The following is a 102,038-nucleotide window of genomic DNA, read 5'->3' on the forward strand; positions in this document are numbered from 1 at the left end:
GGCGGACTGTTTTTGCCGTTCATGCTGTTTCGCGCCAACCGCATCGTGCTGGGCGAACCGAGGTCTATTCTGTCGGCACTGCCGCCGGTGGAAGCCGGATTTCTGATCGCCATTCTGGTGGTTGGCCTGCTGATCGCGCTGCTGCGGTTCAGCGCCGCCATCAAGCTGGGTGCCAGCCTGATCATGCTGATTGCGCTGTTCGTGCTGCTGGGTCATGCAGCCGATTTCCTGACCCCGACCGGCAACAGCTATGCGCGCATTTCACCCGGTGGCGGGTTCTGGCTGATTGCGTTTGCCTTTGCACTGCTGGCGGCCGACGCGCTGAGCCGGCTGCGGCTGGCGCCATGGGCGCGGATCGGCATTCTGTTGGTGGTCGCTGCGGCTTTTGGCGCGCTGCTGGCCAGCGGGTCGCTCAACAATATTTCGACGCTGAAGGAATATGCCACCCGCGCCGAGGCGTTCTGGCGCGAGGCGCAGACGCATGTGTTGCTGGCGTTTGGTTCGGTCGCGGTGGCGACGATTGTCGGCGTGCCGGTGGGCATTATCTGCTTCCGGGTGCCGCGGCTGCGGGCCGGGGTGCTCAACGTCCTCAATATCGTGCAGACCATTCCCTCGATTGCGCTGTTTGGCCTGCTGATCGCGCCGTTGGCGTGGATCGCGGCCAATGTGCCCGGGGCCAGAGAAATCGGCATTTCCGGTATTGGCGGCGCACCGGCGCTGGTGGCTTTGTTCGCCTATTCGCTGCTGCCGGTGGTGTCCAATACCGTGGTGGGTCTGGCCAGTGTGCCCGACGCGGCCAACGATGCGGCCAAGGGCATGGGCATGACTGGCTGGCAGCGGCTGCTGGCCGTGGAACTGCCGCTGGCATTTCCGGTGATTTTGACCGGCATCCGCATTGTGCTGGTGCAGAATATCGGCCTTGCCACCATTGCCGCGCTGATCGGCGGCGGCGGGTTCGGGGTATTCGTGTTCCAGGGCATCGGCCAGACGGCGATGGACCTGGTGCTGCTGGGGGCGGTGCCGACGGTGGTGTTGGCATTTGCTGCCGCCGTGGTGCTCGATGCCGTGGTCGAGATGGTGAGCAGGGGGAAGCGGGTTTGATGAATTATGGCTCCCACCCCCCCACCCCTGTCCCCTCCCCACAAGGCGGAGGGAGACGCCCCCAGTCGATTTTCATAATCTTGAGCACCGAGCTTGCGGCTCTTGTTCTCCGTCCCCACTCGGGTAGCGCTTGCGCGGTCCCGAGCGCAGGCTCTTGTGGGGAGGGGACAGGCGTGGGGGTTCTTGTTGCATGCATTGGAGATAGCCCATGATCGAGATCGACGGCATCACCAAGACTTATGACCAGACCACGGTGGTCGATAACGTCACCATGACCATCGAGCCGCGCAGCGTCTGCGTCATCGTGGGCACATCGGGGTCGGGCAAGACCACGCTGATGCGCATGATCAACCGGCTGGTGGAGCCGACATCCGGCTCGATCCGCATCGATGGCGAGGATACGCGCAACACCCCGGCTTATGAGCTGCGCCGCAAGATTGGCTACGCCATCCAGGGCCACGGGCTGTTTCCGCACCGCTCGGTGGGGCAGAACATTGCTACGGTGCCCAAGCTGCTCGGCTGGGAGAAGCGCAAGATTGCCGATCGGGTTGACGAGCTGATGCACATGTTCCAGCTCGATCCGGCCCAATTCCGCGATCGGTTGCCCAACGAATTGTCGGGCGGGCAGCAGCAGCGGGTTGGCGTGGCGCGCGCACTGGCGGCAAAGCCCAATATTTTGCTGATGGACGAGCCGTTTGGCGCGCTCGATCCGGTGATCCGCGCCAAGGCGCAGGAGGACCTGCTGGCGGTGCAGCGGCAGTCGGAAACCACCATCGTGCTGGTGACGCATGACATGGAAGAAGCCATCCATCTCGGCAACAAGATCGCCGTGATGGACAAGGGCAAGCTGCTGCAATTCGATACGCCCGCGCAGATCATCGCGCATCCGGCGACCGATTTCGTGGCCGAACTGATCGGCACCGGCGAGCGGCCGTTCCGGCTGCTGTCGCTCGGCAAGGTTGCCGATTTTGTCGAACCGGGCGACGTGGGTGGCGAGCCGATCGAGGCGGGAATGACCCTGCGCGATGCATATGCCGAACTGCTGTGGTCGGGCCGCGACGCGCTGCCGGTGCGCAAGAATGGCGCCATCGTCGGCAAGATCACGCTGGCGGAGCTGGCCCGCCATGCGAGGCCCTCGCAATGAACTTCGGCCTCTATATCAGGCTGGTGGTGTTCGGGCTGCTGATCTTTTTTCTGATCAGCCCGCAAACCTTTGCCCCGCTGTTTGCGCCGCTGGCCAAGGCCGGGCAGCCGGCGATCTACAATCAGGGCAGCCTGCTCGATATCACGCTCAATCATCTGGGCATCGTGCTGATCGCCACGGTGCTGGCGACGATCATCGCGGTGGGGTTGGCCATTCTGGTGACACGGCCGTTCGGGGCCGAATTTTTGCCGCTGTCGCGCTCGCTGGCCAATATCGGCCAGACCTTTCCGCCGGTCGCAGTGCTGGCGCTGGCAGTGCCGATCCTGGGATTTGGCACTGCGCCGACGCTGGTGGCGCTGTTTCTGTATGGTCTGCTGCCGATCTTTGAAAACACGCTTACAGGGCTGACCAACCTGCCGCCCGCAGTGACCGATGCGGCCAAGGGCGTCGGCATGACCGGGATGCAGCGGCTGGTGAAAATCGAGCTGCCGCTGGCGCTGCCGGTGATTCTGGCGGGCATAAGGCTCTCGACGGTTATTTCACTGGCGACCGCGACGATTGGCTCGACCGTTGCTGCGCGCACGTTGGGTGAGGTGATTATTGCCGGGCTGACGGCGAACAATACCGCGTTTGTCTTGCAGGGCGGACTGATCGTCGGCGTGCTGGCGGTGTTGATCTACGACAGCCTTTCGGCGCTGGAGCGGTGGCTGATGGCAAGGACCGGGCAGGCGCGGAGGGCAGAGGCTTGAGTGCCGCATGCCAACCAACACTCGGTCTTCCTTCTCCCCTTGCGGGAGAAGGTGCCCCGCAGGGGCGGATGAGGGGTCTCTTCCTTGACGCCGCGCGTGCGGAGACAACCCCTCACCCTGATTTTCTGCTGAACGCAGAAAATCTGTCCCTCTCCCGCAAGGGGCGAGGGAAGTCCGTGATTGGGAGCACATAAATGTCTGATTTTGATCTCGTCCTCTCTGGCACTGTCGTCCTGCCCGATCTCATCGTTGAACACGGCTATGTCGCCGTGCGCGATGGCAAGGTCGTGCATGTGGGCGAGGGCACGCCCCCGTCCGCCAAGGAGCGGCATGAGCTTGGCAACGCACTGATCCTGCCGGGAGCGATTGATGCGCAGACCCATTCGCTGTCGCAAAGGAACCAGGAGGATTTCATCTGGTCGACCCGTTCGGCGGCGGCGGGCGGGGTGACTACGATTGTCGACATGCCCTATGACGAAGGCAATCTGGTCTGTTCGGCCGAGGCCGTGCGCATCAAGGTGGCCCATGCCAGCCCGCAAGCGCGGGTGGATTTTGCGCTTTATGGGACGGTGAACCCGGAAGAGGGCGCGGCGCGGATATTGGAGCAGGTCGAGGCGGGCGTCGCCGCGTTCAAGTTCTCAACGTTCGGGACCGACCCGATTCGCTTTCCGCGCATTCCGCCGGCTTTGCTGGAAGAATGCTTTGCGGCGATCGCGCCGACCGGGCTGACGGCGGGCGTGCATAATGAGGACGACGAGGCGGTGCGCGCCGCGATGGCCAAGGTGAAAGCCATGGGCATCACCGACTATCGCGCCCATGGCATGAGCCGGCCGCCGCTGACCGAATTGCTGGCCTCGTTGCAGATTTATGAGACCGGTGCGGCAACCGGTTGCCCGGCCCATGTGGTGCATTGCTCGCTGGGGCGCGGTTATGACATTGCCCGCTCGTATCGCGATCAGGGATTTGCCGCGACCATCGAGTGCTGCATCCACTATCTGATCCTCGATGAGGAAAATGACGTGAAGCGGCTGGGTGGCAAGGCCAAGATCAATCCACCGATCCGGCCCCGCGCCGAGGTCGAAAAGCTGTGGGAGCATGTGCGGGCGGGCAATGTGACGCTGGTTTCGACTGACCATGTGAGCTGGTCGGAAAATCGCAAGACCAATCCGGACATGCTCGCCAATGCATCGGGCGTGCCGGGGCTGGAAGTGATGCTGCCGCTGTTTGTCAAAGGCGCGCTGGAGCGCAGTATTCGGCTGACCTGGGCGGCGAAATTGATGGCGGAGAACCCGGCAAAGCACTTCCGGCTGGATAAGCAGAAGGGTGCGCTGACGCCGGGCAAGGACGCCGATATCACCGTGCTGTTCAACCGCCCGAAGGTTTATGACGCGGCGGCGAGCGGCAACAATGTGGTGGGTTGGTCGCCCTATAACGGGATCGAACTGCCATGGACTGTGGGCGCGACCTATCTGCGTGGCGCGCTGGCGTTTGATGGTAGCAATGTTGTCAGCGCGCCGGGCACCGGGCAGTTTGTCCGGCCGTGACCCGCAATCTCACCACCAATGTCGACCGGATCGGCGCCGATATCGATGCGCTGGCGGCGATTACCGAGCCCGGGCGGCCGTGGACGCGGCGGGCGTTTTCGCCGCTGTTTCTGGAGGGCCGCACCTGGTTGACGCAGGCGTTTGCGGCGGCTGGGTTTACGACCCATATCGACGCAGCAGGCAACCTGATCGGCCATCGGGCGGGCAAAAAGCCTGGACTGGGGACGATCATGCTGGGCTCGCATTCGGACACGGTGCCGGATGGCGGGCGGTTCGACGGCATTGCCGGAGTCATCGCGGCGCTCGAAGTTGGACGGGTGCTGCACGAGCAGGGCATTGAGCTCGACCACGATCTGGAGATCGTCGATTTCCTCGCCGAGGAGGTCTCGATCTTTGGCGTTTCATGCATAGGCAGCCGGGGCATTTCCGGCACGCGACCGGCGGAGTGGCTGGGCCGGACCAGCGATGGGCTGTCGCTGGAAAAGGGCATCATGGATGTCGGAGGACAGCCCGATATCGATGCGTTGCGGCATGACATCAAGGCGTTTCTGGAACTGCATATCGAGCAAGGGCCGGTGCTGCAGGACGGGCAACTCGATATCGGCGTGGTGACGGCAATTGCCGGGATCACGCGGATCGAGATTATCGTCGACGGCCGGGCCGATCATGCCGGCACCACGCCCATGGGGTCGCGCAAGGATGCGCTGACCACGGCGGCGTGGATTGCGCTGGGGGTCGAGCAACTGGGCGCGGCGCTGGCGCAGGGGGAGACCCATTTTGCCGCGACGGTGGGTGAATTCGTGATGGAGCCGAACGCTGCCAATGTGGTGCCGAGCCGGGTGCGGATGCTGATCGACGCCCGCGCCGAAGACCGTGCCGATATGGAACGGTTCATCGACGAGCTGGGCAAGGGGATCGAGGGAATATCCCAGAAAACCGGGGTTTCGGTGCAGCCGCTCCGGATCATTTCCGACAATCCACCAACGCCCTGCGACCCCGATGTGCTCGAGGTGCTGGACGATGCCTGCGAGGTCGCCGGCGCGCAGCACCGGCGCATGGCGTCAGGTGCGGGGCACGATACTGCGTGGATGGCGCGGATCACCAAGGCGGCGATGATCTTTGTGCCGTGCCGCGACGGGCGCAGCCATTCCCCTGATGAATATGCAGAAACCGGCGATATCGCGCTGGGCGCCGCCGTATTGCTGGAAGCGGTCAAACGCCTCGACCAGAGTTTGCAGGAGACCGAATAGTGGGCCGGATACTGACTGAAAAAGACGTCGAACCAGCGGTAAAGGGCGGTTCGGTTTATGCTGCCGGCGGCGGCGGTTGGGCCGATCACGGGCGCAAGCTGGGCTATACGGCGGTCAGCGTCGGCAAGCCCGAACTGGTGGACATTTCGGAGCTTTACGCTAACGAATGGGTAGCAACGGCAGCAGCAATTGGTGCGCCGGCGTCAACGACACCGTGGGAGATGCAGGGCGTCGACTACATCAAGGCCGTTAGCCTGTTGCAGGACGCGCTCGGTGAAAAACTGAGCGGATTGATGGTCGGCCAAAACGGCAAGTCGTCGACGCTGAACGGCTGGCTGCCCTCGGCGGTGCTTGGCACCAAGGTGGTCGATGCGGTGGGCGACATTCGCGCCCATCCGACCGGCGACATGGGCAGTATCGGGCTGGCGGCCTCGCCATTGCAGATGATCCAGACGGCGGTAGGCGGCAATCGCAGCGAGCACCGCTATATCGAACTGGTGATCAAGGGCGCGACGGCGAAAGTGTCGCCGGTGTTGCGAACGGCGGCGGACCAATCGGGCGGGTTTATCGCTTCGTGCCGCAATCCGGTGCGGGCGAGCTATGTGCGCCAGCATGCCGCGCTCGGCGGGATTTCATTGGCGCTGGCGCTGGGCGAGGCGATCATTGCCGCCGAGGGACGCGGGGGCACGGCGGTGATCGAAACCATCGCCAAGACCACTGGCGGCACGATTTTGGTTGAGGGCGTAATCACCGAAAAGTCGGTGGTTTATACCAAGGATGCCTTCGATATCGGCACGGTGACGCTGGCGAGCGGCGACGTGCTGCATGTGATGAACGAGTACATGGCGGTGGATAGCCGCGATGGTGTGCGGATTGCGACGTTCCCGGATGTGATCACCACGCTCAGCGTCGATGGCGAGCCGCTGAGCGTCGGGCAATTGCAGGTGGGGATGCAGATTTTCGTGCTGCAGGTGTCCAAGGCGGTGATCCCGCTGAGCTCGAGTGTAAAGGACCCGACGGTTTATCCCTATGTGGAGAAGTCGATGGGGATTGAGCTGGCGCGGTATGCGTTGAGCTGACCGCCTTCCCTCTCCCCTTTAGGGAGAAGGTGCCCGAAGGGCGGATGTGCGCCTCAACGATATTGAAGCATGGGTGAGCGCAGCACCCCTCACCCTGATTTTCTGCTGAACGCAGAAAATCTATCCCTCTCCCTCAAGGGGCGAGGGGAAGAAAGGAAGATCATGCCCACACCCAATCCCCGTCATCCCGATTTCCCTATTCCCGGCGGCACTGAACTGCGCGCCAAGGGTTGGCGGCAGGAGGCGTTGTTGCGGCTCCTGGAGAATGTGCTGGCGGTGGGGGAGAACCCCGAGCAACTGATCGTTTATGCGGCGCTCGGCAAGGCGGCGCGGAATTGGGCGAGCCATGATGCGATCGTTGCGGCGCTCAAGACCATGGATGAGGACCAGACGCTGATCATCCAGTCGGGCAAGCCGATCGGATTGCTGAAGACCCATGACAAGGCGCCGCTGGTGATCATGGCCAATTGCAACATTGTCGGGCAATGGGCCAAGGCGGAGGTGTTCTACGAGCTGGAACGCAAGGGGCTGATCTGCTGGGGCGGGCTGACAGCGGGGGCTTGGCAATATATCGGCAGCCAGGGCGTCATCCAGGGCACCTACGAGATTTTCATGCGCATTGCTGAAAACCGCTTCGGCGGATCGCTGGCCGGGCGGTTTATCCTGACCGCCGGCTTGGGCGGTATGGGCGGGGCGCAGCCGCTGGCCGGACGGATGGCGGGAGCGGCGATTCTTTGCGTCGATATCGATGCAGCGCGGGCGGAAAAGCGCCAGGAGATCGGCTATCTAGAGGCGATTGCGCCGGACCTCGATACGGCGTTGCAAATGATCGATCGGGCGGTCAGCGAAAAACGGGCGACGTCGATCGGGCTGGTCGGCAATGCGGCGGAGATTTATCCCGAGATTTTCCGGCGCGGCATCGTGCCCGATATCGTCACTGACCAGACTTCGGCGCATGACCTGGTCTATGGCTACGTGCCCAAGGGCATGTCGCTAGCCGAGGTGAAGCGGCTGCGCGAGGAAGGGCCGGCGCAGTTGATGGCGGCTAGCCGGGCGTCGATTGTCGATCATGTGCGGGCGATGCTGGCGTTTCAGCAGGCCGGATCGGAAGTGTTCGATAACGGCAACCTGATCCGCACCCATGCCAAGGCGGGCGGGGTCGAGAATGCCTTTGATATCAAGATTTTCACCGAGGCCTATCTGCGGCCGCTGTTTTCGCGGGCCATCGGGCCATTCCGCTGGATGGCGCTGTCGGGCGATCCGGCCGATATCGGCAAGATCGACGACAAGCTGCTGGAGATGTTTCCGGAGAACAAGATCGTCACCAACTGGATTGCGCTGGCGCGGAAATATGTCCCCTTCGAAGGCCTGCCGGCGCGGATCGCCTGGCTCGGGCATGGCGAGCGTACGGCACTGGCGCGGGCGGTGAACGCCATGGTGGCCAGTGGCGAACTGGCGGGACCGGTGGCGTTTTCGCGTGACCACCTCGATGCCGGGGCGATGGCGCATCCCAATATCATGACCGAGCGCATGAAGGACGGGTCGGACGCGATCGCCGATTGGCCGCTGCTCGATGCGATGCTGCTGTGTTCGTCGATGGCCGATCTGGTGGTAGTGCATTCGGGCGGCGGCGGCTATGCCGGGTATATGACCTCGGCAGGGGTGACCGTGGTGGCCGACGGGACGGCGGCGGCGGATGAGCGGCTGGAACGGGCGCTGACCAATGATACGGCGCTGGGCGTGATGCGCTATGCCGATGCGGGGTATGAGGAGAGCCTGGACGAGATCGAGAAGAAGGGGATTGGGTATTTGGGGGTGGTTTAGATGCGGGCCAGCTTAAGGGCCAAGGCTATCTTGGTCTGCGACGACAAGATTGCAAAGAAGGGACAAGGCGTTGGCCTGTCTTTCTACGCATTCTTTGCAAACAGGAACGATGATCCGGATCTGCTGATGGAGGCTGCGGAGTGGTGGATCAAAACCCACGCACTGGATCACTTCGAAAAAGCAGCAAAAATACGTGACATGATCAAATCTGGCCTGTGACGCGCGGGCGAGGTCTCACCTTCTCCCCTTGGGGGAGAGCGGAGGTTCCGAGCACGACCCAGCCTCGGGGTTTTCCTTCTCCCCTTGCGGGAGAAGGTGCCCGAAGGGCGGAGGAGGGGTTTTTTCTTAATCCTGCTTTTGCGGCAGCAACCCCTCACCCTGCAATTCTGCTGGACGCAGAATTGCAGTCCTTGTTCGGTTCAAACCACTCCACTGGAGCGGTTTGTGGCTGCGCCAACACCTCCAAGTCCCTCAAGGGGCGAGGGGAGGCTCCACTCTTTTGGATCGATTGTGCGAGTCCTAACGCATCCCCAACCGCAAAGATCGTCGGTGCCGACAGCGGGAAATCCAGCACGGCGCTTACCGCTTCATCGACCGTGCCGCGCCAGATCTGTTCGTCCTGGCGCCCGATATTGCCGGCGATGATGGCGGGGGTGGTGCCCGACATGCCTTGGGCTTTGAGCGATGCGACGATACCGGGCAGGGTGCGGCGGCTCATGTAGTAGACCGAAGTTGTGGCGGCATCGGCCAGCGCCTGCCAGTTCAGGGTGGTCGGCAATTCGCCCTTTCGGGAATGGCCAGTGACGAAACGGACGGACTGGGCATGGTCGCGGTGGGTAAGCGAGACGCCGAGGCGGCTGGCCAGCGCCAAGGCAGCGGTGACACCGGGGACCACTGTGACGGCGATGCCGTTGGCCTGCAGCATCTCGATTTCTTCGCCGGCACGACCGAAGATCATCGGATCCCCGGATTTGAGGCGCACGACGTGTTTGCCCTGGCGGGCCAGCGACAGCATCATGGCGTTGATGTCATCCTGCTTGCAGCTTTCGCGGGCGGCGCGTTTGCCCACCAGCATGCGCCTGGCTTCGCGGCGGGCCAGTTCGAGCACTTCGGGCGACACCAGATCATCGAACAGGATCACATCGGCCGACTGCAGGGCGCGAATGGCCTTGACGGTGAGCAGTTCGGCATCGCCGGGGCCGGCGCCGACCAGCGTGACGCGGCCTGGCTGGGCCTTGCTGGCAGCGCGGATCATGGTTTCGACGGTGTCGTCCGCCGCTGGGGCGGTGTCGCCGAAGGCGCGGTCGGCGAGGTTTTCCCAGAACGCGCGGCGTTGCGGGCCGGCGTTGAGCTTTTCCATCACCGTGTCGCGCAGATCGCGGGCGAGGCCCGCCCACAGGGCCAGAGTTTGCGGCAGCAGGGTTTCAATGCGGCGGCGCACGGCCTGGCCCAGGATCGGGGCGGCGCCATTGGTGGAAATACCAACCACGACCGGCGAGCGGTTGACGATGGTGCCGAACTGGAACTGGCAGAATGCGGGCTTGTCGATGACGTTATAGGGGACGCCGGCAGCCTTGGCGGCGGCACAGAAGGCGAGGGCTTCGGCTTCGTCCTCGATATCGGCGATGGCGAGGGCGGCGCCAGTCAGGTCTTCAGCAGTCCAGTGGCGGTCAATCAGGGTCAGGGAGCGGCGGGGCGATTGCACGATCAGGTCGAGCATGTCCTGGCTGCATTCGGCTCTTGGGCAGATCACGTCGACGATGGCGCCCGCGGCGGCGAGGAGTTCGGCCTTCCAGCGGGCGGGTTCGGAGCCGCCGGCGACGACGGCGCGCTGGCCGGTGAGGGTGAAAAACACCGGCAGGCAGGCCAACGCTGCCATGCGGTCGGGCTGGGTGCTACTCGGCTGCGGCGAGACGATGTGCATCGATGATCCCCCTGATTTCTGCGCGGCAGGAGCCGCAATTGGTGCCCGCCTTGGTGCAGGCGCCGACCGCTTCGACGGTCGAGCAGCCCTGCCGCGTGATGGCGTCGATGATGGTATTGACGCCCACCGACATGCACGAGCAGACGATAGCGCCGCCATCGGGCGTATCGGCGCCGGGGCGTCCGGCGAGCAGCGTGCCGCCATAAACCTGCGGCGCCGAAAGCAGGCCGACGGCCCATTGACGCGACACCAGCACCGGGTCGGGCGACAGATAGAGCGCGAACACCACCTGGCCGTTCTCGATCAACGCAAAGTTGCGGCGGCCGGAGCTGGCATCGCGCACCGACATCAGGTTGGCGTTGACCGGAACGGCGAAGCAGGAATGGACCCAGGCGTCCCAATCTGCCGGTTCGACCATGAAGCCCAACTCGCCGCGCCAGCCGCCGATGGCTTCGGCGATGGCCCAGTAATCGACACCAGTAAGGTCCGGTTTGGCGCGAGCGACGAAAAAACCGTGCATGCGGGTATGGGCCGGCTCGATATTGACCAGCGCCATCTTCAGCGCCGGTTGGCCCGAGAGCGGATCAGCCTTGGCGGTGACCAGGGTGTCGACGCGGGCATTGGAGGCGAACTGATCGGTCCAGTGCATCGGCACGAAGACGTGGCCGCGCTGCTGCCGGTCGGTGAGCAGGGCCCGAACCACTGCGGTTCCGTGGCGGTTTTCGATGCGCACCAGCGAGGTGCGGCGGATCGACAGCATTGCTGCGTCATTGGGATGGATTTCAACGAACGGCTCGGCCATGTGGGCGGATAGGCGCGCGGCTTTGCCAGTGCGGGTCATGGTGTGCCAGTGATCGCGCACGCGGCCGGTATTGAGAATGAACTGGCCAGGAGCAGGGCGGAACGGTGGCGGCGGGGCGACGGCGACGAAGCGCGCCTTGCGGTCAGGGGTGAAGAAGCCGCCGTTTTCGAACATGCGCCCGGTACCCTCGGGGCGCACCGGCCATTGCACAGGTTCGAGCGTGTCGTAATCCGCGCCGATCAGGCCCGAGAGATCGAAATCGCGGGCGCCGTCATTTTCAAAGGCTGAGAGGGCGGCGTGTTCAGCAAAGATTTCGCCGGGATTGGTGAAGCTGAAGGCTTCGGAGAAGCCCATGCGTCTGGCAACCTCGGAGACGATCCACCAATCCGGTCTGGCCTCGCCGGGTGTTTGGGCGAACGAGCGCTGGCGGGAAATGCGGCGTTCTGAATTGGTCACCGTGCCGTCCTTTTCGCCCCAGCCAGCGGCGGGGAGACGGACATGGGCTTCGGCCATGGTGTCGGTGTTGGCGTTCATGTCGGAAACGACGACGAAGGGGCAGGCGCGCAGCGCGGCGCGGACCATGTCGGCTTCGGGCATCGAATCGACCGGGTTGGTGGCCATGATCCACACCGCCTTGATCCGGCCATCGGCAATGGCGGGGAACAGGTCGACGGCCTTGAGGCCGGGTCTGGTGGCGACGGTAGCGCTGTTCCAGAAGCGGCCGACGCGCTCGATGGCGTCGGGGGTGAAATCCATGTGGGCGGCAAGGATATTGGCGAGGCCACCGACTTCGCGGCCGCCCATGGCGTTGGGCTGGCCGGTGACCGAGAACGGCCCCATGCCCGGCAGGCCGATGCGGCCCGTCGCCAGGTGGCAATTGATGATGGCGTTGACCTTGTCCGTGCCAGATGCTGACTGATTGACGCCTTGGGAATAGACGGTGACGGTTTTGCGCGTGTCTGAAAACCAGCCGTAGAAGGTTTCGATATCGGCAATGGTCAGCCCGGTGGCCTGGGCAACGCGGGCCGTTGACCAATCGAGTGCCGAGGCAACGGTCGTGTCAAAGCCGCTGGTATGGGCGACGATGTAGCTTTCATCGATCGCCCCGCGGCGGCAGAGATCAGCCAAGAGGCCAACAAACAGCGCGCTATCGCCATCGGAGGCGACGGGCAGGTGCAGGTCGGCAATATCGGCGGTCATGGTGCGGCGCGGATCGATCAGCACCACGCGCATCTCCGGGCGCTCGGCCTTGACCTTGGCGATGCGCTGATAGAGCACCGGATGGCACCAGGCCAGGTTCGATCCGACCAGCACCAGCAGGTCGGCCTGCTCGAGGTCTTCGTAATTGCCCGGCACGGTATCCGAGCCAAAGGCGCGCTTGTGGCCGGCCACGGACGAGGCCATGCAGAGGCGCGAATTGGTGTCGATATTGCCCGAGCCGATGAAGCCCTTCATCAGCTTGTTGGCGACGTAATAATCCTCGGTCAGCAACTGGCCGGAGCCGTAGATCGCCACCGAGTCCGGACCATGCTCGGCAATGGTACGGGAGAACACGCCGGCGACCAGATCGAGGGCCTCATCCCAGCTGGAGCGTTCGCCATCGACTGCGGGATAGAGCAGGCGACCATCGAGCGACAGGGTTTCGCCAAGGGCAGAACCCTTCGAGCAGAGGCGGCCGAAATTGGCCGGATGATCGGGATCCCCGGCAATGGCAACGCTGCCGTCGGGCTGGGGCGTCGCCAGCACGCCGCACCCGACCCCACAATAGGGGCAGGTGGTGCGGGTGGCTGTGCCGGCGGGCGCGAAGGTCATGTGCGGCGGTCCTATTCGGCTGCGGCGATGCCATGGCCAAGACGCTGGGCGCGCTTGGAGCGGATCCGGTCAAGCGTTGCTTCATCGGGATTGGCGCCGCCCTCATAGGCTTCGAGGAAATCGAGCAGTTCCTCGCGGTAGGCGTAGTAATCCTTGTGGGCGAGCAGACCCTTGCGCGAACGGGGCCGGGGTAGATCGACCTCCATGACATTGCCGATGCGGGCATTGGGACCGTTCGACATCATCACCACGCGGTCGGCGAGCAGGATGGCTTCGTCAACGTCATGGGTGACGCAGATGGCGGTGACCTGGGTCTTGGCCCAGACATCCATCAGCACGTCCTGCAACTCCCAGCGGGTGATGCTGTCGAGCATGCCGAAGGGTTCATCGAGCAGCAGCAGTTTGGGCGACAGCGCAAAGGCGCGGGCAATGCCGACACGCTGGCGCATGCCATTGCTCATTTCGGCGGCCAGCCGGTGCATCGAGTCACCCAGGCCAACACGGGCCAGGTAATATTCGACCACGTCCCGCCGTTCGGCCGGGCTGGCATTGGGATAGACCCGGTCCACGCCCAGAGCGACGTTTTCGCGGGCCGTGAGCCAGGGCATCAGCGAGGGCGCCTGAAACACCACGGCGCGTTCGGGGCCGGCCCCGACGACGTGCTGATTGTCGAGCACGATGCCGCCTTCGGAGATCGGGTTGAGCCCCGCAACCATCGACAGCACCGTGGATTTGCCGCAGCCGGAATGACCGATCAGGGTGACGAACTCGCCCTTTTTCATCTTGAAATCGAAGCGGTCGACCACGGTCAGCGGGCCCTTGGCAGTGGGATAAACCTTGGAGACCTGCGAAAAGTCGACATAGCGCTCGCTGCTGGACGTGCCGGCTGCTTTTGCATAGGCCGAAGGCAGCTTGTTGGACTTGCCGCGATTGATCGGCACCACCTTGGGCAGTTCGATATCGCGCTGCTGGCCGGAGTGGCGAGAGGCGCCGATATCCATCAGATATTCGGTGATCTCGCGGCGCAGGGCGATGTAGCGATCATTGCCATTCAACTCGGAGCGATCCCGCGGGCGGGCGATATCGACCTTGAACGAGGGGCCAAGCGTGGCGCCAGGGCCGGGGGTGAGCGGAATGACGCGGTCTGCCAAAAGGATGGCCTCGTCCACATCATTGGTAATCAGGATGATGGTCTTTTTCTCGGCTTGCGAGATGATGGCGAACTCATCCTGCAGCTTGGCGCGGGTGAGGGCATCGAGCGCCGACAGCGGCTCATCGAGCAGCAGCACTTCGGGCTGCATAGCGAGGGCGCGGGCCACCGCAACACGTTGGCGCATGCCGCCTGACAGCTCTTCGGGACGGCGTTCGGCTGCGTGAGCCAGCCCGACCATTTCGATATAGCGCTGGCGGATGGCCAGGCGCTCGGCCTTGGGCTTGCCCTTGTGGACGGCATCGATGGCCAGATCGATATTGCCGGCCACGGTGAGCCAGGGCATCAGCGAATAGGACTGGAACACCACGCCGCGCTCATGGCCGGGACCATCGATTTCGCGGCCCTTGTAGATGACGCCGCCCTGATCGGGTTCGATCAGCCCGGAGATCAGCGAGATCAACGTGGTCTTGCCGGCACCGGAGAAGCCGAGGATGGCGACGAACTCGCCGGTCTCGACACTGAGGTTGATGTCCTTGAGCACTTCAACGCGCTTGGCGCCTTCGCCGTAGAACTTGGAAATGCCCGAGAGTTCAAGAATGGGTGCCATGACAGGCTCCTAGCGCTTGCCGGAGTAGGTGAAGGCGGCCTGCAACGCGAACATGACGCGATCCAGCATGAAGCCGATGATGCCGATGGTGAGCACCGCGACCATGATGCGGGCCAGCGAATCCGAGGAGCCGTTCTGGAATTCATCCCAGACGAATTTGCCCAGGCCCGGATTCTGCGCCAGCATTTCAGCGGCGATCAGCACCATCCAGCCCACACCCAGCGACAGGCGCAGACCGGTAAAGATAAGCGGCAGGGCCGAGGGCAGCACCAGCTTGGCAATGGTGGTGGCGGTGGAGAGTTGCAGCACCTTGCCGACATTGATCAGGTCCTTGTCGATCGAGGCGACGCCAAGCGCGGTATTGATCAGCGTCGGCCACAGCGAACACAGCGTCACGGTGACAGCGGAAATCACCAGCGCCTTGGGAAAGGCGCCGCTGGAGTCGACGTAAACCGCCGAGACGATCATGGTGACGATGGGCAGCCAGGCCAGGGGCGACACCGGCTTGAACAATTGCACCAGCGGATTGAGCGCGCCGTTAAACCCGCGGCTCAGCCCCGACGCGATGCCCAGTGGTACGGCGACGATGGTGGCAATGATAAAGCCCAGCCCGACGGTCTTGAGCGAGGTGAGGATCTGCTCAATGAAGGTCGGCTTGCCGGTGAAGCCGCGCTGCTTGACCTCATCGGTCTTGCCGGCGGCGACCAAAGCGGCGTTGCGCTCATCCTGCTTGGCGTAAAATTCGGCTTCCTTGGCGCGCTCGGCAACATGATCCTGCCACAGCGAGCCCGCCTGGTCCCAAACCTGTGCCGGGCCGGGAATGGCGCCCAGCGAGGTCTGCACCTGCGGCGCCAGGGCGCCCCAGGCCAGCAGGAACACCGCAATGCCCATCAGCGGGAACAGCAGCACGTCACGCAGTTCGCCCAGCTGCTCGCGCGGATTGTCGCCCGCCGCGATCTTGAGCAGTGGTGTCAGCCAGCCGAGCCCCAGGGCGTTCAGCCAGGTCGAGGCGCGATTGATGGCTGTAAACAGCCTCTGGCGCCGGTGACCGGCTGCACGGTCTTTGCTTGGGAGGTCGGTGGCGATGCTCATGATGTCTGTCCTAATTCAAGGGTAAGAACGGTGGCCGCCAGGGTGAACGGCCACCGTTTCGTCATCGCCTATTGGGCTGGGACGACGTCCGTGCCGACAACCTTCTCGCCGGTCTTGAGGCCGATTTTCAGGCTGTCGATGTAGGCATTCGGGGTGTGGCCGTCATAGCTGACGCCATCGATGAAATCGGCGGTGGCAGCCTTGTAGCCATCAGTGTCCCAGGGGATGTCGGCCTTGTCGATCAGGCCTTCGTCGAGCAGGGCTTTTGCGGCCTTCAGGTAGATGTCCGGGCGATAGACCGATTTGGCGATATCGGCGTACCAGCTATCGGGCTTGTCGTCGGCGATCTGGCCCCAGCGGCGCATCTGGGTCAGATACCAGATGGCGTCCGAATAGTAGGGGTAGGTGGCAAAGTATCGGTAGAACACGTTGAAGTCCGGCACCGGGCGCTTGTCACCGGCTTCATATTCGAACGTGCCGGTCATCGAATTGGCGATCACCTTGGCATCGGCACCGACATAGTCGGGCTTGGCCAGGATATTGACCGCTTCTGGACGGTTGGCGTTGTCGTTCTCGTCCAGCCACTTGGCGGCGCGGATCAGCGCCTTGGTGATGGCGATGGTGGTATTGGGGTTCTTTTCGGCAAACTCGGCGGTGATGCCAAACACCTTTTCCGGATTGTTCTTCCAGATTTCATTGTCGGTGACGACCGGCACGCCGATTTTTTTGGCGACGGCGGCCTGGTTCCACGGCTCGCCCACGGCATAGCCATCGATGGTGCCGGCTTCAAGCGTGGCTGGCATCTGCGGTGGCGGGGTTACGGAAAGGTAGGCTTCGGCTTCGATCTGGCCGGAGGCGTCCTCGGGCGAATAGAAGCCCGGATTGATGCCGCCAGCGGCCAGCCAGTAGCGCAGTTCGTAATTGTGGGTGGAGACCGGGAACACCATGCCCATGTTGAAGGGCTTGCCCTGGTCCTTGTAGGCATCAAGCACGGGCTTCAGCGCCGAAGCCTCGATTGGATGGGCCGGCTTGCCATCGGCATCGACCTTGAGGCCCGGCTTCATCACGTCCCACACGGCATTGGAGACGGTGATGGCGTTGCCGTTCAGATCCATCGAGAACGGGGTTATGATGTGGGCGGAGGTGCCGTAGCCGATGGTGGCGGCGAGGGGCTGACCGGCCAGCATGTGGGCGCCATCGAGTTCGCCAGTGATCACGCCGTCGAGCAGCACCTTCCAGTTGGCCTGCGGCACCAGCTTGACGAACAGGCCTTCGTCCTCGAAATAGCCTTGCTCATAGGCCACGGCCAAGGGCGCCATATCGGTCAGCTTGATGAAGCCGAAGGTCAGCTCATCTTTTTCCAGCGCCAGCTTTTCAGCATGGGCCGACGACACCAGCGCCGTTGCGGCCACCAAGCCAAGCGCCAGCGACTTCAGTATTGCACGTCGTCTATATGCGTTCGGGGACTTGCCCTCATAGCCTGCAGACATCGAATTCTCCTTTGCACCGAATATTCGGGTGTCGTGAGAGCCCTCCAAAACGAAAAAAGCCGCCAACTGGCTGACTCCAAGCAAACGCTCGAAATCGTGACAGTTGGCAGCTTTGCCTAGAGGGCGCCCTACAGTGGACACCAGTTGCAATGAGCGTCTTGGGAGGAGCTCACTTCGCCAACATCAATGCAGGAAGCGTGCCAAACTGATTATTTCAGTTAAAGTTGTTGATTTTCAGTGATTTAGGAAAATTCTGAAAATTGGCCACGAAAACCGCCGCAGTTTGCAACGGCTCAAAAATATGGCACGTGCCATATTTTTATGCAGAAGCCAGCGCTGCTTAATATTGAATCAAGTGGGTTGGCGCTGGCTGGTAATATAGGTTTCAAGCTGGGCCGGATCGAAATCGCGGCCGTCGAAAAAGCCTTCTTCGCCCATCGCCAGCGGACCGCCAAGCGTGTCGACGATGCGGGCCGGCCGGCCCTGTTCGAGTCGGAAGTTTTCAGAGGGGATCGGCAGCGCCAATGGGGCGAGGGCAGTGCGATAGAGATCGGGCCGGAAGCTCTCGGCGGCCAGCTTGGCCTGCTCCGGCGAATAAGCCACTTCGCGCCAGCGCACCATCTGCGAGTAGAACCACACCGCGTGACTCTGCCAGGGGAAGTTGGCGGCGTAGGCATAGGGAACGTAATAGTCCGGGATATTGCGGAACTGGCCGGCGCCGATATCGAGCCGACCATCAAGCGCGCGCTGCACCAGTTCGGCGGGGTGACCGAGATAGGCGGGGGCGGCCATGATGGCGGCGATCTCGGAATGATTGGCGCTGTCGCCACACCAGACAGCGGCAAAATGCATGGCACGGATCAGTGCCGAGACCGTGTCGGCGTTTTCCGCCGCCCATTTGGCCCGCATGCCCAGCACCTTGTCCGGACTGGAGCGCCAGATCGAGGCTTTGACGGTGGCGATATGGGCGTGCTTGGTGGCGACGCCGACACTGTTCCATGGCTCGCCGACGCAATAGCCATCGATGCCGCCCGAACCCAGCGCATCCGGCAGCAGCGGTGGCGGCAGCACGACGATTTCCACGTCGCGGTCCGGCACGATGCCGCTGGCGGCCATCCAGTAGCGCAGCTCGTAATTGTGCGCCGAGGTCTGGTGTACGACACCAAAGCGCAGCTTGCGTTTGGAGGTTTTGACTACCTTGGCCAGCGCCTGTCCGGTTTGCAGGGCATCGAGATCGTTCGGCGCGCCGGCAGCGGCCATGGCGTCCCAGAGGTCGGCGCTGACGGTGACCGAGTTATTGCCCAGCCCCAGCACCATCGGCGTGATCATATCGACGCTAAGCGGATTAAGGCCAAGCGTGGCGGCCAATGGCATCGGTGCCAGCATCTGGGCGACATCGAAATGGCCGATGGCGGCGCGGTCACGGATATTGGCCCACGACGTTTCGCGCACCAGATGCAAATCGAGCCCCTGGGCTTCGGCAAAACCCTTTTCGCGCGCCAGCACCAGCAGCACGCTATCGAGCAGCGGCAGGAACCCGGCGGTGATATGGGTAAGGGTGGTCATGGCAATATCCTATGGCCCCAGCAAATCGGCGGCCGTAATCAGGCTTTGGGCAATATCGACCATGCGGCGGTTCTGGTTCATCGCCGTGGTGCGCAGCAGGCTATAGGCATCGGCTTCCGAGAGGCCACGCGTGCGGATCAGGATGGCCTTGGCCTGGTCGATCAGCTTCCGATCTTCCAACTCGCTGCGAGCCTGCTCCAACTCGCGCCGTAGCCGGGAAAACGCATTGAAGCGCGAAATCGCCATATCCATGATCGGCTTGACGCGCTCCTTCTTGAGCCCGTCCACGATATAGGCGGAGACGCCCGCCTCCACGGCCTTTTCGATCATCGCCGCATCGGAGCGATCAACGAACATGGCGATCGGCCGCTGGATGGCGCGCGATAACGAGAAAAAATGCTCCAGCATGTCGCGCTTGGGATTTTCCAGATCGATGACGACAACGTCCGGCATCGTCTCCTTGATGGTGCGGCCGACCTCGTTGACGTCGTGAATCACGGCGACGCGCGTATGCCCAGCCTCGCGCAGCCCATCTTCAATGATGGTGGCGCGAATGCGGTTTTCGTCGATGATCAATATGGACAGGTCACGGCTGGGCATCGCGCGCAGTTATGCCGTTGCCCAGAAAAACCACAAGAGCGTGCAATGCACATTTAGGATGCAAAATTGTGCCCCTTGTCACTTTCGACATTCTGACCTATTTTGAAAATTCAGGTCAGACAAGGATTGCGCGATGACAAGGTGGCAAGTTCAGCAGGCAAAGAGCCATTTCAGCGAATTGATGGACAAAGCGGTCACTGAAGGCCCCCAGACCATCACCAAGCATGGGGCCGAGGTGGTAGTGATGATGTCCACGGAAGAATATCGTCGACTGACGGGCGAGAAAAAGAGCTTTATCGAACACTTGCTATCTGGACCAAAATTTGACGATTTCGAACTGCCTCCACGCCAGGTCGATCCGCCACGTGACCTGAACTTGTTTGACGAAGATGAGGCGGGTCCCAGCGAGAACGCGGCTTGAGCTATATCCTGGATACCAACGTGGTTTCCGAGACGCGGAAGCGGCGTGCCTCGCCTGCGCTTCTGGCATTTCTGGCCTCCGTCAATGACGACGATACCTTCATAAGCGTCATGACGTTGGGAGAGTTGCGTCGCGGCGTCGTTCTCAAGCAGGTCGCAAACCCAGCCTTGGCAGCCGAATTTGCGGAATGGCTCCACGATATCGAGCACGACTTTGGGGGTAGGGTGATGGAGGTAACGGCACCAATTGCGCACTGCTGGGGCGAACTAAGTTCGGATCGAACGCGACCGGTCATCGATACGTTAATCGCGGCGACTGCGATGGTTCACAATCTCACTGTCGTCACCCGCAATGAGCGGGACTACCGCGATCTCGGCGTTCGCCTGCTCAACCCCTGGACCACCTAAACCTCGTTCCGCCAACTGAACTGGGGCGAATAGCCCAGCATGCGCTTGGCTTTTTCGATCGACAGGAGCGTGCTGTTATTGCCGATATTGCCCTTCTGCGGCACGGTGGGGAACACTTCGGCCAGCAGCGATGAGTTGGAGCGGCTCATCACCGAATCGGCGTTGGCGATGATGAACGCTTCAAAACCCTTGAAGTCCGCCTGGATCGAGCGGCGGACGGCCTGGGCGCCGTCGCGGGCATCAATATAGCCCCAGAGGTTCCATTTGCGGGCCTTGGCATCGGCGTCAAACCCCGGAAAAGCCTTGTAGTCCTCTGGATACATGACGTTGGAAAACCGCAGGCCGACAATGCGCAGCGACGGGTCCCAGCGACAGAACTGCGCGGCCATGGTTTCGTCGAGCAGCTTGCCCAGCGAATAGGCGGTTTCGGGACGCGGATAGTATTCCTCATCCACCGGGGCATAGGGCGGCGGGGTGGTGAAGGGCAGGCCAAGCACAGTTTCGCTGGACGCAAACACCACGTTCTTGATACCGGCGAGGCGGCACGCCTCGAACACGTTGTAGGTCGAGGGCACGTTATTGGCGAAAATCTTGTGGTTGGACGCCAGGCCCGGCGCGGGAATCGCGGCCAAATGCACCACGGCGTCGAACGGGCCGCCATGTTCATCGATGCCACCGCTGATGGCGCCATAGACCTGGCCGAAATCCGACAGGTCGACTTTGACCGTCGGGCAGATTTTTTCGTGCGGCACGGTCTGGTCGATATTGAGCACGTCATAGCCATGCGCCACCAGATCACGCAGCACGGCACGGCCGAGCTTGCCGCTGCCACCAGTCACTAGAATCTTGGCCATCGCCGTCTCCCTTTTTGCTTAGGTTCGCATTTCGGAGTGGGGCTGCCAACCGCACAAATTGTTCAGTGCCGCCAACATGAACGGATTCTGAACGCTGGCCTCAGACGCCGTTCAAAGCCGCGTGAGTAAGGTCATCAGCATCGAAACCAACATCTTGCTGCTGAGGGCCGCCAAATGAACCGCAACCATGAAAAACTGCTCGTCGCCACGCTGTGTGGCCTGATCATCGTCGGCACCGCCGCCTTTGCCGTGCAGCCCGCCATGGCTGCTGGCTACGATGTCGATACGCTCGGCAAGGTCTATAATGTGCAGGATTGGGACCATCTCAATGTGCGCAAATGGCCGGCGGCACGCTCGCAGAAAATCGGTTCGTTCTCGTCGGACGCCCATTTCTGGATCGAACGCTGCATCGAAGTCCCCAAGAGCGCCGATTGGTGCCTGGTAGACGGCGGCGGCACCCGCGGCTGGGTCAATTCCAAGTTTCTGGCGACCGTCAGCGGCACCGATATTTAACATCGCTCTCCGGTCTTGCTTTCCTCCAACGTGCCTGCCTCTTCCCATGCTCTGTTGACTTTTCCGGTCTGGTGCTGTTCGCAAGACAGCCTGGACCGGAGTTTTTTGACATGGATGCCAACCCCATTCTGGCTGAAGTCGTGCGTGGCAACTGGGTGGAGAACCGCTATCGCGGCGCCTATGCGGTGGTCGATGCCGATGGCCAGATCATCGCCTCGGGCGGCGATATCGAGCGGGCGATCTTTCCGCGTTCGGCGATCAAATCCATGCAGGCGCTGCCGATCTTTGCGCGCCATGCCGAGGACAGGTTCCACCATTCCGAAGCAGAACTGGCACTGGCCTGCGCCTCGCACCATGGCGAAGCCGACCACGTGAATACCGCGTCGGGCCTGTTGAGCCGGATCGGACTGAGCGCCCAGGATCTGGAGTGCGGCGCGCACCAGCCAACCAATGCGGCGGCGCGTGACGCCCTGCGCGATGCCGGGCTGGAGCCCAGCGCATTGCACAACAATTGCTCGGGCAAGCATTCGGGCATGTTGTCGGTGGCGCTGGCGATGGGCGTGCCGACGGCAGGCTATGTCGGGCGCGAGCATCCGGTACAGAAAAGTGTTCGCGCTGCCGTCGAGGCGATGATCGGCGAGCCGCTGACCGAAGGCAAATGCGGCACCGATGGCTGTTCGATTCCCACCTTCGCCGCGCCGTTGCGGGCGTTTGCCTATGGCTTTGCGCGGATGTCCACCGGCAAGGGCATCGCGCCCGAATACGCCACGGCAGCGCAGCGGCTGTTCGATGCGGCGACCAGCCATCCGCATCTTGTCGCCGGAACCGGCCATGCCGATACGCTGATCATGCAGGCGTTCAAGGGGCGGGTGATGCAGAAGGTCGGCGCCGAGGGCGTCGAATGCGGCGCCATCCGCGACAAGGGCTGGGGCTATGCCATCAAATGTGACGACGGCAGTATCCCCGCTTCGCAGGCCATGCTGGCGGGCGTCCTGCTGGCCTATGCAGACCCGGATGCGGAACAGCGCGCGGTGCTCGAGCAATATGCCCACCAAACCATCCGCAGCGTGCGTGGCGCCGATATTGGGGTGTTGCGGGTCACCGACGCAATAAAAGCCTGAGCAGCGGCGTTTAGTCTCCTGTAATCGTGGGCGATAGGCGCTAGCATTGGGCAGCCGGCCAGATTGGCAGGTACGGCAATATTTGCGTGAGCGTGTTGATCATGGCCGTAGCAGCACTACAGACGCCGTATAGCTACCGCGGCGATCCGGCGGTTGCCACGTTTGCCGATGACAAGCCGATCATTGTGTTTGATGGCCATTGCTCGTTTTGTTCGAACTGGGTGCAGTTTGCGTTGCGCCACGACAGATCAGGTCAATATCGGTTCCTGCCAGCGCAGTCGGAACTCGGCGCGGCGCTGTATCGGCACTACGGGCTGCATCCGACAAATTATGAAACCAATGTTTTGTTGACGGACGGCTTGGCGCTGTTCGAGTCCGAAGGCACGATCCGGATGATTGCCGGGCTGGGATGGCCGTGGTCGCTGATCAATGCCGCGCGGTTGTTGCCGCGGCCTTGGCGGGATTGGGGTTACCGGTTGCTGGCGCGCAATCGGTTTCGCTGGTTCGGGCGAACGGACGCTTGTTTTGTGCCCGGTCCGGCGTTCAAAGACCGGTTCATCGCATGAGCGGCGTCGCAAAACTGACCGTGCTGATCGTTGGCGGCTATGGCACTTTTGGTGGCCGTCTGGCGCTGCTCCTGGCTGAACAGGCCCAACTCAGATTGATTATTGCTGGTCGGTCCATTGAAAGGGCGGCGGCGTTTATAGCGACACTACCGGCGGGCGCCGACAAACAGCCGCTGGCTTTTGACCGCGACGGCGCGGAGATCGCGGCCCTGATCCGCGCCCAGGCCGTCGATATTGTGGTGGACGCGACCGGCCCGTTTCAGGGTTACGGCACTGATCCTTACCGGCTGGTGCGGGCGTCGCTGGAGGCGGGCGCGCACTATCTCGATCTGGCGGACAGTTCCGAATTTGTCGGCGGTATTGTTGAGTTCGACCAGGAAGCCAAAAGACTGGATCGCTTTGTGCTGTCGGGCGTCAGCAGCTTTCCGGTGTTGACGGCGGCCGTTCTGGATGAACTGTCCAAGGGCCTGAGCAGCGTCGAGCATTTGCGGGGCGGCATTGCGCCTTCGCCCTATGCCGGGATCGGTCCCAATGTGATCGAGGCCATCCTGTCCTATTCCGGGCAGGCGGTGGGCGTGGTGCGCGAGGGCAAGGTGACCACGGCGTTCGGGATGACCGAGACGATGCGGTTTACCATCGCGCCGCCCGGCCGGATGCCACTGCGCAGTATCCGGTTTTCACTGGTCGATGTGCCCGACCTGCTATTGCTGCCGCAGGCCTATACCGGCCTGCAATCGGTATGGATGGGCGCGGGCACACGGCCCGAATTTCTGCACCGGTTGCTCAACGGCCTTGGCTGGCTGGTGCGGCTGAAACTGCTGCCAACGCTGACCTGGCTGCGCGCTGTGGTGTTCGAGGTGCAGAAATATGTGCGCTGGGGCGAACATCGTGGCGGCATGTTTGTCGAGGTGACGGGCAGTGGGCCAGATGGCCCGGTGCGCCGCTCGTGGCACTTGCTGGCCGAGGGCTCCGATGGGCCCTTGATCCCGTCGATGGCGGTGCAATCCATCGTGCTCAAAATGCTGGACGGCATGCAGCCCGAGAGCGGCGCGCGGCCGGCAGTGGGAGCGCTGACGCTAGCCGATTACGACCGGGTGTTTGCCGGGCGCATGCTCTATTGGGGTCTGCGTGATGACAGTCTGATCGAGGGGCCGCTCTATCAGCGATGCCTCGGCGCAGCGTGGGTCGACCTGCCCCCGGCAGTCCGCGATCTGCATGACCATCAAGGCTCCTGGCACGTCGGCGGTGTCGCGCAGATCGAGACAGGCTCGGGCCTGCTTTCTGGGTTGGCGCGCAGGTTTTTCGGCTTTCCGGCAGCCGGCAGTGATGTTCCGGTGACGGTTGAATTTATCGAGCGTCATGGCGTGGAAACCTGGACGCGCCGGTTTGGCGATGCCAGGTTCAGCAGCGTGCAACTGATGGGGCGCGGGCTGGACGAGCGCCTGATCGTCGAGAAATTCGGGCCGGTGCGGGTGAGCCTTGCCGTGGTCGCGACGGCTGAACGGCTAACACTGGTGACGCGGCGATGGACGGTGTTCGGCATTCCGCTGCCGCTATGGCTTGGGCCACGCGCCGACGCCTACGAGTTCGAACAGTATGAGCAGTTCCATTTTCATGTCGAGCTGAGCCATCCGCTGGCCGGATTGATCGTGCGCTATACCGGTTGGTTGAAGAGCCCCGACTAACTATTCCCTGACACCGTGACGTGCGGATATTTTCCGGCGTCGGCGGCGAGGTCGGTGGACACCACCTTGGTCCATTCCAGCCCGACCAGATCGGCTTTGCGGCTGGCGACGAGGTTGTTGGCGACCTGGACCGGGCCGCAACCCTGCACGACGCTGACGCCGATGCCGTAATCAGCGTTGGTGACGACATTGCTTGAGATCAGCACATTGCGCAGATAACTGCCATAGCCGGCGCCAATGGCAAGGCCGGGGACATTGTCGACGGTGTTGCCGGTGACGGCGGTATCGGCTTCGGCATAGATGCCCACCGGGATGGTGTCGGGATTGGTCTGCGAGCCCGGGGTGATGTTCCGCACCAGATTGCCCGAGCAGACGGCCAGATGCCCGTCCTGATCCAGATTAGTGATGGAGATGCCGGACGCGGCGGTATCGACGATGTTGTTGGCGATCATCGAGCCGGAGAAGGCGAATTCGGAAAAGATCGCGCATTCGCCCGAATTCATGCAGATATTGCCCGAGACTTGGCTGTTGCGCGTGGTGTTGAGGCGAATGGCCGAGAAGGCGCATTTGCTGATGTGGTTATTGGCGATGATCACGCCATCGGCGCGGAAGATATTGATACCATTGCCGTTTTCACCGCTGCCGCCAGCGCGCCAGTCGACCGTGGCGATGTGGTTGGCGGTGACGATGCTGCCATCTGGCCCCGGGGCGTCGCGCCAGATGCGGATGCCGGCATTGCCGCAGACGGCGATGCGATTGCCGGTGATGGTGAGGCCGCGGCTGTTGTTGGAATGAATGGCGGCATCGTCGTGATCGCCAAACACGCAATTGGTAATGGTGACTGCCGAATCATAGATCGTGAGGCCAGTCGAGCCGGCAGTGAACTGGCAGCGCTCGAAGCTGACGCCATCGCTGCCATTGACCTCCATGATGGCGCCGCCCAGCGTGCCGCCGGAACTGCCACCGAAGATGATATTGTTGAACGAAGCGCTGTTAGCCGCGGAAATCACCCCGGCGCGGCCGCCTGCTGCGGTGGTCAGGGCCGAGCCGGCGCCTGAGCCCTGCAAGGCGATGATGGCGGGAAAGGTCAGGTCTGAGACCTGGATTTCGCCCGCCGGCAACAGCAGGGTTTCTCCTGAAATACCGGCCTGATCCAGCGCCTGTTGCATGGCGCCGGTCTGGTCGGTGCCGGAATTGGCGGTGACGCCGAACTCGCTGGCCTCCAACGTGCTTTGCGCGCGCACGCCCTGCGTCAGGGCGAGGGCGGCGGCACCAGTGGCGAGAACCGTGCGGCGATTGGGGCGGGACAGTGTGCTCATGGCCAAGTTATGCCGCTCGCCAGCGTTTTGCGCCAGAATTCCCCAGCCGATTGGTGAACGGCTTGCTTGTCCCGCGCGCGTTCGCCCGGCTATAAGGTTCCACCTAAACAGGATGGCTGACCGATGTTGCTCGATGACAAGATATTTCTCGGTGTCAGCACGCGGCCCGAATATTTGACGCTGAAATACGGCAATCGGCACGGCTTGATCACCGGGGCGACAGGCACCGGCAAGACGGTGACGCTGCAGGTGCTGGCCGAGGGTTTTTCCAACGCCGGGGTGCCGGTGTTCTGCGCCGACGTGAAGGGCGACCTGTCAGGAATCTCGATGGTGAGCAACGGCCAGGACTTTTTGGCCAAGCGCGCCGCCGATATCGGCTTCACCGAGGAATATACGTCCAAGGCATTCCCGACGATCTTCTGGGATCTGTTCGGCCGCCAGGGTCACCCGATCCGCGCCACGATTTCGGAAATGGGCGCGCTGCTGCTCAGCCGCATGCTTGACCTCAACGACACGCAGGAAGGCGTGCTCAACGTCGCCTTCAAGCTGGCGGACGATGAAGGCCTGCTGCTGCTGGATCTGAAGGATCTGCGGGCACTGCTGGTGGATATCCAGCAACGTGCGGCCGAGGTTTCGGCCAAATACGGCAATGTGACCACTGCCTCGATCGGCACGGTGCAGCGGGCGCTGCTGGTGCTTGAACAACAGGGCGCCGAGAATTTCTTTGGCGAACGGGCGCTGGTGATTGCCGACCTGATGCGCACGGCGCAGGACGGACGCGGCTATGTTTCGGTGCTGGCGGCGGACGAATTGATGCGCTCGCCACGGCTCTACGCGACGTTCCTGCTGTGGCTGCTGTCGGAACTGTTCGAGGAATTGCCCGAAGTGGGCGATGCCGACAAGCCCAAGCTGGTGTTCTTTTTCGATGAAGCCCATCTGCTGTTTGACGATGCGCCCAAGGTGTTGATCGACAAGGTCGAGCAGGTGGTCAAGCTGGTGCGCTCCAAGGGCGTCGGCGTGTATTTCATCACCCAGAACCCGGTCGACGTGCCCGAGGCGGTGCTGGCGCAATTGTCCAACCGCGTGCAGCACGCGCTGCGCGCCTATACCCCGCATGAGCAGAAGGCAGTCAAGGTTGCGGCCCAATCGTTCCGGCCCAATCCGGCGTTTTCGACCGAGGAAGTGATTACCCAACTCGGCACCGGCGAGGCGCTGGTATCGATGATCGAGGACAAGGGCATTCCCTCGATGGTGGGGCGCACGCTGATCCGGCCGCCATCGTCGCGCGTCGGGCCGATCCTGCCCGAGGAGCGCCGCGCGCTGATCGCCAATTCGCCGGTGGCGGGGCTTTACGACACCGTGATTGACCGCGATTCGGCCTTTGAAATCCTGGCCAAGAAGGCCAAAGACAAGCAGGACGTCGAATCCGCCCAGCAAGTGCGCGACGATGCGCAGAAGCAACAGGAACAGCAGTCCCGCCAGTATCAGGACAATACGCGGCCACCGCCGGCGCGGCGGTCGACACGGCAATCGCCGGCAGAAGCCGCGGTTAACTCGCTGGCGCGCACCGTGGCAACGCAGCTGGGACGCGCGTTGGTGCGCGGAATCCTCGGCAGCCTGAAGCGTGGCCGCTAAGATGCAGGTGGTGAGCAATCCGGTGCTGGCGATCTTTGCTTCTGACCGTGGTCCGGGCGATGCCGAACGCTCCAGCATCATGAGCCAGGCGGGCACTTATCTGGCCAAGCGCGGCGCCAAGCTGGTGTGCCTTGCCGAAGACGGGGTGATCCCGGTGCCGCTGGTGACGGCGGCGCGGGCGGCAGGCGGCGAGGTGCAGATCATTGCCGATGACAATGTGGTGCTGCCCAAGGCGCTGGCCTCGGTACCGATCGAGGTGATTTCGGATCGTGATGCACGTTTCGCGCGGATCGCTCTGCTGGCCGATGCCTATGTCGGCCTGCCGGGTTCGCTGGCCTCGTCGACCGGATTGTTCGGCGCCTGGACGGCGGCCAAGGCAGCCGGCCGACATTGCCCGGTGGTACTGCTCAACAAGAACCGGGCCTTCGAGGTTTTGCGCGGTTATGCGGCGGACGTGCTGTCGCCGGGGCTGCGCGGCTATGACCGCGTGGTGCAGTTTACTGACAATATCGAAGACCTGTGGAGCCGGATCGGCCGGCTGATCAACGAAAGCCGCTAGCTGTTCAAGCCCGGATGCTTGGGCGCGGCGCGGCGGTCGGGAAACAGCGCCACGACGTTATCGGTGTAACGACGCTGGTGCTGCACCGGGGTCACGCCGAAGGAGATGCGGTCGCGGCGATCAGGGCCACGATAGCCGTTTTCGCCGGTGACCAAAGCACGTTGGGTGCGCAGGCGGGCCTGCACCCGGGCCAGCAGATGGCGCGGCGACATCGGCTTGACGATGACTTCGTCAATGCCGGAGCGAATGCTGGTGTGGCGCATTTCAGCAGTGATGGTGCGGGTCAGGGCCACGGCAGCAAAATCGGCATTGCTGATGCTTTCGTCGCGCCGCAACGCATAGACCAGGCGGTCCGCCGGAGCCTCTTCGCTGTCGAAATCGCAGACCAGCACATCGATCGGGGCAACGCGCATATAGGTGTGCAGGGCTGCCTCGCTATCGAACTGCCGAACGCGCAAACCAGTATCGCCCGCTACCACCATCGCCAGAATGGACGACAGCGCCGGACTGGCAGCGATAATGGCGACGACTTTCGTCGGCTCGGTCAAACGGCGATCCCCCATGGTAAAGAAAGTGTTACCACGGGCCAACGCGTCGCAGAAGGTGGCAGTTCCGCGAATGGATAATTCGTAGGGGATAGTGCAGACCGCCAAGCATCGGGCGTTCGCATGAAATAATCGAGATCGGGGCTCTCGCACCCCCCCGCCCTTGATCCCCTGCCATTCGAGCATAGCTCTCATGGCCTCTTCCGCTCATTTCGCGCCACTGGCGCGAAATGCCCTGCGGGTCGCTCCAGAGCCCCACAAGGGGGAGGGTGTCGACTGGGGGTTCGGTGGAAAAAAGAAGCCCGCCAACGCTCTGCGTGGCGGGCTTTTGCATCATGTGTTTAGCGGCTTTAGCGTGCCACCAGCGTCTGCTTACTTGGCTTCTTCAAACAGCAGTTCGACGTGTTCCCAGTTCACCAGGTTGTCGAACCAGGCTTCGAGGTATTTCGGGCGGGCGTTGCGGTAGTCGATGTAATAGGAGTGTTCCCACACGTCGACGCCCAGGATCGGCTTGCCACCATGGACCAGCGGCGATTCGCCGTTCGGGGTCTTGGTGACTTCGAGCTTGCCGTTCTTGAGCGACAGCCAGGCCCAGCCCGAACCAAACTGGGTGGTGCCGGCAGCGATGAAATCGGCGCGGAACTTGTCGAAACCGCCCAGATCGCTGTCAATGGCAGCCTGCAGGCCGGCGGGGAGCTTGTTGCCGCCGCCGTTGGGCTTCATCCAGTTCCAGAAGTGGACGTGGTTGTAGTGCTGGCCGGCATTGTTGAACAGGCCGGCATTCTTGCCATAGGCTTCCTTGACGATGTCTTCGAGCGGCAGGATTTCGAGGCCCGAACCTTCCAGCAGCTTTTCGCCATTGGTCACATAGGCCTGGTGATGCTTGTCATGGTGAAACTCGAGGGTTTCCTTGGACATGTAGGGGCCGAGCGCATCATAGGCGTAGGGCAGGGGCGGCAGAGTGAACTTGGTGGACATGGTGGCCTCCGATTGTGGATGGTTGACGCTTGAAACAGGCAGGGGTGTCGCTCTGATATAGGCCGTTTGTGACACTGCAACAATCGCTTAGGATGAGACGATCATTCCAATCCAACCGCTTTCAGCGCAAACGCATAGCATAGGGCGGTCTCCTTGAGCCGGTCAAAGCGTCCGGACGCACCGCCGTGTCCCGCGCTCATGTTGGTGCGCAGGTATAACGGCGTGTCGCCGGTCTTGGTTGCGCGCAGGCGGGCGACCCATTTGGCCGGCTCCCAATAGGTGACGCGCGGATCGGTGAGACCAGCGAGGGCAAAGATCGGCGGATAGTCATTGGCCGCGACCTGCTCATAGGGCGCGTAGGCGGCGATGCGGGCATAGTCTTCGGCTGAGGTCAGCGGATTGCCCCATTCGGGCCATTCCGGCGGGGTCAGCGGCAGGGTTTCATCGAGCATGGTGTTGAGCACGTCCACGAACGGCACCTGGGCGATGATGCCACCCCACAGGTCCGGGCGCAGATTGGCGATGGCACCCATCAGCATGCCACCAGCGGAGCCGCCCTGGGCGACGATGCGTCCCTTGGTGGTAAAACCTTGGTCAACCAGCATTTCGGCCGAGGCGATGAAGTCGGTGAAGGTATTGGTTTTGAACTCGCGGCGGCCCTTGGCGTACCAGGCATAGCCCTTTTCCATGCCGCCGCGGATGTGTGCAGTGGCGTGGACAAAGCCGCGATCGACCAGCGACAGCGCCGAAATCGAGAATGAAGCGGGCATCGACATGCCATAGGCGCCGTAGCCGTAAAGCAGCGCGGGCGCGGAACCGTCGAGGGCGATGCCCTTGCGATAGAGCACGGTGACCGGCACCTGTTCGCCATCGGGCGCGGTAGCGAACAGTCGGCGGGTAACGTAGTCTTCCGGATTATGGCCGGAGGGAACTTCCTGCTCCTTGAGTAGGGTGCGCGTGCCGGTTTCGAGATCGACATCGTAGGTGCGCGACGGGGTAGTGGGCGAGGAATAGGTGAGGCGGAATACCGAGGTGTCGAATTCGTAGCCGACCGACATGCCCAGCGAATAGGCTTCCTCGTCGAACTTGACGGTGTCTTCCTTGCCGGTGCGCAGATCGCGCACCACGATGCGCGGCAGGCCTTCGTGGCGTTCGAGGCGCAGCAGGTGGTTTTTGATGACGATGCTGTCGAGGATCAGAACGCCCGGTTCGTGGGCGATCAGGTCGGTCCAGTTCTCGTGGCCGGGTGCATCGACGCTGACGGTGACGATCTTGAAGTCTTCGGCGCCATCGGCATTGGTGCGGATATAAAGCAGGCCATCGCGCTCATCGATGTCGTATTCCCGATCGGTGACGCGGGGCGCGACGACGCGCGGCTCGCCGCCGGTTTTGGCATCGATCAGCCAGCATTCCGAGGTCTGGTGATCGTGGGCGTCTATGACCACGTATTTGTTGGACAGCGTGGCGCCGACGCCGACGAAAAAGCCGGGATCGCTTTCCTCGAACACGATGGTGTCACTGTCCTGCGCCGTGCCGATGACGTGCAGCTTGACCCGGAACGGGCGGTGGTTGTCGTCATACTCGGTGTAGTAAATCGCGGTGCTATCGGCGGTCCAGACATAGGAGCCGGCGGTTTCAGTGATGACTTCGTCACTGTCGGTGCCGGTCGCCAGATCGCGGATGACGACGTCATAATATTCCGAACCGGCGCGGTCGGCGCACCAGGCGAGGTAGCGGTGCGACAGATCATGTTCGGCGCCACCGAAGCCAAAATAGCCGTCGCCAGCTTCGATATTGCAATCGAGCAGGATCAGCTCAGGCCCGCCATCGCGCGGGGTGCGCACAATCTGGGGATACTGCTTGCCTTCAAGCATGCGCGAATTATAGGCCCAGGGGCCATCGGGGCTGGGAATGCCGCTGTCGTCTTCCTTGATGCGACCGCGGATTTCCTTGTAGATCGTGTCCTGCGTCGCCGCGGTTGGCTCGCCGAACTCGGCTTCGAACCAGGCGTTTTCGGCTTCGAGGTAGTCGCGGATTTCGGCGTCGAGCGTCTCGGGCTTTTGCATGACCTCCTGCCAGTTATCGGCGCGCAACCAGTGATAGGGATCGTTGCGCAGGATATTGTGGTGAGTGGCAGCGTGCGGCTTGGTGGCCGCGACAGGGGGCAAACGCTTGGACATGGAACGATCCGTCTTTGAACTGGCGCAGATGTAGGCCGGGTTGGTGCGGATTGCGAGGGGCGTTGTTGGAGGTGATATCCACTCTTCATCCGCCAATTGGGAGTTAGGCGGGATTGCCTGTGGGAGAAACCAGCCAGTGTCAATCATCGGTGGATGTGAACGGCGTATGACCGGTTATCCCTTGTCCGCCCTGATGCATTGGTTAAGCTTCGTCAACGAGCGGCCGGGGAAGAATCGGCCGTCGCATGGGGACTGTGTATCGAGTGGGACCGACGCTGGACGCGAGCATAGCGCTGGTTGCCATTGCGCCGTTTCTCGCGGCCCTCTTGGCGCCGCTGACGCATCGCTTTGTCGGTAGCTATTGCGGCTGGGTGCTGGCCATCGTGCCGGCCAGCATTTTCATGTTTCTGGTCAAGCTGATTGGGCCGGTGATTGACAAGGGTTTTATCGCCGCCTCGATCCAATGGGTGCCGTCCTATCATCTGGCGCTGTCGTTCTACCTTGATGGGTTGAGCCTGACCTTTGCGTTGACCATTTCGGGGATCGGCACGTTGATCGTGCTCTATGCCGGCCCGTACCTGGCGGGGCATGGGCATCAGGGGCGGTTCTATAGTTTCCTGCTGGCCTTCATGGGCGCCATGCTCGGATTGGTGCTGGCTGACAATATGCTGGCGCTGTTCGGGTTCTGGGAACTGACGGCGGTGACCTCGTTCCTGCTGATCGGATTTGACCATACACGGCAGGCGGCGCGGCGGGCAGCGATCCAGGCGCTGGTGGTGACCAATATCGGTGGTTTGTCGCTGTTGCTGGCGGTGCTGGTGATCCAGCAACTGGGCGGCAACTGGGAGATCAGCAAGCTCGGCGCGCTGCAGGGTTCGGCGCTGTATCCGCTGGTGCTGGCTCTGGTGCTGCTGGCCGCGTTCACCAAATCGGCGCAGGTTCCGTTCCACTTCTGGCTGCCCAACGCCATGGAAGCGCCGACGCCGGTTTCCGCCTTTCTGCATTCGGCCACAATGGTGCAGGCCGGGGTGTACCTGCTGGCGCGGCTGACGCCGGCGCTGGGCGGCACGCCGGAATGGACCGCGATCCTGACGATCTTTGGCGGGGTGACGCTACTCTGGGGCGGGTTTGCGGCGCTGAAGCAGACGGATATGAAGCAGATGCTGGCGCAGACTACCATTGCTTCGCTGGGGCTGCTGGTGCTGCTGATCGGCATTGGCAGCGAGACGGCGATTGCCGCCATGGTGGTCTATTTCGTTGCCCACGCGCTCTACAAGGCCGGGTTCTTCATGCTGGTCGGGGTGATCGACCATGCGACAGGCACGCGCGATATTACGGCGCTGGGCGGGCTGATGGGCAAGCTGCCATTGACCTTTGCGGCGGCGGTGCTGGCCGGGCTGGGCATGATCGGCCTGCCGCTGACGCTGGGCTATCTGGCCAAGGAAGAGATGTATCTGGCCCTGGAGCAGAGCGACTGGCGCAGTATCGTGCTGCTGCTGACGGTTATTCTGGGCAATGGCCTGCTGGGGGCGATAGCGCTGGCGCTTGTCATCAAGCCGTTCCTCGGCCAATTCCGGTCGACGCCGAAACCGCCGCATGAGGGATCTTTCGGACTGGTGGCCGGGCCGCTGCTGCTGGGCGTGCTGGGCCTTGCCGGAGCATTGGCGACCGGCTGGTTTGGCAGCACAGTGCTGGTGCCGGCAGCGTCGGCGGTGCTCGGACATGCGACCACCAGCCATTTGACATTGGTGCCCGATTTTGGCGGTCTGGTGCCGTTCCTGTCGGTTTTGACCTGGGCGCTGGGTGCGGTGCTATTCATGCAGTCCGGCGTGATCCGCGCGGCTTTGCGTCGGAGTGAGCGGTCGAGCTGGAATTTTGATGCGGTGTTCGATGCCCTGATGTTCGGGCTGATCCGCAGCGCGGCGGCGATCACCAGGCTGTTCCACCATGGGCGGCTGGAGCTGTATCTGCTGATTGTGTTTATCGGTTTTGCCGTGGCGATCAGCGCGCCGCTGCTGCTCAATCACGGCTATGACGGATTGCTGGCCACGGCCGACTGGGTACAGCTGTTCGGTATCCGCACCGTGCGGCCGTTCGAATGGGCGGTGCTGGCGCTGGCGATTGCCGGTCTGCTGATCCTGCTATTCTCGTTCAACCGGCTGGTGGCCGTGCTGGCGCTGGGCATTCAGGGCACGGCGACAGCGCTGATCTTCTTGCTGTTCGGAGCGCCTGACCTGGCCTTTACCCAGTTCATGGTGGAAATCCTGTCGGTGGTGGTGCTGGCGCTGGTGATCACAAGACTAAAACTCGATGAGCGCGACCGGCGGCCCTATGAGGATCTGGCGCGCGACGGCATTGTGGCGCTGCTGTGCGGGGTGGCGGTGACCTTGCTGCTGGCGGTAGTGCTGACCGGCACGCTCGACACCAAGCTCAGCGATTTCTTCACCGCGACCAGCGTGCCGATCGCCCATGGGCGCAACATCGTCAACGTCATTCTGGTGGACTATCGTGGGCTGGATACGCTGGGCGAAATTTCGGTGGTGATGGGCGCCGGGATTGCCATTCTCGGCCTGCTGCGCCGCCGCAGGATTGTGCCATGAACACGGTCATTTTCCGCACCATCGCGCCGCTGATCATCGCCATCATGGTGATGTTTTCGATCTATGTCTGCCTGCGCGGCCATAACGAGCCGGGCGGCGGCTTTATCGGCGGGCTGATCGCGGCCGCGGCGATGGCGATTTTTGGCATGGCCTCGGGCGTCGCGGCAGTGCGGACGGCGTTGAAGTTCGACCCGTTGGGCTTTGCCGGTTTCGGCGTGCTGATCGCGGCGCTATCGGGATTGCTGTCGCTGTACACCGGCTCGCCGTTCCTGACCAGCATCTGGCTCTATGTCTCGTTTGGCAAGAACGTGGTGCCATTCTCGACCCCGGCGCTGTTCGATATCGGGGTGTATTTCGTGGTGTTCGGCACGCTGACCTCGATAGCGCTGGCGCTTGAAGACGAGGGGGCAGAGTAATGGAATTCCTGCTCGCTGTTCTGGTCGGATTGTTCGTTGCGGTGGGCATTTACCTGCTGCTGTCGCGTTCGGTATTGCGCATGCTGCTGGGCTTGGTGGTGCTGGGCAATGGGGTCAATCTGCTGATCTTTACCGCCGGCCGGCTGACTCGCGATGCAGCGCCGATCCTGGCCGATGGCATGGAGCGTCCGGACGGCCCGATTGCCAATCCGCTGCCGCAGGCACTGATCCTGACCGCTATCGTCATCGGCTTTGCCATGTTCTGCTTTTTGCTGGTGCTGGCCTGGCGCGCCTATCAATCGCTCGATGCTGACAACACCGATTCCATGCGGCTGGCCGAGCCCGAAGACGGGCCGCAGCCGCCCTTGAGCTACTGAGATGAACGGTACGCAGGCGATGATCGCAACCGCAACGCCATTGAGCGCCTGGCTGATCATTTTGCCATTGGTGCTGGCGCTGATGGGTGCGGCGCTGCTGCTGGTGGCGCGGCGGATGCAGCGCTCTCAGGCCGGCTTTGCCATGCTGGTAACGGCGACAGTGCTGGTCGGCGATGTGGCGCTGTTTGCTCAGGTCATGCGGTCCGGCCCGGTGGGCATGACCATGGGCAAGTGGCTGCCGCCCTTCGGCATCAGCTTTACCGCCGATATTTTCGGGGCCGGGTTTGCTGCCATGGCGGCGCTGCTGACGCTGGTTGTGCTGATCTACGCGCAGGTGGAGCGGCGCGCCGAAGATGGCGGCGATGGGTTTTACCCGCTGGTGCTGCTGCTGCTGGCCGGGGTGACCGGCTCGTTTCTGACCGGCGACCTGTTCAACCTCTATGTGTGGTTCGAGGTGACGCTGATTGCCTCATTCGGGCTGATCATCAATGGCGGCACGGCACTGCAACTCGATGGCGCGGTGAAATATGGCTTCCTCAATTTCCTCGCCACGACGGTTTTCCTTGCCGGACTTGGTCTGTTGTATGGGCTGGTCGGCACGCTCAATATGGCCGATGTGATCGGGGCGGCGCCCAAGGCCAATGGGCCGGCGATGGCGGGTGTGGCAGCGCTGCTGCTGCTGGCCTTCGGGATGAAGGCGGCGGCGTTTCCGTTCAATGCCTGGCTGCCGGCGTCCTATCACACGCCAACAGTGGCGGTGTCGGCGCTGTTTGCCGGTCTGCTGACCAAGGTGGGGATCTATGCGCTGCTGCGCACCATGGTGGTGCTGCTGCCCGCCAGCCACGAAATGCTGCAACCGGCACTGGCGGTGATTGCGATTTTGACGCTGGTGGTCGCGCCATTGGGAGCGATTGCCGAGACCAATCTGCGGCGGGCGCTGGGCTTTATCGTCATCGGCAGCATCGGTTCGGTGCTGGCCGGTATTGCGCTGCCCAGCCAGATCGGCGTGACGGGCGCGGGCCTCTACATCGTCCATTCCATGCTGACCATGACGGCGCTGTTTCTGGTGGCGGGGCTGGTGGAGGGCGTCACCGGCCAGACCGACAGCCGCCAGATGGGCGGGGTCTATGCCGCCAGCGGGCCACTTTCGACGCTGTTCATTGTGCTGGTGCTGGCAGCGGCTGGCGTGCCACCCCTCCTGGGGTTCTGGCCCAAGCTGGCGCTGTTACAAGCCGGGCTTGCCGAGGCAGGACTGGGCGGGCAGCTCGATTATGCCAGCCTTGGCATCGTCATCGCTCTGCTGGTCAATGCGGTGCTGACGCTGATTGCCGGCACGCGGCTATGGGCGCACATCTTCTGGCGTGCGGGGCCGGAAGGCGCATTGGCTGAACATGCCAGTTCCAGTGTGCGAGCGCTGACCCGTCGGGAAGCCTGGCTTGGGCTCTGGCCGACCATGGCACTGGTGGCGCTGATCGTGGTGCTCGGATTGGCGCCAGACCGCCTGTTTGCCGCGGCGCAGGCGGGGGCGGCTGATCTGGTTGATCCGGCACGCTATATTGCCGCCGTGGGCCTCATGGGAGGCGCGCCATGAGTATTGCCTTGCTGCTGCTGGTCCTGGCGCTGATCTGGGCGGCGATGACCGGCGCGTTCAGCATGCTGAATATGGTGCTGGGGTTGGCGGTGGCTGGTCTGGCGCTACTGATCCTGCGCGATCGCATTGCCTTTCCATCCGTGCTGCGGCGCCTCTGGAAAGTGACCGAATTGCTGGCGCTGTTCCTCCGCGAACTGCTGACCAGTGCGCTGCGCGTCGGCCTGCTGGTGCTGGCGCCGGGCCTGAAGCACCGCTTGCGTCCGGCGATTATCGCAGTGCCCCTCACCATTCGCGGCGACGCCCAGGTGACGCTGCTGGCCAATCTGATCACATTGACGCCGGGAACGCTTTCGGTGGACGCGGCGGCGGACAATAGCGTGCTCTATGTGCATGTGCTGATGCTCGACAGCAAGGAGGCGCTGATCGCCGACATCGCCCGTGGCTTTGAGGCCAAGATCATCGAGGTGTTCGCATGAGCGGAACCGAACTGCTGGCCTGGGCCAGCCTTGCCGGATTGATGCTGCTCGGCGCGGCAATGCTGTTGTGCTCGATACGCATACTGATCGGCCCGACACTGCCGGATCGGGTGCTGGCACTGGACCTGATGACCACGCTGGCCTTGGCCTTTGTTGCTGTATTTGCGGTGCGGTCGGGCGTTGCTTTCTATCTCGACATCGCCATTGCGCTGGGCCTGCTCGGTTTTTTATCGACGCTGGCTTTCGTGCGTTACATCCTGAGCAAGTCGACCGAGGAGGCCAAGCCATGATCGGGCAAGTTCTCGCCGCATTTGCAGCGCTGTTTATTTTGACCGGTTCGGTGTTCGGGGTGCTGGCGGCAATTGGTTTGCTGCGGTTTCCCGATTTTTATACGCGGCTTCATGCCGTGTCATTGGCCTGCGGCACTGGAGCGGGCTTGATTCTGCTGGCAGTGGCGCTGGCAGTACCCGATGCTGGAATAGCATTACGAGCAATTCTTGGTGCGGTATTTCTAATGCTGACGGCACCGGTGTCGTCGCATTTACTGGCAAGGATCAGTCACCGTTACAAAAGAGTTGATAGTCTGATGATGCAGGTTGATGATCTGCGCACGAAAATATGACTGATTGTAGTCTTGCGAGCGACAATTGGTTACATGTTAAACCCTCATTCCGGGTTGAAATGCCGGTTGAACGGTTCTAGGAATAATTTTCCGGCAGACTCTACTGTCACAGCCGAAAGCGACTTACGAAAGGTTACAATATGTCTGATCCCGCTGGCGCGGCGAACGGCTATGAGAACGATCTGATCGAGCTCAGCGCTGACATTGTCTCGGCTTATGTGAGCCACAATGCTTTGAACCCAAACGACCTCCCAAAGCTGATCACTGAGATCCACAGCGCTCTACGGGCGCTGCAGAATAATGAAGTTCCAGTTGCCGTCGAAGATTTGAAGCCGGCCGTTCCGGTTCGCAAATCGGTCGCTGCCGACTACATCATCTGTCTTGAAGATGGCAAGAAGTTCAAATCCCTGAAGCGCCACCTGCGCACGCACTACAATCTCTCGCCGGAAGAATACCGCGAGAAGTGGGGCTTGCCTTCGGACTATCCGATGGTTGCTCCGAACTACTCGGCAACACGCTCCAAGCTTGCCAAGGATAATGGCCTGGGCCGCAAGGCCGCCTAGGGCGTATTGATCTTCACGTGATGGTGGCCTGCAAACGGCAATTTCTGCGCTTCCGGTGCCGGCGTACAAAAGTACGCTCCGCTCCGGGTCTCGAAAGCCACCATTTTCGGCTTACCCCGACGTGAATCTCAACACAACCAATCCACGCATCGAAAATGCACCAAACGGTCGCTCCTGGAGCGGCCGTTTGTTTTTATGGCCCAGCTGTTGCCGCCGCCGCCGCATCGGCTCCTCTCCCTACGCAACTTATCCCCGTCGCATAGCAGTGCATCCATGATATAGGAATTAATTCCTGTTGATTTGGAGCCGATCATGCTGTCTGCAAATATTGACCGTCGTTCCGCCTTGCGTCCTGACCGCGGCGGGTTGGGTGATGCTGAAAGCTGGGAGATCATCAAGTTGATTGCAAAGGAGAAAAATGTCCCGCTGCGGTTGCTGGTCAACCCCTCACGCTGCCGCCAGGGCGCGGCCAAGGCGCGGCAATTGGCCATGTATCTGGTCCATGTCAGCCTCGGGCGCAGCCTGGCCGAAGTGGGCGCGATCTTCGGTCGGGATAGGACTACTGTGGCGATATTATACTTGACGTACCCATTTCGTTTATCCTATAACAAGGACAAGGAGTTAAGCCCATGTCCGTTCTCACCGCCGCCCACTTTCATAACGAAGCCGCTGCCTACGAATTTGTAGAGTCGCGCATCTGGGCCAAAGGCGTCAACTGCCCGCATTGCGGCAACGCGGATGAGGCTAAGATCGGCAATCTGGCTGGCGCTTCAACCCGGATCGGCGTCCGCAAGTGCTACGCTTGCCGCAAGCCCTTCACCGTCAAGGTTGGCACCATCTTTGAAGCCTCGCACATTGCTCTGCACCTGTGGCTGCAAGCGATCTTTCTGATGGCTTCGAGCAAGAAGGGCATTTCGTCTAACCAGCTTCACCGCACTCTGGGCATTACCCTCAAGTCGGCTTGGTTCATGTCGCATCGCATCCGCGAAGCAATGCGCGCCGGTAGCCTTGGCCCTATGGGTGGCGCTGGCTCCATCATCGAAGCCGACGAAACCTATTTCGGCCAGAACGATGTTCAGTCCACCATGCGCGCCGATGGTCAGCCATACAAATACAAGTCCGGCAAGAAGCCCGGTCCTGCTGGCAAGCGCGCCGTGGTGGCTCTGGTAGAGCGTGGCGGCGATGTGCGCTCGTTCCACGTCGATAAGGCCACCAAGGTCAATGTGGCAGCTATCGTGGCCCAGAACGTCAACCACGAAGCCGTCCTGAACACCGACGAAAGCCGCCTCTATACCGAAGTCGGCGCGCTGTTCGCCGCTCACCACACTGTCAACCACAGCGGCAAGGAATACGTTCGCGGCGATGCCTACACCAACACCATCGAAGGCGTGTTCTCGATCTTCAAGCGCGGCATGAAGGGCATCTATCAGCATTGCGGCGAAAAGCACCTGCATCGCTATCTGGCCGAATATGACTTCCGCTATAACAACCGCGTTGCTCGTGGCATTGACGATGTGAACCGCGCCGAACGTCTGCTTAAGGGCTTCTCTGGCAAGCGCCTAACTTATCAAACGATTAATTGAAGGGCGGAAACGCTATGGGCGGAAGCCCATAGACACCAACCGGACACCAGAATAGTTTGCGGAGCCTTTCCGATCTTGGTCGTGAGGTTAGGCCCGCAACGCGGTGAACACAGGGCTCCTCGGCTTTCGCCGGGCGGCCTGCTGAATATAATACCTCTTTGGGGAAACACGCAGGGCGCGTGTTCCTGTGTTCATGCGCGACCAACCGCCCGGTTTGGGCGAGGAAGCACAGGGAACACATGGCTGATATCGCAATTAAATCTGCCCTAATCGTAGGGATGATCGCTGTTCTAGCGGGATGTACCGCCAGCGCGGAACGCAAGATGTTTGCCGAGGCAGACGTGAAGACATGCACGGAATACGGGTTCAAGCCCGGCACCGATTCATTCGGACAATGCAGGTTGCAACTCGATGGCCGGCGAGATGCCGCATATGCGCAGATCGCCTCCAATATTGGCAGTGCGCCAGTGCCCACCTTCACGCCGCTGATGGCGCCGCAATCTGTCCAAGCGCCGAACCGCAATGTAAGCTGTACGTCAAACCGCGTCGGAAATACCGTGCAAACCAACTGCTACTGAGGGATCATGGCCGAAAAATCGAAGCCAACGCCAAAAAAGGACAAAGACCAAGCCGCGCGGTTCATTGAAACCGCGCGGCTGCTTGAGGCTGATGAGACTGGGGAGGCGTTTGAAAGGGCAGTTAAGGTTGTTCTGCCGGAAAAGACGCAAGGCTAAGCCGGATTTTTATAATACTGCCGCCCTTTTATTTCCGCCTCGCGGAGCAGGCCCGTTAAAAGTTCTGGACTGCCAAATCCGCCGAACGATGATCGTCCTTGCTGGATTACACGCCGAGTTAGCGGCCATTTGCGAAACTCGGCGGGATCAGTTTCACCAAGTACCTTGAAGGTCTCATAAGCGAACATGTCCGCTACTTGTAGCGGCCTCAGTTGCTTCATTGGAGCGTAGGTAAAAGTCGCCAGGTTTGGATATTCCCCGGCATTTTTGATGATGTTGAACACTTCAAATGCTCGGTCCCGATATTGGTCCTGCTGCGAAAACACCAAGGCGATTGGCTCACTCTGCCATTTTTCTGCGGATAGTTTATTCATCGCCATGAGGCACATCTCTAGGCAATAGCTGTAACAGCTCGGAAAACGCAGGTTCCAACCTGCTCCGCCCGCGATGGTCTGTTTCCAATCGCCAACGAAACCGCCGCAAACAGAGAGTAAATCGGACGACCCCACCGCGTCTGCACACGCCTCAATAAGAGCGGTTCGCTCCGCCTGTGGGACGCCTTTAAACTGACCATTTCCATAGATGCGGTTCATGTGGGTATAATGAAACGCGCGGTCCCCAAGGATTGTGTCCCACTTGCTTGACACGTCATCCCAATCATCGGCGCGCCCGATCATCCCGGCGATACATTGCTTGTCAGCGCCCCCGTGAGTGCCGCTTTCATCAAAATAGCCGAACAGCACACCGACGACCTTTTCCTTCGCGCTATAGGGCAAAATGCCCCGCGCTAGTTCCGACAGGATCAGGTTCATAGCATGAAACTTTCATAGTGGGTACGCAAAGTATAATATCCCCACTACTGTCTCACATGCTTGCGCCTCGATCGAGGACAAGCGCGATGACGCTGCGTTCGATGCGGCAGTCGGCAAGCTGGAAGTAGCGATTGAGGCGACGATGTCGCGGCTGGCGGAGGGCCTCGATCATGCCGCGTGCTGATGCGCGGTCGATCCGGTTCGTGCGGGCGCTGCTGCCGGATGGGCAGGCCGATCTGAATCAGAACGGCCAGTTTGTGGTGAACCAGCCCGACCGGGTGGCGCGTTTGCCCGAGGCGACGGTGCGCGCCTTGTTCTCGCAAGGCGTGCTGGTTGGTGGCGGTAAGGTATGCCGCGCTGCCGCCACGGCGCCGGACTGGCTGCGCCGGCAATTGGCCCGCGACGATGGCTTTGGCGCGCAGCACCGCATTCTGGCAACGGGTGCGGATGCCGTGGAACGCAATCTGGATGAAAGCCCCTTGTCGCGGCTAGCGGCTGTGGGGCGTGACGGCTCGCCGGCTTTTCTATTGCCGCACCAGATCGAAGCCGGTGAACGGCTGCGCCGATTGGTGGAGCGAGCGCAACTGACGCCGCGCACCACGATGAGTTACGACGTCAACCGCATGGCGCGCAGCAAGAGCGGTCCGGGTGGCGGGCTGGAAATCGGCGACAGCGCGCTCGATGCGCGCCGCAAGCTGAACGACATCGCGCGGGCTCTGCCGAGCGATTGCAGCGGGGTGCTGTTTGATATCTGCGGGCTGCTCAAGGGACTGCAGGTGGTGGAGAGCGAACGCGGCTGGCCCCGGCGCAGCGCCAAGCTGGTATTGCGGATCGGCCTAGAACAACTGGCCGCCCATTTCGGGCTGTCGGCCCAAGCCACCGGGTCGGCCGGACACGGAGTGCATGCCTGGCTGGCGCAGCGCCCGACGCGGTTTGAGTGTGCCCAAACATTAACCACCGGCGCAGGCTTAATGCCGGCCCCGGGCGCGCGCGTGGTAAAACCGGGTATGCGTCAAAAACTGCTCTCGATCCAATATCTGCGCGGAATTGCGGCCCTGCTGGTGCTGGCGTCCCACGCGCTGCTCTATCCGCTGGCCATTCCCAACGCCGATTTCCACCGGTTGGGCTGGATGGGCGTGATCCTGTTTTTCGTGATCTCGGGCTTCATCATGGTCACCGTGGTGGGCGAGGGCAAATTCGACGCCATCAAATTCCTGCAGCGCCGCGCCGTGCGTATCGTGCCGATGTATTGGGGCGCGACGATCCTTGCCGCAGTGCTGGCGCTGGTGGCGCCGTCGATTTTCAAGACCACCGTTTTCGATGGAGGTCAGTTGATCCTGTCGGTGCTGTTCGTGCCATTCTACAACCCGGTCAGCCAGGAAATCCGCCCGCTCTACAAGCTGGGCTGGACGCTGAATTATGAAGTGTTCTTCTATGTCTGTTTCGCGCTGCTGGCCTTTGTCGGCACGGTATCGCGCGTGGTGTGGCTGACGGCGGCGTTCACGCTGCTGACCGTTCTTGGGCTGATCTTCGCGCCGAAAATCGCATTCGCCGAGTTTTATACCAGCTATATGCCACTGGCGTTCTGCGCCGGGGCGTGGCTGGGCCTCGCGACCTTGCGCGGCGGCATCGCGGCGCTGCCCAAGCCGGTAGTGCTGGTATTTGCCGTGCTGGGCGTTGCCGGTCTGGTGGATGGCTTTGCCTGGCAGCATGGCGTGCTTGAAGATGGCTGGAGCTTTGCCGGCTTTGCGCTGTTCGCTTCGGCGCTGGTGCTGCTCGGCATTCGCTTTGAAATGCACCTGCCCAAGGTAGCGCTGCTGGAGCGGATGGGCGATGCGTCCTATTCGATCTATCTGGTGCACATCTATGCGGTGGCCGCGATTGCCGGGATCGGCTTCAAACTGCTCGACCCGGCCAACCTGATCGCCAATATCGCGGTGGTGGCACTGGCGATTGTCGGCGGGGTAATCGGCGGGCTGATCGTTTACGAGATCGTCGAAAAGCCGCTGCTCAACCTGCTGCGGCACAAGAAAAGGCCGGAGCTGGCACAGGTTACGCCGGCTCACGCCAATTAGCTGAGCGCTTTAGCTTCGGTACGGATGCGGTTGACCATGGCCACGAGGCCATTGGACCGCTGCATGCCCAGATGTTCGCTGAGCCGCAACTTTTGAAACCAGACAATGGCGTCGGTGGCGGCGATATCCTGCGCCGGTCGGCCCGAATAAAGCGCCAGCAGCACTGCGACCAGTCCCTTGGTGATGATCGCGTCCGATTGGCCGCGAAAGCTCAGGACAGCTTTTCCGTCCAGCTGAGCAATGCTTGACGCCAGCCAGACATTGGACACGCAGCCCTTCACCTTGTTCTCGGCGGTTTTTTCGGCCTCGTCCAAGGGTGGCAGCGCCTGGCCCAGTTCGATGAGGTAGTTCAACCGGTCTTCCCAATCGTCAAGGAAGGCAAGGTTTTCTGCAATGTCCTGGAAGGCTTGGGGCTCGGTCATGGCCCTTATCTAGTGCAAAGCGCCGCGCAAAAAAAGACGTCGCTGCCATTCGGCGGCAAGGCTGGCGCACTGGCCAGCATCAAATCCGCCGTGGTGGCCCAGTTAGCTCGGAACGCCGCGGTTAACGAAGCGTTGATGCACATCGCGCCCTTCTGAAAGCTGCTCTCATGTCCTCAACCCCTGGCCTGTTCAACCGGCTGCTCGCCGTCGTGTTCATCCTCGTCGGTCTGGCGCTGGGAGGAGGGGGCCTCTGGCTGCTGACGCTGGGCGGCTCGCCGTTCTATCTGATCTCCGGTCTTGCCTATATCGTCACCGGCGCGCTGCTATGGCAGGGCCTGGTGGCGGCGCTATGGTTTTACGCGCTGGTGATCGTTGCCACATTGGCGTGGGCATTGTGGGAAGTTGGGTTCGACTGGTGGGCATTGGCGCCGAGGGGCGATCTCGTCGTGGCGCTGGGCATCCTGCTGGTGCTGCCATGGGCGGCGGGCCGGGTGGCGCCATCGTCAGCGCAATTGCGCGGCGCCTGGACCGCGCTCGGTGGCGTCATTGTCGTCGCGGTCGCCGTGGCTTTGGTGGCAATGTTCATCCCCAGCCATGATCTGAGCGGCACGTTGCCCGAGCGGCCTGCCCAACTGGCGGCGGATGCCGGCACCATCCCGGATGGCGAATGGCACTCGTACGGGCGCACATCTTATGGCGACCGTTACTCGCCGCTGAACCAGCTGACGCCCGACAATGTCGGCAAGCTGCAGGTGGCGTGGGAATTCCATACCGGCGATATTCGCGGCGATGCCGATCCGGGTGAGAGCACCTATGAAGTCACTCCCCTCAAGATCGGCGACACGATTTATCTGTGTACGCCCCATGATTTCGTCATCGCACTGGATGCCGAAACCGGCACGGAGAAGTGGCGGTTCGATCCCAAGATCGCCCAGCCGCCCAAGGATCAGACGCAGCATCTGACCTGTCGTGGCGTATCCTATGCCGATGGTGCCGGAGCGACGGCAGCGCCGGCCTCGGCTGACTGCGTGCAGCGCCTGTTCCTGCCGACGGTCGATGGTCGGCTGATCGCGCTGAGCGCCGCCAAGGGCACGATTTGCCCGGGCTTTGGCGGCGATGATGGCACGGTCGACCTGTGGGCCAATATGCCCAACGTGCTGGCCGGCTCGTATTATTCGACCTCGCCGCCAGTGGTGACGCCGCAGTTCATCATCGTCGGCGGGGCGGTCAACGACAATGTCTCGACCACCGAGCCATCGGGCGTGATCCGCGCCTTCGATATCAATACCGGCGCGCTGGCTTGGAATTGGGACAGTCGCAATCCGGATGCAACCGCTCCGATTGGCCCAGGCCAGACCTATACCGAGAACTCGCCCAATAGCTGGAGCGTCTCCAGCTATGACCCCAAACTCAACCTGATCTTCGTGCCGATGGGCAACCAGCCGCCGGACCAGTTCGGTGGCAATCGCGATGCCAATGTGGAAAAATTCTCTTCCGCCATCGTGGCGCTGCACGCCGATACCGGCAAGGTGGCCTGGGTGTTCCAGGGCGTACATCATGACCTGTGGGATATGGATGTGCCGGCCCAGCCCAGTCTGGTCGACCTGAGTATCAATGGCACGACTGTGCCGGCCTTGGTGGGGGCCACCAAGCAGGGCGAATTGTTCGTGCTCAATCGCGAAACCGGCGTGCCGGTGCTGCCGGTGACCGAAGATCCGGCGCCGCAAGGCGCCGTGGCGGGTGACTTGACCGCACCCACGCAGCCGCACTCGGCGCTGTCATTCAAGCCAGACGACTTGACCGAAGCCTCGATGTGGGGGCTGTCGCCGTTCGATCAGCTGATGTGCCGTATCGCGTTCAAGTCGCTCCGTTATGAGGGCCGCTACACGCCGCCATCCGAGCAGGGTTCGATCATCTATCCGGGCAATTTCGGCACGCTGAACTGGGGCGGCGTCGCGGTCGATCCGGAACGGCAGGTGGTGTTCGCCATGCCGGTTTATCTCGCCTTCACCTCCAAGCTGGTGCCGCGGCCGCAAGACCAGAGCCGGGTGATCACCAAGGACGGCACGGCGGCCTTCAACGAGAATTTTGGCGCGCCGTTTGCTGCCGAAATGGGGGCGTTTCTGTCCCCGCTGGGCCTGCCGTGCCAGACTCCGCCCTGGGGCTATGTCGCGGCGGCCGACCTGACCACGGGCAAGATCGCCTATAAGCACGTCAATGGCACGGTGCGCGACCTGTCACCGATCCCGATGCCGTTCAAGCTCGGCGTGCCCGGCATTGGTGGGCCGATCGTCACCAAGGGTGGTCTCGCTTTCCTTTCGGGGACGCTGGATTATTTCGTGCGGGCCTATGATCTGATGACGGGCAAGCAGCTTTGGGAAAGCCGGTTGCCGGCGGGCGGGCAGGCGACGCCGATGAGCTATTGGTCAGACGCCTCGCAGCGGCAGTTCCTGCTGGTAGTGGCCGGTGGACATGGCTCGACCGGCACCAAGGCCGGTGACGGCGTCATCGCCTACGCGCTGCCCAAGTCCTGAGCGCGAAAAAAAGCCGCAAGCACGGGGCAGCGTGCTTGCGGCAGATTACCAGAGGTCACTTGGAGTGCGTCTTGGGGAAAACGCAACCTCTGGGCCTGAAGAACGCGCGGGGGGCGCGTCCTAACCCGCTCGGTGAGGCCGTGGCCTGGGCAATGGCACGGTATCCTCGAGAGCCGGCAACATGTGCATGGGGGAACCGGCCGGCGGGAATTTGGGAAGGACGGCGACAAGAGCTGCCTTGCCACCGACGCATTCAATATTGGCGCATTCGGCTTGGGTGATCTGCTGGGCGATGAATTTTTGTCCATTGGCCATGGCGCTGGTCGACAGGGAACTGGCCGTCGCACTGATATCAATGCCCGGTCGGATCACCATGAAGGCGACAAACAGCCAAAATGCGGAACGCAGCAAAAACATCGGAGCGACCCAAACCGGCGAACCATTTCGCCTTATCTGACCCCAACATTAGCGAGAGGCTTTTAAGCGGCTCTCAGACTTTTTGATAAAATTTGATGCAAATCCTTCCGATCGGTCGAGGACCCGGGAAGGTCTTGTTTACGCTAACCCGAGAAACCAAGTCCGCACAGCGCTCGCGACGGCCTCAAGCCGCTCCACTTAATTGTGTCTTAGGTCTTGGGCCGCAGGGTGGATGCCAGCGAGACCTGAAGTTTGTTCAGGCAGTTGTGTTGTCCATAGGGCGTCGTGGAAGCGAGTTTTAGTAATGCGTAGCCTCTTCTCTTTTGGCGCAAGCAAAGAGATAGCCAATGCGGTCGCCGGCACGGGGAACCGCCCCGAAATGCTGCGCCGACGGACGCTCGCCGCCAATTCCATCATCATCATCGCCGCCAGCGGCTTGATGACCCCGATTGCCGTCTACATGGCAGTGGGTGGCAATTTCCTGCCGCTGCTGATTGCCGCCATGGCGCTGTTCAGCGGCATGATGACCCTTTCAATGCATCAGCATGGCCGCTTTGAAGAAGCGGTTGCCGGGCAGGTGCATACCCTTCTGGGCATTGGCCTGATCCTGACCCTTGCGGACCCGGCCCTTGCCGATAGCGGCTTGGCGATCGCGCTACTCGCGCCGATCCATGCCTCGCTCCTCGCCCGTCCGAACCTGCGCAAGCTGGCCTGGCTGCTGCTCCTTGGAACCGCCATCCTTGCCGTCAATGCTTCGGCCCTGCACGGCGCTGCCGGTTTGTCGGGTCCCGGGACGATGGAGGGGCTGAGCCTGCTCTGCTTTGCCATCGGCGCCGGTGTCGTTGCCCATTCTGCCCATCGCATCGGCAATGGCTTTGCGGTTTATGACAAGTCGCAGCTGGCGGCCTACAAGCATCTGGTGGAGCATGTGCAGGACGCGGTGATCCGGTTTTCCAGCGATGGAGAAATCCTGTTCCTGTCGCGCTCATCGGAAACTCTGTTCGGTTGCCGTCGCTATGAAATGACCGGCTCCGGCATGGGTGAGCGTATCCATGTGATGGACCGTCCGGCCTATCTCACCGCTTTTGCCGACGCCAATCAGGGTGGCAAACCGCGGACCATCGAAGTGCGCATGCGCCAGGACGATCCCGGCGCCAGCGTCCGTGTGCCCCGGTTCATCTGGGTTGAAGTCAGCCTGTCGCCCGTGGTGGAAGGCGCCATTGCCGGTCTGCGTTTCGAAGTGGTGGCGCTGTTCCGCGACGTCACCGAGCGGCGCGACCAGGCCGCTGCAATGGCCGAAGCCCGCAAGATCGCCGAAGAAGCCTCGATCGCCAAATCGCGGTTCCTGGCCACCATTGGCCACGAACTGCGCACCCCACTCAATGCCGTGGTCGGGTTCTCGGAAATGATGACCAGCGGGATCGGCGGCGAGATGTCACCGACGCATCTGGAATATGCCGGGCTGATCCACCAGAGCGGCACGCATTTGCTCGAAGTAGTGCGGATGCTGCTCGATATGTCGCGCATCGAAGCGGGCAAGTTTGAATTGCAGACCGAAGCGTTTGCGCCCGAAGCGCTGTTGCAGCCCTGCCTGAAAATGGTCGAAGGCGCTGCCCTCAAGCGCGATATTGTGATCCGCACCGATCTGGGCCGGACGCTGCCGCAGCTGGTGGCCGACGAGCGCGCCTGCCGCCAGATCCTGATCAATCTGTTGTCCAACGCGGTCAAGTTCTCCAATGACGGTGGCACCGTAACCGTATCGGTGAAGCGTCAGGGCCAGCATCTGAACCTGTCAGTGTCAGACCAGGGGATCGGCATGTCGCCGGGCGCCGTGTTGCGCATTGGCGAACCCTTCTTCCAGGCCGATGAAGGCCTGTCGCGCAAGTACGAAGGAACCGGCCTGGGCCTGTCCATCGTCAAGGGCCTGGTCGAACTGCATGAGGGCACCCTGCACGCCATTTCCGAATTTGGAGTGGGGACAACCATGACTGTTTTGCTCCCTATAAACGGTCCAGCAATAAAGCCAGCCGACACTGGCAATGTTACGCCTCTCCATCCCGAGCCGGCGCCTTCCCAGACAATCCCATGGCAAGACGAAAAAAGAAAAGCTCTATGACGGCTATCAGTTTTTCCCAACTGCCGCTCGCGGCAGGCGGCGCGCTGGCATCATCTGCCGGGCGCCTGAGCCTTTGGTCGCTGGCCCGCTTTATGCGCGCGCCACTGGCCAATTCTGCACTGATCGCCATGGTGACGCTGACCGCAATGGCCAGCACCAATGCGCTGTATTTCCAGACCGGACGCCATCCGGCGCCGATGTTCGGACAGCCACCCGATGTGCCGGTCGCGATCACCCAGCAGGTGGTGACGCCAGCGATTCGCAAACAGCAGGCCCCGGCGCGTGTGGCGCCGCTGATGCAGAGCACTGAAACCACCGGCAGCGTCACACCAGCGCCGGTCGCGGTGCCATCCGGCCCGGTGGGCAATTCCGACGTCTATGAAGTGCAGAAAAAACTGGCCGAGCTGAACCTGTTTCAGGGCACGGTCGATGGCTATTACGGCCCCAATACCGCCAAGGCGATCCGCGCCTTTGAAGAGCGCAATGGCTACAAGCCGATGGGCGCGATCACGCCCGGCATTGTCGATGCCGTGATGCGTGCCGATGCGCAGGGCATGGTGCCGGTGGCGCAGCAGCAGGTCGTGGCGCCACAGCCGATCGTGCAGAAAGTCGTGGCGCCGCCGCCGGTTCCGGTGCAGTCGCCGGCCGACCGCGTGGTCGCCCGCCTGCCGGTGATTGAGCCGCAGGACCAGATTGGCGAAGCCTTGAGCACGGTGGCTGAATCGGCTGCCGGGACGATCGACTCGATCGTTGCCAGCGTTGATGGCGGCCGCACGCTGCCCGAAGCGCCGGCCATCAAGCCGAAACCGCTGGCGGCGCTGTTGCCGGTCGACAACCAGCCAATGCCCAAGGTCATTCAGCCGGTGGCAGTTGCCCCGGTTGTCGCTGTGCCCGCCCAGCAGGCCGCTGTCGCGCCAGCAGGCGCTGACGTCAATCTCACCGCCAAGGTGCAGCGTGGACTCTCCAGCCTGGGCTTCCTGCAGGGTCCGATCGACGGCCATGCGGGTGAGTCGACCGCCAAGGCGATCCGCAATTTCGAGGTCTATTACAACTACGACGTCACCGGTCAGGTCAGCCCGCAACTGGTTGATATGCTGGTGGCCGCCGGCGCGTCGGTCTAATTGGCGCGGCTGCGCAGCGATCTGTGGTGCGCCGTGTTTGTGCGGCGGCACAATGATCTGGGCAATATCTGCGTCGTCTCACGCCGCGGCGATCCGATCGCCGGGCAGGTGTTCATCGAAGTCGATCACCTTAACGGTACGCAGTCGCTCTATACGCCCGCACCGGCGGTGAGCCTGGATGATAACACTGCCGACCTGGTGTTCCAGCGCCGGCTGTTTCGCGTCGAGCCGGAGAAGGTACGCGCGCGCATTGCCCGCGAAGCCGATTTTGACCCGGATCTATGGGTGCTGAGCCTCGACCATCGCGCCGATGCTATCGGTATCGAGGTGGTGGACTAGCCTCAGCTGGCGCGCTTGGCGCCGATCCTGGCCAGGGCTTCGATGGCCTGTTCGACAATCGGATTGTGCGCCGGAGCCAGCGTGGTGCGGCGGCTGGTGGGGGCGAAGGCCTTGTATTCTGGCTTGGACAGCTCGAGCAGGTTCACTTCGCCGCGCCAGGCGCTCATCAGGAACGCCATCGAATCGGGCGTCACATTGCCGAACATGGTGGCAAAATCGGCCAAAGCGCGCGAGCGCTCGCTGTCATGGGCGGTGGCGTGGATCAGAACCTTCAGCCCGTCATAGGCTGTGCAGCCAAACGCACGCAGAATGACGAACAGGGCAGCCCCGGTTGCATCATGGGCGATCTGGCCGCAGCGCACTTCGTCCAGCCCGGTGATCTGCACCAGCAACTTGGTGACTTCCGGGCGGCGGTTTTCGGAAAACAGCTTCATCAGGGCGCGGGTCAGTTCCTGATTGGCCACCGAGATCATCTCGATGGTCTTCTTGATCGGTGCGTCGGGCGTCTTGCGATGGGCGAAGGCCTGAATGACCTTGATGCGGTGATCATCGGACAGATCAAAGAACGCCGGTGCCAGCAGGGCGCAGTCGAAATCGCCACGATCGGCCAGCGATTCGGCGACCATGTGGTCCATCTGGGCGGAACGGGCCAAGGCGCTGAGGTAAGCGCCACGCGGGGTCACCGAGTGATTGGCGGCAAGGGCCCGATAGACCTTGCGCGAATTCATCTGGAACAGCTTGGCCAGCACCACATTGGTCAGATCGCTGCGTCGCGCAATGGCGCTGGCGGCGGCAACATCATAGCGGGCGATGATATCGAGCAGGGTCGGCTCGGACAGTTCCGGCGCCGAATCGAGGAAAGACACCAGATCTTCGCCGATATTGCTGACGATCAGGCCTTCGAGGGTGGTGGAGAGCGTTTCGGCGCGGCCCAGAATGGCGGCACCCTTGGCACGGGCCTGTGGGCCGGCGATTGGGAACAGGCGGCTGGCGAGCGCCTCAAACTGTTCCATTTCGGGCCCGGTTGGGCGGCCGCGGCGCGCGTAAGCATCGCATGCAGCGATTAAAAGCGTGTTGGTGCGGTCAACTCCGCCGGTCTCGATCAGAAGCTGGAACGTTTCGTAGGGCTGAAAACCAAGCATTTGGGACCGTCGACTCATTAAACGCCGATGAAACTGCGCAAGGTCACTCTTGCCGCCAATTCGTTAGCAGACTGTTAACCTTGACGATCTCTTAATGGGGTTTGCGTGAGGGGCGTCGCGCAAACTGATTTGATCAAGATGCTGCCGCCGATAGGGACGGGGGAGCGGAAAACCTTTGGAGGCCAGCTTGGGAAAGCTCGTCAAACTTGAACAACGTCGACGCGCTACTGCCACTCGGAAACACACTCCAGGTGACGCCCAGATACTGATGTTCACCGGCGTTCGCTATGAACGCTCCAGCCTGCCGGGCCCGACCAAGTGGCTCGACCCGTCCAAACCAAAGCGCAAGCGTGGCTGATCATACTCAAATCGTCGTCCGGGCCGCATCAGTTGCAGCCCTGCTGTTTCTTGTTGGCTGTGTCGCACGACCCACCGGTGACTTCGGACGTGCCGACCCCAGCTTTACCCACGACACCGTGATGCCGGTGGCCGGCAAGTTCATTGCCGATGGCCGCAAGGAGCCGGTCTCGTGGTTCAACCAGACCGACGAAGAAGACGAGATGCACAACCGCGTCTGGCGGTTCCTAGTGGCTGAACACACCAATAGCTGGTTCTACAACATGGCGGTGGAACTGCAGCGCACGCGGATCACTTCGGCGACCGACGACCGGTCCCCGATCACCCAATATTATAGCTGGTTGCAGCAGACGCCGTATAGTTCATCGACCGTCCGCTATTCCACGGTTGGCGCCGATATCCTGGCCGATACCGACACCGTGCCGGGCACCTTCATTGCCATCTGCAAGGTGATCGAGATCGACCGGCAGCGCGCCGCGTCGCGCGACGGGCTGAACGGCCTGGAGCCGGCGGTACGCGACTCGGTTGGCGCCCGCAAATCCGAGAATGACACTTATATTTCCTGGTTTGTCCGGGCGCTGAGCTATCGCTACGCCTCCTACAATTATGCCCTCGACCATTTGCTGGTGGAAACGCCGCATCCGCAGTCGATGGAGGTGGATCGCAAGCTCAGCGTGATGGCGGGCTATGTGGATCGGGCCAATCGGCGCGAATTCTGCCCGGGCGGCGCCATGTCGGCGGCCAATTCCGGCCACGGCATCCCGTCGCGTTACCAGACCCAGCCGATCGACAACGAAGTCATCGCCATCAAATAGCGATGGCGCGGCTCATTGCTTGGGGCCGCAGGTGATCTTGCTCAATTCGGTTTCAAAGCGCGCCCGTACGGCCTGATGCGGCGGGGCCAGGCGGACCACGACGAACAATTGATCCGACGGCGCCTCGACGATCAACAGGCCCTCGGCGATGTCGATCTGCTGCTGGGCCAGCAGCCGGGTCTGGTTGGCATTGAAAATGCCCAATTGCAGGGTGCGGCCAATGCCGTCGCGGTTGGTGGTGGAATAGACGATGGTGCCGGCGCGATTAAAGATCGCCATCGACCAGAAGGCATCGGGCATGATGCCATTGACGAAGGCAGGCCCTTCGGCCAGGTCAAGCTGGCAGAGGCCATAGCTTAACGCCGGATCAAGACTGAACGGATTGGCTTCGCCCGGTTTGACGTCCGGCAGCAGCACGATCTTGTTCCTCGCCTGCAAACCCTCGACGCGCGTCCAGATGGTGCGATCGGCCAGCGCCGGCAGGGTCAGGATCACCGCGATATGGATGATGCCGCCCAAAACGGCACCGGCCAGCAGCCAGAGGAGGGTACGGGTCACAGGCACTCCTCCTTGATGATGGCGGGCATGGTGGTCTGGGCCGAGGAAATACCCGACGACACCACGGTGTCGTAAAGCGTCAGCACCAGCGAGAACGGACCATTCCCAGTCAGTTCCAGCCAGTTCAGCGGCGCCAGGCGCTTGCCGACATACAGTACGATGGCGCCATCATTACTCCGCGCAATGGCGGTGGAGCGGATGGTGGCGGTGCCATCGGGACGCGCCAGATTGACCCCGCTGGGACCAATGGCCGAGAGGGTCCAGAACGCCGCGACCGGGGTTTTGCCCTGAATGCGATAGGTGCAGTCGCGGGTCAGCGGCATTCCATCACTATCGGCCGCGGCAGTAAATTGCAGGCCTTCGCCAATGCCCAGTTGCAGGCCGGCGACGCGGGCCAGATGGGCTCTTGTATAGGGGTTCGGTTCAGCCGAGCCGACATCCGGCCAGGCGGCCCATGGGCCGGCCTGCAGCACACCGAACAGGCGGCCATCGGTGAGCGCATACCAGCTCAGGCCAAAGCCCACGCTAAGCGCCACTACGATCATCGCCAGCAGGTGGAACACGAAGCGCAAGGATCAGGCGCCCGTCTTGGTTGGTCGGAACATCGATGGTCGGCCTGCGCGCTGCAACTGTATGGAAAGCCTATAGCAACGGGCAGGAGCCGGCGGAAGCGGATTCAAGGGATGGGGGCGGATTGGGCGTAGCCGTCAAAGCGAGACAAGGCGGAGCGTGGCCCGAACATGCAGCGCAACACGATCATGCCTCAGCAGCCGGACCAGAGCCTCTTCCATGATAAGAAAGTTGAGAGTTGGGTGCGGAGCCACACGATCCGGGCTTCCCACCCCCTCCCTTGATCCCTCCCCGCAAGGGGGAGGGTTCCGACTGCGATTTCTCAGCAAGAACCAGACCATCATTGGAGCGTGACCGCGAATTTGTATAACCGTTATTCTTGCATTCACCCTTTCATGCGATTTTGTGTAATCATCAGAAGGGGATATCATGTTCAGGATTTTGGCACTTGCCGTCACGTCGCTGTTTTCGATCGGCTCTGCCAATGCAGCCGACCTGATCATAGGTGACCCGAGCGCCCCTGTGGTGCTGACCGCCGCCGGGTTCGACTGGACAGGCTTTTACGCTGGCATCAATGGTGGCTACACGTCGGGGCAAGCTGCCTCGGTGGGCGTCGTGACGTTCGTCACGACCAATGTTCCGATCACCGGCGGAATGCTCGGCGTCAACGCCGGCTATAATGCCCAGTTTTCCAATTTCGTGCTCGGTGTCGAAGGCGATGTCGCCTGGTCTGGCGCCAGCGGCTCCGCCGTCTGCACCGCCAATGCCGCCTACACCTGTCAGGGCGCCCTCAACTGGCTTGGCACGATCAAGGGTCGCGCCGGTATTGTTGTCGACAGCCTGCTGTTTTTCGGGACTGCTGGTCTTGCCGTCGGTGGTGCGACAGCCAGCCTAAACCCTGTAGCGCCCGGCCTGACCAGTACTTATTCCGGCACGATGACCGGATGGACGGTTGGTGGCGGTGTTGAAGTTGCGGTGACGGAAGCGATTTCGGTCAAGGCCGAGTACAGCTATTTCAGCATGGGCGGCCTGCAGGCCCCCGTCGGCACGTTGTCGGGCGTTCAGGCCTCCGATCTCAGCTCGATCAACCATGTGGTCAAGGTTGGGGTGAACTTTCACTTCTAGGCTGCCCCGGGCCTGATCGACTTGATTAGCGGGTCAGAACGAATTTTCGCCTTTGCGGGAGTGATGTTGTGCTCGCAATGGGTATTTATCATGGCTCATAACCCCCACCCTTGATCCCTCCCCGCAAGGGGGAGGGTGTCGACTGGCACATGCGGGTAGATGAATTTCCGGATGCAATTGCCCTCCCACGAGGGGGAGGGAGACGGCGAGCACAGTGCAGGCGGCTGAAACTTCCATACCTGTTGCCCTTGGCGATGGATTTTGCGACTAGGTGGTCAGACCTTACCTGGGTGGCAACCGATGAAAACGATCAAACTTTCCAATACCGACGTGGATGTGTCGAGCGTGACGCTCGGGCTGATGCGCATTCCGCCGATGAGCGATACGGAAATCCAGACGCTGTTCGGCGCGGCGCGCGATAGCGGGGTCAATGTGTTTGACCACGCCGATATCTATGGCACCCACCGGCATGAATGCGAGGAGCGGTTTGGCAAGGCGATCACGCTGTCGGCCAGCGAGCGCGACAAGGTTTTGATCCAGAGCAAGGTCGGCATCCGCAAGGGCTACTTCGATTTTTCCAAGGAACATATCCTCGCCACTGTCGATGAATCGCTGGCGGCGCTGCGCATGGACTATCTCGATATCCTGCTGCTGCACCGGCCCGATACGCTGATGGAGCCCGAAGAAATTGCCGAGGCGTTCGATATTCTGGAAGCTGCCGGCAAAGTGCGGTTCTTTGGCGTTTCCAACCAGACGCCGGGGCAGGTGGATCTGCTCAAGACCGCGGTAAAGCAGAAGCTGGTGGTCAACCAGGTGCAGCTCAGCATCACCCATGCGTCGCTGATCGCTTCGGGTATTTCGGCCAATATGGCGGGGCTGGATCAATCGATCGACCGCGACAACGACATGCTCAATTATGCGCGGATCAACAAGATCACCCTGCAAGCGTGGTCGCCGTTCCAGAAGGGGTTCTTCGATGGCGTCTTCCTCGGCGATCGCAAGGATTTTGCCGAACTCAATGATGTGATCGACGCGCTGGCCAAGCACTATGGCGTAACCCCGACGGGTATTGCGGTGGCGTGGATCGCGCGGCATCCGGCCAATATCCAGACCGTGCTGGGCACCACCAATCCGCAGCGCGTCATCGACAGCGCCGCCGGGTCCGATGTGCAGCTGACGCGTGAGGAATGGTACCGGCTGTTCACGGCGGCGGGGCATGTTTTGCCGTAAGGCGGAGGACGCTGGCACACGATCAGTGTCGATCTCGCTTCCCTCCCCCAAGGGGGAGGGTGATCACCGGCGAGCGAAGAAGATTACTACATCTTCACAAAATCCACCGACTTGCAGGCGATCAACTGGCATCCGGTCAGGCGCATCTTGCCGCTGCTGACCAGCGTCACCGACCCCGACACCTTCTGGCCGCCGTAGTTCACGGTGCCGCGCCATTTGTTGGGCGAACTCACCCTGGCGCCCTGTACCACCAGCCTGTTGAGCTGGCTGAGGTTTGCCGGAGTCCGCGCATCGGCGCGCAACCAGGTCAGCTTAGCGCAAAGCTGGGTGCCGTCACCGCACAGGCTCACCGCGTAGCGGGATTCGCCAGTGGTGGTCTGCCAGTTGCCGACCGGGCTTGGGTCCTGGGCGAAGGCGGGCGTCGCAAGGCTCAGAACCAGGCCCAGCGCGGCAAGTACTTTGGTAAAGGTCATCGTCGTTTCCTCGGTTTGGGAACCGCTCCAGCCTCGCGCCGCTGTCGGCAGCGCCTTGTGGGAACGGTTCGATTGGGTTGAGCGAACACATGCCACCCGCTGCCTGAACTCATCGCGAACCCGCCGTTCAGATTGGGTTCATGGGTTAGCCAGCAAATGCGGCCCGGACATGACCCGTCGGGTCTAGCGCCGACCAAACCGCCGCTGGGCATCCATCGCCAGCCCCAGCCCGACACTGCCCAGCACGTCCGTGCGCACCATTTGCGCTGCGGGAAACATCGCCTCAAGCCGCCGGGCGATCGCCGGCACCTGCGTCGAACCACCCGTCAGGATGACGCTGTCGATCGCCTCGGGTCCGACCCCCGCCTGCGCCAGCGTTTCGTCCACCGTGGCGGCAATCCGGTCCACCGGGTGTTTCAGCGCCGCCGTCAGGTCGCGCACCGTCATCGGCGTCTGGATCCGCACCGCATCGACGTCAAACACGAAATCGATCGCATCGGCATCCGACAGCGCAATCTTGGCCGCCTCCACCGCCCCGATCAAACGGTGGCCCAGCCGCTTTTCCACCACCGCCACCAGCCGGTCCACCAGGTCGGGTCGCTTGGCCTCGCGGCTGGTACTGCGCAAGTCCCGCAGCGTCTGTGCCGTATAAAGCCGGTTGATCCGGTGCCACGTCGCCAGGTCGAAATACGGCGCCGTCGGCAGATGCCGCTTGCCGTCGCGGGTCATGGTACCCAGCCCGAGTTCGGGCATTACCTTGCCGGTCGCCAGCAGCCGGTCGAAGTCGGTACCGCCGACATGCACGCCCGCCGTCGCCAGAATATCGTCGCTGCGATCGGATTTTTTAGCGCGTTCCGGGGAAACCCGCACCACTGAAAAGTCCGAGGTGCCGCCACCCAGATCGACGATCAGCACCAATTGCTCGCGCGTCGTCTGCCGCTCGAAGTCCAGCGCCGCCGCGATCGGCTCGAACTGGAACGCGATGTGCTTGAACCCCTGCGCCCGTACCGCCTGTTCGAGCTGGCCCTGCGCCTGCCGGTCCGCCACCGGGTCGCCATCGACAAACTGCACCGGTCGCCCGACCGTCACGCTGTCGATTTCCCCACCCAGTTCAGCCTCGCCCCGCCGCTTCACCTCGGCCAGAAAGATGCCCAGAATATCGAGAAATCCCAGCGTGCGCGCCTTCACTCGCGTGGTATCGCCAATCAGGGCGGTGCCCAGCACGCTTTTGAGCGAACGCATCAAGCGCCCTTCGGCCCCGGTGACATATTCGGCCACAGCTTCGCGGCCAAAATGGATCGCATCGTCCTCGAAGCCGAAAAACAGCACGCTGGGAATGGTCGGCTTGCCGTCCTCAAGCGCCAAAAGGCGCGGCGCACCATTGGTGTCGGCGATCCCGAAAGTGGAGTTGGAAGTGCCGAAATCGAGCCCGCAGGCAAAGGTCATGATCGGGCCGCCTGTCACAAAGGGACGGCCCCTATAAAGCCCTGCGGCGCATTTGGAAAGGTGTCGGCCGCAGAAAGGCTCAGGCCGCCTTGCGGGGCTGATCTTTGCGGGTCTTGGCCTTGCGCAGGTCCACAGCCTCGATGCGGTTCAGCCCGCGCCATTGCGCCTTGCTCAGAGCGCCATTGGCCGCCTCGAAGAACCGACGATCCAGCCCGCCGGCGGGGTTGCTCACGGCAATGCCGATGCTGACGGTGACGACGCCGGCATGGCTTTCCTTGTGGATGATGGCATCCTCGTAGATCGCCGAGGCAATCTTTTGCGCGGCGACCCGTGCCATCAGCACCGGATAGTCCGGCAGCGCCACCACAAACTGGTGGCGGCCAAGGCGGAAGCAGGTATCACCCTGGCGCGGCAGCGTGGCGCCAACGGTCTCGAACAGGCTTGCCGCCACATCTTCGGCAGTGGCCCGGCCATAGGCGCTGAAATATTCGGTAAAGCGGTCGATCTCGATGACCAGCAGCGACAGCGACACATGCCTGGCCGCAGACGCCTGCCAGGCTTCCAGCAAATGTTCTTCCAGCGGCGCACCGAGGCGCGGCTTCATGCCCAATGACCGCGCAATCGCCGCCTTGCCATAGGCAGGCACGGGCTGCGCAGGTTGCCCCTGCGGCCGCTTGGCGCCCAGCGCTCCGCGAATTCGAGCCCAGAATGGCCCGTTTCCAGCCTGCATCAGATTTGCGTCGGTCATGACCTGCCTGTTCTGGGCTGAGCAAAGTTAACCCGAACATCACGCCACACTATGGTTAATGCATCGTAAACCGGTGGCTCACAGTTCCTCTGGCGGTTCCCATTCGGGCCAGTCGACGGCGTGTTCTTCCCATTCGCCGGGTTTGACGTCGAGTTCGGAAAAGGTGCGGCCTTTGACCGATACGCCCACATCGATCACCGTCTGTGGATCGCCCGACACCAGCGGGTGCCACCAGGCCAGGCCCTTGCCCTCGGCGATCCGGCGATAGGCGCAGGTCGTCGGTATCCATTTGATTTCGGTGACGTTCTGCGGGGTCAGCTTGATGCAGTCGGGCACCTGTTTCTGCCGTCCGGGATAATCGGTGCAGGCGCAGGTTTGCCCGTCGAGCAGCTTGCAATGCACGTCCGAGGTGATCAGCAGGCCGCTGTCTTCGTCCTCGAGCTTGATCAGGCAGCAGCGACCGCAGCCATCGCAGAGCGATTCCCATTCGGCGGGGCTCATCTCATCGAGCGATTTTTCTTCCCAGAAGGCCATCTTAACCGTGCGTATGGTTCATCGTGTTGCGGGTTTGCGCTTGTGCGGCGCACGGCGCAATCATATTCAGGCGATTGCCTTGTCATTGCGGCGCCCCTGATCAAATCATGGCGCGCTCACCAGGGCCAGCACAGGCGTTTGCGAATGCAGGATCCGTTCTACAGCAAAGAGAAGCGCCGCAAGAAGTCCGGCATGCTGGCAGCGGATGCGTGGCTGGATTCATCGCTGTACGAATTCGGCCAGTCGCTGGGTCGTGGCTATACCAAAATCCAGGACTTCTTCTCGATCTTCCGGGTTTCGGGGATCAAGCGTCTGGTTGTCGAAATCCTGTCCGATGGGCTGACCTTCGGCTCGATCGGCGCGGTCCTCGTCGTCATGCTGGCTTTGCCGGCCTTTGACGCCACTGCTACAGGCGAGTTCAACAAGGCCGAAGACTATTCAGTGGTGTTCCTTGATCGGTTCGGCACCGAAATCGGCCGTCGCGGCATCCGCTCGGACGATAGCGTGGCGCTATCGGATATGCCCGACTATCTGATTAAGGCGACGCTGGCGACCGAAGACCGCCGCTTTTACGACCATTTCGGCGTCGACGTGGTCGGCACGCTGCGCGCCATCATGAGCAATGCCCAGGGCGATAATGGTACGCAGGGCGGTTCGTCGATCACCCAGCAATTGGCCAAGAACCTGTTCCTGTCGCCCGAGCGCACCATCGAGCGCAAGATCACCGAGGCCTTCCTCGCGGTATGGCTGGAGTGGCACTACAGCAAGGACGAAATCCTCAAGCTCTATTATGACCGCGCCTATATGGGCGGCGGCAATTTCGGCGTCGCGGCTGCTTCGGAATATTACTTCGGCAAGAAGGTCACCGATATCAACCTGTCGGAAGCGGCCATGCTGTCCGGCCTGTTCAAGGCGCCCACCAAGTTCGCCCCGCATGTCGATCTGGCGGCGGCGCGCGGCCGCGCCAATGTGGTGCTGACCAATATGGTCAATGCCGGCTTCCTCACCGAAGGCCAGGTTACTGCCGCGCGGCGCCATCCGGCCTCGCCGATCAACCGCACTGAAGATATCAATTCACCCAACTACTTCCTCGACTACACCTTCGAGGAAGCCAAGAAGCTGATCGAGGCCAGCCCGCACACCTCGAACAATTTCGTGGTGCGCACCACGATCGACACCACGCTGCAGAAATACGCCGAGGAAGCCGTCACGTCTGTGGTGCGCGAGAATTCCGAGCAATACAAAGTCCAGCAGGCGGCGATGGTCGTTACCGACACCGGCGGCGCCATCCGCGCCATGGTCGGCGGCACCGATTACGGCAAAAGCCAGTTCAACCGCGCCATCGTCTCGACCCGCCAGCCGGGCTCAGCCTTCAAGATTTTCGTCTATTCCGAAGCCTTCGAGCAGCTCGGCCTGACCCCCACTGACACGATCACCGATCATCCGGTGTGCATTGGTGATTGGTGTCCGCAGAATTATGGCCGCAGCTACAAGGGCAAGGTGACGCTGATCAGCGCCTTTTCCCAATCGCTGAATACCGTGCCGGTGACGCTCTCGATCAAAACCGGGCGCGAGCCGATTGCCGCCCTCAGCCATCTGATGGGCCTGCGCGCCGATTATCCGATCACCCGCTCATTGGCGCTTGGCGTCGCCAATGTATCGGTGCTGGACATGACCTCGTCCTACGCCGCGATGGCCAGTGGCGGCTACAAGACCCCGGCCTATGGCATAACCCGGATCACCACGCTGAACGGCGACACCGTGTTCGAGGCCCATCCCGATGCGCCGCGCGAGCGCATCCTCAAGGAAACCACCGTCCAGTATATGGACCAGATGATGCGTTCCGTCGTCACCAGCGGTACTGGCCGCCGCGCCGACGTGCCGGGCGTGCCGGTGGTTGGCAAATCGGGTACCACCTCCTCCTACCGCGATGCCTGGTTCTGCGGTTTCACCGGCAATTACGTGGCTGCCGTGTGGATGGGCAATGATGACTATACCCCGATGAACAACGTCACCGGCGGGGTCCTGCCTGCCACCATCTGGCAGAAGTTCATGGCCTATGCCCACACCAATATCGAGATCAAGCCAGTGATCGGCGTCGATTTCACCCCGGTCCAGAACATCGTCGCCGCAGCCGATCCGGCCGCCGTGGCCGAACCGGCAGAGCAGCGTCCGCCCAGCCTGACACCCAATGCGGCCAAAAAGCTGGTCGAACTGGCCGACATGCTCAAGCTCGCGCGCAGCAATATGTCCCCCATCGCCGACCAGGCAGTGGCCGCGCCGGCGGGCAGCGGCGGCGGTTGAGGCCGGGCGATGCCCGCACAACGCTCAAGCGCCGCCAAACTTGCTGCCCGCGCCTGGGTCGAGGTCAGCGACCTGCTAGACCTTCAGCTCTCCCCTCTGGGATTGCGCGCCATTGACGCGCTCGCCCCGGTGCCCGGCGAGATCATTGTCGATATCGGCTGCGGCGCGGGACAATCCACCGTGCAACTTGCCGCTCGTGTTGGCCCCACGGGGCGGGTCATCGGTCTGGATATTGCGCCGGAACTGCTGGCCGTTGCCCGGCACCGGTCCACCGCCTTGCCCCAGCTCAGTTTTGTCGAAGGCGATGCAGCATTGGCCCACCTGCCGGACCAGAGCATTGACGGCCTGTTCTCGCGTTTCGGCGTGATGGCGTTTGCCGACCCGATTGCCGCGTTTGCCAATTTCCGCCGCATGCTCAAGCCGTCCGGCCGGCTGGCCTTTGTCTGCTGGCGCGCGCTTGCCGACAATGAGCTGGACCTGCTGCCGATCCAGTCGGCGGGCCTTGATGCCAAGATCGATGCAACGCCATTCAGTTTTGCCGACCCCACCCACATCCGCCACGTTCTTGAAACTGCCGGCTTCCAGCATGTGACAGTTTCGCCCCACGACGAAATGGTCTCCAGCGGCACTGCAGACGATATGGCCACGGTCCTGCTCCGCGTCGGCCCACTGGGAAAGATCCTTCGGGAAAACCCGGACTTGCTGGCCACTGCCGAACCCCGCCTGCGCGCGGCGCTGGCCCACCGCACCAACCACGGTCAGGTCAGCCTCAACGCCGCAACCTGGATCGTGACAGCCGATCAGGTGATCAGCGGCAGCGGTTAAAGCCACCCGATATTTGGCGTGACCTGGCAGCCGGCACCCCCTCCCTTGCGGAGAGGGGGCAAGGGAGGGGGTGAGCAGCGCGCACCAATACCTCCGTTAATGAGATGGGGCGGCCGGCAGTCCCATCGCATGGCGCCCTTGAGCCCGCGACGCTTGCGTCGGGACGTCACCAATGCTTTACGGACACCATGTTTCATGGCCGCCTCCTCAACCGGGGGCGGCCATCTCTTACGACAGGTCTGAAAACCATGATTCGTCTTGAAAGCATCGGCAAGCAGAACGGCAAGCAGATCGTGTTTATCGATGCTTCTGCCGTGCTGCAAAAGGGCGAAAAGGTCGGCCTGGTTGGGCCTAACGGCGCGGGCAAGACCACGCTGTTCCGGATGATCACGGGCGAAGAGCAGCCCGATGAAGGCCAGGTTTCGGCTGACCGGGGCATCACTATCGGTTATTTCAGTCAGGACGTGGGCGAAATGGGCGGCCGCAGCGCGGTGTCCGAAGTGATGGACGGCGCCGGGCCGGTCAGCACGTTGATCACCGAAATGCGGGCGCTGGAAGCCGATATGGGCGATCCGGACAAGGGCGACCAGATGGACGCCATCATCGAGCGCTATGGCGAAATCCAGCACCAGTTCGAAGAACTCGACGGCTATTCGCTGGATGGTCGCGCCCGCGAAGTGCTGGACGGTCTGGGCTTTTCGCAAGCGATGATGGATGGCGATGTCGGCGCGCTGTCGGGCGGCTGGAAAATGCGGGTGGCACTGGCCCGCATCCTGCTGATGCGGCCCGATGCGCTGCTGCTGGACGAGCCGAGCAACCATCTGGATCTGGAAAGCCTGATCTGGCTCGAAGCGTTTTTGCAGAACTATTCGGGCGCGCTGTTCATGACCTCGCACGACCGCGAATTCATGAACCGCATCTGCACCAAGATCGTCGAGATCGACGCCGGATCGCTCACCACTTATTCCGGAAATTACGAATTTTACCAGCAGCAGCGGGCGATTGCCGAAAAGAACCAGCAGGCGCAGTTCGAGCGGCAGCAGGCGATGCTGGCCAAGGAACTGGATTTTATCGCCCGGTTCAAGGCGCGTGCATCGCATGCTGCACAGGTGCAGAGCCGGGTGAAAAAGCTCGACAAGATCGACCGGGTCGAGCCGCCGAAGCGCCGCCAGACGGTGGATTTCGAGTTTCGTCCGGCGCCGCGTTCGGGCGACGATGTGGCGCTGCTCAAGGGCGTGTCCAAGAGCTATGGCACCCGCAGCATCTATGATGGCCTGGATTTCCATGTGCGCCGCAAGGAACGCTGGTGCATCATGGGCGTCAACGGCGCTGGCAAATCCACCCTGCTCAAGCTGGTGACCGGTACCGCCGATCCCGATCAGGGCACAGTGACGCGCGGGCCATCGGTAAAAATGGCGTATTTCGCCCAGCACGCGATGGACGTGATCGATGGCGACCTGACGGTGTTCCAGCAGCTGGAAAGCTCGTTCCCGGCGGCGGGGCAGGCGCCGCTGCGGGCGCTGGCTGGAGCCTTCGGGTTTTCGGGCGACGAGATCGAAAAGAAATGCCGGGTGCTGTCGGGCGGTGAAAAGGCCCGGCTGGTCATGGCGATGATGCTGTTCGATCCGCCCAATTTCCTGGTGCTGGACGAGCCGACCAACCATCTCGACATCGCCACCAAGGAAATGCTGATCACCGCGCTCAGCGCCTATGAAGGCACCATGCTGTTCGTCAGCCACGACCGCCATTTCCTCGCTGCGCTCTCCAACCGCGTGCTGGAGCTGACGCCGGAGGGCGTCCACGTCTATGGTGGTGGTTATACGGAATATGTGCAGAGCACCGGGCAAGAGGCGCCGGGATTGCGGAGCTGAATGCTCCCAACGAGTTTGGCCTATGGATAGCGTTGCCATATAGCCCTACCCACCAGACGGCACCTCCCCCTTGACGGGGGAGGTTGGGAGGGGGTGTGCGGAGCCTCGATATCGTGGCTCACCTACCCCCACCCTTGATCCCTCCCCGCAAGGGGGTGGGTGTCGACTGCGAATTCGGCGGGCCGAATTTCAAAGTGTGCGCGCCGGCACGCGCCCAAAAAACCTATCCCGCTTATCCAATCAATCCCCGCGTGCCGCTGATCTGGTAGTGTTCTGGCATGGTCGAGAAATTGGGTTGAAACGGCGGCCTTCGGTGGCCTTCCCGTTCGGCCAGATAATCAAACGAGTCACTGGTGCCGGAGCGCTATGCTGTCACCGTTTTCAATGGCGTAACGGCCGTGCGGTCGATCGATTGTTCGATGCCGTCGGCGATCTATTCCGCCACTCAGCAGGCCGCCGATTTTGGCGCGCTGCCGACCAGCTTCAGCTTCAAGATTGGCCAGGTCAGCCCGGTCTATGGGCCGGGCCATGCGGCCACAGGAGTGTTCAATGGCTAGGACGCGGTTCGATTTTGCCTCGATCTGGTGCTGGCGCAGGAGGGCGGTTATGCCGACCACCCCGCCGATCCGGGCGGCGCCACCAATCTAGGAATAACCCGCAAGACGCTGGCACGCTGGCGGGCGGTATCGCCCTGGTGGGCGCTGCCCAAAAGCGAAGTCAAAGCGCTGGGCGAACCGAGGCCGCCAGGATTTATCGCGCTGGCTACTGGGACCGCTGCAAAGCGGAGAGTTTGCCGGCGGGCCTCGATCTGGCGTTGTTCGACTTTGCAGTCAATTCCGGCCCGGATCGGGCGATCAAAACGCTGCAGGCGCTGCTCGGCGTGGTTGCCGACGGCCAGATCGGGCCGGTGACGCTGGCGGCGATCAACGCAGACAAGCGTGGCGCCGCCGGATTGAGCGCCGCGCTGTGCGATCGACGACTGGATTTCCTGACCCGGCTTTCAACCTTCGCAGTGTTTGGCAAGGGCTGGCATGCCCGGGTCGCCGCCATCCGAAAGGCCGCGCTGGCAGCGGCACCCATCCCCTTACCCACCGATAACTGGAGCACGACCATGACTTTTCTGACCGGCTACAAGACCTATATCGTTGCCGCCTTCATGCTGCTGGCCGGCGCCGCGCAACTGCTTGGCGTCGACCTGCCAACGCTCGACGGTGCCTCGTCCGGCCACATGATCATGGAAGCATTGGCGGTGATCTTCCTGCGCCGGGGGATCAAGTCGGAGATTGGAAATGCCTAGCCGCTGTACCACGAAGGGCGCGTTGATTGCGGAAATGGCAGGTCGTTGCTATATATGACCAACTAAATGGTCAGGACGCTAAGATGAGCACATTCAATCTGGCTGAAGCAAAAGCGCACCTAAGTGCACTTGTGGCAAAGGCCGAAACTGGTGAGCCCGTCGCTATAACGCGGCGGGGCAAGCCAGTCGCGCAACTGATTGCCGCCAAGCCGGTTCGAAAGGCGATTTCGCGCGCGGACCTGAAAGCGATCAGCGAGACTATGACCCTGCAGACCCAGGACGCGGGCGCGCTTCTGCGCGAAATGCGAGACGGCGAGCGGTACTGATGCTGTATGTCGACACCTCGGTTCTGGTTGCTGCGCTGACCAACGAAGCTACGACCCACCGCATGCACGTCTGGTTGTCCGATCAGAATGCCGACGATCTCGCGATCAGCGAATGGGTGACAACGGAGTTTTCTTCTGCTCTGTCGATCAAGGTCAGGACCCGCCAGATCGAGCCATTGCAGCGGAATCTGCTGCTGGCCGGGTTCAATCGGCTGATCGCGGACTCGTTCGCGGTGCTGCCGATCAATATTGCCCACTTTCGGACGGCTGCCCGTTTTGCCGACCAGTACGGACTGGGGCTGCGTGCGGGAGATGCGCTGCATTTGGCAGTTGTCGTCGAGCACGGTGCAAGGCTCTGTACCCTGGATAAAAAATTGTCCGAAGCGGGCACGGCTTCGGGTGCTGATGTCGTTCTGCTATAATTCCAAAGCATTTACGCGTGTTCGAGTGCGTCGCGAGCAAGAGCTTTTGACATCTGCGCCCCATTCATGTCCCATTCAGCAACATCGACGTAGATTGCCGGCATGAAACAGATACACCCCAAAGTAATGGCACTGAAGGCGCTTGCCGTGGCGCTGGTCTTCGCATTGGCTGGTACCAGTGCGTTTGCCGACTGCCTCGACAAGCGGCAGATTCAGGATGCCGTGTCGTCTGGCCAGATCCAGTCGCTCGATAGCGTGCTGTCATCGGCTGGCATCGACCAAAGCCAGGAAATCCTCTCCGTTCAGGTATGTGACGAGGGCGGACAACTGGTTTATATTATCGGTGTCTTGAGCCCCGACGGGCAGGCCCAGAACCTGACCCTGAACGCGCAATAAGATCGATTTGAGAGCGGGGGCCGGCGCATGCGCATTCTGGTTGTGGAAGACGATACCAATCTTAACCGCCAGCTCAAGGAAGCGCTAACCGAAGCCGGCTATGCCGTCGACGTGGCGTTTGATGGCGAAGAAGGCCACTTTCTGGGCGATACCGAGCCCTATGACGCAGTGGTGCTTGATATTGGCCTGCCGCAGATGGATGGGCTGAGCGTGCTCGAAGAATGGCGCCGCGCCGGCAAGACCATGCCGGTGCTGCTGCTGACGGCGCGCGATCGCTGGAGCGACAAGGTGCAGGGTATCGATTCGGGTGCAGATGACTATGTCGCCAAGCCCTTTCACATGGAAGAAGTGCTGGCGCGTATTCGGGCGCTGGTGCGCCGTGCGGCCGGACACGCCTCCAACGAAATCGTCGCTGGCGCTGTGCGGCTTGACGCGCGCTCCGGCAAGGTGACGGTCGATGGCCAATCGGTGAAGCTCACCAGCCACGAATTGCGGCTGCTGAGCTATCTGATGCACCATAAGGGCAAGGTGATTTCGCGCACCGAACTGACCGAGCATCTCTACGACCAGGACTTTGACCGCGACAGCAACACCATCGAAGTGTTTGTCGGCCGCCTGCGCAAGAAGCTGCCCGAAGAGTGCATCCAGACGGTGCGCGGGCTCGGCTACCAGATCGCGGACGACTAACCTTGGATATCAAGCGCTGGCGGGAGCGCTGGCAAAGAGGCTCCATCGCTGCCTCGCTATTCTGGCTGTCGGCCGGCTGGCTGGTGCTGGCGCTGGTGGCGACCGGATTTTTGCTGACGGATCTCTATTCCCGTGCGCTCGACACCAGCCTTTCAGAAACGCTGGAGTTCCACGTCGAAAGCCTGGCCGGCGCGCTGCTGGAAACCGCCGACCCGCTCAACGACAGCATCCGTCTCAATGATCCGCGCTTCGATCGGCCGCGCTCGGGCTGGTACTGGGCGATCCGCGATGACAGCGGCAAGTTGATCAATCTTTCGACGTCCGTGGTTGGCATCGACCTCCCGGTCATTGCCGCGGCTGGCGACCAGAACGGCCTGCGCACCGCAGTGATGGACGACGTATTCGGCACCAGGATGCGCGTGGTCGAACGCCCGGTGACGGTGGGCAGGATCACCTACCAGATCATCGTCACCGGCAGCCTGACTGAAATCCTGCAACTGGTTGGCGATTTCCGCGGGCAGGCCTTCATCGTGCTGGGTGCCGTGGGCGCCATGCTGGCGATCATGAGCGCCCTTGTGGCGCGTTTTGCGCTGCGCCCGATCGGACGGTTGCGCGCTGCCATCGAACGCGTGCGTGAGGGCGACAGCGGCGAAGTTGATGGCACCTATCCGCAGGAAATCGCCCCGCTGGCCGAGGAGGTCAACGAGTTGCTGCGCTCCAATGCGCAAATCATCGAACGAGCCCGCAATCAGGTGGGCAATCTGGCCCATGGGCTGAAAACGCCCATCGCCGTGCTGCGCAACGAGGCGGCGGCCAAGAAGGGTGCGCTGGCCGACGTGGTGCTGGCCGAGAGCGAAAAGATGAGCAGCATGGTCGCGACCTATCTGGAGCGCGCCAGGCTGGCAGCGCGCACTTCAGTGGTGGGCAAGAAGGCCGACCCGACCATGATCATGCTGCGCCTGGCGCGGGTGATGGGCAAGATCCATCCCAATGTTACTGTCGCCTTCCAGCGCCCGGATGCTTCTCTGCCCTGGTTCCGGGGCGACGAGGCCGATCTCGAAGAAATGGCTGGCAACCTGCTCGACAATGCCTGCAAATGGTCCAAGGGGCAGGTGGGGGTGCGCCTGCTGAGCGAACGCTCCGGCAGCGGCACGATGCTGTTGATCCGCATCGACGATAATGGACCCGGCCTGAGCGAAGAAGACGCCAAGAAAGTGTTGCGCCGCGGTGTCAGGCTCGATGAGAAAACGCCGGGCAGCGGATTGGGTCTCGATATCGTCAAGGAACTGGTCGATGTGTACGGCGGTAGTCTGGAGCTGAAGCCTTCGGCTTTGGGCGGATTGCTGGTGGAATTGCGGCTGCCCACTGCACGCTTGGGTGGCATGACGAAAACGTGACGCACTTTTGCCGCAATAGACCCTAAAGAACACCTGACCTGCACGAGACCCCGCACATGACCAAATCGATCCGCATTGCACTGCCCCTGTTGGCTCTGATCCTGTCTGGCTGCGCCAGCACGACCCAGTACAATGTCGCGCAGGCGCCAGCCGCCGCGCCGGTGATGGCAGCGCCCGTGCTGAGTGGCCCGACGCCGGCGCAGACCACTTTGGCTGCATTGCAGACCACCAACGTGTCTTCGGGCTTTATCGATCCGGGTGCCGCGTCGCTGATGAGCGCCGCTGATAATTCGGCTGCCAATAGCGCGCAGTTTTACGCATTGCAGTTCGGTCGCCCCGGCGCCCCGCGCGCCTGGACCGGCGGCAAGGGCACGACTGGCGCCGTTACCGTTGGCCCCTATGTTCGCGTCAACAATCTGGACTGCCGTGATTTCACCCACACGGTGCGGATCAACGGCCAGGAATTCACCCGCAAGGGCACGGCATGTCGCGAACAGACCGGCAATTGGACCGTGGTGCCGACCGCCGCCTGAGGGCTGGGAAGGTCCTGATTTCGCAGCCGAATAGGGATTGTTTACCTTGATGGGCTAGGCTGATGGAATCGCGTGTTCCATTAGTACCATTGCCAATGCCCCCAGCGACGTCCCGCCAAGCCACTGAAGCAGCCCAGACCCCGTCGGCCTCAAGCCGGACTGCGGGCAAGGCGCTGGCTCGCCCGTTTCTCGGCATGATCGACCCGGTGCTGGTCGATGATCCCGCCGACTACCCATTCCCTGGCTCCATCGGCCGCAAGCAGGCGCAGGCGATCTGGATCTGGGTCGCGCGTGATTTGTGCGGCGATATCATCGACATGGACCGCGTCGAGCGCAGCGTCATGGATGTCAGCGAAATCGAACCGCTGATGCCCCAGATCATGACCCGCATGCGTGAGGCCGTCGCTGAGGCGGGTTCCAAGATCGAAGCTGCGCGTCGTATCCGCACCCAACTGGGCGGCGATGAGGCCTATGAACGCCTGCCGGTGATGCTGAACGCCCTGCGCTGCCGGGCGCTGCTGATCAAGGCGCAGGGCTTTGGCAAGGCCGCCAATACCATTCCGGACGAGGCCGCACTTGGGGTGGCGTTGCAATCCATGCCATTGCAGGACCCGCAGGTCGCCGCACTCTTGCTGCACGCCGCCGTCGGCCAGGTGGTCAATCCGAGCCGTCTGGTTGCCGCCGTTGTGCGACTGGTGGGCAATGGCGACGAAGCGGCCATTGTCCGCTCCGGTTTCGGTCCGCTGATCGATGCCCTGCTTGCTCATGCGCAGAGCAATATCTGCGCCCTGCAACCGATTGGCCCCTTTGCCGATATCGATCTGATCTGCCGTTCGCTGGATCGTTTCCACAAGCTAATCCGCGCCGTTACCGGCTATGTCAGCGTGCAACGCGGCAGCCGCTGGGGCACCGTGCTCGGCGCCCTCACCAAGCGCATCTCCGAGCGGATCGAGCCGCGCCTGCGCGATGTCGTTCCCAATATCAACCAGTCGCTGCGCAAGGGCCGCGAGGGCGCCGACCGGCTCGACACGGACCAGTTGCTGGCCGCGCTTAACGGCATCTATCTGCTGGGCACGATCCGCGATTGCCGCGACTCGCTGGCCCTCAATGCGGTGTTCGAACAGGCCTGGAACCAGTCCGGCGAAGCGCTGGAAATGCACATCGGCCGCAATCTCGATGCACTGCGCCTGAACCCGGATGACAAGCTGACCGGCACGCGGCTCGACTTCGGCATCAAGATGGCCGAAATTCGCTTCAATCCCGAATATGCCGAAACGCTAAAGCGGGCCCGCACCGCTGCCGAGCGCCGCAGCTGAGTTTGTCGCGTCGAACCGAGCAGTGATCCGGGCCGCAATCGAGCGGCCCTGATCGTTGACTGTAATGCCGTCTCCGGGCTTGCAATCATCCTTGCCGATCAAGGCCACCACCGCTTCCGCGTCGGTGCTGACCACAGCGCCGATCGCCAGGCGCGGATCGTGGCCATCGGAATTGAGATAGATCAGCGATCCGACATCGAGCGCCCGCGCTTCATTGGCGGCAATGACCCACAATTGTGGCCGCGCCCCAAACCGCCCGGCAAGGTATGGCGGCACGATTGCTGCCGGGGCGTCCGCTGGCGAGCGGCTCGTGGGGATAAGCGAGATCAGATCCATCGATGAGGTCGTCCGCTCCATGGCGATGGTGCCGGCATGAGCCGGTTCGATAGCCCCCAATTGTACACCGGCGGCGATATCGCAGATGCCGAAGGCCTGTGGTTGCTGTGCCAGCGACCAAGGCTCCGGGCGACGGAACGGCCATCTGGAAGTGGTCGCCGGAGGCAGAGCGATCAGGCTTTGACCAGCATCGAGATAGCTGGAAAGACTGCCTTTGCCCTGGGTGATCGGGGTGGGATCGTCCAGCGTTTCGTAGATCGGGTCGATGCGCTTTTCGTGGATCGCTTTGCGTTTGCGCTTGAACAGCAAATTGACCGCATCCACGCCGCTTTGCTGGCAGGCCTGCTTGCTGAACCAGCCCGCCGCCGCGCCGGCCAATACGACACCGGCAGGGCCGGCGGCTGCTTCGATCCGGTGGTTTTCCGCGTTCCATTGGCTGCTGCCGCCCCCCGCATGCCACGGCGATAGCTCCGGCTGCCAGCCACCGCAGACAATGAACTGGTCGGCAACGATGGCCGGTTCGTCGCTGTGATAGCCTTCAAATGCCAGTTGCAAGGTGATTGACAGGCCGGCTTTGCCTGCCGATGACGCGCGCGCCGGGGCCATGCCCGACGCCTGGGTGATGCCATAGGCCTTGGCGAATTCGATGAAACGCGATTGGGGCCGCGGCCGCGTATCGGCGATGCGCAACACCTTGATGCCGGCATCGCTCGCCTGCATCGCCAGCCGATAAGGCGCGCCCGCCACCGTCGACAGCACGGCGCTGGCGCCGGTCCAGACGCCATAGCGTCGCGCCCGCTCGAAGGCCTCGGTGACACCGATCACGCCGGGGAGGCGGTTACCGGGGAACACCGGCAGGCGTTCGAGTGAGCCGGTGGCCAGGACCACGGCCTTCGACACCAGCGTCAGTATTTTGCCGATCGGGCGGCTGCCCTGCAGTTGCACCTGATGAACTTGCACCCGACCCGCGCGGATCGAGATGGCTTCGGCACGCAGCAAAATGGTGATATTGGGCAAGGCAGCAATTTCGGCGATCGGGCGCGCCACGCTTTCAGCCGGGGTTTCCTCGCCCTCCATGGTGCCGAACAGCGCGCCTTCACCACCAAGGCTGGCCTGCCGCTCGACCACCACCACCGCGCTTCCGGCCTTGCCCGCAGCGATCGCTGCATTCATGCCGGCGACGCCACCGCCCACGACAATCAGATCATAATCCGTGTGGCCCTCACTCGGCCCGTCCAGCCACGGCTGCACCAGGCGATGGCCCGGATCGAGCTTGAGGCCGAGCGTCTGCGAGCGGCGATGCGCCATGGTATCGAACAGGTCGCGCCCGGACGCGCTGCCTTGGGTGCGCAGTTCCGCGCCATCAACCGCCGGCGTGCGGGCCATCGGCAAGGTCTGCGCGGCAGCGCCGGCAAAGCCAAGATCGAGCACCGATGGCGAAAACCGCTCGCTCAGCGCCAGCGCCTCGCCGCGATAGGTGCCAATTGCCTTGATCCCGGCAGCCAGCGCAGCGCTCAGCACCGTATCACCGGCAAAGCCGTGAATGGTGCGCCCGTTCAGCTTGAACCGCAGCGGCCGGGCGCGATCAATGGCGCTGCCACCCAGCAGATGTGGCGTCTCGACGCCAAGGCGATGCGGTTGATACTTCACGGCGCCAACCCCGGTGCGTAATCGGCCACCAGCGATCCGGCGTTGTCGCGAACGTCGCGATGGCCGAAATAGCCGCTCTCTTCGGCCGATGCGGACCCGGCCAGCCAGCGGGCCAGAGCGGGAGCCATAAATGCCCCGGTCGGCCCCATCCCCGCAATGATTTCGGGACCGCCGAACTGCAATCGTCCGATAAACTGGGCGCCATCGCCGGTGCGCAAATGCTGGAATTTGCCCAGCCCGGCCAGCCGCAGATGCGCATGATTTGCCAACAGGCCGCCCGCCTGCGCCAAAGCGTCATCTGCACCAGCCGCCACCAAGGCTGCGACAGCCCTGGTCGGCCCTTGGCTCAGCGTCAGCGCCCGATCAATCTGCATCATCACCGGCGCCAGCAGTGGCCCCGCAGGCTCGGTCAGCAATACGGTGCTCGCGTACTGCCGCAACTGCTGGCCGAACAACGTCTTCGCCACCATGGTTATGATCGAGTTGTCATCGGCCAGCACGGCGCGTTCCGCGCGGAGGGTGTTCCCTTCGGTCGCGATCTCGGCGCCACCGCTGCTGTTGAACGTCACCTGCACCTTGCTGGCAGCGAGCCGTTTGACCCCGTTGCGCTGCAGCCAGGTCGATAGCATCGGCTGGGTCCTGGCGCGATCCAGCCAGATCGCGTCCCGAAACAGGATCCCATCGCGGTCCATGCCCATGGCGCCGGTGGCCAGCCGCTCCACATGCTGCCCAAAGCCATGCGCCACATGCCGGATATAGGCCAGCGCCTGCTTGCCCTCGGCCGTTTCGGCAAACAGGACGGGATCGATGCGCTCAATCCCGGCCTTGGCCCCGATCCGCACCAGCAATTTGGTGGTTTCGCTCACCGCCTGGCGCAGCAGGGCCCAGGTTTCGGGCCGGGTGAACGCGCCGATCGACAAATCCATCGCCGAATTCAGCCCGAAGACCGACCGGTCGGCGCTGATCAGCACGATGCGCTGGCGATGCTGGCTGGCCAGCAGCCCGGCGAGCAGTTGCGCCAGCGGATCGCTGCCAAAAATGGCGAAATCCACTGGCCCGTCGCTCATCTGGCCTGCCAAATGTGAGCGACCTGTGGCAATCCGTCCCCCTCAACAGCGCGTGTTTTTATGGTTTTCCGCCGCATTCCGCCTATAGATGCGAGCCTGTCGCCATAAGCCGTCGAGCGTTCCTGAACCATGCTGCTCTGGTTAGTTGCCACAATCGTTACCGTTATCGCCTGCGCTGCGCTTTATTACGCGGCCGGCGGACGCATGGTCAACGAAACTGGGGCTGAATCCGGCCCTGCCAACAGGCATTTTCAACTGGTGCTGTCTGGGATCGATGCGGATCTGGCTGCCGGACGGCTCGGCGAGGCCGAAGCTGTTGCAGCAAAGGGCGAACTTGCCCGCGAAATGCTGCGCCAAAAGGCCGATGCGGTGGGGCAGACAATCTCAGGTCGGCAGTTTGGTAAGGGCGCCAGCGTTTTGGCAATCGGCGCCATCGCTGCGGTGGCGTTGGGCGTCTATGGGCTGGTGGGCAGCCCTGATCTGCCGGGGCAGCCTTTGCAGGCTGAAACCCAGGCCGCCGCGCCCGGGCTGGATTTCAATCAGGCTATCGCCAAAGTCGAAGCCGAACTCAAGGCCAAGCCGGACGATCTGCGGGGCTGGAGCGTTATTGCCCCGATTTACATGCAGTCCGGCCGCTATGCCGACGCCGAACACGCCTTCCGCCGGATCATGGATCTGGGCGACAAGACTGCCAAGGCCCAGACCGATCTGGCCGAGGCGTTGTTGATGCAGGCCAAGGGCGATGCCTCGGGCGAGCCGATGACCTTGCTGAAGGCCGCCGCAGCCCTCGATCCCACCGACGCCCGTTCGCGCTTCTATATCGCCGGCGAACTCACGCGCACCGCCGACTATCCGGCCGCGACCGCGGCCTGGAAGCAATTGCTGGCGCTCTCCAAGGGCGATGAGCCCTGGTTGCCGACCGCCCAGGAGGGCCTGAGACTGTCGCAAAGCGACGGCGTTGCGCCGACCGACGCGACCGCCTCCGCCCAGCAATCCGCAATGATCAATGGCATGGTCGGTGGCCTGGCCACGCGCCTCAATGCGGATGGCGGATCGATCGAGGACTGGACGAAACTGGTCCATTCCTATCTGGTGCTCGGCGACAAAGCATCAGCACAAGCTGCCTATGACAAGGCCCTCGCCGCCTATCCGAAAACCTTCGATCGCGGCGATATTGATAGCGTCGCCATCGAAGGTGGGTTGACCCTGACAGGAGCAAAACCATGACCGCTCCCTCGCTCGCCCGCCGCCGCGGCATGAGCCGCAAGCAGAAGCGTCTGGCGGTGATCGCCGGGCTGGCGCTCGTCATCTGCCTTGCCACCGCACTGGTGCTGATCGCGCTGCGCGACCAGATCGTATTCTTTTATACGCCCTCCGACTTTGCCACCCACAACGTCGCCCCCGGCCGGGCCATTCGTCTCGGTGGGCTGGTCAGGGATGGATCATGGGTGCGCGACGGTGAGCACAACGAATTCATCGTCACCGACGGCAAAGCTGACCTCAAGGCGACCTATACCGGTCTGCTGCCGGACCTGTTCCGTGAAGGGCAGGGGGTTGTCGCCGAAGGCAGCCTGACGCCAAACGGCGAATTCGCCGCCACCGACGTGCTGGCCAAGCACGATGAAAACTACATTCCCAAGGAAGTGGTCGACGCGCTCAAGGCCAAGGGCGAATGGCGACCCGACGACGCAACAGCAGCGGCGCGGCAATGAGCATCGAACTCGGTCACTTCGCCCTCATCCTCGCCTTTGCCATCGCCACGGTTTCGGCGGTGGGCGGCTTTGCCTTCTGGCGCAGTGGCGAACGTATCGCCCAGTTCGTCAGCCAGGCCGCGATCCTGCAATTCGTGCTGATCGCGGTGGCGTTCGCTGCGCTGATCCAGGCCTTCGTCGCCTCGGATTTCTCGCTGGCGCTGGCCGCCAACAATTCCAATTCGCTGATGCCGCTGGTGTTCAAGATTTCCGGCGTCTGGGGCAATCATGAAGGCTCGATGATCCTGTGGGTCAGCATTTTGGTGGCTTTTGGCGCCATGGTTGCAGCCTTCGGGCGCAGCCTGCCGCGCGATCTGCTGACCTTGGTGCTGGCCACGCAGAGCCTGCTGACGGCGGCCTTCGCCGGGTTCACCATCTTCACCTCCAATCCGTTTGCCCGCATGTCGCCCGCGCCTTTGCAGGGTGCCGATCTCAATCCGGTACTGCAGGATATCGGCCTCGCCATTCATCCGCCGCTGCTCTACACCGGCTATGTCGGCTTCTCGATCTGCTTTTCGTTTGCCATCGCCGCGCTGATTTCGGGCCGCATCGACGGCGCCTGGGCCCGCTGGGTGCGGCCATGGGCGATCCTGAGCTGGGTGTTCCTGACGCTGGGCATCGCCATGGGTTCCTACTGGGCCTATTACGAACTCGGCTGGGGCGGCTGGTGGTTCTGGGACCCGGTGGAGAACGCCAGCTTCATGCCATGGCTCGCAGGGACTGCCTTGCTGCATTCGGCGCTGGTAATGGAAAAGCGCAATGCGCTCAAGGTGTGGACGGTGTTCTTGTCCATCATCACCTTTTCGCTGTCGCTGCTCGGCACCTTTCTCGTCCGCTCCGGCATCCTGACGTCGGTTCACACCTTTGCGTCGGACCCGACGCGTGGGCTGGTTATCCTGACGCTGCTGGCCCTGTTCATCGGCGGCGCGTTCCTGCTGTTTGCGCTGCGCGTCGCCTCGCTCCGGCTCGGTGGGCTGTTTGCACCGGTGAGCCGCGAAGGCGCCCTGATCCTCAACAATCTGTTCCTCGCCACAGCCACCGGCGCCGTTCTGGTCGGCACGCTTTATCCGCTGCTGCTCGATGCGCTGACCAAGACCACGATCTCCGTCGGCGCGCCGTTCTTCAACCTTACCTTCGGCGTGCTGATGGCGCCGCTGCTGATCGTGCTGCCGTTCGGCCCGTTGCTGGCCTGGAAGCGCGCCGATGTGGTCGCCGCGGCACAACGCTTGTTCGCCATCGCTGCGCTGGCGATTTTCCTCGCCATCCTGATTTCGGCACTCGGCGGCGTCACCATTTCCATGGCGCCAATCGGCTTGCTGCTCGGCTTCTGGGTAGCGTTCGGCGCACTGGCCGAACTGATCGAACGCAGCAGGATCGGCCGGCTGCCGGCGATGGAAAACCTGCGCCGTCTGCGCGGCCTTCCGCGCACCGTCTGGTCCACCGCCATCGCCCACTTCGGCGTCGGCGTCACCGTGCTGGGCATCGTTACCACCAGCGCGTGGGAAACCGAGCTGGTTACGTCGCTCAATCCCGGCCAGTCGGCGCAGCTCTCGGGCTACACCGTGGCCTTCGATAACTTCACCCAGACGCCGGGCGCAGATTTCAGCGCCGAAACCGGTGCCTTTGTAGTCACGTCGCCCGATGGCAATCAGCGCACCTTCCACGCCGAGCGCCGCACCTATCAGGCTAGCGGCATGCAGACCACCGAGGCGGCGATTGAAACCTACGGTTTCTCGCAGCTTTACCTGCAACTGGGCGAAGCTGTGGGGGGCACGCATGTGGTGCGCATCTGGCACAAGCCCTACATCACGCTGATCTGGATCGGCGCGCTGTTCATGGCCTTTGCCGGCGCCTTGTCGCTGACCGATCGCCGCCGCCGGGTCGGTGCGCCGCGCCGTGTTGCTCGCCCCATCGCCGAGCCCGCCGAATGATGGCGCGACTGTTCGCCGTCCTCGGCCTGCTGCTGGTGCTGGGCGCTCCGGCCTTCGCGGTCAATCCCAACGAAATCCTGCCCGATGCCAGGCTCGAAGCCCGCGCCCGCAGCATTTCCGCCGAACTGCGGTGCCTTGTCTGCCAGAACCAGTCGATTGACGATAGCGACGCTGATCTGGCCCACGATCTGCGTCTGCTGGTGCGCGAACGGCTGACCGCCGGTGATAGCGACGATCAGGTCCGCCAGTTCCTCGTCGCCCGCTATGGCGAGTTCGTGTTGCTGCGCCCGGTGCTGGCGCTGCACACGATCCTGCTATGGGCCACGGCGCCCGTGCTTTTGCTTATAGGGTTAGTCGCGATCGTCGTTGCGGCGCGCCGCCGCAAGGCACCGACGCCTACCGAACTTTCGGCAGAAGAACAGGCCGCTCTGGCGGCCTTGCACGGCCCCCACGAGCGCTGAAGCCCCGATTATGGTTTCACCGTGGCATAACTTCGCCACACCGCTGCCGCGAGCATTACAATAGTTTAATGTTGGCGCAACTTCGTGGCAATGAGCGCTCTTATATCTCTTGTCCATAAGCTGTTGAGAGCTTTCCCAAGGAGACTGTTTTAAATGCGCCCGACACTTCTTTCGCGTACTCGTCGCTGGCTCGGCGCTTCGGCGCTGGCGCTGCTGGTGGCTACCGGCGGTATCACCACCGCCTTCGTGATGACCAGCCAACAGGCAACCGCGCAGGTCCAGCAGGCAGCTCAGATCATCGTCCCGCCGGCACAGGCAACCGGGTTTGCTGACCTGGTCGAAGCCGTCAAGCCGGCCGTGGTGTCGATCCTGGTCGAAGGCAAGGAAACCGGTCCAGGTGGCCCCGGGGGCCAGCCCAATTTCAACATGCCGGACCTGCCGGAAGGCAGCCCGTTCAAGGATTTCTTTGACCAGTTCGGTCAGCAGGGACAGGGCGGCCCCAATGGTGCGCCGCCGCAGGCCCGCAAGTTCGAAGCTGCTGGCTCAGGCTTCATGATTTCGGCTGACGGCTACATCGTCACCAACAATCACGTCGTCGAAAACGCCACAAAGGTCACGGTCGTGTTCGATGACGGCAGCGAAAAGGTCGCCAAGGTCATCGGCACCGATCAGCGCACCGACCTTGCCGTGATCAAGATCGATGGCACCGATCTGCCATTCGTCAAGCTCGAAGACACCCGCAGCCGCGTTGGCGACTGGGTGGTTGCCGTTGGTAACCCGTTCGGCCTCGGTGGCACCGTCACTGTCGGCATCATCTCGGCCGAAGGCCGCGATATCGGCGGCTCCAGCTATGGCGATTTCCTGCAGATCGACGCCGCGGTCAACTCGGGTAACTCCGGTGGCCCCGACTTCAACATGAAGGGCGAAGTCGTCGGCGTGAACACTGCCATCTATTCGCCCAACGGCGGCAATGTCGGTATCGCCTTCGCCATCCCGGCCTCGACGGTCAAGCAGATCGCCGAACAGCTGATCAAGGGTGGCTCGGTGGTCCGTGGTTATCTCGGCGTGTCCATCCAGGACGTGACCCGCGATATCGCCGACAGCGTTGGCCTCAAGACGGCCAAGGGCGCCATCGTGCGTGAACCGTCGACCGATGGTCCTGCTGGCAAGGCCGGCGTGCAGTCGGGCGATATCATCACCGCTGTTGACGGCAAGCAGATCAATGACGCGCTCGACCTGAGCCGCACCATTGCCAGCAAGGCCCCGACCACCCCGGTCGAGCTGACCATCTGGCGCAATGGCGCCGAGGTGAAGGTTTCGGTCACTCTGGAAACCCTGACTGAAGACGCGGCCAAGGCCGATCCGTCGGCACCGACCCCGCCCAAGGAAGTGGCTCCGGCCAAGTCCAGCGTCGGCTTGATGCTGGTGCCCAATTCCGATGGCACTGGTGGCCTGCTGATCCAGGGCGTCGATGAAGATAGCGCCGCTGCCGACAAGGGTTTTGCCGTCGGTGACGCAATCCTGGAAGTCGACAACATGCCAGTCTCGACGCTTGACGAGTTCGAAGCCGCCATCAAGGGCGTCAAGGACAAGGGCCTCAATACGGCCCTGGTCAAGGCCAGCCGTGGTGGCGAAGCCCGCTTCGTCGGCCTGCCGCTCGATACCGCGAAGTAATCTCGACATCTGGCCCCGGAGCAATCCGGGGCCGGTTTCTACGACCACCTGGGGGTGCCTCACATGAAAATCCTGCTGATTGAAGATGATCGTGAGGCCGCCAGCTATCTGATCCAGGCCCTGGACGAAGCCGGCCACGTCACCCACCACGCCTCCGATGGCGAAACCGGCTACGCCATGGCCTCGGGCATGGATTACGACGTGCTGATCGTCGATCGCATGCTGCCGCGCCGCGATGGCCTGTCGATCGTTGAATCCCTGCGCGCCGAAGACGACAAGACCCCGGTGCTTATCCTTTCCGCCCTCGGCGAAGTCGATGACCGGGTGACCGGGCTGCGCGCCGGTGGCGACGATTACCTCACCAAACCCTACGCTTTCACCGAACTGCTCGCTCGCGTCGAAGTGCTAGCCCGCCGCTCCAGCCCGTCCGAAGCGGCCACAGCTTACGAAGTGGCCGGCCTGTCGCTGGACCGGCTCAGCCGCAAGGTCGAGCGCGATGGCGAAACCATCCTGCTGCAGCCGCGCGAATTCCGCCTGCTGGAATATCTGATGAAGAATGCGGGCAAGGTGGTGACCCGCACCATGCTGCTCGAAAATGTCTGGGACTATCACTTCGATCCGCAGACCAATGTCATCGACGTCCACATGTCCCGCTTGCGCTCCAAGATTGACAAGGGCCATGCTACGCCATTGCTGCAAACCGTGCGTGGCGCCGGCTACATGATCCGCGAGTAAATCCGTGCACCGACTGGCCCAGCTCTGGCGCACCTCTACCGTCCGCCTCACCGCGACGTTCATCTTCATCTTCGTGCTGTTCTCCATCCTGCTGATGGCCTTCATCGGCTGGCAGTCGAGCGTGCAGATTCAGCGCCAGCAGACCGACGATATCGATCGCGAGGTCAAGCTGTTGCAGCGCGTCGATCGGCAGCAGGGCATGCGTGGCATTGCCGTGGCCGTCCAGCGCCTGTCGCGCAATCCCGGCCCGGGTATCTACTTTCTGGGTGATCCGACCGGCCAGTTCCTGCTCGGCAATATCACCACCGTGCCGATCTATGTGCTGCAGGATGAAGGCGTTTATAGCTTCGACTACGAACGCGCCGTACCGGTCGATCCCGACGACAACCGGCCGCCTCCGGGGCGCCGCGGCTTCGCCGTGGTGCGCTCGGTCTTGCTCGATAGCGGACTGCGGCTGGTGGTCGGCCGCGACGTGGTCGAGCGGCGCGGCTTCACCGCCATCATCATCCAGAGCTTCCTGTTTGGCGTCGGCGGCATCCTTGTGTTTTCGGTGATCGCTGGCGGCATTACGGCGCGGCGTGTGCTGCGCCGGATCGACGCGATCAACGCCACCTCCACCACCATCATGTCGGGCAACATGTCCGAGCGCGTGCCGGTGACCAAACGCAACGATGAATTCGACGGGCTGGCGCTCAATCTCAACGCCATGCTCGACCGCATCGAGCAATTGCTGCAGGGGCTGAAAGAGGTCACCGACAATGTCGCACACGATCTCAAAACCCCGCTGACCCGCCTGCGCAATCAAGCCGAGTCCGCTTTGCGTGACGGCGCCAGCGATGATCTGCGCCGAAAGGCGCTGGAAACCACCATTGTCGAAAGCGACAAGCTGATCCAGACCTTCAACGCCCTGTTGATGATCGCCCGCGCCGAGGCCGGGGCGCCGTCCGGGGCCTTGGTCGATGTTGACGTCAGTGCGGTTGTCGCCGACGTCGCTGAACTTTATGGCCCAGTTGCCGAAGACGACGGCATAACGCTCGAAACTGCCGTGACTGACGGTATCCACCTGCATGCCAACCGCGAACTGATCGGCCAGGCCATGGTCAATCTGGTCGAAAACGCCATGAAATATTACGAGCCGCGCGACGGCGTCATGGGCAAGATCACCGTCGGTGTGCGCCAGGTCGGCGACCGCGTAGTGATCGAAGTGGGCGACAACGGCCCCGGCATCCCGCTCGAAGACCGCAAGCGCGTCCTCGAACGCTTCGTCCGCCTCGAAAAAAGCCGCACCGAACCCGGTTCAGGTCTGGGCCTGTCGCTGGTCAATGCGGTCACCCGCTTGCACCGCGGCACCTTCCGACTTGAGGACAACAACCCCGGCGTTCTGGCAGTGATCGATCTGCCGGCGGCTTGAACTTCCAACAAGAACCCCCTCATCCGCCCTTCGGGCACCTTCTCCCACAAGGGGAGAAGGGAGGCGCCGTGGTTTGTCTAGGCTCTGAGCTACCCCTCGCCCCTTGTGGGAGAGGGAAAGATTTCCTGCGTTCAGCAGGAAATCAGGGTGAGGGGTTCTCTCCGCTAACCCGGAAGCGCCTTGCTGGCACTTTCCGCCCAAGCCATAACTCAACCATGACCATCACGCTCAACGCCCTGCCGCCGATTCCGCACCCGCAGTTCGACGCCTGGCTGGCCGAACTGCCAGATGCATCGGCATTCACTGCCGCAGCCCCCGCACTCGGCCCGTTGCTGGAAACCGCGCCCTATCTGCTCAACCTCGCCAAAGCCAATGCCCCCTGGCTCGCCGAAACCCTGCTGGGCGACGCCGACACTGCCTTCGCCGCCGTCATTGCTTCCGTGGTCACCGCTGGCAAAACCGCCAGCGACGAAGCCGCGCTTTCCCCCGTCCTGCGCATCGCCAAGGGCCGCACGGCGCTGCTGGCCGCCATCGCCGAAACCGGCGGCGCTTGGACCACGGCCCAATCGACCGCTGCCCTATCCGACCTTGCCGATGCCGCTCTCGACGCCGCGCTGAACTTCCTGATGCGCCAGGCCGCCGAAAAGCGCCAGCTCACCCTCGCGCCCGAAGACGCCACCGCCGTCAATTCCGGCCTTGCCATCTTTGCCCTCGGCAAACACGGCGGTCGCGAGCTGAACTATTCGTCCGATATCGACATCGTCGCCTTCTTCGATCCGCAAAAGAACGTGCTGACCGACCCGTCCGAAGCCACCAAAATCTATTCCCGCATGGTGCAAAAACTTGTCGGGCTGATGGAAGAGCGCCGCGAGCACGGCTACGTCTTCCGCACTGATCTGCGCCTGCGTCCAGATCCCGGCTCGACCCCTGTTGCGATTTCTTTCGATGCCGCCTTGGCCTATTACGAAAGCCGCGGCCAGAACTGGGAACGCGCCGCCTGGATCAAGGCCCGGGCCTGTTCCGGTGATCTTAAGGTCGGTGCCGCTTTCCTCAAGGAATTGGCGCCCTACGTCTGGCGCAAGCATCTGGATTTTGCCACCATCGCCGATATCCAGGCGATGAAGCGCCAGATCAACATTTCCAAGAATGTCGGCGACATCCGCGTCGAAGGCCACAACGTCAAGCTCGGTCGTGGCGGCATCCGCGAGATCGAATTCTTCACCCAGACCCAGCAACTGATCGCCGGTGGCCGTGACGCCAATCTGCGGGTCAAGCCGACCACCCAGGCGCTCGCCGCTCTCGCTGCTGCCAACTGGATCTGGCCGCAAACCGCCAGCGACCTGACCGAAACCTACTGGTATCTGCGCGCCATCGAAAATCGCCTGCAAATGCTGCGCGATGAGCAGACCCACATCATGCCCACCACGCCCGATGAGGTTGCCGCGATCGGCCGGCTGATGGGCGAGCCTGATCTGCAAAAGTTCGAAACCGCCTATCGCGCAGCGCTCGAACTGGTCACCCGCTACTATTCCGAACTGTTTGCCGATGGCGAAACGCTGGGCAGCGGCGAGGGCAATCTGGTGTTCACCGGCTCCGACGATGATCCGGGTACGCTCGAAACCCTTTCGTCCATGGGCTTTGCCGACGCGCATCTAGCCATCGAAACCGTGCGCAAATGGCATTATGGCGGCTACCCCGCCACCCGCGCGTCCGCGGCCCGCGCCCACCTGACCGAACTGCTGCCGGCTTTGCTCGCCACACTCGGCACCGCCGGCAATGCCGATGAGGCGCTGGCACGCTTCGACAACTTCCTGTCCCGTATCCCCACCGGCGTCCAGCTTTTCGCGCTGCTGCGGACCCATCCGCAATTGCGCACGCTGCTGGTGCAGTTCATGGCCTCGGCGCCCCGCATGGCTGAAGCCGTAATCCACCGCACCCATGTCATGGATGGCCTGATCGATCCCGCCTTTGCCAGCGACGTCACCCATCGCGACGTGCTGGTTGCCAAGATCGATGCTTTCCTCGGGGAAGGGCGCTCCTATGAAGAGATCATCGATCGCGCCCGTATTATCGGGCAGGAGCAGAAATTCCTCATTGCCGCCGGTCTGCTTTCGGGCACGCTCAGCGCCACCACGGCGGGCGAGCAGTTCACCGCTTTGGCCGAAACCCTGCTGCGCCGCCTCTTCGATGCGGTCCGCGTCGAGTTCGAACGCCGCCATGGCCGCATCGCCAACGCCCGCGCCGCGTTGCTGGCCTTCGGCAAAATGGCCAGCCGCGAAATGACCGTCTCGTCCGACCTCGATTTCATCATGCTCTATGACGCGCCAGCGGATGCCGAGTCAGATGGTGACAAGCCGCTGACCACCAACCATTATTTTACCCGTCTGACCCAGCGCCTTGTTGCAGCCATCACCGCGCCAACCGCCGAGGGCGTGCTCTATGAAGCCGACATGCGGCTGCGCCCCTCGGGCAATGCCGGCCCGCTGGCCACCAGTCTGTCGGGCTTCAGCGCCTATCACCGCGACAATGCCTGGACCTGGGAGCACCTTGCCCTCAGCCGCGCCCGCGTCATCATGGCCGATGGCACCATGGGCTACGATGTCGATGCGGCCATCGGCGAAGTCATGGAACGCCCGCGCGATATTGCCAAGACTGTGGATGACGTGGTCTCGATGCGCGCCCTGATGGCCCGCGAACGCCCGGCGCGCCACCCATTCGATCTCAAGCTGGCCGAAGGCGGGCTGGTCGATCTGGAATTCATCGCCCAATCGGCCCAACTGGTCGCCGGCCGCAGTGTTGATCGGCCACAGGCGCTGACCACCAGGGTGCTGATGCGCCTCGCCGAAACCGGCCTGGTCCCCAACGGCGCCCGGCTGGCCGAAATCCACACCGTCTACGCCACCATCCTGCAGGTGATGAGCACGGCTTTGGTCCACCCCTTCAAGGACGAAGCCTGGAGCAGCGCCTTCAAGGAACTGCTGGCCACGCTGACCCACTATCCGGATTTTGAACGGCTGCAACTGGATTTGAACACCATGCGCGCCGAAGTCATCGCTGCGGCGGCGGAGTGGTACGAGAAGGCGAGGGGACTTTAAAATCGCCCGTCGACCCCGCAGTCGACAACCCTCGCCCCTTGTGGGAGAGGGACTGATTTTCTGCGTTCAGCAGAAAGTCAGGGTGAGGGGTTGCCTCCGCATACGCTAAGCCAGAAGTGGCCCATCATCCGCCCTTCGGGCACCTTCTGCTTCAAGGGGAGAAGGAAGAATGGGATCTACTCCGCCGCTCGCATCGCGCTTTCTTCTGGCCGTAACGGCAGGGAAATCGCCACTGTCGTCCCCAGCGCCGGGCTGGAATCGATCGCCATATGCCCGCCACTCAGTTCGGCAATAGCGCGCGAAATCGAAATCCCCAGCCCCGGCCCGACGCCCTCGCGGGTAAACGTCGCGTCACCCAGCGCAAAGGGTTGTTGCAGGCTTTCCAGCCGGTCCTCGGTCATCCCCAGCCCGGTGTCGGAGACTTCGATGACCACGCCGTCGGTCGCTGCAAACGCCGCCACTGTGATCTTGCCGCCGCTCGGGGTGAAGCGCAGCGAATTGTCGATCAGGTTGCCGATCATCCGCTGCAGGGCGAACTTGTCGGCATACAGCACCGCGTCGCATGGTCCACCCAGATCGAACGCAATCCCGGCCCGCGCAGCTTGCCCGCGATAGCGTAGCACGGTGCTGTCGAGCAGTTCACCGACGCGCACCGGCGCGTTGCGCAGCACCTTCTGTCCGCTCTCCAGCTCTGCGAGATCCAGAATAGTGGCGAACGATGCCAGCAGCCCTTCGCCCGATGATTTGATGGTCTGCACATAGTCCAGATAGCGCGGATCGCCGAGCGCGCCATAGGTCTGGTGCCGCATCAGTTCGGCAAAGCCGATAATGTGGTTGAGCGGGGTGCGGATGTCGTGGCTGAGATGGGCAAGGAAGTTGGTCTTGGAGCGGCTCGCCGCTTCCGCTTTGAGCTTTTCTTCGTGATAACGCCGCGCCAGCAGCCGCTGCTCTTCGCGGATGGCGCTGAGCAAGGTGTCGGCCTTTTTAGCCTCGGTCACGTCCGAAACCAGGGTAATGAACCCCCCGTTCGCCAGCGGCCGTTCGTCGATCAGCAGGCAGGAGCCGTCCTGCCGGTGCAGTTCGAGAATGCGGTTCTTGTCGTCCTCGTTCACCAGTTTCATATAGCCGCCGCGGATCAATTGTTTGACGGCGTCGTGATAGGTGACGTTGTCCCGCATGCCGGTGGCTTCAAGGTTCAGCCTGGTGCGATATTGGTCGTTGCACACCACGAGGCGCCCGGTGGCTGTCCAGCAGGCGACGCCGAGCGGCATCGCCGCCACCAGGGTTTGAAAATTGTTGCGTTGCTGAACATCGGCCTGCGTCCCACGCCGCCGATAGCTGACCGCGATTAAGACGAACGCCATCCCGAATGCGCCCAGCCCGCGTTGCCAGATACCGCTGACGGTCTCTGCTTCATCCTTGCGCAGAGCCAGAAAACCCAGCGTTCCCGCCGGCACGATTGCGGTGACCAGGCCCGGTCCGACCGCGTCGGCGCGTGTTTCCTGCAGCGTGGCATGCAGGGAATCGTCCCGGTGCGATAATGATGCGGCCAATGCTGCGTCCGCGCGTTCTCCGACCACACCGCCAATTTCGGCAACGATCAACTGACCGGTCTGTTCAAGTCGGTCGCGGGCATCGTCCAGCGAACGCATGGTGTCGAAAATTACGAACAGCGCTGCTGCCGCGAACGCGGTGATGCCAATGGAAGTGCTGATGGGCGAGAGACTCTGCCAGAAACGCGGCACGAAATTGCGTAGCGTTTCCAGACCGTCCGGGCGCTTGATTTTGGCTCCTTTGTCCGCGCCGAATCCTCCGGCGCCGGCGCCGGAATTACCCGCCGACCGCATACTCGTCTCCGTCCATTTTTCGGGAGTTTGCCCCGCCAGATCTGCTCTTAACAAACAATGAATCAGGTCGGACCGGGTGTCTAGGCCCCGTCCGGACGCCTTGGCACCCGGACGGGAATTTCGCGAGTCGATTGAATCACTTAGAGGACGAAAATAATTCTTCCAAAATTTGGGACGGATTACCCCGCCAGCATGCGCCCGAGGATGTCAGCGGTATTTCGACTGAGGCCCGCCGTCTCCTGCAGGGAAATCAGCGCAGCCCGCGCGGCGTCCCGGCGCTGCGGCTCCAGCATCGGCCAGATTCTGAACCCGGTCAGCACACGCGCCGCCACTTGCGGATTGCGCCCGTCGACGTCCTTCACGAACTCGCAGACGAAGCGGAACCCGGCGCCATCGGCGCGCGCGAACTGCAGCGGATTGTTCATCGCGAACGCCCCCATCAGCGAGCGCAGCCGGTTCGGGTTGTTCCTGGGGAAGGCCGGATCGGCCAGGATCGCGCGCATCCGCTCAATCACCCCATCGTCCTCGGCGCGTGCATTGACGCTCAGCCACTTGTCCAGCACCAGCGGATCGCCAGCGGCAAACCGCGTGTGGAAATCAGCCAGCAGCGCCTGCGCCTCGGCCGTCCAATGCACTCCGGTAATCGCCAAAGCCGCGAAGCGGTCGGTCATGTTGGTCGCCTCGGCATATTGCTTTGCGGCCACTGCCGGCCCATTGCCAGCGGCCTCCACCAGCAGCGACAGCAATTGGTTGCGCAGCGACCGGCGACCAGACTGCGCCGTATCGGGCAGATAGGCTTCCGCACTGGCAAGGCCGTGATAAGCTGCCTCCAACTGGCCAGCCAGCGGGCCGAACAGCGCCTTGGTGAACTCGGCCCGTACCGCATGTACCCGCGCCGGATCGACATCCTTGCCGATCTTTTGCGCGATCAGCGAAGCATCGGGCACATCCAGCGCCAGCGCCTTGAACGCGTGGTCGAGCGTGCCGCTCGCCAGCGTCTCATCCATCGCCGCGCGCAAGCCGTCGAGCGCCGCTGCGCTCCAGGGCGTCCCACCAATCGCCGCGATCAGCAGCGCCAGGCTCACGTCCTGCAGGGCCTCCCAGCGGTTGAACGGATCGCTGTCGTGCTGGGCGAGGAACAGATTGTCCGCCTGCGACCGGCTCGAATGCACCTGTACCGGTGCCGAGAAGCCCCGGAACAGCGACGGCACCGGCCGGTTGGCCACGCCGGAAAACGTCAGTGTCGCACTGTCGGTATCAAGCACGATCAGATCATCGCGCACCGTGCCGCCGCTGACCGCACTCCAGCTCATCGGGCTGCCATTGGGGCCAATCAGCCCGAACTTGACCGGAATGGTCAGCGTCGATTTCTCCTTCTGTCCAGGCGTCGGCTCGGTCTTCTGGCTCAGCGTCAAAGTATAGGTCTGGCTGGCGGCATCATAGCTGTCCGTCACCGTCACCTGCGGCGTCCCCGCTTGCAGATACCAGGTTTTGAACTGATCAAGGTTGACGCCATTGGCATCGGCGAACACGTCAAGGAACGCTTCGATGGTCGTTGCCTCGCCGTCGTGCCGCTCGAAATACAGGTCCATGCCCTTGCGGAACCCGGCTTCGCCCAACAGCGTCGCCAGCATGCGCACCACTTCCGCGCCCTTTTCATAGACCGTGGTCGTGTAGAAGTTGTTGATTTCCTTGTAGTGGTCCGGCCTTGGCGCATGGGCCAGCGGCCCGCCATCTTCGGGGAACTGCGCCGCGCGCAAAGTCTGCACATCGTGGATGCGCTGCACCGGCCGGCTGCGTTCGTCCGACGAGAATTCCTGGTCGCGATAGACCGTCAGTCCTTCCTTGAGGCAGAGCTGGAACCAGTCGCGGCAGGTGATGCGGTTGCCGGTCCAGTTGTGGAAATATTCGTGCGCAATCACCCGCTCGATCCCGGCGTAATTGGCATCGGTCGCCGTTTCCGGCTGCGCGAATACCAGCTTGTCGTTGAAGATGTTGAGGCCCTTGTTCTCCATCGCGCCGAAATTGAAATCCGACACGGCGACGATGTTGAAAATATCCAGATCGTATTCGCGCCCGAACCGGCGCTCGTCCCAGGCCATCGAGCGCTTCAGGCTGTCCATGGCCCAGTGGCACTGGTCTTGCTTGCCGTGCTCGCAATAGATCGCCAGATCGACGGGCTTGCCCGACGCCGTTGTGAAGCTGTCGGTTATCGATCCCAGATCGCCCGCTACCAGCGCAAACAGATAGGCCGGCTTGGGATGCGGGTCTTCCCACACCGCAAAATGCATTCCGTCGCCGGCATCGCCCTTGCTCACCAGATTGCCGTTGGACAACAGCACCGGCGCCACCACCAGATCGGCGGTGATCGTGGTCTTGAACACTGCCAGATTGTCCGGCCGATCCAGATAATAGGTGATGCGGCGGAAGCCTTCCGGCTCGCATTGCGTACACCAGGTGCCGCTCGACCGATACAGCCCCATCAGGCGCGTATTGGTTTCGGGCGTCAGCATCACCTCGGTTTCCAGCACAAACTTGCGCAGCGGCGGCTCGATCACCGTCAGCCCGTTGGCATCGGTTGCATAGGCCGACAGGACTAGCGGCGCACCATCGATGGCGATCGAGGACAGGCTCAGTTCATCCCCATCCAGCACCAGCGGCGTGCCGGGTTCGGTGTCCTCGCGCGGCTCCACCGTCAGCAGCGCCCGCACCCGCGTCGATTCCACGGCAATCTTGAAATCGAGTTCGACCGCGCTGATCCGGTAGGGGCTCGGCGCATAGTCCTTGAGGAAGATCGTGTGTTCGGTTTCGGTACGCATGGGCAGGGCATCCAGTTGCAACAATAGCGATTCGTATGTGGCAACGTTGCAACAGCCGAATCTGGCGTTTCGTGTATTCTATGCGGCTAGCTACCGCTTAGCTGCTTTCTTCTACGCCAATTTCGTCGGCATTGGGGAGGCGCTCAAACGGGCAGCGGCACGTTCTCCTCTGCGCTATCTTGCGGGTGTATCGAGGGCGTCATCCAAAATTGAAACGATCGGTCTGGTTTATCCAGCGGCCCAGTCTCGTCACGCCTTGTCAGCAAGGTTTGACCGCTTTGTGCCCCGATCAACGCCCGGGGGCGCCGATGGTTACGTCGTTGTTGAAGTGGTTTGAATCGCGACTCAATCCCTATCCGGTCAGCGAGCCCGGCGAGCCCCCTAAGGGCCTGCTGGCATTCTGCCTCTATTACGCCCATGGCGCCAAGAAGTGGCTGGCGCTGATGGCTGTCACCTCGGCGCTGATCGCGGCGGGTGAAATCATGCTGTTCGGCTTTATTGGCGATGTCGTCAATTGGCTGGCCGAGGCCGATCGCACCACCTTCCTGCAAACCGATGGCTGGAAGCTCGCCCTCATGGGCAGCGTCGTGCTGATCGGTCTGCCGGGCCTGATGATCCTGTCCACCATGACCATCCATCAGACCCTTTTGTCGAACTTGCCGCAGCGCATCCGCTGGATGAGCCATCGCTACCTCATTCGTCAGTCGATGAGTTATTTCCAGGACGAATTCGCCGGCCGCATTGGCGCCAAGCTGATGCAAACTTCGCTCGCTGTGCGCGAAGTGGTGATGAAGCTGCTCGATATGCTGGTCTATGTCGTGGTCTATTTCAGCGGCGCCGTGCTGCTGGCCGCCACCACCGATTGGCGTCTGGCCGTGCCATTCCTGGTCTGGTTGGTCGGCTATGTGTCGATGATGCGCTATTTCATTCCGCGCCTGGGCAAGGTTGCCGAACAGCAGGCCGATGCCCGCTCGCTGATGACCGGTCGCATTATCGACAGCTATACCAATATCGCCACGGTCAAGCTGTTCTCCCATTCCAACCGCGAGGAAACCTATGCCCGCGAGGCCATGGATGGTTTTTTGGACACGGCCTACCGGCAGATGCGCCTGTTCACCGTGCTCAACATCATGGTCAACATCTCCAATTCGCTGCTGTTCTTCGCCGTTGCCGCCACCGGCATCTGGCTCTGGCTGCAGGGCGCGATGAGCCCTGGCGCTTTGGCTGTGTCGCTGGGCCTGGTCATGCGCTTTTCCGGCATGAGCCAGTGGGTGATGTGGGAAATGTCGGCCCTGTTTGAAAACATCGGCACGGTGCGCGACGGCATCTCGTCGATTTCGCTGCCGCGTCTGGTGTCCGACCAGTCCAGCGCCCAGCCGATCGGCACTGTCACCGGCGATATCGTCTTCGAGGACGTATCGTTCCATTACGGCAAGGCCAGCGGCGTTATCGAGGGTCTGAACCTGCATATCCGTCCGGGCGAAAAGATCGGCCTCGTCGGCCGTTCGGGCGCGGGCAAGTCCACCATCGTCAATCTGCTGCTGCGCTTTTACGACCGTGAAAGTGGCCGCATCCTGATCGATGGCAAGGACATTTCCGGCGTCACCCAGGACTCGCTGCGCGCCAATGTCGGCGTGGTCACGCAGGATACGTCCCTGCTGCACCGCTCGGTCAGCGACAACATCGCCTATGGCAAACCCGACGCGACTGAAGCCGATATCCGCCACGCCGCGGAACAGGCTGAAGCCGATGGCTTCATCGCCACGCTGGGCGACCCCAAGGGCCGCAAGGGCTATGACGCCCATGTCGGCGAACGCGGCGTCAAGCTCTCCGGCGGCCAGCGTCAGCGCATCGCCATCGCCCGCGTCCTGCTCAAAAACGCACCGATCCTGGTGCTCGACGAAGCCACCTCTGCTCTCGACAGCGAAGTGGAAGCGGCGATCCAGAGTCAGTTGCAGTTGCTGATGCACAACAAGACCGTCATCGCCATTGCCCACCGTCTCTCCACCATCGCCATGATGGACCGGCTGGTGGTGATCGACGGCGGCGCCATTGTGGAGCAGGGCACCCACGCCGAACTGCTGGAACACAACGGCGTCTATGCCAGCCTGTGGCACCGCCAGTCCGGCGGCTTCATCGACGCCGATCTCACCGAGGAGGCGGCACAATAACTTTCTCCCTTCTCCCCTTGTGGGAGAAGGTGCCCGAAGGGCGGATGAGGGGTCAGCGATGGTTGGATAGCCATAGCTGACTGAACCAACCCCTCACCCGTCTCGGCTCCGCCGATCCACCCTCGCCCACAAGGGGAGAGGGAAGGAAGAACACCCCACCAACCCAAAAGGACCACCCAAATGGATATCATTGAAACCGCCAATGCTCAGACCGCCACCGCAACCAAACCCGTGGAACGATGCCGACCCTGACCTGAGCCAAGCATCGCCGGAACAGCCGATACCGGTTTTCCGACCAGCGATGCGACCAAGTGACTCCGTCAGGCGCGGCTCGCAATATCGAGCAACACCATGTTCAATCGCGTCATCGACTTTTTCGACAATCTCTATTCGCCCGTAGCGCTCGCCGAAAACCGGCAGCCCCCGCTGGGCCTTAAGGCCTTCGTCGCCTATTTTATCGGCCAGTTCCGCGTTGCCTTCGGCATCCGCATCGTGCTTGTCGCCATCGGCTCGGTTGCCGATGCGATGATGCCGGTCTTTGTCGGTATCGTTGTTGGCCTGTTGGCCACCACGCCGCCCGGCGAGATGTTCTCGGCCAACTGGCGCATCTTCCTGGTCATGATCGCCGTGGTGGTCATCGTTCGTCCGCTGACCTTCCTGATGGATACGCTGATCCGCAACCACGGCATCGTCCCCAATCTGGTCGATCTGGTGCGCTGGCAGAGCCACTGGCACGTGATCCGTCAAAGCTGGACCTTCTTCCAGAACGACTTTGCCGGCCGCATCGCTAACAAGATCATGCAGGCCGGTGAAGCCATCGAAATCGGGGTGAACCTCACCATCGATGCTGCCTGGTACGCGACCGTGTTCGTGGTCGTCGCCATCATCGTGCTGGCCCGGCTCGATCCGGTGTTATTGGTGCCGATCGGTGTATGGCTGCTGTTTTATGCCATCCTGTTTTCCATCACCATGCCGCTGATCGCCAAGTATTCCGAGGACCTGTCGGAATCCAAATCGGTGATGACCGGCCGGATCGTGGACAGCTACACCAATATCCAGACCCTCAAGACCTTCTCGACCGGCGAGCACGAAGACCTCTACGTCGCGGATTCGATCAACGACCACGCCATCTCGTTCCGCAAGTTGATGCGCGTGTTCACCTATATGTGGTCGATCCTGTTCATGCTCAACGCCGCTCTGGTGGTCTCGGTCACCTGGCTGGCACTGACGGGTTGGAACAACGGCACGCTCAGTGCCGCCGCCGTGGCAACGGCCATTCCGTTTGCGCTGCAGATCATGAATATGAGCGGCTGGATCCTCGAGATCGGCTCCAACATCTTCCGCCAGGTCGGCAATGTCCGCGACTCGATGGATACCATCGCCCAGCCGCTGACCATGCTCGACAAGCCCCAAGCCAAGGCGCTGGCGGTCGACAAGGGCGAGCTGGTTTACGACAACGTCAGCTTCAACTACTGGCGCGGCAAGACCGGTTCAGTGATCGATAATTTCAACCTGCGCGTCGCGCCGGGCGAGAAAATTGGTCTGGTCGGTCGCTCCGGCTCCGGCAAGTCGACGCTGGTCAATCTGGCCTTGCGCATGTTCGATGTGCAGGACGGCTCGATCCGCATCGATGGGCAGGATGTGCGCGACGTGACGCAGGAAAGCGTGCGCGCCGCCATCGGTCTCGTCAGCCAGGATACCTCCCTGCTGCACCGCTCGATCCGCGAAAATCTCAAATACGGTCGCCAGTCCGCGACCGATGAGGAGATGTTCCGGGCCGCCCAGCAGGCCAAGGTGCATGACGTCATCATGGCCCTGACCGATCCCAAGGGCTTTGCCGCCTACGACGCCCATGTCGGCGAACGCGGCGTAAAACTCTCGGGCGGCCAGCGCCAGCGTGTCGCCATCGCCCGCGTGCTGCTCAAGAACGCGCCGATCCTGGTGCTTGACGAAGCCACCTCCGCCCTCGATAGCGAAGTGGAAGCGGCGATCCAGGAACAGTTACAGACCCTGATGCAGAACAAGACCGTGATCGCCATTGCCCATCGCCTCTCCACCATCGCCTCGATGGACCGGCTGGTGATCCTGGAAAAGGGCCAGATCGTCGAGCAGGGCACCCACGCCCAGCTCCTCGCTTCGGGCGGGCACTACGCCGATCTATGGGAACGCCAGTCCGGCGGCTTCCTCGATCTGGATGCGGTGGCACAATAGCCGGTTCGGGGCAGAACGTGCGGTTGATCTACCCTCGCCCCTTGTGGGCGAGGGACAGCAATTCTGCGTTCAGCAGACTTGCTGGGTGAGGGGTGCGATGCTGGTAAATGGCGCTTTGTTGCGGCATCGCACCCCTCCCTTCGGGAGCAGGCCTGTTTACCGTGGACTTCTGCGTAGGGCCGTCGAAATCCCGGGAATGACACCGAGTGTGGGCCCGCGGATCACAGCATCGCTTTGGCAAAAATCCGATAGCATTCTAATCAGCGCCATCATTTTGCCGCGCGCCGGCGCAACCAACTGGACTGGCGCTGGTTGCGTGATAACGCTGCCGCGCACATCTCCGGACGGTTCATGAGTCTCTTTTCTCCCCTGCATCGCATCTTTGAACATTGGATCGATCCGTTCCGCTCCAAGACCGACTTGCAGCCGCCAAATTCGATGCTGCGGTTTTTCTGGCACTATATCAGCCAGGCCAAGCTGCCGTTTCTGGCGCTGCTGGCGTTGGGCGGCGCCGTAGCTTTGGTCGAGGCTTCGCTGTTTTATTATGTCGGGCGCCTCGTCGATATTCTTGACGCGTCCGACCAGGCCGCTGGCTGGGGCGGCATCGTCGCCAGCAATGGTCGCGAGCTTGCCATCATGCTCGTCGTGGTGCTGGTGATCCGCTTCATCATCACCTGGCTCTCAGCGGTGGTTGAAGAACAATCGGTTAATCTGGGTTTTTACAATCTGGTTCGCTGGCAGGCCTATGCCCACGTCATTCGTCAGAACCTGTCGTTCTTCCAGAACGATTTTGCCGGCTCCATCGCCTCAAAAGTCTGGCAAAGCGGCGCCGCCGTCGGCGATTTCATGGTGGCGCTGCTGCAGGTAGTCTGGTTCATCGCTGTCTATGCCATTGCCACGCTAGTGCTGGTGGGCCAACTCGATTGGCGCCTCGCCGCCGCCGTCAGCCTGTGGATCGCCATCTTTGCCGGGCTGGCGCGGTACTATGTGCCGAGGATGCGCAAACGCTCCGCCCTCGCCGCCGAAGCCGGTTCGGCGCTCACCGGGCGCATCGTCGATAGCTACAGCAATATCCAGACCCTCAAGCTGTTCGGCAGCGCCGATGAGGACGATCGCTTCGTGCGTCGCGGCTTTGACAGCTTCATTGCGGCGATGACGGCGTTGGCCCGCACCCTGGTCGGCGTCCGCACCTCCATGGGCATGCTGTCGGGCGTGATGATCGCCGCCATTGCCGCGCTATCGATCCATCTGTGGAGCGAAGGCCTGATCTCGGTCGGCGGCGTCGCCTTCACCCTTGGCCTGGTGCTGCGGCTTTACAACCTGCTGGGCCGCATGATGACCCAGCTCAATGGCCTGATGCGCAACTACGGCACCGCCCAAAACTCCGCCGAACTCATCGCCCGTCCGCTCGGCCTCGTCGATATTCCGAACGCCAAACCGCTGTTGGTCGACAAAGGCCGCATCAGTTTTGAAGCCATCCAGTTCCACTATGGCAAACCGTCCGGCGTCATCGACAATCTCGATCTGACAATCCAGCCCGGCGAGCGCGTCGGTCTTATCGGTCGTTCCGGTGCCGGCAAATCAACGCTGGTCAACCTGCTGCTGCGCTTTTACGACCTGCAGGGCGGTCGCATCACCATCGATGGGCAGGATATTGCGCAGGTCACCCAGTCCAGTCTGCGCGCCAATATCGGCGTCGTTACCCAGGATACCGCGCTCCTGCACCGCTCGGTCCGCGCCAATATCGTCTTCGGTCGCCCCGAGGCCAGCGACGAGGAAATGATCAGCGCCGCCCAGATGGCTGAGGCCGACGAATTCATCGCCAATCTCTCGGATTTCAAGGGGCGCAACGGCTACGACGCCCATGTGGGCGAACGCGGCGTCAAACTCTCCGGCGGCCAGCGCCAGCGCGTCGCCATCGCCCGGGTCCTGCTCAAGAACGCCCCGATCCTGATCCTTGACGAAGCCACTTCCGCCCTCGATAGCGAGGTCGAAGCCGCCATTCAGGAACAGTTGCACACGCTTATGGCCAGCAAGACCGTGATCGCCATCGCCCATCGTCTGTCCACCATCGCCGCCATGGACCGGCTGGTGGTGCTCGACAAGGGCCAGATCGTGGAGCAGGGCACCCACGCCCAATTGCTGGCCGCAGGCGGCCACTACGCCGATCTCTGGGAACGTCAGTCTGGCGGCTTCCTCGATCTGGAGCCCAAAGTCGCGCAATAATTGACTTAGTGCGAGGCGCGCATGCCCTGCGCGGCAGGGCCGCCCAATTGCACCCGTTCGCGCGCATAGTGATCGAGCACCAACTCTTCGCTGATCGGGCGGCTGAACAGATAACCCTGCATCAGCGTGCCGCCCAGCGCCAACAGCACTTCAAGCTGTTCTTCGGTCTCGATGCCTTCGAACACACAGGCAATGCCCAGGTTGCGGCAGAGATCTACCGTGGTCTTGACAATAGCCCTGCTGGCCGGGTCGTTGCACACTTCGGCGACGAAACTGCGGTCGACCTTGATCCGGTCCAGCGGCAATTTCTGCACATAGGTCAGGCTCGAATGGCCGGTGCCGAAATCGTCCAGTGCAATGCGCGAACCCAGCGACAGCAGCGTCAGCAGCGCCGTATTGGCCTGCTTCAGGTCGCGCATCACCGCGGTTTCGGTGATTTCAAAATCCACCCGGCACGGCGTCATCCCGCTTTCGCGCACCATTGCGGCAATCGCCTCGATCGCCGTCTGCGAGCCAAGGTCATGCGCCGATAGATTGACCGACAGGCGCAGCGGCTTGGGCAATTGCGCCGCCACCAGCAGCGCCTTGCGCAGTACCGTCTGGGTAATCTTGGAAATGATGCCGGTGCGTTCGGCCAGCGGAATGAACTCGCCCGGTGAGACTTCCCCGAGCACCGGACTGCGCCAGCGCGCCAGCACTTCGTAGCCGATGGTGCGGTTGAGCGCGACATCGAACTGGGGCTGGAACATGATGTAGATTTCGTCGTCCAGGTTACAGGTTAGCAGCGCATGCTCCAGCGAACGCACCTTGCTGATCTTGGACTCGTGGGCTTCGGAAAATACCACGCAGCCGCCGCGCTGGTCTTCCTTGGCCACGAATGATGCGTAATCCGCGCGGTCGTAGATTGTTTCTGCGGTATCGCCGACACGCGACGAGGCAAAGCCCACCGAAGCGGTAATGCGCACATTGACGCCGGGAAAAGTGAATGGCTGGCGAATGGTGTCGCACACTGTCTTGCCGCAGGCGGTCAGCCGGCTGTCGGGCACCGGCCCCTCCATCACCAGCGCGAACACGTCGCCACCAAGGCGGGCAATAAAGGTGGTTGGGCTGCGGATTGCCATCAGGCGTGCACCAACCTCGACCAGCAACCTGTCGCCGCTGACATGGCCGAAAATATCGTTGACCGATTTGAAGCCATCGAGGTCCATCCGGCCCACGGCGATCTGCCGGCCGCTGATTTCTGCCTCGGCCAGCATCTTCTCCAGCGTCGCGAAAAACTGCAGCCGGTTCGGCAGCCCGGTCAGGCTGTCGTGATGCGCCAACCGGTAGTTCTCGTCGCTCAGCTTTTGCGTTTCCACCTGCGAGCGGACCATGTCGCGGCGTGAATTGACCAGTTCGGCAAAATTCCGGTTGGTATTGAGCAGGATCATGATCAGCGCGCCCACAACCAGCAGAAAGTTGAACGCCAGCGCCACGAATACTGGATTGCCGGATATGAAAAAGAACAGGCAGAATGGCACGCCCACCGTGATCGCCACGATCAGCGCCGCGGCACGCAAATGCAGCAGGCTGAAGAAACACGCAATGGTGGTGATGCCGATGTAAAAGGCGATGTGGGACTGCTGGAAGGCATTGCCGTAAGGATAAAGGCTCAGCGCCCACCCCGAAAAGCTCAGGCCCAGAAACCCGGCGATGATTACCATGGTGCGCAACAGCCGCAGCGCCCGCACCTCGTCCAACACGCGGTTGCGGGTACGCCACCACAGGATCATGCGGCCAATGCTCAAAGCCGTCAAAACGGCCGGGATATAAATGCTCAGCAATGGGGGGGCGACCGACAGGTGCGTCGCGGCCAGCGCCAGGCTGTTGATCACCAGCATGCCGTACATCATCGGGATGTGCCGGGACAGCGCTCGCGCCTGCGAGCGGATCAGTTCCGGATTGTCGGTGGGGATCGATAACCCCCGCCGGATACCCTCCAGCATAGACATTCTGTCATTCGCCCCATCGTCAACGTTCACGGTAGCCGTACAAATCCTAATGGAACGGTAAATCCACTCTGAAATAGCCCGGTTTCATCTAATTTTGCCTTATCAAAGCCGGTTTGGCCAATAAATCAGCTTTTGCATCGTTACAATTTAACAACTTAAGCGGTTTAGTAATCTGTGTTTTTGGCTTGTTTCGCCATTGGAAGTCGGTCGCTGACGCGCTAGAAACGAGCCGAAATCGATTGCGATGGCCCATGGCCGCGTGGTTCGTTCGTCGTTAAAGCACTGGGCGGCGCTGCACCAAACCGGCGTCCACGGGGAGGCAAACTTGGCCAAGACAGTCGCGCCGGAAGGCGCCATCACATCCTATTCCGCGCTTGATCTGGGCGGGCAGTTCGCGTTGTCCTCGCCTACCCATAAGACCAGGCCAAAGATCACTTTGCCTGGCGATGTGCATTCGGCCCTGCTGGCCAACGACGAAATCCCCGATCCATATTTCGGCACCAACGAAAAGGCGGTGATGTGGGTCAACGAAACCGCCTGGTCGGTCGAACGCCAGTTTACCGCGGCTCCGGATCAGATCGATGGCTATCTGACGCTGACACTGTCCGAGATCGACTGCATCGCCACGGTGTTCCTCAATGGCGAAGCCATCGCCGCCGCGCAGAATTCGTTCATTCGCTACGATATCGATGTGACCGGCAAGGTCCACGCCGGCACCAACACCCTGCGCATCGAGTTCGGCATCGCCCAGGATGTGGCCAAGGCCCGCGCCGACGCCCACCCGTTCCCCATCCCCTTCACCTATAATTACCAGACCAACGGTTTGAAGGGCATTCATATGAACTTCATCCGCAAGGCCGCATGCCATGCCGGGTGGGACTGGGGCATCTGCCTGATGCCGATCGGCGTCTATGGCACCATGAGCCTGCGCAAGTCGCGGCTAGCGCGTCAGGAAAGCGTGCAGGTCGATCAGGCCCACGGCAAGAAAACCGCCGAACTCTCTATCAAGACTCGCGTCTTCGCCTTTGCCCACGGCGAGATCGAACTGACCCACACTATCGATGGCCAGGTCATTGCCGACAAGGTCGCCGTAGCCAAGGGCGACAACGTCTTCATCCACAACGTCACTATCCACGATCCAAAACTCTGGTGGCCAGCCGGGCAGGGCGAACAGCCGCTCTACGAGTTGACCACCGAACTGGATGGCGAAAAGACCACGCGCCAGATCGGTCTGCGCCAGCTCGAATGGATCATCGAGAAGGACGAAATCGATCATACGTTCAAATGCCGCGTCAACGGTCGCGACATCACCATGATGGGCGCCAACTGGATTCCTGCCGACGCCATCCCGTCGCGCATCACCCCCGGCGTGATCCGCGATCTGCTGCTCAGCGCCAAGGCCGCCAACATGAACATGTTGCGCATCTGGGGCGGCGGCCAATACGAACCCGATTACTTCTACGACCTATGCGACGAGCTGGGCATTCTGATCTGGCACGATTTCATGTTCTCGTGCATGAGCTACCCGTCAAATCGCGAATTTCTCGCCGATGTGCGCACTGAAATCACCCAGCAGGTCCGCCGCCTCAGCCATCACGCCTGTATCGCTTTGTGGTGCGGCGATAACGAAGTCATCGGCTCGCTCACCTGGTATCCCGAAACCAAGGCTGCGCCCGAACGCTACGTCGCCAATTACGACCGCCTCAATTCCATGCTCGGCTACATCGTGGAGGACGAAGACGCGGCCCGCCGCTTCTGGCCGTCCTCGCCATCACTGGGCTACATGGATTTTGCTGATGGCTGGCATGCTGATACCCGCGGCGACACCCATTATTGGGACGTCTGGCATTCGGCCAAGCCGTTCGAAGCCTATCGCACCATCAATCCGCGTTTTGCTTCCGAGTTCGGCTTCCAGTCCTTCACCTCGATGAATGTCATCGAGGGCTTCACCCGGCCCGAGGATCGCAATCCATCCTCGCCAGTGATGGAAGAGCACCAGCGCAACAATGGTGGCAATGCCCGCATTCTCGAAACCATGGCCCGCTATTTCCGTTTCCCGGCCAATTTCGATCAGATGGTGTTCCTGTCCCAGATCCAGCAGGGTCTGGCGATCAAGACCGCCATCGAATACTGGCGCTCCACCAAGCCGCGCTGCATGGGCACGCTGTTCTGGCAGATCAACGATATCTGGCCGGTCGCCTCGTGGTCGAGCCTTGATTACGGCGGGCAGTGGAAAATCCTGCAATACATGGCCAAGCGCTTCTATCTGCTGGTCAATGTCGTGGCCGTGCCAAGCCCCGACAAAACCAGCATTGCCTTCAAGGGCATCAACGACACCGCCAAGCCGGTCTCGATCCAGCTCGAAGTCCGTGCGGTCAAGTTTGGCGGCGGCGACCGCGTCGTCTTCTCGGGCAATTGCGCCATCGGCTCCGACGCCGCCATCGAGGTCAAATCCCTCGCCAGCGCCGATCTGGCCGAAGACGAATTCCTGTTCTTCTCCTGGAAGGACGCCAAGGGCAACCTGCTGGGCGAGAACGACTTCTTCCCCAGGCCCTACAAGGCCTATGACGTGCCCCAGCCCAGGATCAAATCCACCTGGTCAACCGTCGACGACCAGCCCGTGTTAACTCTCAGCACTGACAAGCCGGCCGTCTTCGTCACCGCCACCGTCGATGTCCCCGGCTATTTCTCCGACAACGCCGTAACCCTGCTACCCGGTCGCGAAACCCAACTCACCTTCACCCCCCGCCACGGTGCGAAAGTAGCGGCGGCGGAGTTGAAAAAATCGCTGAAGGTAAGGAATCTGGCGGAGACGTTTTAGCCGCTAGATCGCCACCACCTCCCCACAAGGGGGAACTGTTTACCTACGATCCTTTTTGGATTCTTGTGCTGTGCAAGTGATTTGCTCAGGAGGATGGGATGGATTGTCCCCGGTGTGGTGGTGCGCATCTGATCAGGCGCGGTTTCAAGTC

Annotated in this window: 87 protein-coding genes and 2 pseudogenes; 63 read left to right on the forward strand and 26 right to left on the reverse strand. The window is 62.1% G+C overall.

What is annotated here, in order from left to right:
* The first annotated feature begins 6 nt into the window (after positions 1-6).
* From ABIT12_RS05595 to ABIT12_RS05630, 8 genes are all read left to right on the forward strand, one after another.
* Positions 7-1,101 (forward strand): ABC transporter permease, encoded by a 1,095-nt coding sequence (locus ABIT12_RS05595; RefSeq protein WP_348042111.1) that lies wholly within the window; start codon positions 7-9, stop codon positions 1,099-1,101.
* A gap of 208 nt (positions 1,102-1,309) precedes the next feature.
* Complete coding sequence (locus ABIT12_RS05600; RefSeq protein ID WP_348042028.1) at positions 1,310-2,245, forward strand: ABC transporter ATP-binding protein; 936 nt, start codon at positions 1,310-1,312, stop codon at positions 2,243-2,245.
* Positions 2,242-2,994, forward strand: a complete 753-nt coding sequence (locus ABIT12_RS05605) for an ABC transporter permease (protein ID WP_348042029.1) — start codon at positions 2,242-2,244, stop codon at positions 2,992-2,994. Before ABIT12_RS05600 ends, ABIT12_RS05605 begins: the two co-directional genes overlap by 4 nt.
* Positions 2,995-3,188: 194 nt before the next feature.
* Positions 3,189-4,538 carry an amidohydrolase family protein gene (locus ABIT12_RS05610; protein WP_348042030.1) on the forward strand — a complete coding sequence of 450 codons (1,350 nt, stop codon included), beginning with the start codon at positions 3,189-3,191 and terminating at the stop codon, positions 4,536-4,538.
* A complete protein-coding gene (locus ABIT12_RS05615) occupies positions 4,535-5,788 on the forward strand; it encodes a Zn-dependent hydrolase (protein WP_348042031.1) in 1,254 nt (417 codons plus the stop codon). The genes ABIT12_RS05610 and ABIT12_RS05615 overlap by 4 nt, the downstream gene beginning before the upstream one ends.
* Positions 5,788-6,867 carry a DUF917 family protein gene (locus ABIT12_RS05620; RefSeq protein ID WP_348042032.1) on the forward strand — a complete coding sequence of 360 codons (1,080 nt, stop codon included), beginning with the start codon at positions 5,788-5,790 and terminating at the stop codon, positions 6,865-6,867. The genes ABIT12_RS05615 and ABIT12_RS05620 overlap by 1 nt, the downstream gene beginning before the upstream one ends.
* Positions 6,868-7,029: 162 nt before the next feature.
* Complete coding sequence (locus ABIT12_RS05625; protein WP_348042033.1) at positions 7,030-8,691, forward strand: urocanate hydratase; 1,662 nt, start codon at positions 7,030-7,032, stop codon at positions 8,689-8,691.
* A complete protein-coding gene (locus ABIT12_RS05630) occupies positions 8,692-8,910 on the forward strand; it encodes a DUF6500 family protein (protein ID WP_348042034.1) in 219 nt (72 codons plus the stop codon). It abuts the gene before it with no gap.
* A gap of 154 nt (positions 8,911-9,064) precedes the next feature.
* On the opposite strand, the gene cysG is transcribed toward ABIT12_RS05630, so the two are convergent.
* The 7 genes from cysG to ABIT12_RS05665 all read right to left on the reverse strand — a co-directional run bounded on the left by cysG (position 9,065) and on the right by ABIT12_RS05665 (position 19,737).
* Positions 9,065-10,615, reverse strand: a complete 1,551-nt coding sequence (cysG, locus tag ABIT12_RS05635) for a siroheme synthase CysG (protein ID WP_348042035.1) — start codon at positions 10,613-10,615, stop codon at positions 9,065-9,067.
* Positions 10,587-13,229 carry a molybdopterin-dependent oxidoreductase gene (locus ABIT12_RS05640; RefSeq protein ID WP_348042036.1) on the reverse strand — a complete coding sequence of 881 codons (2,643 nt, stop codon included), beginning with the start codon at positions 13,227-13,229 and terminating at the stop codon, positions 10,587-10,589. The genes cysG and ABIT12_RS05640 overlap by 29 nt, the downstream gene beginning before the upstream one ends.
* An 11-nt stretch (positions 13,230-13,240) precedes the next feature.
* A complete protein-coding gene (locus ABIT12_RS05645; RefSeq protein ID WP_348042037.1) occupies positions 13,241-14,989 on the reverse strand; it encodes an ABC transporter ATP-binding protein in 1,749 nt (582 codons plus the stop codon).
* Between the two features lie 9 nt (positions 14,990-14,998).
* Positions 14,999-16,081, reverse strand: a complete 1,083-nt coding sequence (locus tag ABIT12_RS05650) for an ABC transporter permease (RefSeq protein WP_348042038.1) — start codon at positions 16,079-16,081, stop codon at positions 14,999-15,001.
* 68 nt (positions 16,082-16,149) lie between these two features.
* Positions 16,150-17,496 carry a CmpA/NrtA family ABC transporter substrate-binding protein gene (locus ABIT12_RS05655; RefSeq protein ID WP_407065593.1) on the reverse strand — a complete coding sequence of 449 codons (1,347 nt, stop codon included), beginning with the start codon at positions 17,494-17,496 and terminating at the stop codon, positions 16,150-16,152.
* Between the two features lie 426 nt (positions 17,497-17,922).
* Positions 17,923-19,137 (reverse strand): CmpA/NrtA family ABC transporter substrate-binding protein, encoded by a 1,215-nt coding sequence (locus ABIT12_RS05660; protein WP_348042040.1) that lies wholly within the window; start codon positions 19,135-19,137, stop codon positions 17,923-17,925.
* Between the two features lie 9 nt (positions 19,138-19,146).
* Positions 19,147-19,737, reverse strand: a complete 591-nt coding sequence (locus ABIT12_RS05665) for an ANTAR domain-containing protein (protein ID WP_348042041.1) — start codon at positions 19,735-19,737, stop codon at positions 19,147-19,149.
* Positions 19,738-19,870: 133 nt separating this feature from the next.
* Here ABIT12_RS05665 and ABIT12_RS05670 point away from each other — a divergent pair, with 133 nt between their 5' ends.
* Positions 19,871-20,158, forward strand: coding sequence for a type II toxin-antitoxin system Phd/YefM family antitoxin (locus ABIT12_RS05670; protein WP_348042042.1), 288 nt, complete (start codon positions 19,871-19,873; stop codon positions 20,156-20,158).
* Positions 20,155-20,565: a type II toxin-antitoxin system VapC family toxin gene (locus tag ABIT12_RS05675; RefSeq protein ID WP_348042043.1), complete on the forward strand. Its 411-nt coding sequence runs from the start codon at positions 20,155-20,157 to the stop codon at positions 20,563-20,565. The genes ABIT12_RS05670 and ABIT12_RS05675 overlap by 4 nt, the downstream gene beginning before the upstream one ends.
* On the opposite strand, the gene ABIT12_RS05680 is transcribed toward ABIT12_RS05675, so the two are convergent.
* Positions 20,562-21,419, reverse strand: coding sequence for an NAD(P)-dependent oxidoreductase (locus tag ABIT12_RS05680; protein ID WP_348042044.1), 858 nt, complete (start codon positions 21,417-21,419; stop codon positions 20,562-20,564). The two genes, ABIT12_RS05675 and ABIT12_RS05680, sit on opposite strands and share 4 nt — an antisense overlap.
* A 174-nt stretch (positions 21,420-21,593) precedes the next feature.
* Between ABIT12_RS05680 and ABIT12_RS05685 the strand changes: the two genes are divergently transcribed.
* The 4 genes from ABIT12_RS05685 (at position 21,594) to ABIT12_RS05700 (ending at position 25,304) form a co-directional block, all read left to right on the forward strand.
* Positions 21,594-21,932: a hypothetical protein gene (locus ABIT12_RS05685; protein WP_348042045.1), complete on the forward strand. Its 339-nt coding sequence runs from the start codon at positions 21,594-21,596 to the stop codon at positions 21,930-21,932.
* 110 nt (positions 21,933-22,042) lie between these two features.
* Positions 22,043-23,053 carry an asparaginase gene (locus ABIT12_RS05690; protein WP_348042046.1) on the forward strand — a complete coding sequence of 337 codons (1,011 nt, stop codon included), beginning with the start codon at positions 22,043-22,045 and terminating at the stop codon, positions 23,051-23,053.
* Between the two features lie 101 nt (positions 23,054-23,154).
* A complete protein-coding gene (locus ABIT12_RS05695; protein WP_348042112.1) occupies positions 23,155-23,619 on the forward strand; it encodes a thiol-disulfide oxidoreductase DCC family protein in 465 nt (154 codons plus the stop codon).
* Complete coding sequence (locus ABIT12_RS05700; protein ID WP_348042047.1) at positions 23,616-25,304, forward strand: DUF4166 domain-containing protein; 1,689 nt, start codon at positions 23,616-23,618, stop codon at positions 25,302-25,304. Before ABIT12_RS05695 ends, ABIT12_RS05700 begins: the two co-directional genes overlap by 4 nt.
* Here ABIT12_RS05700 and ABIT12_RS05705 read toward each other — a convergent pair.
* Entirely contained in the window at positions 25,301-26,623 is a 1,323-nt protein-coding gene (locus tag ABIT12_RS05705) for a TIGR03808 family TAT-translocated repetitive protein (protein ID WP_348042048.1), read from the reverse strand. The two genes, ABIT12_RS05700 and ABIT12_RS05705, sit on opposite strands and share 4 nt — an antisense overlap.
* Before the next feature lie 123 nt (positions 26,624-26,746).
* Between ABIT12_RS05705 and ABIT12_RS05710 the strand changes: the two genes are divergently transcribed.
* Complete coding sequence (locus ABIT12_RS05710; protein ID WP_348042049.1) at positions 26,747-28,258, forward strand: helicase HerA-like domain-containing protein; 1,512 nt, start codon at positions 26,747-26,749, stop codon at positions 28,256-28,258.
* Positions 28,248-28,817 carry a hypothetical protein gene (locus tag ABIT12_RS05715; protein WP_348042050.1) on the forward strand — a complete coding sequence of 190 codons (570 nt, stop codon included), beginning with the start codon at positions 28,248-28,250 and terminating at the stop codon, positions 28,815-28,817. The genes ABIT12_RS05710 and ABIT12_RS05715 overlap by 11 nt, the downstream gene beginning before the upstream one ends.
* Here the strand turns inward: ABIT12_RS05715 and ABIT12_RS05720 are convergent.
* The 3 genes from ABIT12_RS05720 to ABIT12_RS05730 form a co-directional block, all read right to left on the reverse strand.
* Positions 28,814-29,365: a hypothetical protein gene (locus ABIT12_RS05720; protein WP_348042051.1), complete on the reverse strand. Its 552-nt coding sequence runs from the start codon at positions 29,363-29,365 to the stop codon at positions 28,814-28,816. The two genes, ABIT12_RS05715 and ABIT12_RS05720, sit on opposite strands and share 4 nt — an antisense overlap.
* A gap of 369 nt (positions 29,366-29,734) precedes the next feature.
* Complete coding sequence (locus ABIT12_RS05725) at positions 29,735-30,340, reverse strand: superoxide dismutase (protein ID WP_348042052.1); 606 nt, start codon at positions 30,338-30,340, stop codon at positions 29,735-29,737.
* A gap of 101 nt (positions 30,341-30,441) precedes the next feature.
* The gene (locus tag ABIT12_RS05730; protein WP_348042053.1) at positions 30,442-32,520 is read right to left on the reverse strand and encodes a S9 family peptidase; all 2,079 of its coding nucleotides are present in this window, start codon (positions 32,518-32,520) and stop codon (positions 30,442-30,444) included.
* A gap of 263 nt (positions 32,521-32,783) precedes the next feature.
* Here ABIT12_RS05730 and mbhE point away from each other — a divergent pair, with 263 nt between their 5' ends.
* The 12 genes from mbhE to ABIT12_RS05790 all read left to right on the forward strand — a co-directional run bounded on the left by mbhE (position 32,784) and on the right by ABIT12_RS05790 (position 41,482).
* Positions 32,784-35,120 (forward strand): hydrogen gas-evolving membrane-bound hydrogenase subunit E, encoded by a 2,337-nt coding sequence (mbhE, locus tag ABIT12_RS05735; protein WP_348042054.1) that lies wholly within the window; start codon positions 32,784-32,786, stop codon positions 35,118-35,120.
* Positions 35,117-35,536, forward strand: coding sequence for an MnhB domain-containing protein (locus ABIT12_RS05740; RefSeq protein WP_348042055.1), 420 nt, complete (start codon positions 35,117-35,119; stop codon positions 35,534-35,536). The genes mbhE and ABIT12_RS05740 overlap by 4 nt, the downstream gene beginning before the upstream one ends.
* A complete protein-coding gene (locus ABIT12_RS05745; protein WP_348042056.1) occupies positions 35,536-35,913 on the forward strand; it encodes a Na+/H+ antiporter subunit C in 378 nt (125 codons plus the stop codon). Before ABIT12_RS05740 ends, ABIT12_RS05745 begins: the two co-directional genes overlap by 1 nt.
* Position 35,914: 1 nt before the next feature.
* A complete protein-coding gene (locus ABIT12_RS05750; RefSeq protein WP_348042057.1) occupies positions 35,915-37,504 on the forward strand; it encodes a proton-conducting transporter membrane subunit in 1,590 nt (529 codons plus the stop codon).
* Positions 37,501-37,980, forward strand: a complete 480-nt coding sequence (locus ABIT12_RS05755) for a Na+/H+ antiporter subunit E (protein ID WP_348042058.1) — start codon at positions 37,501-37,503, stop codon at positions 37,978-37,980. The genes ABIT12_RS05750 and ABIT12_RS05755 overlap by 4 nt, the downstream gene beginning before the upstream one ends.
* A complete protein-coding gene (locus ABIT12_RS05760; protein WP_348042059.1) occupies positions 37,977-38,270 on the forward strand; it encodes a cation:proton antiporter in 294 nt (97 codons plus the stop codon). Before ABIT12_RS05755 ends, ABIT12_RS05760 begins: the two co-directional genes overlap by 4 nt.
* The gene (gene mnhG, locus ABIT12_RS05765; RefSeq protein WP_348042060.1) at positions 38,267-38,602 is read left to right on the forward strand and encodes a monovalent cation/H(+) antiporter subunit G; all 336 of its coding nucleotides are present in this window, start codon (positions 38,267-38,269) and stop codon (positions 38,600-38,602) included. Before ABIT12_RS05760 ends, mnhG begins: the two co-directional genes overlap by 4 nt.
* A gap of 140 nt (positions 38,603-38,742) precedes the next feature.
* Complete coding sequence (locus ABIT12_RS05770; protein ID WP_348042061.1) at positions 38,743-39,165, forward strand: MucR family transcriptional regulator; 423 nt, start codon at positions 38,743-38,745, stop codon at positions 39,163-39,165.
* Between the two features lie 312 nt (positions 39,166-39,477).
* The gene (locus tag ABIT12_RS05775) at positions 39,478-39,852 is read left to right on the forward strand and encodes a helix-turn-helix domain-containing protein (protein WP_348042062.1); all 375 of its coding nucleotides are present in this window, start codon (positions 39,478-39,480) and stop codon (positions 39,850-39,852) included.
* Positions 39,795-40,748 (forward strand): IS1595 family transposase, encoded by a 954-nt coding sequence (locus ABIT12_RS05780; RefSeq protein WP_348042063.1) that lies wholly within the window; start codon positions 39,795-39,797, stop codon positions 40,746-40,748. Before ABIT12_RS05775 ends, ABIT12_RS05780 begins: the two co-directional genes overlap by 58 nt.
* 239 nt (positions 40,749-40,987) lie before the next feature.
* Positions 40,988-41,326 carry a hypothetical protein gene (locus ABIT12_RS05785; protein WP_348042064.1) on the forward strand — a complete coding sequence of 113 codons (339 nt, stop codon included), beginning with the start codon at positions 40,988-40,990 and terminating at the stop codon, positions 41,324-41,326.
* Positions 41,327-41,332: 6 nt separating this feature from the next.
* Entirely contained in the window at positions 41,333-41,482 is a 150-nt protein-coding gene (locus ABIT12_RS05790) for a hypothetical protein (protein WP_348042065.1), read from the forward strand.
* On the opposite strand, the gene ABIT12_RS05795 is transcribed toward ABIT12_RS05790, so the two are convergent.
* The gene (locus ABIT12_RS05795; protein ID WP_348042066.1) at positions 41,479-42,294 is read right to left on the reverse strand and encodes a DUF3800 domain-containing protein; all 816 of its coding nucleotides are present in this window, start codon (positions 42,292-42,294) and stop codon (positions 41,479-41,481) included. The genes ABIT12_RS05790 and ABIT12_RS05795 overlap by 4 nt on opposite strands.
* Before the next feature lie 170 nt (positions 42,295-42,464).
* On the opposite strand from ABIT12_RS05795, the gene ABIT12_RS05800 reads away from it, so the two are divergent.
* Positions 42,465-44,369, forward strand: a complete 1,905-nt coding sequence (locus tag ABIT12_RS05800) for a DUF6456 domain-containing protein (RefSeq protein ID WP_348042067.1) — start codon at positions 42,465-42,467, stop codon at positions 44,367-44,369.
* Here the strand turns inward: ABIT12_RS05800 and ABIT12_RS05805 are convergent.
* Positions 44,366-44,791 (reverse strand): SufE family protein, encoded by a 426-nt coding sequence (locus tag ABIT12_RS05805; RefSeq protein ID WP_348042068.1) that lies wholly within the window; start codon positions 44,789-44,791, stop codon positions 44,366-44,368. The genes ABIT12_RS05800 and ABIT12_RS05805 overlap by 4 nt on opposite strands.
* Positions 44,792-44,958: 167 nt before the next feature.
* Here ABIT12_RS05805 and ABIT12_RS05810 point away from each other — a divergent pair, with 167 nt between their 5' ends.
* From ABIT12_RS05810 to ABIT12_RS05825, 4 genes are all read left to right on the forward strand, one after another.
* Positions 44,959-47,325, forward strand: a complete 2,367-nt coding sequence (locus tag ABIT12_RS05810; RefSeq protein WP_407065594.1) for a membrane-bound PQQ-dependent dehydrogenase, glucose/quinate/shikimate family — start codon at positions 44,959-44,961, stop codon at positions 47,323-47,325.
* A 796-nt stretch (positions 47,326-48,121) separates the two neighbouring features.
* Positions 48,122-49,858 carry a PAS domain-containing sensor histidine kinase gene (locus ABIT12_RS05815; protein ID WP_348042070.1) on the forward strand — a complete coding sequence of 579 codons (1,737 nt, stop codon included), beginning with the start codon at positions 48,122-48,124 and terminating at the stop codon, positions 49,856-49,858.
* Entirely contained in the window at positions 49,855-50,979 is a 1,125-nt protein-coding gene (locus tag ABIT12_RS05820) for a peptidoglycan-binding domain-containing protein (protein WP_348042071.1), read from the forward strand. Before ABIT12_RS05815 ends, ABIT12_RS05820 begins: the two co-directional genes overlap by 4 nt.
* The gene (locus tag ABIT12_RS05825; RefSeq protein WP_348042072.1) at positions 50,980-51,318 is read left to right on the forward strand and encodes a DUF1491 family protein; all 339 of its coding nucleotides are present in this window, start codon (positions 50,980-50,982) and stop codon (positions 51,316-51,318) included.
* A gap of 2 nt (positions 51,319-51,320) precedes the next feature.
* On the opposite strand, the gene ABIT12_RS05830 is transcribed toward ABIT12_RS05825, so the two are convergent.
* The gene (locus ABIT12_RS05830; RefSeq protein ID WP_348042073.1) at positions 51,321-52,331 is read right to left on the reverse strand and encodes a DUF2336 domain-containing protein; all 1,011 of its coding nucleotides are present in this window, start codon (positions 52,329-52,331) and stop codon (positions 51,321-51,323) included.
* A 479-nt stretch (positions 52,332-52,810) separates the two neighbouring features.
* On the opposite strand from ABIT12_RS05830, the gene ABIT12_RS05835 reads away from it, so the two are divergent.
* Positions 52,811-53,632: a hypothetical protein gene (locus tag ABIT12_RS05835; protein WP_348042074.1), complete on the forward strand. Its 822-nt coding sequence runs from the start codon at positions 52,811-52,813 to the stop codon at positions 53,630-53,632.
* Positions 53,633-53,644: 12 nt separating this feature from the next.
* Here ABIT12_RS05835 and ABIT12_RS05840 read toward each other — a convergent pair whose 3' ends face one another.
* Together ABIT12_RS05840 and ABIT12_RS05845 are read right to left on the reverse strand one after the other, a co-directional pair.
* The gene (locus ABIT12_RS05840) at positions 53,645-54,190 is read right to left on the reverse strand and encodes a hypothetical protein (RefSeq protein ID WP_348042075.1); all 546 of its coding nucleotides are present in this window, start codon (positions 54,188-54,190) and stop codon (positions 53,645-53,647) included.
* Positions 54,187-54,753, reverse strand: a complete 567-nt coding sequence (locus ABIT12_RS05845) for a DUF1214 domain-containing protein (protein ID WP_348042114.1) — start codon at positions 54,751-54,753, stop codon at positions 54,187-54,189. The genes ABIT12_RS05840 and ABIT12_RS05845 overlap by 4 nt, the downstream gene beginning before the upstream one ends.
* Positions 54,754-55,189: 436 nt before the next feature.
* Between ABIT12_RS05845 and ABIT12_RS05850 the strand changes: the two genes are divergently transcribed.
* Both ABIT12_RS05850 and ABIT12_RS05855 read left to right on the forward strand, forming a co-directional pair.
* A complete protein-coding gene (locus ABIT12_RS05850; protein ID WP_348042076.1) occupies positions 55,190-55,885 on the forward strand; it encodes an outer membrane beta-barrel protein in 696 nt (231 codons plus the stop codon).
* Positions 55,886-56,185: 300 nt separating this feature from the next.
* Complete coding sequence (locus ABIT12_RS05855) at positions 56,186-57,115, forward strand: aldo/keto reductase (RefSeq protein ID WP_348042077.1); 930 nt, start codon at positions 56,186-56,188, stop codon at positions 57,113-57,115.
* A gap of 86 nt (positions 57,116-57,201) precedes the next feature.
* Here the strand turns inward: ABIT12_RS05855 and ABIT12_RS05860 are convergent, their stop codons facing one another.
* The 4 genes from ABIT12_RS05860 to ABIT12_RS05875 all read right to left on the reverse strand — a co-directional run bounded on the left by ABIT12_RS05860 (position 57,202) and on the right by ABIT12_RS05875 (position 60,316).
* Positions 57,202-57,588, reverse strand: coding sequence for a hypothetical protein (locus tag ABIT12_RS05860; RefSeq protein WP_348042078.1), 387 nt, complete (start codon positions 57,586-57,588; stop codon positions 57,202-57,204).
* A 183-nt stretch (positions 57,589-57,771) separates the two neighbouring features.
* Positions 57,772-59,034, reverse strand: coding sequence for an Hsp70 family protein (locus ABIT12_RS05865; RefSeq protein WP_348042079.1), 1,263 nt, complete (start codon positions 59,032-59,034; stop codon positions 57,772-57,774).
* Between the two features lie 79 nt (positions 59,035-59,113).
* Positions 59,114-59,782, reverse strand: coding sequence for a GGDEF domain-containing protein (locus ABIT12_RS05870; protein WP_348042080.1), 669 nt, complete (start codon positions 59,780-59,782; stop codon positions 59,114-59,116).
* A gap of 78 nt (positions 59,783-59,860) precedes the next feature.
* Positions 59,861-60,316 (reverse strand): YcgN family cysteine cluster protein, encoded by a 456-nt coding sequence (locus ABIT12_RS05875; RefSeq protein ID WP_348042081.1) that lies wholly within the window; start codon positions 60,314-60,316, stop codon positions 59,861-59,863.
* Positions 60,317-60,460: 144 nt separating this feature from the next.
* Between ABIT12_RS05875 and ABIT12_RS05880 the strand changes: the two genes are divergently transcribed.
* The 14 genes and pseudogenes from ABIT12_RS05880 (at position 60,461) to ABIT12_RS05945 (ending at position 71,690) form a co-directional block, all read left to right on the forward strand.
* Positions 60,461-62,620, forward strand: coding sequence for a PBP1A family penicillin-binding protein (locus ABIT12_RS05880; RefSeq protein ID WP_348042082.1), 2,160 nt, complete (start codon positions 60,461-60,463; stop codon positions 62,618-62,620).
* Positions 62,621-62,629: 9 nt separating this feature from the next.
* On the forward strand, positions 62,630-63,445 hold the full coding sequence (locus tag ABIT12_RS05885; protein WP_348042083.1) for a methyltransferase domain-containing protein: 816 nt from the start codon (positions 62,630-62,632) through the stop codon (positions 63,443-63,445).
* Between the two features lie 248 nt (positions 63,446-63,693).
* Positions 63,694-65,316, forward strand: coding sequence for an ABC-F family ATP-binding cassette domain-containing protein (locus tag ABIT12_RS05890; RefSeq protein ID WP_348042084.1), 1,623 nt, complete (start codon positions 63,694-63,696; stop codon positions 65,314-65,316).
* A gap of 353 nt (positions 65,317-65,669) precedes the next feature.
* Positions 65,670-65,873, forward strand: a complete 204-nt coding sequence (locus ABIT12_RS05895) for a hypothetical protein (RefSeq protein WP_348042085.1) — start codon at positions 65,670-65,672, stop codon at positions 65,871-65,873.
* A gap of 27 nt (positions 65,874-65,900) precedes the next feature.
* A pseudogene (locus ABIT12_RS05900) lies at positions 65,901-65,954 on the forward strand (glycosyl hydrolase 108 family protein); the annotation flags it as partial.
* Positions 65,955-66,010: 56 nt separating this feature from the next.
* Positions 66,011-66,097, forward strand: a pseudogene (locus ABIT12_RS05905) (hypothetical protein); the annotation flags it as partial.
* Positions 66,098-66,106: 9 nt separating this feature from the next.
* Entirely contained in the window at positions 66,107-66,613 is a 507-nt protein-coding gene (locus ABIT12_RS05910; protein WP_348042115.1) for a putative peptidoglycan-binding domain-containing protein, read from the forward strand.
* Positions 66,614-66,696: 83 nt separating this feature from the next.
* A complete protein-coding gene (locus ABIT12_RS05915) occupies positions 66,697-66,939 on the forward strand; it encodes a type II toxin-antitoxin system prevent-host-death family antitoxin (protein ID WP_348042086.1) in 243 nt (80 codons plus the stop codon).
* Positions 66,939-67,361 (forward strand): type II toxin-antitoxin system VapC family toxin, encoded by a 423-nt coding sequence (locus ABIT12_RS05920; protein ID WP_348042087.1) that lies wholly within the window; start codon positions 66,939-66,941, stop codon positions 67,359-67,361. The genes ABIT12_RS05915 and ABIT12_RS05920 overlap by 1 nt, the downstream gene beginning before the upstream one ends.
* 102 nt (positions 67,362-67,463) lie before the next feature.
* Positions 67,464-67,757 (forward strand): hypothetical protein, encoded by a 294-nt coding sequence (locus ABIT12_RS05925; protein ID WP_348042088.1) that lies wholly within the window; start codon positions 67,464-67,466, stop codon positions 67,755-67,757.
* Positions 67,758-67,784: 27 nt separating this feature from the next.
* A complete protein-coding gene (locus tag ABIT12_RS05930; protein WP_348042089.1) occupies positions 67,785-68,444 on the forward strand; it encodes a response regulator transcription factor in 660 nt (219 codons plus the stop codon).
* 2 nt (positions 68,445-68,446) lie between these two features.
* Positions 68,447-69,841 carry a HAMP domain-containing sensor histidine kinase gene (locus ABIT12_RS05935; RefSeq protein WP_348042090.1) on the forward strand — a complete coding sequence of 465 codons (1,395 nt, stop codon included), beginning with the start codon at positions 68,447-68,449 and terminating at the stop codon, positions 69,839-69,841.
* Between the two features lie 56 nt (positions 69,842-69,897).
* Positions 69,898-70,374, forward strand: coding sequence for a hypothetical protein (locus tag ABIT12_RS05940; RefSeq protein WP_348042091.1), 477 nt, complete (start codon positions 69,898-69,900; stop codon positions 70,372-70,374).
* Positions 70,375-70,469: 95 nt separating this feature from the next.
* Positions 70,470-71,690, forward strand: coding sequence for a hypothetical protein (locus ABIT12_RS05945; RefSeq protein ID WP_348042092.1), 1,221 nt, complete (start codon positions 70,470-70,472; stop codon positions 71,688-71,690).
* On the opposite strand, the gene ABIT12_RS05950 is transcribed toward ABIT12_RS05945, so the two are convergent.
* Both ABIT12_RS05950 and ABIT12_RS05955 read right to left on the reverse strand, forming a co-directional pair.
* Complete coding sequence (locus ABIT12_RS05950; RefSeq protein ID WP_348042093.1) at positions 71,652-73,676, reverse strand: FAD-dependent oxidoreductase; 2,025 nt, start codon at positions 73,674-73,676, stop codon at positions 71,652-71,654. The genes ABIT12_RS05945 and ABIT12_RS05950 overlap by 39 nt on opposite strands.
* Positions 73,673-74,743 carry a hypothetical protein gene (locus tag ABIT12_RS05955; RefSeq protein ID WP_348042094.1) on the reverse strand — a complete coding sequence of 357 codons (1,071 nt, stop codon included), beginning with the start codon at positions 74,741-74,743 and terminating at the stop codon, positions 73,673-73,675. Before ABIT12_RS05955 ends, ABIT12_RS05950 begins: the two co-directional genes overlap by 4 nt.
* A 129-nt stretch (positions 74,744-74,872) precedes the next feature.
* On the opposite strand from ABIT12_RS05955, the gene ccmI reads away from it, so the two are divergent.
* From ccmI to ABIT12_RS05995, 8 genes are all read left to right on the forward strand, one after another.
* Positions 74,873-75,970 (forward strand): c-type cytochrome biogenesis protein CcmI, encoded by a 1,098-nt coding sequence (gene ccmI, locus ABIT12_RS05960; RefSeq protein WP_348042095.1) that lies wholly within the window; start codon positions 74,873-74,875, stop codon positions 75,968-75,970.
* Positions 75,967-76,455, forward strand: a complete 489-nt coding sequence (gene ccmE / locus ABIT12_RS05965) for a cytochrome c maturation protein CcmE (protein ID WP_348042096.1) — start codon at positions 75,967-75,969, stop codon at positions 76,453-76,455. The genes ccmI and ccmE overlap by 4 nt, the downstream gene beginning before the upstream one ends.
* A complete protein-coding gene (locus tag ABIT12_RS05970) occupies positions 76,452-78,425 on the forward strand; it encodes a heme lyase CcmF/NrfE family subunit (protein WP_348042097.1) in 1,974 nt (657 codons plus the stop codon). The genes ccmE and ABIT12_RS05970 overlap by 4 nt, the downstream gene beginning before the upstream one ends.
* Positions 78,422-78,886: a cytochrome c-type biogenesis protein gene (locus ABIT12_RS05975; protein WP_348042098.1), complete on the forward strand. Its 465-nt coding sequence runs from the start codon at positions 78,422-78,424 to the stop codon at positions 78,884-78,886. The genes ABIT12_RS05970 and ABIT12_RS05975 overlap by 4 nt, the downstream gene beginning before the upstream one ends.
* 153 nt (positions 78,887-79,039) lie before the next feature.
* Complete coding sequence (locus ABIT12_RS05980) at positions 79,040-80,560, forward strand: Do family serine endopeptidase (RefSeq protein ID WP_348042099.1); 1,521 nt, start codon at positions 79,040-79,042, stop codon at positions 80,558-80,560.
* Between the two features lie 63 nt (positions 80,561-80,623).
* Positions 80,624-81,295 (forward strand): response regulator transcription factor, encoded by a 672-nt coding sequence (locus ABIT12_RS05985; protein WP_348042100.1) that lies wholly within the window; start codon positions 80,624-80,626, stop codon positions 81,293-81,295.
* A gap of 4 nt (positions 81,296-81,299) precedes the next feature.
* Positions 81,300-82,706: a HAMP domain-containing sensor histidine kinase gene (locus tag ABIT12_RS05990; RefSeq protein WP_348042101.1), complete on the forward strand. Its 1,407-nt coding sequence runs from the start codon at positions 81,300-81,302 to the stop codon at positions 82,704-82,706.
* A gap of 215 nt (positions 82,707-82,921) precedes the next feature.
* On the forward strand, positions 82,922-85,801 hold the full coding sequence (locus ABIT12_RS05995) for a bifunctional [glutamine synthetase] adenylyltransferase/[glutamine synthetase]-adenylyl-L-tyrosine phosphorylase (protein ID WP_348042102.1): 2,880 nt from the start codon (positions 82,922-82,924) through the stop codon (positions 85,799-85,801).
* 176 nt (positions 85,802-85,977) lie between these two features.
* On the opposite strand, the gene ABIT12_RS06000 is transcribed toward ABIT12_RS05995, so the two are convergent.
* On the reverse strand, positions 85,978-87,648 hold the full coding sequence (locus tag ABIT12_RS06000) for an ATP-binding protein (RefSeq protein WP_348042103.1): 1,671 nt from the start codon (positions 87,646-87,648) through the stop codon (positions 85,978-85,980).
* A 179-nt stretch (positions 87,649-87,827) separates the two neighbouring features.
* Positions 87,828-90,467 carry an aminopeptidase N gene (gene pepN / locus ABIT12_RS06005; protein WP_348042104.1) on the reverse strand — a complete coding sequence of 880 codons (2,640 nt, stop codon included), beginning with the start codon at positions 90,465-90,467 and terminating at the stop codon, positions 87,828-87,830.
* A 37-nt stretch (positions 90,468-90,504) separates the two neighbouring features.
* Here pepN and ABIT12_RS06010 point away from each other — a divergent pair, with 37 nt between their 5' ends.
* The 4 genes from ABIT12_RS06010 (at position 90,505) to ABIT12_RS06025 (ending at position 97,075) form a co-directional block, all read left to right on the forward strand.
* Positions 90,505-90,804: a hypothetical protein gene (locus ABIT12_RS06010; RefSeq protein WP_348042105.1), complete on the forward strand. Its 300-nt coding sequence runs from the start codon at positions 90,505-90,507 to the stop codon at positions 90,802-90,804.
* Positions 90,776-92,638 (forward strand): ABC transporter ATP-binding protein, encoded by a 1,863-nt coding sequence (locus ABIT12_RS06015; RefSeq protein WP_348042106.1) that lies wholly within the window; start codon positions 90,776-90,778, stop codon positions 92,636-92,638. The genes ABIT12_RS06010 and ABIT12_RS06015 overlap by 29 nt, the downstream gene beginning before the upstream one ends.
* 351 nt (positions 92,639-92,989) lie before the next feature.
* Entirely contained in the window at positions 92,990-94,849 is a 1,860-nt protein-coding gene (locus ABIT12_RS06020; RefSeq protein WP_348042107.1) for an ABC transporter ATP-binding protein, read from the forward strand.
* A 351-nt stretch (positions 94,850-95,200) separates the two neighbouring features.
* Positions 95,201-97,075, forward strand: a complete 1,875-nt coding sequence (locus tag ABIT12_RS06025) for an ABC transporter ATP-binding protein (RefSeq protein WP_348042108.1) — start codon at positions 95,201-95,203, stop codon at positions 97,073-97,075.
* A gap of 5 nt (positions 97,076-97,080) precedes the next feature.
* Here ABIT12_RS06025 and ABIT12_RS06030 read toward each other — a convergent pair whose 3' ends face one another.
* Positions 97,081-99,066, reverse strand: coding sequence for an EAL domain-containing protein (locus ABIT12_RS06030; protein WP_348063308.1), 1,986 nt, complete (start codon positions 99,064-99,066; stop codon positions 97,081-97,083).
* A gap of 325 nt (positions 99,067-99,391) precedes the next feature.
* On the opposite strand from ABIT12_RS06030, the gene ABIT12_RS06035 reads away from it, so the two are divergent.
* Positions 99,392-101,887, forward strand: coding sequence for a glycosyl hydrolase 2 galactose-binding domain-containing protein (locus ABIT12_RS06035; protein ID WP_348042110.1), 2,496 nt, complete (start codon positions 99,392-99,394; stop codon positions 101,885-101,887).
* Positions 101,888-102,038 lie beyond the last annotated feature (151 nt).

The organism is Devosia sp., from assembly GCF_039927955.1.
GTDB lineage: Bacteria > Pseudomonadota > Alphaproteobacteria > Rhizobiales > Devosiaceae > Devosia.

Bases quoted from the DNA above. Each gene is read 5' to 3' on its own strand.
- ABIT12_RS05600 (WP_348042028.1), top strand. From the start codon at position 1,310: ATGATCGAGATCGACGGCATCACCAAGACTTATGACCAGACCACGGTG.
- ABIT12_RS05605 (WP_348042029.1), top strand. From the start codon at position 2,242: ATGAACTTCGGCCTCTATATCAGGCTGGTGGTGTTCGGGCTGCTGATC.
- ABIT12_RS05610 (WP_348042030.1), top strand. From the start codon at position 3,189: ATGTCTGATTTTGATCTCGTCCTCTCTGGCACTGTCGTCCTGCCCGAT.
- ABIT12_RS05625 (WP_348042033.1), top strand. From the start codon at position 7,030: ATGCCCACACCCAATCCCCGTCATCCCGATTTCCCTATTCCCGGCGGC.
- ABIT12_RS05630 (WP_348042034.1), top strand. From the start codon at position 8,692: ATGCGGGCCAGCTTAAGGGCCAAGGCTATCTTGGTCTGCGACGACAAG.
- cysG (WP_348042035.1), bottom strand. From the start codon at position 10,615: ATGCACATCGTCTCGCCGCAGCCGAGTAGCACCCAGCCCGACCGCATG.
- ABIT12_RS05640 (WP_348042036.1), bottom strand. From the start codon at position 13,229: ATGACCTTCGCGCCCGCCGGCACAGCCACCCGCACCACCTGCCCCTAT.
- ABIT12_RS05645 (WP_348042037.1), bottom strand. From the start codon at position 14,989: ATGGCACCCATTCTTGAACTCTCGGGCATTTCCAAGTTCTACGGCGAA.
- ABIT12_RS05650 (WP_348042038.1), bottom strand. From the start codon at position 16,081: ATGAGCATCGCCACCGACCTCCCAAGCAAAGACCGTGCAGCCGGTCAC.
- ABIT12_RS05660 (WP_348042040.1), bottom strand. From the start codon at position 19,137: ATGACCACCCTTACCCATATCACCGCCGGGTTCCTGCCGCTGCTCGAT.
- ABIT12_RS05665 (WP_348042041.1), bottom strand. From the start codon at position 19,737: ATGCCCAGCCGTGACCTGTCCATATTGATCATCGACGAAAACCGCATT.
- ABIT12_RS05670 (WP_348042042.1), top strand. From the start codon at position 19,871: ATGACAAGGTGGCAAGTTCAGCAGGCAAAGAGCCATTTCAGCGAATTG.
- ABIT12_RS05680 (WP_348042044.1), bottom strand. From the start codon at position 21,419: ATGGCCAAGATTCTAGTGACTGGTGGCAGCGGCAAGCTCGGCCGTGCC.
- ABIT12_RS05685 (WP_348042045.1), top strand. From the start codon at position 21,594: ATGAACCGCAACCATGAAAAACTGCTCGTCGCCACGCTGTGTGGCCTG.
- ABIT12_RS05690 (WP_348042046.1), top strand. From the start codon at position 22,043: ATGGATGCCAACCCCATTCTGGCTGAAGTCGTGCGTGGCAACTGGGTG.
- ABIT12_RS05695 (WP_348042112.1), top strand. From the start codon at position 23,155: ATGGCCGTAGCAGCACTACAGACGCCGTATAGCTACCGCGGCGATCCG.
- ABIT12_RS05700 (WP_348042047.1), top strand. From the start codon at position 23,616: ATGAGCGGCGTCGCAAAACTGACCGTGCTGATCGTTGGCGGCTATGGC.
- ABIT12_RS05705 (WP_348042048.1), bottom strand. From the start codon at position 26,623: ATGAGCACACTGTCCCGCCCCAATCGCCGCACGGTTCTCGCCACTGGT.
- ABIT12_RS05710 (WP_348042049.1), top strand. From the start codon at position 26,747: ATGTTGCTCGATGACAAGATATTTCTCGGTGTCAGCACGCGGCCCGAA.
- ABIT12_RS05725 (WP_348042052.1), bottom strand. From the start codon at position 30,340: ATGTCCACCAAGTTCACTCTGCCGCCCCTGCCCTACGCCTATGATGCG.
- ABIT12_RS05730 (WP_348042053.1), bottom strand. From the start codon at position 32,520: ATGTCCAAGCGTTTGCCCCCTGTCGCGGCCACCAAGCCGCACGCTGCC.
- ABIT12_RS05740 (WP_348042055.1), top strand. From the start codon at position 35,117: ATGAACACGGTCATTTTCCGCACCATCGCGCCGCTGATCATCGCCATC.
- ABIT12_RS05745 (WP_348042056.1), top strand. From the start codon at position 35,536: ATGGAATTCCTGCTCGCTGTTCTGGTCGGATTGTTCGTTGCGGTGGGC.
- ABIT12_RS05750 (WP_348042057.1), top strand. From the start codon at position 35,915: ATGAACGGTACGCAGGCGATGATCGCAACCGCAACGCCATTGAGCGCC.
- ABIT12_RS05755 (WP_348042058.1), top strand. From the start codon at position 37,501: ATGAGTATTGCCTTGCTGCTGCTGGTCCTGGCGCTGATCTGGGCGGCG.
- ABIT12_RS05760 (WP_348042059.1), top strand. From the start codon at position 37,977: ATGAGCGGAACCGAACTGCTGGCCTGGGCCAGCCTTGCCGGATTGATG.
- mnhG (WP_348042060.1), top strand. From the start codon at position 38,267: ATGATCGGGCAAGTTCTCGCCGCATTTGCAGCGCTGTTTATTTTGACC.
- ABIT12_RS05770 (WP_348042061.1), top strand. From the start codon at position 38,743: ATGTCTGATCCCGCTGGCGCGGCGAACGGCTATGAGAACGATCTGATC.
- ABIT12_RS05775 (WP_348042062.1), top strand. From the start codon at position 39,478: ATGCTGTCTGCAAATATTGACCGTCGTTCCGCCTTGCGTCCTGACCGC.
- ABIT12_RS05780 (WP_348042063.1), top strand. From the start codon at position 39,795: ATGTCCGTTCTCACCGCCGCCCACTTTCATAACGAAGCCGCTGCCTAC.
- ABIT12_RS05785 (WP_348042064.1), top strand. From the start codon at position 40,988: ATGGCTGATATCGCAATTAAATCTGCCCTAATCGTAGGGATGATCGCT.
- ABIT12_RS05790 (WP_348042065.1), top strand. From the start codon at position 41,333: ATGGCCGAAAAATCGAAGCCAACGCCAAAAAAGGACAAAGACCAAGCC.
- ABIT12_RS05795 (WP_348042066.1), bottom strand. From the start codon at position 42,294: ATGAACCTGATCCTGTCGGAACTAGCGCGGGGCATTTTGCCCTATAGC.
- ABIT12_RS05800 (WP_348042067.1), top strand. From the start codon at position 42,465: ATGCCGCGTGCTGATGCGCGGTCGATCCGGTTCGTGCGGGCGCTGCTG.
- ABIT12_RS05805 (WP_348042068.1), bottom strand. From the start codon at position 44,791: ATGACCGAGCCCCAAGCCTTCCAGGACATTGCAGAAAACCTTGCCTTC.
- ABIT12_RS05810 (WP_407065594.1), top strand. From the start codon at position 44,959: ATGTCCTCAACCCCTGGCCTGTTCAACCGGCTGCTCGCCGTCGTGTTC.
- ABIT12_RS05815 (WP_348042070.1), top strand. From the start codon at position 48,122: ATGCTGCGCCGACGGACGCTCGCCGCCAATTCCATCATCATCATCGCC.
- ABIT12_RS05820 (WP_348042071.1), top strand. From the start codon at position 49,855: ATGACGGCTATCAGTTTTTCCCAACTGCCGCTCGCGGCAGGCGGCGCG.
- ABIT12_RS05830 (WP_348042073.1), bottom strand. From the start codon at position 52,331: ATGGAACAGTTTGAGGCGCTCGCCAGCCGCCTGTTCCCAATCGCCGGC.
- ABIT12_RS05850 (WP_348042076.1), top strand. From the start codon at position 55,190: ATGTTCAGGATTTTGGCACTTGCCGTCACGTCGCTGTTTTCGATCGGC.
- ABIT12_RS05855 (WP_348042077.1), top strand. From the start codon at position 56,186: ATGAAAACGATCAAACTTTCCAATACCGACGTGGATGTGTCGAGCGTG.
- ABIT12_RS05860 (WP_348042078.1), bottom strand. From the start codon at position 57,588: ATGACCTTTACCAAAGTACTTGCCGCGCTGGGCCTGGTTCTGAGCCTT.
- ABIT12_RS05865 (WP_348042079.1), bottom strand. From the start codon at position 59,034: ATGACCTTTGCCTGCGGGCTCGATTTCGGCACTTCCAACTCCACTTTC.
- ABIT12_RS05870 (WP_348042080.1), bottom strand. From the start codon at position 59,782: ATGACCGACGCAAATCTGATGCAGGCTGGAAACGGGCCATTCTGGGCT.
- ABIT12_RS05875 (WP_348042081.1), bottom strand. From the start codon at position 60,316: ATGGCCTTCTGGGAAGAAAAATCGCTCGATGAGATGAGCCCCGCCGAA.
- ABIT12_RS05880 (WP_348042082.1), top strand. From the start codon at position 60,461: ATGCAGGATCCGTTCTACAGCAAAGAGAAGCGCCGCAAGAAGTCCGGC.
- ABIT12_RS05885 (WP_348042083.1), top strand. From the start codon at position 62,630: ATGCCCGCACAACGCTCAAGCGCCGCCAAACTTGCTGCCCGCGCCTGG.
- ABIT12_RS05890 (WP_348042084.1), top strand. From the start codon at position 63,694: ATGATTCGTCTTGAAAGCATCGGCAAGCAGAACGGCAAGCAGATCGTG.
- ABIT12_RS05915 (WP_348042086.1), top strand. From the start codon at position 66,697: ATGAGCACATTCAATCTGGCTGAAGCAAAAGCGCACCTAAGTGCACTT.
- ABIT12_RS05920 (WP_348042087.1), top strand. From the start codon at position 66,939: ATGCTGTATGTCGACACCTCGGTTCTGGTTGCTGCGCTGACCAACGAA.
- ABIT12_RS05925 (WP_348042088.1), top strand. From the start codon at position 67,464: ATGAAACAGATACACCCCAAAGTAATGGCACTGAAGGCGCTTGCCGTG.
- ABIT12_RS05930 (WP_348042089.1), top strand. From the start codon at position 67,785: ATGCGCATTCTGGTTGTGGAAGACGATACCAATCTTAACCGCCAGCTC.
- ABIT12_RS05940 (WP_348042091.1), top strand. From the start codon at position 69,898: ATGACCAAATCGATCCGCATTGCACTGCCCCTGTTGGCTCTGATCCTG.
- ABIT12_RS05945 (WP_348042092.1), top strand. From the start codon at position 70,470: ATGCCCCCAGCGACGTCCCGCCAAGCCACTGAAGCAGCCCAGACCCCG.
- ABIT12_RS05955 (WP_348042094.1), bottom strand. From the start codon at position 74,743: ATGAGCGACGGGCCAGTGGATTTCGCCATTTTTGGCAGCGATCCGCTG.
- ccmI (WP_348042095.1), top strand. From the start codon at position 74,873: ATGCTGCTCTGGTTAGTTGCCACAATCGTTACCGTTATCGCCTGCGCT.
- ccmE (WP_348042096.1), top strand. From the start codon at position 75,967: ATGACCGCTCCCTCGCTCGCCCGCCGCCGCGGCATGAGCCGCAAGCAG.
- ABIT12_RS05970 (WP_348042097.1), top strand. From the start codon at position 76,452: ATGAGCATCGAACTCGGTCACTTCGCCCTCATCCTCGCCTTTGCCATC.
- ABIT12_RS05975 (WP_348042098.1), top strand. From the start codon at position 78,422: ATGATGGCGCGACTGTTCGCCGTCCTCGGCCTGCTGCTGGTGCTGGGC.
- ABIT12_RS05980 (WP_348042099.1), top strand. From the start codon at position 79,040: ATGCGCCCGACACTTCTTTCGCGTACTCGTCGCTGGCTCGGCGCTTCG.
- ABIT12_RS05985 (WP_348042100.1), top strand. From the start codon at position 80,624: ATGAAAATCCTGCTGATTGAAGATGATCGTGAGGCCGCCAGCTATCTG.
- ABIT12_RS05995 (WP_348042102.1), top strand. From the start codon at position 82,922: ATGACCATCACGCTCAACGCCCTGCCGCCGATTCCGCACCCGCAGTTC.
- ABIT12_RS06000 (WP_348042103.1), bottom strand. From the start codon at position 87,648: ATGCGGTCGGCGGGTAATTCCGGCGCCGGCGCCGGAGGATTCGGCGCG.
- pepN (WP_348042104.1), bottom strand. From the start codon at position 90,467: ATGCGTACCGAAACCGAACACACGATCTTCCTCAAGGACTATGCGCCG.
- ABIT12_RS06015 (WP_348042106.1), top strand. From the start codon at position 90,776: ATGGTTACGTCGTTGTTGAAGTGGTTTGAATCGCGACTCAATCCCTAT.
- ABIT12_RS06020 (WP_348042107.1), top strand. From the start codon at position 92,990: ATGTTCAATCGCGTCATCGACTTTTTCGACAATCTCTATTCGCCCGTA.
- ABIT12_RS06025 (WP_348042108.1), top strand. From the start codon at position 95,201: ATGAGTCTCTTTTCTCCCCTGCATCGCATCTTTGAACATTGGATCGAT.
- ABIT12_RS06030 (WP_348063308.1), bottom strand. From the start codon at position 99,066: ATGTCTATGCTGGAGGGTATCCGGCGGGGGTTATCGATCCCCACCGAC.